The organism is Streptomyces avidinii (assembly GCF_014650695.1).
Classification (GTDB): Bacteria; Actinomycetota; Actinomycetes; order Streptomycetales; family Streptomycetaceae; genus Streptomyces; species Streptomyces avidinii.
On the sequence record NZ_BMVL01000005.1, the window covers coordinates 57672 to 173014 of the forward strand.

Below are 115343 nucleotides of genomic sequence, written 5' to 3' on the forward strand. Positions count from 1 at the left end.
CTGATGGGGAGACAGCCCATGCACGCAGCACCGTCCCACCGGCTCGACTACGCGGCCGTACGCGCCGCGGCCGCCCGGATCGAGGGAGGGGTGCGGCCCGTCACGGTGGCACCCGCGGCCGAAGGCGTCTGGTACGCGCTGGAACACCTCCAGTACACCGGCACCTTCAAGGCGCGCGGAGCCCGAAACTTCCTCGCCGCCCACCACGAGGCCGGCGCCCTCCCGGCCGCCGGTGTCACCATCGCCTCCGGCGGCAACGCCGGCCTCGCCTGCGCCTGGGCGGCCCGCGCGCTGTCCGTGCCCGCGACCGTCTTCCTGCCCGCCAACGCCCCGCGCGTGAAGGTGGAGCGGCTGCGCGGGTACGGCGCCGAGGTGCGGCTCGTCGGTGACCGGTACGCCGAGGCACTGGCCGCCTGCGAGGAGTTCGCCGCCGAGAGCGGAGCCCTGAGCAGCCATGCCTACGACCACCCGCTCATCGCGGCGGGGGCGGGAACCCTCCTCGACGAGATCCGGGCCGCCCTGCCCGGCCTGGACACGGTGGTCGTCGCGGTCGGCGGCGGCGGACTGTTCGCCGGCGTCGCCACCGCCGCGCGCGAGCACGGCGTACGGGTGGTCGCGGTCGAGCCGGAGAACTGCCGGGCCCTGAACGCCGCCCTGGCGGCGGGCCGGGTCGTGGACGTGCCGGTGGACTCGGTCGCCGCCGACTCGCTGGGCGCCACCCGGGTCTCGGCGGACGCGCTGGCCGCCGCGCAGGAGAAGAACGTGACGTCCGTCCTCGTCCCGGACGCGGAGATCACCGCTGCCCGCCAGGCGCTCTGGGAGGATCACCGGATCGTGGTCGAGGCGGCCGCGGCCACCGCTCTGGCGGCGCTGCACGGTGCGCCGCAGCCGCTGGGCGACAGGGTCGCCGTCATCCTCTGCGGGGCCAACACGGACCCCCGGGACCTGGTGACTTCGGGCACTTCGGACACTTCGGGGGCCGCCGGGGCCTGAGGCGGGCCGGGCCGGTCCGGCCGTCAGTCGTCCTCGTCCTGGGCCTCGCGGACGATGACGACCGTGCCGGCGGAGTACTGCACGACCTGCTGGCTCACCGACCCGAGCAGCGCACCCTTGAAACCGCCGTACCCGCGGGTGCCGACCACCGTCAGGTCCGCCTCCTTGGAGGCGTCGACCAGAACCTGCGCCGGGGACCCCTGCTCGACGCGCCGGAACACCGGCACACCCGGCGAGGTGCCGACGGCCGCGGCGACCGTGTCCGCCAGCTTCCGGCGGGCGGCCTCCTCGGCCGTCACCGCCACCGCGTCGGCGCTCTCGGCGGCGGTCGGGCCGATGGCGAACGGATTGCGGTTCCACTCCCAGGCCATCACGGCGTGCACCCGGCCGCCCGTCATCGCGGCCTGCGCGACCGCCCAGCGCAGGGCCTCCTTCGAATGGTTCGACCCGTCCACGCCGACGACGATCAGCGGCTCGATCGTGCGCTCACTCACGGTGGGTTCCTCTCGCTTCGCCCGAATAGTCGATCTCCTCCTTGTATACACGGAGCAGGGGGTCCGACCTCGAACGACGATCGTTGCGACCGTCGACGACTTTCGAGGACAGCCAGCGGTTGCCGCCCCTTGCGAGGGTGTGAGTGTCCGGGCGACCGACGCCGGACGCGAACGACTTGGAGGAACGGGCGTGGCACAGCGCAAGGGTTGTCTGATCGGGTGCGGGGTGGCGCTGGTGCTGGGCGTGGGCCTGGTCGTGGCCCTGGTCCTCGGTGCGGGCAAGTTCCTCGACATGGCCGACAAGACCCTGATCGACCCCGCGGTCTACGAAGCCGTGAAGACCGGCGACGCGGAGAGCGAGGTCCGCGACCGGCTCCCCTCGGGCGAGAGCTTCGTCAAGAGCGCCCTCAAGGAGGGCGGACCGGCAGAGCCCGAGGGCAGCACCTGCGCCTGGTACATCTCCAGCGGCGAGGCCAAGAACGGCAAGGAGACCGTGCTCCGCTTCTGCTTCAAGGACGGCAGGCTCGCGGAGAAGACCCAGTACCCCATGCAGTAGAAGGGTGTTCGCCGGCGCCCGCTGCGTTGCGGATGTCGCGGGGCGGCCGCCCCTCCCAGCGGTGCACCGCCCGGCGCAGCGCGCGCACGTCGCTGAAACCGACCCGGGCCGCGACCGAGCGCAGGGGCAGGTCGGTGGCGCGCAGCAGCTCCAGGGTGTGCTCCTGGCGCACGGCTTCGACCTCCTCGCGCCAGGTCGTACCGTGCTCTCCCAACCGTCGCTGGAGGGTGCGCGGGCTCACCGCCAGCCGCTGCGCCACATGCTCCAGGCTGACGGTGTCCTCCCGGAAGGCGGATTCCAGGGCCATCCGGAAGCGGTCCTGCCAGAGCAGGGCCGGCTGTGCGGAGGCGAGCGTCAGCTCCGCGTGCCGGACCAGGAGGCGGTCCAGGCCCGGCTGCGCGCGGGGCAGCGGCGCGCGCACGTCGTTGTCGTGGAACGTGATCGAGTTGTACGGCGCGTCGAAGTCGATGCGGGTGGTTCCGAAGAACTCGGTCAGCCGGCGGCGGCGCCCCGACGCACCGTGCGTCACGGACACGCGCAGCGGGACCACGGGGCGCCCGGTGGCGGCCCGGGACCGGGTGAGGAACAGGCCCAGGACGAAGAAGTCGATCGCCTCCACCACATCGGGCCCCCAACTGCCCGTCGCATGACGGATGCTGAAGGTGCGTCCGTCCTCCTCCACGAGGAACCTCTCCTGGGCGGCGTCACCGATGACGGCTTTGTACTTCACCGCCTGCCTCAGGGTTTCGCGCAGGCTCGGGCCGGTGGTGATCAGGTAGTCCCACAGGCCGAACGTGCCGATCGGCGCCTCATCGGTGATCAGGCCCCGATGGCCGTACCCGGTCCCGCCAGGGTCAGTTGCTCCCACACGGCCGGCGCCGACGCGGTCGAGACCCGGGCCAGATCGTTGCCCAGTACCTCGGGCCCCAGGTCCGGAAGCCGGGCCACCCTCCCGGGGTTCACACCCGATCGGCGCAAGGCGTCGACGGCGAACCGCGCGAGGTGGACGGAGACGGTGCCGTCGGTGGCAGGAGACCGCATAGGACGCTCGACGCTACCAGCCGCCCGGGTGCACGGGCGGGGCCGGGCGGGGGTGGGACCACGGCCGGACCGAGGGTGGCGGTGGCGCCGGGAGTCCCCTCGTTGGCGTGTGCGGGTCCTTATCAACGCCGCCGGGACCGGCCTACGTTGGCGTTGATCGCGGCAAGTGGATCAAGAAACTCACGGCGATCCGTACGCGCCCACCGAGCCGAAGGACCCGATGTGACCTTCTCCCCCGCCCACTGGCAGAGCCGCCTCGACGCACTGCGCGCCACCCACCGCGTGCCGGGAGCCACCCTCGCGGTGTTCACCGAGGGGAGGATCCACGAGTTGGCGAGCGGCCTCCTGCACCGTGGCACCGGAGTGGAGGCGACCACCGACTCGGTGTTCCAGCTCGGGTCGATCGCAAAGCTCTACACCGCCACCCTGGTCATGCAGCTCGCAGCCGCGGGCGAACTGGACCTCGACGCCCCCGTGAACGACGTGCTGCCCGAGTTCTCCGTGGCCGACCCCGATGCCACCAAGGCGATCACCCCCCGCCGACTCCTGAGCCATACGAGCGGCATGACCTGCGATTTCACCTACGACAGCGGTCGGGGAGACGACTGTCTTGCCGCATACGTGGCGGCCGCCCGCAACGTGGCGCTGGACTGTCCGCCCGGTGCCGCGGTCTCCTACAGCAGCGTCGGCTACAACGTCCTGGGCCGTATCGTCGAGGTCCTCACCGGACGGACCTGGGACCAGGCCCTCAAGGAGCGGCTCCTCGCTCCCCTGAGCCTGACCCGCACCATGACCCTGCCCGAGGAGGCGCTGGCCTTCCGTACGGCGATGGGACACCTGCCCGGCGACGGACCCGACCCGGAACCGGCGCCGGCCTGGGACATGATGCCCCGCTCGGCGGGCCCGTACGGGCGGGTCCTGGCCACCGCGGCCGACGTGCTCCGGCTGGCCAAGCTGCACCTCGACGGCGGATCCGCCCCGGACGGCACGCAGATCCTGGGACCCCGGGCCGTCGCGGAGATGCAGCGCTGGGCGGTCGACGTCCCCGACAAGTGGACGGTGAGCGCGGACGGCTGGGGGCTGGGCTGGTCGCTCTACGACTGGAACGGCATCCCGGGATACGGCCACGACGGAGCCTCGATCGGCCAGTACGCCTTCCTGCGCGTGGTCCCCGGCGCCGATCTCGTCGTCGTCCTGCTCACGAACGGGGGCGCCGCCCGGCCGTTCTACGCCGACCTGTTCCGCGAACTCCTCCTCGACCTCGGCGGGGTCCACATGCCGCCCGCCTTCGCACCGCCCGCGCGGCCCCCGCTCGTCGACATGGCCCCGCTGGTCGGTACCTACCGCCGCGAAGGAGTGGTCATCACCGTCAGCGTGCGGCCCGACGGCGCCCCCCACCTGCTGTACGAGTTCATCGACGGGATGCAGGACTTCTCGCCGCCGCTCTCCATGGACCTCGTCCCGCTCAGCGACACGGTCTTCGCGGCCTCCGGCGCCGGCTCCTCCTTCAGCGGGGACTGGATGCCCGTGGTCTTCGGCACCCTCGTGGACGGCACCCCGTGCTGCTACACCGGCATGCGCTGCGCGCCCCTGGCCGCACGCTGAGGCCGACTCACGTGCTCGTGCTCGTCGGCGTCGGCGCCGGCGTGGTCGCGGGCGTGCGCGCCGCGCAGGTCATCCGGTGCCGGTGCCGGTGCCGGGGGCGGGGGCGCGGCAGGGCTGCTGTCGGTCATGGGTCAGCGTACGCAGTCATGGTAGGAATTCAAGATGACCTTTCCCGTCGCTGCGTGTCACGTCGCGCGGGAGAAGGGCGAAGTGGGCACCTAGGACCGGGGGTTCGGTGTGCAGCTCGCCATGGCAAGGGTCAAGCCCCTTGAACCGAGACGTTGTTGCGAGTAGCCGGGCCGGCAGCCGACCGTCCGACCACAGCCAGCCAGCACACACCGGGAGCTCCAGCATGATCCTCGAACTCGCCGTGATCTACACGACCCGCCTCGACGCCTGCCGGGACTTCTACCGCGGGATCGGTCTCGACCTCGCCACCGAGCGGCACGGCAACGGCCCGGAGCACTACGCGGCGGCGCTCGCCGACGGCGGTGTCCTGGAGCTCTACCCGGCCACCGGCCGCCCGGAGACCGGTTACCTGCGCCTCGGCCTCACGGCACCGCCGAACGGCGCCGGGTTCCTGCCGTCGGGCCGGCACACGCTGACCGATCCCGACGGCCGTACGGTCGTCCTCACGGTCGCCGATGCCCCCGAGGGCCGGTCCCGGCCGGCCGGCACCACCCCTGCCGCGGCGAAGGGCGGCGCCGGCGGACCCGTCCCTCCCGAGGGCCGCACGGGCGTCACGTACACCGAGATAGCCGAGCACTACGGCATGAGCGCCCGCTACCTGTCGGAGAATCCCCGGTGGGGACGGCACCCGGGGTGGCCGCCCGCCATCGGCAGGCGGGGCAGGACGATTGAGTTCGACTCCGCGGCCATCGCCCGGTTCTTCGGCGAGCACCACACCCGCGAAGCCACCCCGCTCGAACCGTCCCGCCGGTACACCGTCGTGGAGATCGCCGAGGCGTCCGGTCTGCAGCCCGACAGCATCCGGTCGGACATCAGCCGCGGCCGGTGGCCCGCGCCGGACGAGATGAACGGCGACCGGAAGCTGTGGCGGGGCGAGACGATCACCGCGCACCTGGCCGGCCGCCGCATCTACCGCAGCAAGCCCAAGTAGCCATGAGGCCGCGGTTGTACGAGCCGGTTCCGGCTAAAGCGCATTAGTAGTGGCCCGCATGAACCGTCGATAAGAAGTCAAAGTTCGACGGACGGATCCCTTCGTTATCGAATCGATACCATCTCCGACTGGCTTTGCACTAAAGCGCATTAGTGCAGGTGGACATGGAATTGATCAAGGCTTCCACGGCGTGTCCGGCCCTGTTGCGCCATTCGGTACCGACGCGCCACCGGCCAGCCCTCCACCCGCCTCATTGACGAGGTGTTGCTTTCGGACGACCGTGGGCACCGCCTCCGGCAATGAGGCCGGACTTCTGCAAAGGCGGCGACGATGACGCGTTCGAACCCGACCCGTATTGCTGTGGCCCTGCTGGCGGCCGGCGCCCTCCTCTCGACCTCCGGATGCGGTCTGAGCGGTGGCGCCGGTGACGCGAAGGAGGCCGAGAGGACGGGCCGGGTGGCCGGTCGGATCACCTTCCGGACCCTCCAGTTGAAACCCACCTTCACGGCCTACGTCCAGGGCGTCATCGACGCCTTCGAGAAGCAGTACCCGGAGGCCGAGGTCATCTGGGAGGACGTCCCCGGCGACGGCTACAACGAGAAGCTCGTGGCGGACGCCCAGGCCGGAGCCCTCCCCGACGTGGTCAACCTCTCCACCGACTCCTTCCAGCTCCTCGGCGACCGGGGCATGCTCGCCGACGTGGCCCAGCTCGACGGAGCGCTGGCCAAGGAGTACGTGCCGGGCGCCTGGGAGCAGTTCAAGCTGCCCGGCCGCGGCGACAGCGTGTACGCCTACCCCTGGTACGTGACCCCGGAGATCCTCACGTACAACAGAGAGCTCTTCGAGAAGGCCGGCCTGGATCCGGACCGGCCGCCCACGGGAGTCGAGGAGTTCTTCGACTGCGCCGAGCGGATCGCCGCCGCGTCCGGCGGCCGGTACTCCGCCTTCATGGCCGACCCCAAGGGCCGACTTCCCGGGGACTGGCAGAAGATGGGCATCCCGATCCTCAGCGAGAAGCAGGACCGGTTCACCTTCGACACGGACAAGGCCGTGGAATGGGTGGAGCGGATGAAGGACCTGTACGCCAAGGGCGCCATGCCCAAGGAGTCCCTGCTCAAGTCGGACGACATCAACCAGCTCTACGGCGGCGGCAAGATCGTCTTCGGCCCGGGCTCCCCGGGCTTCGTCAAGGACATCAAGCAGAACGCCCCGCAGATCTACGCCAAGACCCAGGTGGCCGGGGCCGTCACCGGAAAGCTCGGCCACATCGGCATCTACGCCCAGTCGCTCGGCATCAGGAAGGACACCGAACACCTCGACGCGGCGGCCGAGTTCGCCAAGTGGGTGACCAACGGACCCAATCAGGTGGAGTTCTCCCGCAAGGCCACCATCTACCCGTCCAACGCGCAGGGCCTCGCCGACCCGTTCTTCTCCGACAGGGGTGACGGCAAGGACGCGGAGACCCTCGCCCGCGCGGTCGGCGCCGACCAGCTGAAGACCGCCGCGCTCGACGCCAACACCCCCGTCCAGTGGACCAACCAGGTCGGCGACGCCGTCGTACGCGAGATGCAGAAGGCCATCAAGGGCGAGCAGGACCCCCGGACCGCCGTGCAGAAGGCCCAGGAGGCGGCGAACAGGCTCCTCGCCGCCGCGGCCGAGAAGTGACCGGCCTCGCCGCCGGCGAGCCGCGGGGCGGCGCCACGGCACACGAGCGGCGCAGCGGAGCGGCACGGCGGCGTCGCGGAGCAGCGCAGCGGCGGCGTGCCCTGCGGGCCATGGAGACGGAGACCGGGTTGGTCCACCGCACGTGGTGGACCCCGTACCTGTTCCTCGCCCCGGGCCTCGCGATGGTGACGCTCTTCAGCCTCTGGCCGTTCGTCAACACCGTCATCCTGTCCTTCACCGACGCCCGGATCCTGCGCGGCGGCAGCTTCGTGGGGCTCGACAACTACCGGCGCGCCTTCGCCGACCCCGACTTCTGGGTCGCGACCGGCAACAGCGTGCTCTACCTCGCGGTCGTCGTCCCCTGCCTGGTGCTGCTGCCGCTGGCCCTCGCGGTCCTGGTCCGCACGAAGATCCCCGGCATCGGCTTCTTCCGCTCCGCCTTCTACACTCCCGTGATCGCCTCCGCCGTGGTCGTCGGGCTGATCTGGCAGTGGGTGCTGCGCAGCGACGGTCTGGTCAACACCGTCTTCCAGCGGCTGCACCTGGTCTCCGAGCCGGTCCCGTTCCTCACGGACTCCGCGATGCTGCTGGTCTCCGCGATGATCGTGACCGTGTGGAAGGGGCTCGGCTACTACATGGTCTTCTACCTGGCAGCCCTCGGGAACGTCCCGGCCACCCTGTACGAAGCGGCCGCCCTCGACGGCGCCGGCCCCGTCCGCCGCTTCTTCAGCATCACCGTCCCCCAGGTGAAGCCGATGATGCTGCTGGTCGGCACCCTCTCCGCCATCTCGGCGCTGCGCGTGTTCACCGAGATCTACATCCTCGGCGGCGAGAGCGGCGGCCCCGGCGGCGGCGCCCGCACCCTGCCCTTCCTGATCCGCCAGGTCGGCCTCGGCTTCGCCGGCGAGACCGGCTACGCCTCCGCCATCTCCATCCTGCTGTTCCTCCTGACCCTGGTCTTCAGCCTGCTGGGCCGCCGTCTGTCGAAGGGAGACGAGAGATGAGCACCTCCTCCTCCGCCGGGGGCGGGCACCGGAGCGGGCACCGGAGCGGGAACGGGAGAGAGAAGCGGCCCCGGCGCACCGCCGCCACCCGCAGACGCCACCGGATCGGCCTCGCCGGGCGGTACGCCACCCTGGTGCTGATGCTCGTGGTCATGCTGGGCCCGATCGTCTGGCAGTTCCTGACCTCGATCCGCGGCCGCACCGAGAACGTGTACGACGGCGTGCTGCCTTCGCAGCCCACCCTCGACAACTACGTCCGGGTCGCCGAGTCCTTCCCGCTGCTGCAGTACGTCGGCAACACCCTCACCGTCGCCGTCCTGGCGATCACCTCGAACATGCTCTTCGCCGCGATGGGGGGCTACGCCCTCTCCCGGGCCGCCTGGAAGGGCCGCCGGGTCGTCTTCACCGTGCTCGTGGCGACCCTCATGTTCCCCTTCGAGTCCGTCATGATCTCGATGTTCCTCACGGTCCGCGAGATGGGCCTGGTCGACACCCTCATCGGCGTCTGGCTCCCCGGGGCGGTCTCCGTGCTCAACATCATGGTCATGCGGGCGGCCTTCCTCGCCGTTCCCAAGGAGATCGAGGAGGCGGCGGTCCTGGACGGGGCCGGCGAATGGACCCGCTTCACCCGGGTCTTCCTCCCCGCCGCCAAGGGTGCCCTCGCCGTCGTCTGCATCACCAGCTTCATGGGGGCGTGGGACGACTTCCTCTGGCCCCTGCTGGTCCTCACCAACAGCGACAACTACACCCTGCAACTGGGCCTGAAGACCCTGGCCGGTGCCACCACCGTCAATGACCAGCGCCTCGTCGCCGCCGGCGCGATGGCGGCGCTCCTCCCGATGATGCTCCTCTTCTTCGCCCTCCAGCGTTTCTTCTTCAAGGGCGTGGGCGAGGGAGCCGTCAAGATCTGAGTCCCCCCGAGTCCACCCGAGTCCACCCGAGTCCACCCGAGTCGGCCCGGCTCCGTCCGGGTCCGCCCGGGCACTGCCCGTCCGTACCGACCACCCTCCCTGGAGCAGCCGTCATGCACGACGACCGCAGCATCACCGAACACCGCCTCCGCCGGGTTCTCAAGGAGCGGGTCAAACCAGCCGTCCACTCCCGCACGATCCCGCTGACCGTCGAACGCTGGGAGGCTCCCGGCGAGCCCGTGCCCGTCGCCGAGGGCCTGGCGGCGAGCTACGAGCCCTGCGCCGTCGGCGAGCCGTGGGGCCCGGCCTGGGGCACCACCTGGTTCAGGGTCACCGGCACGGTTCCCGCGGACTGGGCCGGCCGTACCGTGGAAGCCGTCCTCGACCTCGGCTTCGACCGGATGATGCCCGGATTCCAGTGCGAGGGCCTGGTCCACCGGGCCGACGGCGGCGAGATCAAGGCGCTCAACCCGTACAACGACTGGGTGCGCGTGGCCGACCGTGCCGAGGGCGGCGAGCAGGTCGAGTGGTACGTCGAGGCCGCATCCAACCCGGTCCTGGTCGACCACGCGGTCACGTACGAGGGGGACCTGCCGACCAGTGGCGACCAGCCCCTGTACCGGCTCGCCCGGATGGACCTCACCGTCTTCGAGACGCAGGTCTGGGAACTGGTCCAGGACCTGGAGGTCCTCCACGACCTGATGACCCAGCTCGACACCGCGGACGCCCGCAGGTACGAGATCCTGCGGGCCATCGGCTCGGCCCTGGACGCGCTCGACCTCGACGACGTACCCGGCACGGCGGCCGCCGCCCGCGCCGCTCTCGCCGGGGTGCTCGCCGCCCCGGCCAACGCCTCCGCGCACCGCGTCAGCGCGGTCGGCCACGCGCACATCGACTCCGCGTGGCTGTGGCCGCTGCGCGAGACGGTGCGCAAGGTTGCGCGCACCGCCTCCAACATGGTCAACCTGATGGACGACCACCCGGAGTTCGTCTTCGCGATGTCCCAGGCCCAGCAGCTCGACTGGATCAAGACGTACCGGCCCGAGCTCTTCGAGCGGATCAAGAAGAAGATCGCGGACGGGCAGTTCGTGCCCGTCGGCGGCATGTGGGTGGAGTCCGACACCAACATGGTCGGCGGCGAGGCCATGGCCCGCCAGTTCCTCTACGGCAAGAAGTTCTTCCTCGACGAGTTCGGCATCGAGACCCAGAACGTCTGGCTCCCCGATTCCTTCGGCTACACCGCCGCGATGCCGCAGATCGTCAGGCTCTCCGGCTCCAAGTGGTTCCTGACCCAGAAGATCTCCTGGTCCCAGATCAACAGGTTCCCGCACCACACCTTCTGGTGGGAGGGCATCGACGGTACCCGGGTCTTCACCCACTTCCCGCCCGTCGACACCTACAACTCCGACCTCGGCGGCGCCCAACTGGCCCACGCCGCCCGCAACTACCGCGAGAAGGGCCACGGCTCGCGCTCGCTCGCCCCCTTCGGCTGGGGCGACGGCGGCGGCGGCCCCACGCGCGAACACCTGGCCCGGGCCCGCCGCCAGCGGGACCTGGAGGGCTCCCCGAAGGTCCGGATCCAGCGCCCGGACGCCTTCTTCGAGAAGGCCCACGCCGAGTACGAGGACGCTCCCGTCTGGGCCGGCGAGCTCTACCTGGAGCTGCACCGCGGCACCTACACGTCCCAGGCCAAGACCAAGCAGGGCAACCGGCGCAGCGAATCCCTGCTGCGCGAGGCCGAGTTGTGGGCGGCGACGGCCGCGGTGCGGATCGCGGGGTACGCGTACCCGTACGAGAACCTGGAGCGGATCTGGAAGACGGTGCTGCTCCACCAGTTCCACGACATCCTGCCGGGCTCCTCCATCGCCTGGGTGCACCGCGAGGCGCGCGAGACGTACGCGGCGGTGCGCGAGGAGCTCCTGGCCATCACCCTGGCCGCGCAGCAGGCGCTCGCCGGTCAGGGCGGCGAGGAGCTCGTCTTCAACTGCGCCCCGCACGCCCGCCGCGGCGTCCCGGCCGGCGGAGCGGGCCGCCCGGTGGCGGCCCGGGAACCGGTCACGGTGGAGGAGCGGCACGGCGGCGGGCACGTCCTGGCCAACGGCCGCCTGCTGGTGGAGGTCGACGGCCGCGGGCTGATCGTCTCCGTCTACGACCTGGAGGCGCGGCGCGAGTCGGTCGCCCCCGGTGCCGCGGCCAACCTGCTCCAGATCCACCCCGACTTCCCGAACATGTGGGACGCCTGGGACGTCGACGCGTTCTACCGCAACCGGGTGACCGACCTCGTGGAGCTGGACCGGCTGGAGGTCACCGAGGGCGGCCCGCGGGCGGCGACCGTACGCGTGACCCGTTCCTTCGGGCGGTCGAAGGCGGTCCAGCAGATCACCCTGCGGGCCGGGGCCAAGACGGTCGACATCGTCACGGACGTGGACTGGCACGAGACGGAGAAGTTCCTCAAGGCGGCCTTCCCGCTGGATGTGAAGGCCGAACGGACTGCCTCCGAGACGCAGTTCGGGCACGTCCACCGGGCGACTCACACGAACACCTCCTGGGAGGCGGCCAAGTTCGAGATCTGCGCCCACCGCTGGATCCACGCCGAGGAGCCCGGCTGGGGGGTGGCGCTGCTGAACGACTCCACGTACGGGCACGACGTGACCCGGGACGTCCGGGCCGACGGCGGCCAGACCACCACGGTCCGGCTCTCCCTGCTGCGGGCTCCGCGCTATCCCGACCCGGAGACCGACCAGGGCTCGCACACCCTGCGGTTCTCGCTCGCGCCCGGCGCCGGCATCGGCGACGCGGTCCGCGAGGGCCACGCGCTGAACCTGCCCGAGCGGGCGGTCCGCGGCGCGGGCCCGGTCGCCCCGCTGGTCGCCGTCGACGAGGACGCGGTGGTGGTCGAGGCGGTCAAGCTGGCCGAGGACCGCAGCGGCGATGTGATCGTCCGCCTCTACGAGTCCCGCGGCGGCCGCGCCCGGGCCGTCCTCACCGCGGACTTCCCCGTGGCGGCGGCCGTGGAGAGCGACCTGCTCGAACGACCTCTTTCGGGCCATGCGGTGGGCGTCGTCACCCCGGAGGGCGCCGTGCCGCTCACCCTGCGCCCGTTCCAGATCGTCACCCTCCGCCTGCACCGCCCCTGACCGCGGCAGCGGACCCCGGCCCGGCCGCTCGGGGCCGGGGCCCGCCGTCGGTGCGGCGTGAACTCCGCCACAGGGTTCCCGGGCCGTCCGCGCCCCGGCCCCGGGATTGAGGGGGTGGATGGTTCCCGGCTGTCCGCTTTGGTTATGCACTTAGTTGCAAAACCGCCCTCCGCTCGCTAGAACAGGTTCATCACCCCCGCGCGAGGAGGCACACCCCGATGAGCACGCAGAGTTCCCAGAGCCGGTACCCGCACCTGCTGAGCCCCCTGGACCTCGGCTTCACCACGCTGCCGAACCGCGTGATCATGGGCTCGATGCACACGGGGCTCGAAGAGCACCAGGGCGGCTTCGAGCGGCTCGCCGCCTTCTACGCCGAGCGGGCGCGCGGCGGCGTCGGCCTGATCGTCACCGGCGGCATCTCCCCGAACGACGCCGGCCGCCCCTTCGAGGGAGGCTCCCGCCTCACCACCGAGGACGAGGCCGCCGAGCACCGGGTGATCACCGACGCCGTGCACGCCGAAGGCGGGAAGATCGCGATGCAGATCCTCCACTTCGGCCGCTACGCCTACCACAAGGACCTGGTCGCACCCAGCGCCATCCAGGCCCCCATCAGCCCCTTCGTCCCGAACGAGCTCACCGACACCGAGGTCGAGGCCACCGTCGAGGACTTCGTCCGCGCCGCCCGCCTCGCCAAGCTCGCCGGCTACGACGGCGTCGAGATCATGGGCTCCGAGGGCTACCTCGTCAACGAGTTCATCGCCGCCGCGACGAACAAGCGCACCGACCGCTGGGGCGGCGCCTACGAGAACCGCGTCCGCTTCCCGCTGGAGATCGTCCGGCGCACCCGCGCGGCCGTCGGCGAGGACTTCATCGTCATCTACCGCCTCTCGATGCTCGACCTGATCCCCGGCGGCTCCACCCTCGACGAGGTCGTCCACCTCGCCAAGGAGATCGAGGCGGCCGGCGCCACCATCATCAACACCGGCATCGGCTGGCACGAGGCCCGCATCCCCACCATCGCCACCTCCGTCCCGCGCGGCGCGTACACCTGGGTCACGAAGAAGCTGATGGGCGCGGTGAGCGTCCCCCTCGTCACCAGCAACCGCATCAACACCCCGGAGATCGCCGAGGAGCTGCTCGCCGACGGCCGCGCCGACCTGGTCTCCCTGGCCCGCCCCTTCCTGGCCGACGCCGACTTCGTCGCCAAGGCCGCGGCCGGCCGCTCCGAGACGATCAACACCTGCATCGGCTGCAACCAGGCCTGCCTCGACCACACCTTCAGCGGCAAGATCACCAGCTGCCTGGTCAACCCGCGCGCCTGCCACGAGACCGAGCTCGTCCTGTCCCCGACGCGCACGAAGAAGCGCGTCGCCGTCGTCGGCGCCGGCCCGGCCGGCCTCGCCTGCTCCGTCTCCGCCGCCGGACGCGGCCACGCCGTCACCCTCTTCGAGGCCTCCGGCCACATCGGCGGCCAGCTCGACGTAGCCCGCCGCATCCCCGGCAAGGAGGAGTTCGAGGAGACCATCCGCTACTTCGGCACCCAGCTCGTGGACTCCGGCGTGGAGGTCCGCCTGAACACCCGCGCCGACGTGGACACCCTCCAGGGCTACGACGAGGTCGTCATCGCCACCGGCGTCACCCCCCGCACCCCCGACATCGAGGGCGTCGACCACGCCGGCGTCGTCAGCTACCTCGACGTGCTGCGCGACGGAGCCCCCGTCGGCGAGCGCGTCGCCGTCGTCGGCGCGGGCGGCATCGGCTTCGACGTGGCCGAGTACCTCACCGACAGCGGCGAGGGCGCCTCCCAGGACCCCGACGTCTACTTCCGCCACTGGGGCGTGGACACCACGTACGCCGGCCCCGGCGGGCTCACCGCCCCCGAGCGCCCCGCGCCGCCCCGCCAGGTCCACCTCCTCCAGCGCAAGACCACCAAGGTCGGCAAGGACCTCGGTACCACCACCGGATGGATCCACCGCGCGGAGCTCAAGCACCGGGGCGTCGTCTCCGTCGCGGGGGCCACGTACGACCGCATCGACGACCAGGGCCTGCACATCACCGTCGGCGGCGAACAGCACCTCGTGCCCGCCGACACGGTGGTCCTGTGCACGGGCCAGGAGCCGCGCCGCGACCTGTACGAGGCCCTGCGCGCGGCCGGCATCCCGGCCCACCTGATCGGCGGCGCCGACGTGGCCGCCGAGCTCGACGCCAAGCGGGCCATCCGCCAGGGCACGGAACTGGCCGCCGCTCTCTGACCGAAAGGGGATTGTGGCGGTCCGGCCGGACCGCCACAATCGCCCGGTGACGATCTCACCCGCAGACGCAGACAAGATCCTTCTCGACAACTTCGCCCCCTGGGTGCTCGCCCTCGGACTGACCGTCCAGGAGACCGGGGAGAGGCACGCCGTACTGCGGCTGCCCTGGTCCGGCGAGCTGGCCCGTGACGGCGGCGGTCTCTCGGGCCAGGCCATGATGGCGGCCGCCGACACGGCCACCGTCATCGCGATCTCCGCCGCCCGCGGGGCCTACGGGCCGATGACCACCGTCCAGCAGTCCACCAGCTTCCAGCGGCCGGTGGTCGGGGCCGACGTGCTGATCCACGTACGGGTGACCAAGCTCGGCAAGCGGATGGCCTTCGCGGACATCACCCTGACCCCCGAGGGCTCCCAGGACCCGGCGGCGACCGCCTCCACGGTGTACGCCCTGCTCGGCTAGGCCGGCGGGCTACTTCCGCTGCGCGGCGCACAGGGCCGTGTCCACGGCGCTCTCGACGTGCCTCGTGGACGCCAGGTCGGCCGGGACGGCGGTCACCGTGACGTTCGCCGCCGCGCGGCCGTCGTCGGTGACCCCGCCGCGTGTCTCGTACCCCATGATGTCGCCGCCGTGGCCCCAGTAGACGCCGCCGCACGACAGCGGCCTGCTCATGATCCCCAGTCCGTAACCCGCGCCGGTGTCCCCGAGGGGGACCGTGGTGCGCATCTCGGCGAGCTGCGCGTCCGCCAGCAGGTCGCCGGCCAGGAGCGCGGTGAAGAACCGGTTGAGGTCGGAGCCGGTGGAGATCATCTGGCCCGCCGCCCAGGCCGCGGACGGGTCGATGTCCGTGACGTCGCGCCACGGCGCGCCCGCCGACTCCTGGTGGTAGCCGCGAGGATGCCTCTCCCGGACGGTCGTGTCACCGGCGGCCGGGAAGTAGGTGTGGCGCAGTCCGGCGGCCCGGACCACGCGCCTGTCGATCTCCTCGGCGAGCGGCCGGCCGGTGACCTTCTGGACGATCAGGCCGGCCAGCACGTAGTTGGTGTTGCTGTAGCCCCACTTCTCCCCGGGGGCGAAGGCGGCTTTGTTCCGCAGGGCGATGTCCAGGATGTCGCGGGGTTCCAGGTACCGGCGTTGGAGCAAGGCGTCGTCGACGTCCTTCTCGTAGTCCGGAACGCCGCTGGTGTGCTGGAGCAGTTGGCGAACGGTGATGTTGCGGCCGTCGATCCCCTCACCGCGGACGAGGCCGGGCAGATGGGTATCGACCTTGTCCCCGAGGCCGACCTTGCCCTCGGCCACCAGTTGCAGGACGACCACCGCGGTGAAGGTCTTGGTGGTGCTGCCCATCCGCACCTGCCCGTCGTTCGGCACCTTCGCACCGGTGGCCAGGTCGCCCACTCCCGCGGTGTAGGTATGGGTGCGGCCCTTGCCGTCCTGGACGCTCGCCAGTGCGGCGGGCAGGCCGTCGGAGCGCACCAGTGCGTCCAGACCCTGCTGGACCGCGTCCGGCCGGGCGGCGGACGCCGCGGGCGGCGCCAGCGCGCCGATCGTCAGCGCGCAGACGGCCGCCGCGGCGGCGGCCGTAGCCGCTCTGCGTCGGCCGCCCTGCGGCCGACGGGAAGAACGAAGCGTGTGCCAGGTCTGTGCGTGCACGGGCCAACTCCTGCGGAGACGTCGGGAATCCAGCGGTGTGTTCCGGTCCCAGCCTCTCCGGGGGCGCGCGTCCGCGGCGATCATGCCACCCGGCCCGTCCCGGGTGGGGATATCCCCCGGGACCAGGGGGAGCCGGGCCCGAAACGCGGTGGCGGGCGGCGGACCGGGTCGCCTAGCCTCGCACCCGTCGACCGACCGCGACGGCGGCCGCACGGAACGGGGGAGCGGGACCATCGGCGGGACCATCTCGGCGGAGTCCGGAACCCACGGCGCGAGGCCGCCGCTGCGGCGGAACAAGGACTTCAACGTCTTCTGGCTCGGCCAGGCGCTGTCCGTCCTCGGCGGGTCCGTATCGCTGCTCGCGCTGCCCCTGCTCGTCCTCGACGCCACCGGGTCCCTCGTGCAGATGGGCCTGGGCACGGTCATCTCAGGGGCCACCGCCATCGGCACGGGAGTGTTCGCCGGGTACGTGGTCGACCGGGTGGACCGCCGCAGGCTGATGATCGCCTGCGATCTGGCACGGGCCGTGCTGCTCGGCGCGGTCCCGCTGGTCTGGTGGGCCGCGGGGCCGCAGGTCTGGCTGCTGTACGTGCTGACCGCGCTGGTCGCCGTACTGAAGACCCTGTTCGACGTGGCGTACGTGACGGCCATCCCCAACCTGGTGCGTACGCAGGACCTCACGGCTGCCAACGGACGGTTGATGGGCACCTTCGCCCTCGGGAGCCTGCTCGGGCCGGTGGTGGCCGGTCTGCTGACGGCCGCGGCGGGTGCGGACCGGGCGCTGGCCTTGGACGGGGCGACCTTCCTCGTCTCCGCCGCCAGCCTCGGATGGGTGCGGTTCACCGCGCGGCCCGCCCGGCCCGCCGGGGAGCACGCGGACACCGCCGGGGCCGGGGTGCTGCGGGAGATGTTCGTCGTCGGCTTCCGCTTCCTGTGGAGCCACCCGCTGCTGCGCCCCCTGACCCTCCAGCTCACCCTGCTGACCTTTGTCACCATGGGCGCCACCGACCTGCTGATCTACCGCGTCCAGCACGACCTCGGCCGGGACGCGGCCACCCTCGGCTACGTGATCGCGGTCGGCGGGACCGGCTCCGTCGCCGCGGCGCTCGGCGCGGGGCGGCTGCGCCGGATCCTCGGCTTCGGCACGTGCTGGCTCGCCTCCATCGCGATGATCGCCGTGGGGGTGACCGTGACGGGCGTCAGCGGCAGCGTTCCGGTGATCGCCGCGCTGTCCGCCGTCTTCATGTTCGGGATCACCCTGGGCGGGATCTGCACCATGACCCTGCGCCAGGAGGTGACCCCGGACCACCTGCTCGGCCGTGTCACGTCCGCCTTCTGGACCGTGCACAACGCCTCGGGCCCGGTGGGCGCGGCCGTGCTCACGATGCTGGCCGCCCGCCACGGCGTACCCGCGGTCAGCACGGCGGGCGGGGTGCTGTGCCTGCTGGTCCTCGTAGGCGGGCTGCTGACCCCGCTGCGCGGCGGCCGCGTGGCGCCCGGCGCGCGTGCGGAGTCCGCGTCTGGGATCGTGGATCACAGGTAGCCGCACCGAGGAGCTGACATGTCCGGACAGTTCGAGTCGAGTGTCGAGATCGACCGACCGGTGGAGGCGGTCTTCGCCTATCTGGCGGACGGGCGGCACGATCCCGAGTTCAGCCCCCGGGTCCAGGAGATCACCAAGACCCCGGACGGCCCCACGGCACTCGGCACGGTCTTCCGCAGCACGGTCAAGGACGCCGGGATGAAGACCGGCCGCGAGTTCCGCATCGTCGGCCTCGACCCGCCGCAGCTGATCCGCTGGACGGAGCAGACCCGCAACCTCGTCACCGCGGAGGGCGGCTACGACCTCGAAGCCCTCCCCGGCGGCCGCACCCGCGTCCGGATCTTCAACACGCTCGAGGGCCACGGCCTCGGCAAGCTGCTCGTCGGCCTCGCACTGAGCGCCGCCCGCAAGGACGCCCCCGACTTCGGGCGCCGGATCAAGGCGGCCGCGGAGGCCTCTCTCCCCGCGTAGCCGAGCCCCCGGCCGGACCACCGTGACCGGGTGGGCAGGGGGGTGATCGTCCGTCAGGCTCCGTTGTCAGTGGCTCCTCCTAGGGTGGATTCATCACCTGGGGAGCCACGGAGAAGGAGCTGAAGCGTGTCCGCCAACAAGATCCAGCACAAGGTCAACCACGTCGCGCTGGTAGTGGACTGTTCGGGTTCCATGCGGCAGCACCAGAGCCAACTCGTCCGGGTCGTGGACGAGTTCGTGTCTGGGCTGAAGGCCGAGTCGGACAGCCTCGGTCATGAGACCCGGATCAGCCTCTACTCCTTCGACCACAAGGTGGAGAATCTGGTCTGGGACATGGACGTGAAGCACCTGCCGTCCATGCGGGGGCTGTACAAGGTCAACAACGGTGCCACCGCCCTCATCGAGGCCTCGCTGAAGTCGCTGGAGGACCTGGGCCACATCTGGGAGGAGTACGGCGAGCACAGCTTCCTCCAGATCGTGGTGACGGACGGCGAGGAGAACGCCTCCGGCGGCGACCGGCGGCACGACGGCGACATGGCCGTCCTCGGCCCCTGGCTCGACCGGATCGCGGCGAAGATGGGCGCCCTTCCGCACCACTGGACGTCCGCCATCCTCGTCCCGAACTCCCTGGCGAAGCGGACCGCGCAGAACTACGGCTTCCCGGCCGGGAACATCGCCATCTGGGACGCGGACTCCCAGGAGGGCGTGGAGGAGGCGATCGGCACCGTGCGCGCCGCGGCCACCGGCTTCCTCCGCGGCCGAGAGAAGGGCGTACGCGGCACGAAGAACCTGTTCGCGGTCGGCCAGGACCTCTCGGTCGACGACGTACGGGCCAACCTCGAACCGGTCCCGGCCGACAAGTACCGGCTGCTGAAGGTCGACGCGGAGGTCGACATCCGGTCCTTCGTCGACTCGCATCCGGGCGTGACCTACGAACGTGGCGCCTGCTACTACCAATTGGGCGCGCGGGTGCAGGTTCAGCCCGACAAGGAGGTCATCGTGGTCGAGAAGGACACCGACCGCGCGTACACGGGCGACGCGGCCCGCAGCCTCCTCTTCGGCACGGGCATCCGGGGAACCGTCTCCGTGAAGGCGGGGCGCAATCCCGAGCTGGAGGTGTACGTGCAGAGCCGTTCGGTGAACCGCAAGCTCAAGCCGAAGACACGGCTCCTCGTCATGGTCTGAGCCCGCATCCGGGCGGCCCGGCCCGATTCCGCGCGTCAGCAGCGGTTCGAGCCGGGCCACCGGCCGTTCGCCGGGTCCCGGGCCGTTCAGAACCGGGCGGGGCCGGACGGGAAGGGCAGCCGCTTCGACGGCGCCGCCGCATCGCGCCGCTCGGCGGCGGCCGGCGGGTTCTGGCAGGTCACGTCCCGGTCGGGCAGCCGACCCGTGGTCAGGTACGCGTTGACCGGGGCGTTGGCGCACGAGGTGGGGTCGAAGAGGTACACGCCGTGGCCCTCACCACCCGCCGCCAGCACCATCCGCGAGCCCTTGAGGGCGCGGTGCAGGCCCTGGCCGCTGACGAGCGGGGTCTGCGAGTCCCACTCGTTCTGCACCGTCAGCACGTTCGCCTTCTTGTTCATCGGCGTGGCCGCCTCGGCCGGCCGGTCCCAGAACGCGCACGGCTTGATGTTGGACGCGAAGTCCCCGTACAGCGGGTACTTGGCCTTGTCCTTGGCGGCGTCCCGCTCGTACTGCTCCGTGTACCGCGGCCAGCTGCCGGTGTCCCCGCACGCCACGGCCCAGAACACGGCGGTGCCGTTGTCCGAGGCGGGCTCGGCCGCCGCGCCGCCCAGCAGCCGCTTCAGCTGCGTCCCGGTGACGTCGGCGGGCAGCGGCTTGCCCTCGGCCGCGGCCTTCAGGGCCACGACCATCGGGGTGGCCTGCGCCGGGTAGAAGAACACCCCGCGCGCGGCGCGGATCATGTCCCCGTCGACCTTCATGCCGTCGAGCTCGATCGGCTCCTTGTCGGCGCGCGCCACCAGCCCCCAGAAGGTCTCGGACACGGCCTTCGGGGTGTCGCCCAGCCCGTACTCGGCCGACCGCTGCGCCGCCCACTGCGTCCACCGCGCGAAGGCGGGCTCGGCCTCGGTGGCCCAGACCTGGATCATGCCGCGCCAGATCCGCTGAGGGTCCACACCGCTGTCGAGCACGAAGCGGTCCGTGCGGTCCGGGAACATCTGCGAGTAGACCGCGCCGAGGTAGGTCCCGTACGAGTAGCCCACGTACGAGAGCTTGCGCTCGCCCAGGACCGCGCGGATGGTGTCCATGTCCCGGGCCGTGTTGCGGGTGGTGATGTGCGGCAGCACCGAACCGGCCTTCTCACGGCACTTGTCGGCGACGGTACGCGCCCAGGTCACGTCGGAGCCGAAGGTCTCCGGGCGGTAGGCGCGGTCGAAGTTCTGCTCGGCGTCGGTCAGTCCGCAGGTGAGCGGGCTGCTGGCGCCGACCCCGCGTGGGTCGAAGCCGATGAGATCGTACTGCTCCCGTACGTCCTTCGGCATCGCGTCGTTCATCAGCAGCGGCAGATCGAGCCCCGAACCGCCCGGGCCCCCCGGGTTCAGCAGCATGGCTCCGTGCCGCTTGGCCGGGTTCTCGCTCTTCATCCGGGATATCGCGAGGTCGATCGTGCGCCCGTCGGGACGCCGGTAGTCGAGCGGGACCTTGAGCGTCGCGCACTCGTACGAGGCCGGCCCCTCGGGACTGCAGCGGTGCCAGGCGGGTTTCTGCCGGAGGTGGTCCGAGGCCGGGGCGGCCGAGGCCTGGGTCGCGGACAGCAGGGGCACGGTGGTGGCGACGAGTCCGGCGGCGGCGAGCAGCGGTGCGAGGCGTCGTTTCTGGCGCACTGAGCCGTTCCTTTCGGTGAAGTCACTGACGCGTCCACCTTGTTGCACGCCGAGCGCCGCCGAATCATCCCGAAGGGTCGTGCTCTGTGCTCCTCACGAACGAGCCGATAACAGGACAAGTGGCCGACACGCCGCAGTCGGCCCCCGGTCGTGTACCGGGGGCCGACTGCGGCGTGTGCAAGGAGCGCGGACGGGGTCTAGTGGCCGGGTTCGCCGGAGTGGCCGCCTCCGTGGGTCTCGCCACCGGTCTTGCCGTCCGTCTTGCCGTCGGTCCCGCCGTGGGTCTCGCCGGTCTGCAGGTCGCCGCCGAGCCGTCCGCGCAGCGTGGTCAGGGCTTCCTCCGTCTGCGCGGTGACGACCCAGCGGTCCCCGACCAGATAGATGCCGCCGTACATCCGGGCCTCGGTCAGCCAGGCGTGCAGGCCCTGCTCGGCGGCAAAGGTGACCATGCGGTAGATGACCTGACCGGCCTCGCAGCCGCCCTGGCGCAGTTCCTCGGCCTCCACGTTCACTTCGGCGGTGCAGCCGATAGCCGTGGCGATCTGCTCGATCGAGGTCGCGGGCCCCGCCGCCGCGGCCCCCTTGGCCGTCTCCGCGGCCGTCTCCTTCGCCCCGGCCGGGGTGTGGTGGGCCGAGGCGTTCGCGGCGCAGCCACCGCACAGCAGCGCGGCGACGCACACCGCGGCAACAGCCGGAAGGGACGGGAGGATCCGCCGGGCGCGGCGGGTGCTGCGGTCGGTGGACGGCATGGCAACCTCTCAGGCTGATCGGGGAGGGGTCGTGGCGCCCGGGTGGGGAGGTACCCGGGCACCACGCGATTTCGGGGGGAGGACCGGTGCGCCGCGGAATTCCCTAGTTGACGACCTTCGCCTTCTTGCCCTTGTCGGTGATGGCGAACCAGAGACCCTTGTTGTTGTGCCCGGTGGTGTCCCCGGGCTCCTTGTCGCCGGTGAATGTGTAAACCGGCCAGCAGTCGATGGTCAATTGCTCGCTGCCGTCGGGGCGCTTCACCTTCCCGATCAATTCAGGAGCGATTCCGCTTACGTTTGCCTTGTCGACGGGCTTGGCGGGCTTCCAGGTGTCCGTGCAGGCGTCCACACAGCCGATCTTCATCGGCCAGGCGCTGTCCTTGTCGAACCGGTAGAGCGTCTTGCCCTCCGCGTCCTCGACGAGGGTTCCGAGCTCGGGGTTCTGCACGGCGGTGAGTCCGGAGGCCTTCGCCTCCGCAGCCGGCTTCTCCTCCTCCTTCTTCTCCTCCTTCTCGCCGCCCTCGGCGGCGCCGCCCTTGCCCGCGGGCTTCCCGCCGGGGCCGAGCGCGTGCCAGGTGCCGCCGACGCCCTCACCGAGGGCGTCGCCCGCCTTGGCATCCTTGGCGTAGCGGTACACGGGCCACCCGGCGACGGTGAGCTGCTTCGTACCGTCGGACCGCTCGACGGAGCCGAGGAGTGCCGCATCGATGCCCGCGCTGACCGAGGCGCCTTCCGCGGACACGGCGGGCCAGGTCGCCGCGCAGTCGCCCTCGCAGTTGGACTTGGGGGGCTTGGGCGTGTCCTTGTCGAACCGGTAGAGCGTGAAACCCTCGCTGTCGGTGACCGCGGCGCCCAGGCCCTGGATATCGCTGACCTTCATCTGGCCGGCCGGGCCGGTCTTGCCGAGCTGGCCCGCAGGGACCGCGCCGCCTCCGGCGCCGCCGCCGTAGATGTCGCCGCCGGTACCGGCCTGTTTGCTGTCGCCCACCGGCTGAACCGCGGGTGCCTTTCCCCCGTAATTGTCCGAGCTTCCGCATGCGGCCGTCATCATCAGTACCGCGACTGCCGACACGGCGAATATCTCGCGACGCATTTTCTTCACGATCTCTCCTTCAGGTTCGGTTTCGCGTTTCCTTGCCCCCGGTAATTGATACGGGGCCCGGACCGGCGGGAGCTAATATCCCCGGGAATTTGTCAGATCGCGCCAACATTGAACCCGTGGCATTGGTTCAGTCCTGGATGCGCAGCGCGAGGGCCGGGCAGCGGCGCACCGCGCGCAAGGCCTTCTGCCGCAGCTGCCGGGGTACGGCCATGGAGGCCTCCGCCGGGAAGCCGTCCAGGTCGAGCCGGACCACGTCGGGCAGGACGTCCACGCACAGCCCGTGCCCCTTGCAGAGGGTCCAGTCGACCAGCAGCCGCTCCGGACTCTCGTCGTCCTCGGGCAGTGGAAGGGCGCCGAGCACCCGCCGCCCGCAGCCGCTGCCGAGGGCGTGGTCCCGGAACTCGTCCGGGAAGGTCCTGAGTGCCGAGGCGACGAAGGCCGAGGTGCCGTCGGGATGGCTGCACGCGCCGCGGCGCAGTACCGCCTTCATCCGCAGCTCCAGCATTTCGAGGGCGGCTCTGCCCCCGCCCCGAATGGCGTCCTCCAGTACGTCGGCCATGGCGGGCAGCCCCCGTACGCAGGGGCCGCACTGGCCGGCCGACTCCTTCGCCATCCAGCGGGTCACCCGAGCCACTTCGCCGGCCGGGCAGGTGTCCATCGGCAGCGGCAGCACCGCCCCCGCCCCCAGCCGTGCGCCGAGCCGGTCGAGGGACTCCCGTGAGATCTCGGCGGCGCGCGCCGATGCCGGGTCGAGCCATTTGCCGTGGTAGCCGCCGACCAGGACGCCCTGGCCCGGATCGGTGCCGCACAGCTCCAGGATGTAGGAGAGCGCGGCCCCGCTCGGCGTCTCGACGACCGTGCTGCCCGCGACGGTCAGCAGGATGGTGCCCGGTTCGCTGGGCAGGCCGGTCGTACGGTAGTCCAGCGCGCCGAGCCGGGCGGCGACGGCGATCTGGGCGAAGGTCTCGGTGTTGGAGAACAGGGTGGGCACCCCGTTCAGGCCCCGGTCACTGGTGCGCACCTTCTGTCCGGACGGCAGCGTCGGGCCGCCGTTCAGACCGTTCACGTGCGCCGTTCCCTCTCCGGTCACAAAGCGCTCGGGGAGCCGCGTGATCTGCACCCGGCGCCCTGCCGGGCCGCGTTCGGCCACGGCCTCCCGCAGCGACTGCTCCACGTCCCCCCGGGTGACGCCCACCACGACGTCCTCGGAGTTCAGCGCGGCGGCGGCCAGCAGGGCCCCGTCGAGCACCAGATGGGGGGTGTGCAGCAGCAGCGCGGTGTCCTTGAGGCAACTCGGCTCGCCCTCACTGCCGTTGACGACGACAGCGGTCTGCCCGTCCCCGGCGCGGGCCGACCGCATGACGGCGCGCAGCTTCCGGGAGAAGGGGAAGCCCGCGCCGCCGCGACCGCGGAGGTCGATGTTCTCGGCGAGGTCGACGAGTTCCTCCGGCCGGTAGCGGGGCATTTGGCCGTGCGTCGTCAAATGGGCCACGCGGTCGAGCCGCGCGGCCTGGTCGAGTCCGGCCAGCAGCCGGGGGGCGCCCACACAGCCGAGGCTGGGGCGCGGGTCGCCGCTCACATCCCCCGCCCTCGGGTGGCGAAGTCCTCGCCGTCGGAGAGACTGCCGGCCCGGCTGGGCGCGTACACGGCGGTACGCGGTGGCTGTTCGGACAGGGGTGGTGAGGCAGGGCTCGCGGTCACGGCCGCGGCTGCCGGCCGCGTCGCACGCCTCGGCCGGGGGACCGTGGCCTTGACGGGTGTCTGCGGCACGGGCGAGGGGACGGGCGGCAGGGAGGCCGCGTACTGGATCCGGGTCCTGACGCGCAGTACGAGCACGCCGACGATACCGAGCAGGGCCAGCCCGTAGGCAGCCGTGACCCAGGTGTCGGCGGCGCGGCCCGATTTCAGGCCGTGCACCAGTGAGGCGCCCCATGCCGGATAGGCGCCGAAGTGCAGGGCGCGCCACAACGCCGAGCGGCGGTTGGTGGCGAACACGCTGCGCGCCGCACCGGAGATGGCCACCGCGAGGAAGAGATATCCGGCCAGGCTGCCGAGTCCGACCAGAACGGGCCGGGCGGCGTCCGTGAAGGGGACGAGCGCGGAGGACGCGGTCGTCCGTTGTTCCGCGATCTTGACCCAGATGTGCAGGGCCAGGAAACCGAGGCCCGACACGGCGAGTCCGCGGTGCGCCGCCTGGGCGACCAGCCGGTGTCCCGAACCCAGGATCACCCGGTCGGTCGCGGCCAGTCCCCACAGGACGGTGGCGGTGAGCGAGACGAGCGAGAGTACGCCCGCCCCGAAGTCGAGGAAGTCCCAAAGCTGGGTCAGGGCGCCCGCTCGGGCAGCCACGGTGACGGCCACGATGGCCGCGCCCACGGCGATGAGCACGCCGGGACTCAGCCTTCCGGGCGTGGAAAGGAGGGAGGGCCGCCGGACGGCCCGCCTTCCGGCCGCCGGAGCCGCAGCCGCATGGCGGCTCCGGCGGCGGGCTCTGTGTGAGCTGGGCATGTGAGGCTGGGGCAGGGGCATCCAGTTCTCCTGTGCGCCTGGGCTCCGAGCATTCCACCTGGCGCTCGGCACCCGGGGGTCGTTGTCGTCGTGCCCGGCAGCGCTGTGAAACTCCGCGCCGGCCGAGGGAACTTGGGGCAGCCGGAGTGCAGCAGCATCGTGGAGCTGCACAGCAGCTCCACAGGTTTTATCGAAACGTGATAATTTCTCGCACCGCGTCTACGGCGCATCGAACAACACCGGAAGATTCCCCTCCAGCGGAGGTTGCGACAGGCCACCGCGCCGCCCGTCACCTACGCGTCCCAGACGGCAAAATCACGGCAAAAGAATGGGACCGTAAGTGGTCGGACCTCTCCAGGAGGGAGTACGAGGGCCGCAACTCCCGTGTCAGACAAGGGTGTTGGCATGGAAGGCAACCTCGACGGGCTTGTCGCTCTTCCCCGGACAAGCCTCACCCCGGCACGAACGAGGAAAACGATGTGTGAACTTCTGAACCGCATCTGGTCCCGCCCACGCGGCGAGTGGACGCGCGTCCTGCGCAGGGAACTCCCCGCGCTGGCCGCCGAGATAGTGGAGGAGCTTCTGCATGGAATTCCGGAATTTTCCGCACTTATCGATGACAACGATGCCATTGATGACGAGTTGTTCCGGCAGCGGGTGGAAGAGGCGCTCCTCACCGTCCTCGGCTACCAGGAACAACCCCCGGAACAAGCACCGGACGAGCACGATGAACAGGCCGAGAGCGAGGACGAGATCGAGAACCAGGTCGAGGTCGAGAACAAGTTCGAGAGCAAGGCCCGGCGCGGGACCGCATCCGGGATCGACCCCGGGCTCGCGGCCCGGGAAGAGTGCGAGGTCACGCACGAGGGCCGGCACGAGGGCCTCCGCGAGGCACCCCGCGCCGACGGCGTTCGCGAGGTCCGCCCCGTCGGCCTCCGCGAGGCACGACTCGAAGCCCGCCACGACGGCCGGCACGACGGCCGGCACGAAGGCCGCCTCGAAGGTGTCCGCGAGTGCGACCGGGCACGGCAGGACCTCTTCAAGACCCTCACCGATGACAGGGCCGCATCCGAGATGTCCCTCAGCGAGCTCGCGGAGGCGGCCGGCTGGCCCCTCCCGCCGGCCGTACGGGCCATCGTGCCGGCCACGCCCGGTGAGACCCAGCAGCTCGCTGCCGTACTGGACCACGCCCTCGTCGGCATGTTCGCGGGCCGTCCGTGCCTGCTCGTCCCCAGCTCCGACCCGGACAACCGCGCTCCACTGGAACACCTGCTGCGCGGCAGGTTCGCGGCCGTGGGCCACGCCGTACCGCTCCGCGACACGGCCTCCTCGCTGCGCTGGGCCCTGCGCCTGTCCGCACTGACCCCCGCCCGCCCGGGTGTCGAGGTCCGGCCCGTCTTCGTGGACGACCACCTCTCGACCCTGCTGCTGCTCCAGGACGAACCCCTGGCCCACGCGCTCGCCGCCCGCTGGCTGCGCCCGCTGGCCGACCTGACCCCCCGCCAGAGCGAGCGACTGGAGGTGACCCTGCTCGCCTGGCTGGAGGGTGGCGGTGCTCCCGAGGCCGCCAAGGCGCTGAGTGTGCACCCCCAGACCGTGCGGTACCGGATGCGCCAGCTGGAGAAGCTCTTCGGTACCGGCCTGCGGGACCCCCGTACCCGCTTCGAGCTCGAGATGGCCCTGCGCAGCCGCCGGCTGATGGCCCAGGTGCGCCGTCAGCACTCGCGGGTGGGCCGCAGGGCCGCCCGTGTGATCCAGGCCGACTTCACCCCCCTTGTCGGCCGTATGGCCCGCGTCAACGGCCTGTAGAACCGGACAGAACCACAGCGAAACAACTGAAGCGCACAGCACAACAGTCCGGCCCGGCCCCGTATTACGGGGCCGGGCCGGACTGTTGTGCGGGTACGGGGCCGGGACGCGGTCAGGACGCCGGGGCGCCGTACGCACGTGCGGTGTTGGCCCGAAGTCGGCTTCGGGCCAACACCATTCCCGGGCCGGACGCGGTGGTGGAGGGAGGGGGGAGCGTCCGGCCCGGGAGTTGGAGGGGGAGTCCTGCCGCAGGGATCAGCGGCAGGTGCGTCCCTCGTTGATGCAGCCGACGGCCTTGTTCATCAGGCCGTTGGACATCACGTTGATGAAGTCGTCGTGGTCGGTCGCCGGCTTGTGCAACTGCTCGGGGAAGCTGTCGACTGCGAAGCGGGCGCCGGGGGCCACCCCGTAGGTGAGGCGCATCACCAGCTGCGGAATGGCCTTGAAGCCCTTCTGGCAGCGGCCGTTCTTGTCCGGGAAGGCCACGTGCGTCCGGTGGTTGGCGCTGTCGATGTTCTTGCCGTCCCAGCAGCTCTGGAAGGTGAAGGAGCGCACCACGTCGCTGCCCTTCGGGCAGACCGGGTACTTGTCCTTCAGCTGGCGGTTCTCGAAGCCGGTGCAGCTCCACGAGGCGTTGGCGTTCGCATTGCCGTTGGTGAAGGCCTTGGCGTCACCGGTGATGATGCGCATGAAGCGGGGCATCGCCGTGACCTTGCCGACGGGGCTGCCCTTGAAGGTGATCGACACCTGCTTGGGCTGGAGGATGGTGCCGACGTTGCCGTCCTGGCCGCCGCCGGGGGCCTTCGCGTCCCGCTCCACCTTGCCGTCACGCAACCGCAGCACGGGCCAGTAGTAGCTGGACTGGTCGCCGTTGCCGCAAGTGGTGCCGGACTTGGCGAGGCTGTCGTTGGTGGAGAAGGCGTCGGTGGAGTTGTTGCCCACGTAGTCGTGCATGTGGTGGGCGCCGTTGGAGACGCCGGGGGCGACGATGACGTTGTCGGGGTTGAAGTGGCCGTTCTCGTTGCGGCCGCACTGCGAGATGAAGGATCCCTTCGAGGCGCCCGCCTGGGCCGCCGGATTCTTCACGTTCGGTCGGATCTTCGTGATGTTGACGAAGTCGTTCTTGGCCGGACCGCCCTTCTGCCCGGTGGCCTGGGCGGCCACGCCCTGCTCGCCCTTGCTCGCGGCCGCGGCGGCGGCGTCGTCCGCCGCGGGTGCCTGCTTCATCGTGCACGCGCTCAAAGCCTTGAGTTCCGCAGGGGGTTGGCCGGCGTTGCCGATCGCGTCGGTCACGCCCTTGATCGTCTGGTCGCGCTGTTGCTTCAGGTTGCCGAGGAGGGCGGCGTCGCCCTTCACCTTGCCGGCGGCGAGCTGCTTGTAGGCCTCGGCCACCTGGTCGTCCAGCTTGGCGAGGTTCTTGTCGACCTCGGGTTTGGCCTGGTCGGGGACCGCGGTGAGCTTCTCTCCCACGTCGGGGCAGTCGATGGTGGCTGTCATCTCTTGCGCACGGTTGCCCTCCTGGCCGGCGGACGCGTTTCCCGCGACGACGGCAACTCCGCCGCCGCCCAGTACGAGCGCGGAGATCACGCCCAGAACCTTGTTCGACAGCCGTGGGCGTTTGTGGCCCTTTGCACTCATGCGATCACTTCACTTCGTCGGTTGGACATTGTCGGAAAGCGCGTCGAAGTCGACGAGTCCGGTGTCTTCGAGGACCGTGATGTGGTCCAGAACCGTGTTGTTGGCGGATGTGGCGAGGGCCCGGACCATCGAGTTCTTGGTCTGTGCCCGAATTCCGGCCAGCAGGGAGAACACCTTTCCGTGAGCCTTGCGCAGCAGTTGGACGAACAGCCGCTCGTACTCCTCTCCGCGTGCGCGGTTCATCTGGCCCAGCCAGTCCTGCTGCTGTGCCGTCGGCTGGTTGGGTAGATCGACACCGAGGGCCTGGCCGACCTGGATGACCTGTCGGTCCAGTTCGGTGTGGCCGTCGATGAGGTGCTGGCCGGCCGTCTTGATCGCGGGTCGGGACCCGCGCTGCTGGGCCTGGCGGCCGGCGGGCAGCTCCCACAGTCCGGCGAGGCGGACCTTGCGGATGAAGTCCCGGTCCGCCGCCGTCAGTGGTCCAAAGGCCGTGCTCACGGTGCCACCGCCGTCGTCGTCGGCCGCCGCCGTACCCGTGGCGGCGGCCGAGGCACGGCTGCCGAAACTGTCCACGGGTATCAGCAACGCGATCAGCGTGAGGGCAAGGGCGCTGATGACGAGGCCGCTTCCGATCGTGTATCTCGTGGCCATCGACAAGCCGCTGATGGATCTCCGCCGCATTGACAGCACTGTGCCTCCTCGCTCCAAGGGCCGGGAGGGGGTGGCGGGGCAGGAGGGGCCGCACAGGCCGTGCGGTGCACACCCGCATTCCCGGGGTGTGACGGGACGCTAGTGCCGGGCGCGGCGCCACTGCCGGAGGACATCACCATCGGATAAACATCCCGGCGAGTCCGCGGAAGGCTGATATCTTGCCGCGCGTCCGACCATGCGGCCGGGCGGCGCCGCGGCATGTCTGCGTGCCCCGCCGCCATGCCGCCGGGCAGGCTCCGCAAGCGCCTGCCGGACGTGTCCGCGAGTGGGTCGAAGGCCAGGTCGCGGCACATGTCCGGCCGCACGACCGCCTGTCGGGCCCGGCCGGCCCCGGCGTGCGGCCACGGGCCGCTGCCGACCGGCTCCCGGCTCCGGGCCTGCGCCCGCGGCCGTGCGTCACGTTCCGCCCGTGCACCAACGCCGGGACGGTGAAGCGGGGCCCGAACACGCAAGAGGGACTGTGGGGCGCCGTTCGCGCTCCACAGTCCCTCCCACCCTCCCGCCCCGTCCGGAGGGTCAGGCGAGGGCCGCCGCCGTGAGGGTGCGCTCGCCCGCCGCCCGGGGCGTTCCGGGGGCGGTGCGGTCGGCCCGCGGGGCCGGCGGCTCCGGCGCCGTATCGGTCGGTCGGGTGTCCGTCAGGAGCGCGATGAGCGAGGTGCGGGCACGGGCCACGCGGGAGCGGACCGTACCGATCGGGCAGCCCACGGCCGTGGCCGCCTCGGCGTAGGACAGCCCCAGCAACTGGGTCAGTACCAGGGCCTCCCGGCGCTCGGACGGGATCAGGGCGAGCAGCTCCGCCAGGGCGATGCCGTCCTCGAACCCCGGCACGTCGTACGGCTGGGTCTGCTCGGCGGCCGTCTGCCAGTCGCAGCGGTCCGACAGTCTGGGCCGGGCCGCCGCGTGCCGGAGGCTGTCCACCACCGTGCGGCGGGCTATGGACAGCAGCCAGGTCCGCGCGGAGGAACGGCCCTCGAAGCGGTGCAGGCTCGCCAGTGCGCGGAGGAAGACGTCCTGGGTGAGGTCGTCGGCAGCCTGGGTGTCCGCGCTGAGGTAGGCCACGTAGCGCCAGACGTCACGGTGGAGCGCGCGGACGAAGCGGTCCGTCTTCACGGGATCGCCGTCACGGGCGTCCAGGGCCAGCAGGGTCACCTCCGCGTCGTTGTCGGGGGTGCGCCGGGCCGGCCGGCCACCGGTGGTACAGGAAGGGGTCGTCGGGGCAGCAGTCATCGCCACAAGGTCCTTACGGGCAAGGGGTGTCCGGCACCCGCGAGCGGGCGGGGCCGGTGGGGAGAGCGGCCTGCCGGAAGGCACGGCCGATGCCCGAGGCGCGGGGGTGCGGATGCGGGAGCGGTCGCGGGCGCGGCTCGGGGAACCAGCTGTCAGAGGACAGCGGTCCCCGCCGGCGGGCCCCGTGAGGTGATGGCGTGGGCGAGGAGCAGCCGCCGCGGTGCGCGGCGGGCCCGCCGCCGGCGCATCCGTACGGTCGGCCGGCGCGCGGGTACGGCCGTACGGAGCAGCAGGCGCAGCGGAGTCCAGAGGCGGGCGGCGACGGCCCGCACCACGCGGAAGGCGGCCCGCTCGCCGTGGGCGAGCCACAGTCCGCACAGCACGGCAGCCAGCAGGTGAGCGGCCAGCATGCCGGTCGGTGACATGCCGGCCGCCTCGTGCATCGCGCCCGGCAGCGGCCCACCGGTCACGCCCGTTGCGCCGATCGCGGCGGTCAGGGCGGAAGGGGCGTCCGCCGCCCCGTGCATCGCATGGTGCACGTGAGCAGCGGCTTCCGGCATCTCGACGCCGGGCGGAGGCTGTGACATCTGCCCGGATCCAGCCGTCGGTGCGGCCGGAGCGAGGGACTGGGCCAGGGTGAAACCGGCGTGGAGCAGGGCCTGGACGGCAACGGCCGCCGCCGTGACGGCCAGGAGTCCACGCTCCCGCCCGGCGAGCGCCCACGCCGTCACCGCCGTGCCGGGTAAGGCGACGGCCAGAGCCCACCAGGGCACCGCCGTACCCGACATGAGCAGGTGGCCGGTGGCCGCGAGCAGCACACAGAGGGCTGCGAACATCGCAGCCCTCACGGCGCGTAAACAGCGGACCGGGTTCATGGAGGGCTCATCCTTGCACCGGCCGCTCGAGCCGCACATCAGGGTGCGCACTTCCGGACAAGTTCCCGCGTCCTGCCTTGTCATGGCGGGGTTGCCCGCCTCGTGTGGTGCAGGGCACAAGGGACCGGGGGAACCGTCGCGCCGGTCCATCCGACTGCCTACCCGCTCGCTCGAAGAGTTCAACGTCCGGGGAAGGGAGACTTCGTGGCCGCGGAGGGGACGGCGACCGCATCGCCGATGGAGAAGGACGGCGGGGCGGGACGGCAGTTGACCGCGCTCCTCACCTGCGCCATGGCGTTCTCCATGCTGCAGCTGTTCCTCCTGGGTGCGCTGGGCCCCCGCCTGGTGACCGAACTCGGCGTGTCTCCCGCGGTCCTCGGGCTCACCACCACGATCGGATTCGGTACGGCTGCCGTGCTCTCGCCGGCGGGCGGCCGGATCGTGGACCGGATCGGCCCGCGGCGCTCGCTGGTGGTCCTGCTGCTGGTCTCCGCGGCGGCGCTCGCCCTGATCGGCGCCGCACCCGGCGCCGGACTGCTGCTCGGCGCCGTCGCACTGGGCGGCGTCCCCCAGGCACTGGCCAACCCGGCCACCAACAAGGCCGTGCTGCGCGCCGTCCCGCCCGCCCGGCGGGGAGCGGTGACCGGGCTCAAGCAGTCCGGTGTGCAGCTGGGCGCCTTCGCGGCCGGACTGCCGCTCGCGCTGCTCGCGGGCGGCATCGGCTGGCGGGGCGCCGTCTGGACCGGCGCCGGCGCCGCCCTGCTCGCCGGGCTGTGGGCCCGGCGCGTCCTGCCGGCCGACCCCGCCCCGCCGCGCGCCGGGCCCCGTACGGCACTCGTGCCGCGCGGGATGGTGGCCTGGCTGGCGGTGTTCTCGCTGTTCCTCGGGGCCGGCATCGCGTCGGTCAACACCTACCTCGCCCTCTTCGGCGCGCAGCGGCTGGGCATGGGCCCGACGGCGGCGGCCGCCCTGGTCGCCGTGCTCGGCGTGGCGGGCATCGCGGGCCGGGTGGGGTGGTCGAAGGCGGCCCGGCCCGGGCGGGCCGAGTGGCTCCCCGGCTGGCTGGCCTGCGGAGCCCTGGCAGCGGCGGTACTGCTGGCGGCCGCCCTCGTGGCGGGCCCGCTGGTGTGGGTCGGGGCGATCGCCGTGGGCGTGTTCGCCGTCTCCGGCAACGCCGTCTCGATGGTCCTGGTCATGCAGCGGGCCGCACCCGGCCGGGCCGGGCAGGACTCGGCGCTGGTCGCGGCCGGGTTCTTCGGCGGATTCGCCGTGGGCCCGCCCCTGTTCGGCCTGCTCGCGCAGAGCGGCCGGTACGGGCCGGGCTGGCTGCTGGTGGCGGCGGAGTTCGCCGCGGCGGGAGCCGTCGCGTTCCTGTGGGCCGTACGGGACCGGCGGGAGGGCGCGGCATGAGCCCGGCCGGGGCCGGGCTCGGCCGGACCCTCGAAGCCGTCATGGAACGGGTGGCGGTGACCGCGGCGGCCGTGGGCCCCCGCTTCCCGCTGTACGCCGAACCGGGCGACGGCCGTTGGCAGACCACCGGGCGCGGTTCGTGGACCGGCGGGTTCTGGGCGGGCCTGCTCTGGCTGAGGGCGCGGTACACGGGGGACGAGGCCGACCGGCGTGCCGCCGCCGCGTGCACGGCCCGGCTCGAACCCTGGGTGGCGGCCGACACCGCCACCCGAGGCCTCATCTTCTGGTACGGGACCGCTCCGGCCGGCGACGATGCCGGGGCCGCCGCCCTCCGGGCCCGGGCCGCCCGGGCCGTCCTGTCGGCCCATGACCGTGAACTGGGGCTCGTGCCCTGGGGGGACGCCCTCGGAGGGCCCCGACTGCTCGCCCGCGTCGACGCCGTGCCGGGTACGGTACCGCTGCTGGCCGGGGCCGGACCGCAGGGCCTCGCCGCCGCGGCCGATCACCTCCACCGCCACCTCGACCTCTGCCTCGGAGCGAACCCTGCGGTGCCGACGCCCGCGGTACTGACTCCCGCCCTGCGCTTCGACGCGGGCACGGGCTGGCAGCCCTGCCCCGACCCGCCACCGGGCTGGAGCCGGGGACGGGCCTGGCTGCTCCTGGCGGTCGCCGACGCCCTGCTGCGCCCGGATCTCGCGGCGGCCGGCCCCGCCCGTGCCGCCGACCGGCTCTACGCGGCGGCCGAACTCCTGCTCCCGCAGGAGGAGTTCCCGGTACCGGCGGCCGACTCCGCCCGGCCGGACGGGCCGGTCGACACCTCGGCCGCCGCGATCACCGCGGTCGCCCTGCTGAAACTCGCCCGGGTGCCCGGCCCCCGCGTGGCGCAGTGCGCGTACCGGGCCGAGGCGATCCTCGGCAGGCTCGCGGCGAGCCACGTCAGCGGCCCGGGCACCGGCCGCCCGCCGGGGATGCTGCTGGACGGCTGCTACGACGCGGACAAGGGCCTGGCGGTCCGGCACGAACTCGTCTGGGGCGACTTCTTCCTGGCCCTCGGCCTCGCCGCCCTGCACGGCGTCGTCGACATCACCCGCGTCTAGTACTCCAGCCGTAGATCGTGATCTTGTTGCTGGAGTGCGGTGGAGAGGGGGCAGCGGTCAGTCGTCGACGAGATCGAGCTGGGCAGCACAGGCGTCCGCTACTCAAGTCCTTCGAGACGGCGGGCATCTTTGATCTCGCTGATCCTGGCAGCCGTCATCGGGGTCCACTCCCTCCTCTGTCCAGCGGCACGGAGGGCTTCTCCAACCTCGCTGAGCTTCACGGAGGACAACACGCCCGCCCGCTCGATCAGGTCGTCCCGGGCCACGGTGGTCAGCCATGTGCACGGAGTAAAGCCTGGACGCGGGAACGCGAACCGCAGCACGCCTTCGAAGGCCAGTCCTTCCGGGGCTCCTACGGCCACTTCAACGCCCAGGCCGCTGATGTCGACGCCTGCTGGCGCAACGACCTGCATCGCCTGAAATCCGGATGACTCCTCGTCCGAGAGCAGCACGACCGGGCGTCGCCCATCGAAGTCGACCCACCAGACTTCACCGCGTTGCATGTGTCCTCCTGGCACGAGACGGCGGGCGAACGCTGCGTGCCCCGTGCGGGACACGGAAGGGATGCGGCCCCGTCTTCGTGCGTCGTGACCGAGGGGCGGTGAAGACGGGCGCGGCCACCGTTGATCATCGGTGTGTGAAGACTGAAGATCATGCGGTGGCCGCGAGTCACAGCGTAGACCCTGCCCGCCGGCAGGAGGCGTTCGAGGCCCTGATGCCCCGGATAGCGGGCCGGTTCGCGCGGGTTGAACGCCGACGTCGGGTGCGGGACTTGGTGCTGGGGCTGCTGTCGGACCTGCCGCACAAGAACGGCTGGAGCATCGCCGAGTGGGCTGTGCGATCACTTACAGGCGCGTCCAGGCATGGTGTCAGCTCCTCTGAACCGCCCCTTCCGGATCCTGCCGGGCCCGCGGCCCGTACGCGCGCAGGGCGCGGCGGGCCACGGAGGTGATGTGCAGTTCGTCCGGGCCGTCGAGGATGCGGGCGGCGCGTCCGGTGCGCAGGAGTGCGGGCAGCGGGGTGTCCGGGCCGAGCCCGGCGGCGCCGTGGACCTGGATGGCGGAGTCCGCCACCTGCTGGAGCATGCGCGCGGCGGCGACCTTGGCGAGTCCCACCTCCGTACGCGCGTCCCGCCCGGCGTCGATCAGGGCCACGGCCTCGTGGACGAGGGGTCGGGTGGTGCGCAGGGCGAGCAGGGCGTCGAAGACGTGACTCTGGATCAACTGCTGCTCGGCGAGGGGCCCGCGGGATCCGCTACGGGTGACCGCCCGCTCGCACATGAGGTCGAAGGCCCGCTGGGCCTGGCCGAGCCAGCGCAGGCAGCGCAGCGTGCGGCCGAGCGCCAGCCGCTCCCCGGCGATGGTGAGCGCGTCCCCGGGCTCACCGAGGAGGTGGTCGGCCGGGACCCGGACCCGGTCCAGTTCGATCTCGTACTGGCCACCCGCACCGAGGACGGGGAGTTCGCGCACGATGCGGAAGCCGGGCGACGCGGTGGGCACGAGCAGCAGCGACAGCCCCTCGCGGTCACCGGCGCTTCCGCCGGTGCGAGCCATGACCGTCACCAGGTCGGCCCCCGCGGCGCCGGAGGTGAACCACTTGCGGCCGGTGACGAGCCAGCTGCCGTCCGGCCCGGGCTCGGCGCGCGTGGCGGTCCCGAAGGGGTCGGTGCCGGGGACGTCCGGCTCGGTCATCGCGTAGCAGGTCCGCAGTTCCCCGGCGACCAGTGGTTTCAGGTACGCCTCGCGGACCGCGGTCCCACCGTGTCGCGCCAGCATCGTCACGTCGAGCAACGGGGCGGACCCCAGCGCGGCCGGACCGTGGTCGCTGGCTCCCTCCACCTCGGCCAGGCCGGCGTACGTACGGAAGTCCAGCCCGCCGCCGCCCAGTTCCACGGGCAGGGGCTGCGCCCACAGCCCCTCCTCCTGCGCCCGGTCCCGCAGTTCGGCCAGCGCATCGGCCGCGGCGGGGCCGCCCCCGTCCAGCACCGCCTCGCGGGGGATCACCCGGGAGCGGACGAACCGGTCGACCCGGTTCCTCAACTCACTTGCATCTACCGCCCGTTGTGCATTCGAGGCGTGGTCCGTGGCTGGATCCGTCACTTCTTTCCTCCTCATTGCCGGGAACTGGCGGGAACGGCCGCCCGACTCCCTGTCCGTGGAACTGGTCGGGTGCGGACGCTCCCGGGTTCCCCACATTCGGTAAGACCCGGGCGCCGGCCACCGCCGGGCCAGGAGAGGAGAGGCATGGCGTCACCAGCAACCACGCAGACGGTCCGGCCGCTCGACACACTGCGCTTCGACACCTCGGGGCCCCCGCAGATCACGAGTGTCGTCGCCGACCACCTGCGGCTGCTCGGCGCGCGGACGGACGGCCCTGCTCCGGGGGACGAGTCCACCGGCACCACCACCGTCACCGGCGGCGGTTTCGCCCCGGCGCACGCGACCGCCACCTGGGCCGGCCCCACCGGCGGGCTCGTCGACGAGGCGACCGTGCAGGCCGCCACCGGCATCATGGCCGTGCACGGCCGCCGCGACGGCAACCCGCGCGGCCTCGCCGCCGACTACGCGGCCACCGCCACCGGCGTCCTCGCCGTGCAGGGGCTGCTCGCGGCCCTCGTGGGCCAGGCCCGGGGCGGCCCCGTCCGCGCGGTCACCACCGGCGCGGACCGGGCAGGCCTGCTCGCCGTCTCCCAGTACCTCGCCGCCGCCGGGGCGGAGGAGGGCGAGGCGGCCGAACTCGCGCCCGGAGGCCCACCGTTCACCTCGGCCGACGGAGTCCGCTTCGAACTGGAGACACTCGATCCGGAAGCCTGGGCGGCCTTCTGGAAGGCGCTGGAGGCGCCCGCGGAGGCGCTGCGGGCCGGCTGGCGGCCCTTCCAGTTCCGCTACGCCACCGCCTGTGCACCCTTCCCGGCGGCCCTCCACCTCACGGCGCGCAGCCACACGTGGGAGCGGATCCGCCGGGCCGCAGCCGCCTACGGCGCGCAGGTGTGCGCCCTGCGCTCCCTCGCGCAGCGGGCCGCCGAACACGACGGCGCAGCTCCCTGGTCCCTGGTGCCGACCGCCACCGGGCCCCTGGCCATCGGGCCGGACCGGCCGGCTCCCGGCGCCCTGCCGGGCGCCTCGCCCGGCGTCCCGATCGGCGGGCCGCTGGCCGGGCTCACCGTGCTGGAGGCCGGCCGCCGAATCCAGGCACCGCTCGCGGCGCATCTGCTCGGGCGCCTCGGCGCCGATGTGATCCGGATCGAACCGCCGGGCGGCGACCCGCTGCGCGGCATGCCCCCGACCTGTTCCGGGATCTCGGCGCGCTGGCTCGCCCTCAACCGGGGCAAGCGGGCCGTCGAGATCGACATCAAGAGCGAGGCCGACCGGCGACGCCTGCGGGATCTGGCCGCGGGGGCCGACGTCTTCCTGCACAACTGGGCGCCGGGCAAGGCCGCCGAGCTCGGCCTCGACTCCGATGACCTCGCACGGGTCAATCCCGCGCTCGTCCACGCGTACACCAGCGGCTGGGCGGACCGGATCGAGGACGCCCCGATGGGCACCGACTTCATGGTCCAGGCCCGTACCGGCGTCGGCGAGGCCGTCCGCCCCGAGGGGGAGGCCCCGGCGCCCTCGCTGATGACCCTGCTCGACGTGCTGGGCGGACTGCTCGGCGCCGAGGCCGTCCTCGCGGGGCTCCTGCTGCGCGAGCGCACCGGTCACGGCGTACGGGTGGACTCCTCCCTGCTCGGCGCCGCCGACACGCTGACCGCCCCGGCGCTGCGCCGGGCGGCCCGCGGTGAGAACCCCCGGCGGTCGGCCGGGTTCCGGGTACCGCGGCGGACGGCGGACGGCTGGCTCGCTCCCGCCGACACCGATGCCCGTGCCGCGGCCGCCCACGACCTGAGCGGTCTGAGCACGACCGAGGCCCTGGCCCGGCTGCACGAGCACGGGCTGACCGCGACCGCGGTCACCACCGAGCTGTCCGACCTGCACCACGATCCGCGCTTCACCGGCTCGATCAGCCGCGACGCGCACGGCGCCCCCGCAGTCCCCGACCCCTGGAGCTTCGTATGACCGCCGACAGGCTCGTACTGCACGATCTGCTGCCCGCCGAACTGCGCCGGTCCTGGGTGGTCGACGGAACCTGCCCCGACCTCGACCTCTACAGCCTCTTCCGGGCACGCCAGATCGCCGACCTGCACCGGACGGCAGTCATCGACGCCAAGGGCAAGCTCTGCTACACCGCGCTGGACCGCAAGGTCCGATGTCTGGCCACCGGCCTGCGGGAGCTCGGGATCGGCCCGGGGGACGTGGTCGGCGTACAACTGCCCAACAACCGGTTCGCCGTCATCGCCGATCTGGCGCTGGCCGCGCTCGGTGCGATGGCGCTCCCGTTCCCGGTCGGCCGGGGCGTCCTGGAGGCCGAGTGCCTGCTGCGCCGCGCCGAAGCCGTCGCCGTCATCGCCGCGACCGAGCACCGGGAGTTCCGGCATGCGGCCGACCTGAGCAGGCTCGCGAAGGCGCTGCCGGCGCTGCGCCACGTCGTAGCCGCAGGCCCAGGGTCCGCACCTGCACCCGAAGGAACGATTCTGCTCTCGGGGCTGCTGCGCTCCGACCCCAGCGGATTCGTCCCGGCCCGGCCCGACCCCGACAGTGCCGCCCGGATCCTCGTCTCCTCGGGCTCCGAGGCCGAGCCGAAGATGATCGCGTACTCCCACAACGCGCTCGCCGGCGGACGCGGCAACTTCCTCGCCTCGCTCATCCCTGACCGCACCCCGCCGAGCTGCCTCTTCCTCGTGCCGCTGGCTTCCGCCTTCGGGTCCAACGGCACCGCCGTCACCCTCGCCCGGCACGGCGGCACGCTCGTCCTGCTCGACCACTTCACCCCGGAAGGGGCGATCGAGGCGGTACGCGAACACCGGCCGACGCACATCCTCGGCGTGCCCACCATGGTCCGCATGATGCTCGAACGCCTCGACGGCACGGGCGAGGAGCTGCCGGCGCCCACCGCACTGGTCCTCGGCGGGGCGCCGCTCGACGAGACCACCGCGGCCGCCGCGGCCGAGGCCTTCGGCTGTCCGGTGGTCAATCTCTACGGCTCCGCCGACGGCGTCAACTGCCACACCGGGCTGGGCAGTACGGTGCCCCCCACCGACGGGACCGGCGTCGTCGCCGGGCATCCCGACCCCCGGGTCGCGGAGATCCGGATCGCCGACCCGCAGACGCACGAACCGCTGCCCGACGGCGCCGTGGGCGAGATCATCTCGCGCGGACCGATGACCCCGCTGTGCTACGTGGGCGCCCCCGACCTGGACGCCCGCTACCGGACGCCCGACGGTTGGGTGCGCACCGGAGACCTCGGCTACCTCGACTCCGACAGCGTCCTGCACGTCGTCGGCCGCCTCAAGGACATCGTCATCCGCGGCGGCGCCAACATCAGCCCGGCCGAGGTGGAACGCGCACTCACCGCGCACCCCCAGATCCGGGACGTGGCCTGCGTGGGCATCCCGGACCCGCTGATGGGGGAGCGGCTGGCCGCCTGCGTGGTACCCCGAGCCGGACAGCACCCCACCCTCGCCTCCCTCGGTGAACACCTCACCAGGCACGGGCTGGAGCGGCGCAAACACCCCGAGCGGCTCCTGCTGATCACGGAACTGCCGCTGACAGCGGCCGGCAAACCCGACCGGACGGCGCTGCGCGAACGCCTGGCCGAGGTCCCGCTCGCCCAGGCTGGCTGACGCCCGGTCCCGGCGGCCGATCCGGCCGCCGGGACCCTGCCGTGCGTCTCCGCACAAGACCCCGGGCCTGGTTGAGTCTCCCGTGGGGGGAGACACCAAGCTGGGGTCATGGACAGCGACAGCGACACGCTCCGTTCCATCGGAGACCTCTCCCGCCGGACCGGTCTGACCGTGAAGACCATCCGGTTCTACTCCGACCAGGGCATCGTCCCGCCGGCCGGGCGCAGCCCGGCGGGCTACCGCCGCTACGGCCCCGACGCGCTCGCGCGCCTGGAGCTCGTCCGTACCCTGCGCGATCTCGGACTCGATCTCGCGACCGTGCGCAAGGTACTGGACCGGGAGGTGTCCCTGCCGGAAGTCGCAGCAGCACACGCCCATGCCCTGGACGTGCAGATCCGGACCCTGCGCCTGCGCCGGGCCCTGCTCCGCGCCATCGCCAGGCGCGGCCCCACCCCCATGGAGATGGAACTCATGCACCGACTCGCCACGCTCTCCCAGGCCGAACGGCACCGCCTCGTCTCCGGATTCATCGACGAAGCCTTCGAAGTCCCGCACAGCAACCCGGAGTTCGAGGCCTTGATGCGGTCCGTCACCCCCGAGCTCCCCCACGATCCGACGCCCGAACAGGTCGAGGCCTGGGTGGAACTCGCCGAACTGTGCCAGAACGAGGACTTCCGTGCCGCGCTGCGCCGCACGGCCGAGGACCAGGCGGGGGAGCCTGCCCGGCAGGATGTCGGCACACTGCACGACGCTCTCAACCGGGCGATGCGCGAGCGGATCGCCGAGGCCGTGTCCGCCGGCGTCGTACCGGCTGCGGCCGGCGGCGTGTTCCTCGCCGATTCACTGGGCGGCCTCTACGCCCATGCCTTCGAGTCCGCCGACGAGGGCGACCTGCGCCGATGGCTCCTCGCCCGCCTGCGGACGACCGCCGACCCCCACGCCGAGCGGTACTGGCAGCTCCTGGCCACGGTCAACGGGTGGCCCGCGTCGCCGACGCTCGCCCCCGTGTACTCCTGGTTCTCCGCCGTCTTCGCCAGGGGCGACGCCGACCACCAGGCGGGTCTGACGCGATGAGGAGGCGCAAACTGACCTTCGGTCTGTACGCGGACGAGCAGGGGCTGGCCCGGGTCCTGAACCTCGTCGAGGACGCGGTGCGCTCCCGGAACGCCCGGAACACCCGGATCGTGGGCGTGACCGTCGCGCGCACCGACCCCGGGGGCGAGCCGTCGGCCGCGGACGGGTACGACTTCCTCGCGGAGCAGTGGGCCGTGGAGCATCCCGGGCAGGGCAGCGGCGCACGGCAACCGGTCGAGCTGCGGCTGTGCCTGGTGTGTTCCCGGCGGACGCATCGGGCGATCCGCAGGACGGTGATCAGCACCCTGTGTCCCGAGGAAACGGCCGCCCACACCTGCCGTGTTCCATGGACGGCCGCCTGAGCGCCCGCCCGGGCCCGCGGTACGCCGAGCACAGTACGGCGTACCGCGGGCCCGGACGGGCCGCGTGCTCAGGAGGCGCCCATGGCCTTCTTCAGCTCGGCCGCGGCGTTGCGGTACACCGCCAGCAGGTCGAGGTCTTCTCCCGGGTAGTTGACGATCTTCACCTGCTTGGCGCCGGAGTCGGGCAGCACCGTGCCGGTGGACATGTGCGCGTTGTCCAGCACCAGCTCCGGCTTCTTCGCCGCCAGCTCGGCCAGCTGCGCCGGGGTCACGGCCTCGGGCCCGTACGTGCCCACCGTCGTCGCGCCCGCCAGCTTCGCCGACCACGCCGTGAACACCTGCGTCACGACCGACGGGCTGCGGCCCCCGGGCCAGCCCGCCTGCAGCTCCCGGTTCAGCTTCGCGTACTCGGTGTCGAAGCCGGTCTTCCACTGCGTGGCGGCCTCCGCGGTGCCGAACAGGCCGGCCAGCCGGCCGACCTCGGCGGACACCTTGGTGGGATCGTTGTCGAGCTCCACCTCGACCAGCTTGGCCTTGGAGCCCGCGGCCTCCTTGATCTTCGCCGCGTACGGCTCGAAGGGCGCGTACAACACGAAGTCGGCCTTGGCCACGGCTGCGAGGTCCGAGGGCTTGGGGTCGTAGTCCGGGGCGTGGTGGACGGACTGCGGCACGATGACCTTGATGTCCTCGGCCCCCGCGGCCTTCGCGAAGGCGCCCTCCCACGTGGTGGTGACGACCACGGACGGCTTGCCGCCCTGCGGGCGTACGGCGTCCACGGTCGAGGGGTCGCTGTTCCCGCAGGCGGCGGTCAGGAGGAGGGCCGCCGCGCTCAGTGCGAGGAGGGAAGGGATACGGACGCGGGTGCGCGCCATGAGCTGATTCTCCGTTCGGGTATGAAATGCACCGCGAGGACCAGTGCCCCCGCGGTCAGGACGAGAACCGGGCCGGGCGGCCAGTCCAGCCACAGGGCCAGCAGGAACCCCGTCAGGTTCACCACGACCCCGATGCCGATCGCCCACAGGGTGATCGACTTCAGCGAGCTGCCCAGGCGGCGCGCCGCGAGTGCGGGCAGCAGGGTCAGGGCGTCGACGAGCAGCGCACCGGTGAGCTTGATCGCCCCGGCGACGGCGATGGCGACCAGCACCAGCAGCGCGGCCGTCAGGCCCCGCACCGGCACGCCGGAACACTGGGCGAGTTCACGGTCGTACAGCAGCAGGCCGATCTCGCGCCGCCGCCACCAGAACAGGCCCGGCACGAGGACCGCCAGTACGCCGAGCACGACCAGGTCGGCGCTGCCCACGGACAGGATCGAGCCCCACAGCAGGGCGAACGCGCCGGAGGCGTTGACCCCCGACACGGCCAGCAGCAGCAGGGCTGCGGCGATGGCCAGGCTCATCAGCAGACCCATCGCCCCCGACAGGCCGTCCGGGGTCCGGGCGAGCGGGGCCACCCCCGCACCGGCCAGCGCGCAGGCCACCAGCGCGCACAGCATCGGGTCCAGCCCGGTGAGCAGGCCGACGGCGATGCCCAGCAGCGCCACGTGCATCATGGCGAACCGCACCGGCATGATGTCGAGCCCGACGATGACCACACCGATGACGGGCAGGCCGATGGCGGCCAGCAGCAGGGCCGCACCGGCCCGTTGTACGGGCAGCAGCCGGAGGAGTTCACCGAGGTCGGCGGCGGCCAGGTGCACGGCCGCGTTCACCGAACCTCCCGCAGTCGGCCCGCGGCCATCTCCAGTACGCGGTCGCAGCGGTCGGCCAGGGCCCGGTCGTGCGTCACCACGATGAGGGTCACCGGCAGGGAGGTGAGGACGTCCGCGGCCTCCGACTGCCCGTCGAAGTCGAGGGCGGCGGTCGGTTCGTCCGCCAGGAGCAGCTCGGCCCCCGCGGCGATGCAACCGATCGCCCGGGCCAGGTACATCCGCTGCAACTGGCCGCCGGAGAGGGTGTGCAGGGGCCGCCCGACGAGCGGAGCCACCCCGAGCCGCTCCGCGGCCGCGGTCGCCTCCGCCGGAGCGCCGCTGGCGGCCAGCAGTTCGGAGCCGAGCAGCGGGAAGCGGCCGGCGGCCGGCTTCTGCGGGATCCAGGCGCAGGCGCGCCGCCGCCAGGCCCACTCGGCGGGCGACCGGCCCTCCCGGCCGCCGACCAGGATCGAGCCCGTGGTCTGCCGGTGCAGACCGAGGACGGCGCGCAGCAGCGTCGTCTTGCCCGAGCCGTTGGTGCCGGTCAGCGCCACGCGTTCGCCCGCGGCGATCTCCAGATCGACGTCGGCGACGGCCTCCGTCCGGCCGTGCCGGCACACGACGTCCCGCATCCGCACATCCAGCCCGCCCATCACACACTCCTGGCGATCGTCCTCCGCTGCGAGGGAAGGCGAGGATCCGCCTCCCACGTGGCAGTAGTCGGATGCCGGGCGCCCGGAGTTCCCGGCCGCCGGGAATCGCTCCCCGGCAGCCGGGCCCGTACGGGGGCCAGCCGGTCGGGTGGTTCTGGCGCACTGCCGCGCGAGGGTCGAAGAGGGCGGGAACGGGTGGGTCCTACGGTCGGTCCCGTGCGGCCCCTTCGGACCGCGCGAGGCGTCTACAGACGAGGTCGAACCGTCATGAGTCTGAGCATCCGCAACCAGCTCGCGGGCACCGTCACCGCAGTCACCGTCGGCGAGGCCATGGCGACGGTCAAGGTCCGGCTGGCCGGCGGCCAGGAGATCACCGCGGCCGTCACCGCCGAGGCAGTCAAGGACCTCGGCATCACCTCGGGCTCGGCGGTGAAGGCGCTCGTCAAGGCCACCGAGGTGGCCCTGGCCACCGCCCCGGTCGAGAACCTGTCCATCCGCAACCAGATCACGGGCACCGTGGCCGAGATCGCGGCCGGCCAGGCCATGGCCGCCGTCAAGGTCAACGTGAGCGGAGGCGGTCTGACCGCGGCCGTGACCGCCGACGCCGTCGAGGCGCTGGGGCTGTCCGCGGGTTCCTCCGTCGTGGCGCTGATCAAGTCGACCGAGATCTCCCTCGCCACCACCTGACCCACGGGCGGGGTCCCGGACTCCCGGACGGTCCCCCTGCCACCGTCGATGGTGCGGACGGCTCCCCGGCGCCTGTGCCAAGGGCGAGGCACGGGTGCATACCGCCGACGGACGTACGACCGCAGCGGTCGAGGCACGTGGTCAGGTCACCAGGCGACGTGCCGGTAGTCCTTGAGCAGGACGCCGTGGATGGGACTGCCGGCCTGCCCCTGCACGATGGGGTGATAGATGCGCGCGGCGCCGTCGATCACGTCCAGGGGCGGACGCCACCCGGTGGCCGCGTGCCGCTCCCGGGCGGGCAGTGGCTTCTCGTCGGTGACCCAGCCGGTGTCCACGCTGCAGGTGTGGATGCCCCGGCGGGCCAGGTCCGTCGCACTGGTGCGGGTGAGCATGTTGAGCGCGGCCTTGGCCATGTTGGTGTGCGGGTGGCCGGCGGTCTTGTTGCGGGCGGCGAACTGGCCCTCGACGGCGGAGACGTTGATCAGATAGCGGCTCGGGTGCGGCGACGCCTCCAGCAGGGGCAGCAGGCGGTCGGCGAGCAGGAACGGTGCGACGGCGTTGACCAGCTGGACCTCGAGGAGTTCGGCCGGTTCCACCTGGCCGAGCCGCAGCGTCCAGGAGTTGCTGGTGCCCGTCTCCTGCAGGAGTCCCGCCTCGTCGGTGCGCTCCTGCGGGTCCCGGTCCGGGTCCGGGTCCGATTTCGGTTCCGCGGCGAGGGCGCCTTCGTCCGCACTGCGGGAGTGCGCCACGGCGGGGGACACCCGGGGCCGCGCGGCGAGTTCCGCCGTCAGGGGGAGTGCGGCGGCGTGTGATCCGGGGACGGTGAATCCGGGGGCGGTCCAGATCTCCGGCGTGATGGAGGCCCCGGCCGCCCCCGCGCCGGCTTCTGCCGCGACCAGCGCACGGTACGCCCGGGGGGACCGGTGCAGTGTCTGGGCCGCGTTGTTGACCAGGATGTCCAAGGGTGCGGCCCGGCCGAGCAGGTGGTCGGTCAGGGCGAGTACCTGCCTGGGGTCGCGAAGGTCCAGGGCGGCGATCCGCAGTCGGTGCCACCAGTCGGCGGCACCCGGCGCCGCGGCGAAGCGGGCGGCGGCGTCCTGAGGGAAGCGGGTCGTGACGGTGAGCTCGGCCCCGTCGCGCAGCAGCATCAGCGCCATGTGGAAGCCGATCTTGACCCGCCCGCCGGTCAGCAGTGCACGCCGGCCGGTCAGATCGGTCCGGGCGGTGCGCCGGGTGAAGTTCTCGTCCGCGCAGCCGGGGCACAGCTGGCCGTAGAAGTGATGAACCTGCCGGTAGTGGTTCTTGCAGACGTAGCAGCGCTGTGGGCGGCCCAGCAGCCCGGGGGACCCGTCGTGGTCCGGTACGCGCTCCGGGGGCCGGCGGGTCACCGCACCGGGACCGCCGTGTCCCTGGACGTAGTCCTGCACGGACAGCCCCGATCGGTGCGGGGCCTCGGCCGACAGGGCTGCATCCATGATCCGGTCGGGCGCTCCGGTCGCGGTGGCCGCCACCAACTTCGCGTCGGCCACCGCCCGGACGGCCCGTCTCGCGGCACGCCGACGGCGCCGCCCGTCCCGGACGAGGTCGCTGGCGGCCTGTTCCAGCAGACGGCGCCGCTCGTCCTCCAGCGGCAGGTCGCGTGCCTGGTCCAGCAGGTCCAGGCAGGCCCGTATCGCGGCTTCGTTCTCCATGGGATACCCCCTCCGTGGGACTGAGGGCGGGGGAGGACCAGAACAACCGGGGAGTCGTCGTTCCGGTCCCCTGGATTGTTGCGGAAGCCCGACCGCGTCACGATGGTGTCCGTGACCGTGATGTGCGCCGTCAACGCCCAGCAGTCGTCAATTCGAATGCATGCCGGTCACAGTAGCGGTGACCGACCCGGCGGGCCGGGCGCGCAGGCGGTCCGGAACGGCCCGCGGAAGCAGGACGCACCCGAAGGCGCCGGTGTCGTGGCGGACGACATCGGTGTCCGACTGGCGGACCGTGAATCGGTCGACGGTGGTGTTCAGCGCGCCCGCGGTGATCTGCTTGTGGACGGTGGTGGTGCCGTTGCCGAACTCGGCCGTGCCGACGGCTATGTCGTAGGTCCCGTGCCGCAGCATGCTGACCCCGGCGTCGGCGAAGTGGCCGCCCGGCGGGCCGGTCGCGATCATCGCGACCGCCGCTTGTTGATCTCGATCTCGTACGTCATCGGTCGTTTTCGGTGGTGAGCTCGCGGCGGGATCTCCTCGGCCAGGCGCAGGGCCATGTGGCGTCGCCGTTCGAGACCCCCCCGTGACGGTCGACCCGACCGTGATGCCGAGCTCCTCGACCGACTCCCGGGTCACCAGGGACACCACGCGGTGCGGGCCGGACTGGATCTCCACCTCGTCGAGCCGTACGGCGGTGACGATCCCGATCTCGGGACTCACGCGCAGTAGTCGGGCGGCCTGTCCCAGGGAGTACGACGGCACGCCCGCAGCATAGGCGCCGGCGCGCCCGCGGCGACGGTGAGGCATTTTGTATTGCCCTGAGGCTTTTCCAATCCATCGCCCCGTTGGTGGCGAATCCCTGATGAGGCTCCTGAGGCAGAAGGGGCCGCCGAACCGACCGTCCGAGGGAAGGAAGGAGGTGAGTGCGATGACCGGTTCACTGACCGCCCGGCGCCTGATCGTCGGGGCCGCGTCGGCCGGGCTCCTGGCCGGTGGGTCGCTGCTGGGCCTCTCCGGCACCGCGAACGCCGCACCGACGGCGTCCGCCGCCGTGAGCTCGACGCTCACCGGTGACCACGACCGGGACCGCGACCGCGACCATCGCAACAACCGGTGGGACCGGTGGGACCGGTGGGACCGTCATGACCGCCATGACCGGTGCACCTGGGTGAAGGGGCACTGGGAATCGAAGTGGCACCACGGCAACTGGCACGACGGCTGGTGGGGCCAGAGCTACGCGAAGAACCACTGGGTTTCGGGCCACTGGAACTGCCACAGCACCTGGTAGCGCCGAAACCGGCACCGCGGGGTTCCGGGGTTGCAGCCCCGGAGCCCCGTCCGTGAGTACCGGACGCAGGGGGTGACCACATGAACCGGCGCCGGGCCGACCTCCACGCCCTCGCCGCGGCCTACGCACTGGACGCGCTGGAGGCCGGCGAGCAGGAGCCGTTCACCGCGCACCTCGACCGGTGCGAGGAGTGCAGCCGGGACGTGGCCGAGTTCCGGGCCACCGCCGCACGCCTGGCCGCCGCCGTGAGCCGGCCGCCGCCCGCCGGCATGAAGCAGCGGACCCTGGCGGCCGTCGACAGCGTCCGCCAGCTCCCGCCCCGGAGCCCCGTGGCCCGGATCCCGGTCCCGACGCGCGGAGCACTGCGCCGCAGGGCCGGGGTCCTCGTCGCGGCCGCGAGTCTGGCCGTCGCCGCCCTGTTCGCCGGCCTGGCCGCCCAGCAGTACGAGGAGGGCCGCCGCTACGAACGGCAGGCCCGGCAGATCGAGCAGCGCCTCGACACCGTCGGCGCGGTCCTGTCCGCCCCCGACGCCCGCGCGACGTACGGCCGGACCAGCAACGGAGCCTCCACCGCCATCGTCACCTCGGCCCTGCGCGACCAGGCTCTCTTCTATGCCAGCGGACTGCCGACGGCCGCCCCCGGCACGACCTACCAGCTCTGGCTGGACCAGGGCGGCACCATGCGCCCGGCCGGTCTCCTCCACCGGGACGGCACCGTCCTCCTCGACGGAGACACGGCCGACGCCGGCGCGGTCGGCCTCACCCTCGAACCCACCGGCGGATCATCCCGTCCCACCACGGCTCCCCTCCTCCTGCTGGACCTCCCGGCCTGACCGCGGCGGTGGCGGACGGGGCAGCGGGGGCGGGGCGGCGGGGCCGGGGCCTCAGGGGGTCATGTCGTAGGTGACCCACATGGTGCGGGTGGCCACCTGGTCGTACTTGGCCCGCGCCCGGTGGTTGTCGTCGGCGGTGATCCAGCGGACCACGCTCCAGCCCCGCTCGGCCGCGAGCGCGCGCAGGGCGCCGAGCAGCTGGTCGGCGGCGCCCGAGCCGCGGTGTTCGGGCGCCACGAACAGGTCGTCGAGGAAGCAGCCGACCGTCGCGGAGAGGGGACGCGCGAACGGACGGTAGTGGGCTAGGCCCAGCAGCTGGCCCTCGGCGTCCTCGGCCACCAGGGCCCCGACCTCGTGGTCGGGGTCGGTCACCCACGACCACACGGTGGCGGCCGCCTCCTCGGTCTGCTCGACCCGGTAGAAGTCGGCGTAGCCGCGGTAGAGGGCGCGCCACTGTGCGAAATCCCCGGCCCGCACGGAACGCACGCTGATGTCGGACATAGGACTGGACTCCCGTGATCGAAGGTTCGGTGCAGAGCATCGATCATGCGGGAGTCCGGCGGGCCCGGCAGGTGCCGGGGTGTCGCAAACACGGCCGTCCCCGCGCCGCGATGGAGTGCGGCCCGATGGCGGAGCCCCTGCGCGCCGAACACCGCGATCGGCGCGCAGGAGCTTCCTGCGCCAGGTCCCTCCACGACTGCGAGAGCCGCCGAGCACTCCGGAGGGGGCGGTGGCCATGGCCGGTCAACCAGGAACCGCCCGGAGCGGCTCCTGGTTCCGGGCTCCAGGCATGCATCTGCCAGGTGGCGATGCCCTTCGGCCTTGCTGATGCCGTCAGGGTCCACGCCCTCGATGCCCGGTCAGCCGGCCTTCAGGCGGCGGCCGATCTCCTCGGTCATACGGCGCTGGAGCTCGGCCAATTGCTCGTTCGTGTACGCCGTCAGATCGCCGGGATCCCCCGGGTTCTTCGCGCCCGCCTGCTGCTGTTTCTCCTGTTCCCGGCGTTTGAGCTCGGCTTCCTCCGGTGAGCCGGGCGCCGCGAGAGCGCACCGGATGAGCGCCCCGTCGGCCGCCTTCAGGCAGGTCGCCTCACGGCCGCCCACCTGGCCCCTGCCCTCCACCCGGTAGCGGACGTTCTGCTCGCTGCCGACGGTGGCCGTCCAGGTCCCGCCCCCGGTGGGGACCACCTCGAACACCTCGTCGTCGTTGTAGCAGCAGACGTCCCGGTACTCGGCCTTGATCAGGGCGACCAGAGCCTTCGGGGACGACCAGGCCGGATCGAGGCGGTGGACGGTCATCGGTGCGAGCCCGCCGCCCTTGTGGCGGGTGGGCACCGTGGAGACGGCCACGACCGAACTGGCCTCCCCCTGCGGCGTGAGCGGGGTGACGTACGCGCTGCGTCCGGCCTCCTCGCGGTACCGGAGGGTGAACTCGGACTCGTTGCCCTCGTTGGCGCCGTCCTCGGAGGCGTCCCAGCCGTTGCGCTCGAACCACCAGTCGCTGAAGCCGCCCACCGCGGCCGTGCCCTCCCGCTGCCGGGCCGCGAGGCTGATCGGATACGACGGACCGGGAACGGCGGAGGTGTCGGTGGTGACGGTGAGCTTTCCGGTCCGCCCGTCGTAGAGCGCGACACCGGCGGGGCGCTCGGTCACGACGAGTATCCCGGTCTGCCGCTTGAGCGGGACGACGACGACGGGAGTGCCGCTCGAACAGGTCACGTACGCGTCGTCGGCCTCGAACCGGACCCAGCGCTTCTGGGCCGATATCTTCCTGCCGAGGTTGTGGGTGAACCAGCCGCTGATCCGCGCGTCCGCCACGGACACGTCGAACGCGCAGCGCTCCTGGCTGCGGCTCTCGCCGCCCAGGGGCACGTCCTGCACGAGGCCCACCTCGTACCCGGCCAGCCAGCCTCGCCGCTCCACCAGGGTGGCGAACCGGTCCGAGTCGGGCAGGTAGGTGATGTCGGCGATCTCGCCGGTGACATCGCCCAGGTGCGGGGCCGCCTGCGCCTTGCCGGCCACGTACGGCACCCGGGCCGTCAGGGCGGGCACCGGCTCGCTCACGACCCGCGCCGTGGCCATGTACGCACGGTCCTGGAGGTACGAGCCGTACACCAGCCAGCCGACGGTGAGGCCCAGTCCGACGACGGCACCCAGGCACCCGAGGACGACTCCCGCGTCCCCGGCGCCCGCGCCGCGTCCGGCACGCCGCCGCAGCAGTCCCACCACCAGCCACCCCGCCGCGGTGCCCGCCACCGCCAGCAGGGGCAGGGCGAACCAGGCGAAGAGCTTCCGCAGCTCCCAGACCGCGATCGTCGTGTAGTAGGAGGCGTACCAGAGCGCGAACCCCAGCAGCAGAACCACGATCCCCACGCGCAATGCCCGACCCATCAGCGCCCCCGCCCCTCGGCCCCACGACAGTCCGTCCGATTCTCCACCCCGGACCGGATCGTGTCACCGGTGTTCCGGCGCCCACCCGGACCGGGGGCGGGGGCCGGGCGCGGCTCCTGCCGCGCGAGATCGCGGGTGTCCGCATAATGATGTGGAGGGAACGGCCTGCGGAAGGGGACGTCTCGTGCCAGCGGCTCCGCCGGGGGGCGAGGAGATCCACGGCCCGATCTGGTCCGAGCCGGGGTCGCTGCTGGAGCGCGTGCCCGTGGCCGTCCTCGGCATCGACGAACACGACCGCGTCTGCTACTGGGGGCCCGGCGCCCGTGACCTCTTCGGGTACGAGCCCGGCGCCGTCCTCACCCGGCCCGGCGCCGTCCTCTTCGCCGACGCCTCCCGCGGCGGCACGTCCGCATCGTGCTCCCGGCTGACGGAACAGGGCCGTACGCAGGGCTACTGGCGGGGCCGGCTGACGGCCCGGCACCGTGACGGCACGGCCTTCGACTGCGGCTTCCGGTCCTTCTCCGTGACCGGATCCGGCGGCCCCTCGGTGGTGATGATCCTGTCGAGCCGCAGCGACGAGCTCGACCGGGTCAAGACCAACCTCGCCTTCCTCGACGCCCTCTTCGAGACCTGCCCCATCGGCCTGGTCATGGTCGACCAGGACCTGCGGTACATCCACCTCAACCAGGCGCTCGCCGACATGGACGGCCTGCCGATCGAGGCCCACCTGGGGCGGCGCATGGACGAAATCATGATCATGTCCGACGGAGGTGAGTACGAGCGCATGCTCCGCGCCGTCGCCCAGGGCGGAGCGCCCGTCGTGGGGACACTGGTCGGCGTGCGCCCGCGCGGGCATCCGGACCGCGACCAGGTCCGGTCCGTCAGCTTCTTCCCGCTGAGCCGGGCCGTCGGCACCCGCTCCGGCGTGGGCGGGCTGATGATCGACGTGACGGACCGGGAACGGGCCATCCTGGAAGCCACCGCCAGCCGTCGCCGGCTGGCCCTCCTCGACGGGGCCTCCACCCGGATCGGGACCACCCTGGACGTCAACCTCACCGCCCAGGAACTGGTCGACGCGTCGATGCCGGACTTCTGCGACGGCTCCGTGGTCGAGATCGTGGAATGGATGGACGAGACCGAGGACTTCGACCCGGCTCGCCCCCTGTTCACCCGCCGGATCGCCTCCGGGACGACGCTGCCCGCTCCGGCCACCGAACTCGTCAGCGGGGTGGAACGGGTGCGGTACCCGCCGGGCTCCGTCATCCACGAGATGCTGCGCACCGGCCGCGCCATCTCGGCCGTGGTGGACGAGGAGTTCCTGGCCCGGACCGTCGTCACCGAGTCACGCACGAAGATCATGGGCGAGAGCGGGGTGGCCTGCATTCTCGTCGCCCCGCTCATCGCCCGGGGCACCGTCCAGGGCATCGCCATGTTCGGCCGGTCCGCCGCCCGTCCGTCCTTCAGCGAGGAGGACGTCAGCCTGGCCGGCGAACTCGCCTCGCGTGCAGCGATCTGCCTGGACAACGCCCGCCTCTACAGCCGGGTCCAGGACATCGCCCTGACCCTGCAACGGGCCCTGCTGCCCACGACGCTGGCAGTCACCCCGTACGTGGACGTCGCCCACCGGTACGTGCCCGGCAGCCGGATCACCGAGGTCGGCGGTGACTGGTACGACATGATCAACCTGCCCGACGGCCGGGTCGTGCTCGTCGTGGGCGACGTGATGGGGCACGGGGTGTCCGCGGCCGCCGCCATGGGCCACCTCCGCATCACGACCAAGGCCCTGGCCCGGCACGACAGCGAGCCCGCCGACCTGCTCGGCGAACTCGACGCCTGCGCCCAGGAGGCCGGCATCGAGCTCGCCACCTGCCTGTACCTCGTCTACGACCCGCGCACCGGCCGCGCCCGCATCGCCAGCGCCGGCCACCCCCCGCCCCTGGTGCTCCGGCCGGACGGCACGGTGCAGACCGTCGACGACGTCCTCGGGGTCCCGCTGGGCGTCGGCGGCTGCCCGTTCCGCACCACCGAGATCGAACTGCCCGAGAACGCGACCCTCGCCCTGTACACCGACGGCCTCATCGAGGTCCGGGGGCGGGACATCGAGGCGGGGCTGGACGCCCTGCGCGCCGAACTGGGCCAGGGCGGCGGGTCGTTGGAGGAGACGGCGGACCGCATCCTCGCCGGCCTGCTGCCCGAACCGCCGACCGACGACACGGTCCTGATCCTCGCCCGGGTCCACCGCGACGCTCGGTGAGCCGGACCAGGCCCCGGTGGGGACACTGCCGCTCAGCCCCGGTGGGGCACCCCGGCCGTGTCCAGCGCCGCGCCCGCCAGCGCGGCCAGGGCGACCGCCACCGAGCGGGCCTCCTCGGGCGGCAGCGGGCACCCGGGGAACGGGTCGAGGAGGAAGCGGCCGTAGTAGTGCCCGCCCCCGACGGCCCGCAGCTCGGTCTCGCCGTCCGGCCAGTCGGCGTACCCGGTGACCTCCCCGCCCCGCCGCAGCCACAGACCGCCGCCGTGCTCCAGCCGGGGCCGGTGCCCGATCAGGGTTCCGTACTCGAAGCGGCAGCCGCGCAGACCCAGTACGCCGATCAGCTCCCGGCGGACGAACTCGACCACCGCATCCGGTGCGCCGCCCTGCTCGGCCAGCCGGGCGGTGCCCTGGAGGCTGGACAGGTGCGCGGCGCCGGTGACCACGACCGCATGCAGCCGTCGGGCGCGTACGGCCGACTGCGAGACGATCAGCCCGACGACGAGCAGCAGGACGGCCGTCTGGATCTCGTCGCCGTCTGCGACGGTGAACGGCCGGTAGGGCCGGGCGAGGAGGAGGACGCCGAACCAGGCCGCCGCGGAGAGCGCGGCCAGGGTCGCGGCGGCGCGCGTACCCGAGGCGGCGATCGCAACGACGGCGACGACCAGCACCAGCGCCTCGTTCGTCGTGGACAGACGCGTGCGGAAGGGAACGAGCGCCAGCGCCACGAGGAGGGGTACGACCAGGGCCCCGAACAGGGCGGCGCGGTCGTGGAGTCGGTACCCGGGCATGTGATGTCTCCCGTCCGGAGGTGACGATCTCGACCAGAGCCAGATGTCCGAGGGCAGACTGCCCACGCCGAAGGGCTGAGCCACCCGCCCTGGCGAGGTCTTGACGTACCGCACACGGATTTTGCCCTCGGGCCCGGCGCCGCCGGCCGGTTCCGGCCACCGCAGCCGCCCCTTCCGCGTCCCCGCCGGTCGAGGTCGGCCGACGGGGACGCGGGGGCCGGCGGCGCGGGTCTACCGGCCGGCGTCCGGGAGGAGCGAAGACGCCTCGCGCTGATGCGGGACCGGTGCGTGGGGTGCGGACGGCGCCCGCGGTTCGTCCCGTTGGAGTGCGACCGTACGGGTCGGGGCGGGGATCGAGATGCCCTCCGTCCGGAACCGCTCGTGCAGGCGCTTGATGAACTCGTGCTTGATCCGGTACTGGTCGCTGAACTCGCCGACGCCCAGGATCACCGTGAAGTTGATCCGGGATTCCGCGAACGTGTGGAAGCGGACGGCCGCTTCGTGGTCGGGGACCGCTCCGTTGATGTCGGCCATCACGCTGTCGACGACGTCGAGGGTCACCCGCTCGACGTGCTCCAGATCGCTCTCGTAGCCCACTCCCACCTGTACCAGGATGGAGAACTTGGCCTCCGGCTGGGTGAAGTTGGTCATGTTCGTGCGCGCCAGCCGCCCGTTGGGGATGATGACCAGGTTGTTCGACAGGTTGCGCACCACGGTGTTGCGCCAGTTGATGTCGACGACGTACCCCTCCTCGCCGCTGGTGAGCCGGATGTAGTCACCGGGCTGCACGGTCTTGGAGGCGAGGATGTGCACCCCGGCGAAGAGGTTGGCGAGGGTGTCCTGGAGGGCCAGGGCCACCGCCAGACCACCCACTCCGAGGGCGGTGACCAGCGGCGCGATGGACACGCCGAGGGTCTCCAGGGCGACCAGCACGCCCATCACCAGGACCACGATCCGGGTGATGTTGACGAAGATGGACGCCGAGGCGGCCACCCCCGTGCGTGTTCCCGCCACGGACTGGACCAGGCCCGCCACGACCCGCGCCGCGCTGAGCGTGGCGATCAGGATGAGCAGCGCGGTCAGGGACTGGTTCACGAAGCCGGAGACCCGCGCGGTGAGCGGCAGGGTCGTCCCGGCCACCGCGGCGCCGGCGATGAGGGCGGCCCCGGGGGCGATGGTGCGCAGCGCGTCGACGATGATGTCGTCACCTCGCCACCGGGTCCGCTCGGCGTGCCGGCCCAGCCACCGCAGGAGGGCGCGGAGCAGGAGTCCGGCCGCGGCGCCCGCCGCCAGAGCGATCCCGGCGACCAGCCAGTCGTGCAGGACGAGATCCCGGTTCAACGGACGCCCACCCTTCCGCGGCGCCGGCCCGGGGGAGTGGCGACGGACGCTGCCGACCGTCGTATGAGGTGTGTCGTCACCTTGTCACCTGTCAGTTCGTCGTGCGTGGAGCCCCGTTCGGGCGCGTGTGCGCATCCGGAACGGGCTGCCATCGTGCCCCATGGCAGGTGCACGTACCGCAGGCGGGGCGGCCGCTACCGGCGGACGGCGGCGTGTTCGAGGACCGCGCGGACCTCCGCGGTGATCGCGCTCTCGTTGCGCTCGAACTCGGGGCCCGTCAGCAGCTGCGGGTCGGCCGGCAGGCCGGTGAGCACCGGGGTGTGCAGGTGGCCGCCGGGCAGCTGCGGGGCGAGTTCGGCGCGCAGCCGGTTGGAGCGGTAGGCCACCTCGTTGGACAGGTAGCCGCCCCCGCCGCCCGCCACGGCCCGCGACCCGGGCGTCGGGCCGTCGGTCCGGTCGACGGGAGCCGTGCCGCCTGCCGGGATTTCCGTCACGTCGGAGTTGAGGAGGACCGGGTACGGGGTCTGCACGGCGCCGGTCACGGCGTCCGCGGGGAGCGTGGTCCGGATGAACTCCGGTCCGGGGCCCAGGCCCGGGGCGGTCACCGGACGTTCGCGGGTGCCGCCGGAGAGGGCTCGTACGTTGTCGGGGTACGGGTCGGCGGACCGGGCCCGTCCCGCCCAGTCCTCCAGGGTGAAGATGCCGGGGTAGCCCTGGCTGACGCTGGTGATGATGTCCGCCGGGGCCGGGCCGCCGGCCATGCGCGGGGCGAACGCCCGCTCCACCATGCCGGCGTCGAAGTCGGCGTACCGGACGGGGAGCACGACGGCGCGGATCTCGGCGGGGCTGCCGTCGGCGAGGGTCACGCGCCGCCCGTTGAGCTGGAGGGCGGCCGAGCCGGAGGGGTTGGCGCGGCGTATCTCGGCGTCGAGCCCGAAGGGGTCGAACCCGCTGATGAACACGCGCCGTACGCCGGGCGCGGTGCGGAAGGCGTTGTCGGTGAGGCCGCGGGAGGCGTCCTCGAAGCGGGCGCGGAGCGCGGCCCGGTCGACGGTGAACTCCGGCTGCCAGCGGGCGAGTACGGCGGTCATGCCGAGCCGTGCCCAGTACAGCGGCCGGTCGTCCCCGGCGGCGAGGTCGCCGCCGGGCCGCAGGCCCTGGGCCCGTCGTGCGGAGGCCTGCCAGAGCGCCTCGCCCCAGTCGTCGACCAACCGGTCGGCCTCGGCGCGGCCGCGGGTCGCGCACAGCGCGGCGGGGAACCGCCGTACGAAGTCGGCGAAGCCGCCACGCTCGACGAGGGCGGTGGTGCGCGGATCGGCGAGCCGCGCCTGTTCCGCGTCGAGCGGTACGGGGGCGGAGGCGCGGCAGGCGGACGAGCCGTCGGCCGCGTGCGCGGGCGAGGAGACCGCCAGGGGGAGGACGAGGGCGAGAAGGGCAGCGGCCGACGCCGCACGCCGTAAGAGCATCATGCGATGTGACATTACATAGGGGCTCCGATGCCCACCAGAACGCACCGGCCGCAGCCGCACCGACTGGCTCGACTCCACCGCCGGCGCGGCCGGTTCGGTGCGACTACGGGGCGCCGACGGCTCGGCCGCCGCCCTCCCGCCCCGGGCCCGCCCGGGCTACGCGGCCGGTTCCGGGGGCGGACCGAGCGCGGTGCCCGTCCGTTCGTAGGCGTGTCCCGCACGCAGCAGTGCGGCCTCGCCGAAGGGCCGGCCCATGAGCTGCATGCCGATCGGCAGGCCCGCCGCGTCCAGACCGACGGGCACGCTCAGCGAGGGGACGCCGGTCAGGTTGGCGGGTGCCGACAGCCTCACGTACGCCTCGGGGACGCTTTCCACGCTGCCGTCGCCCCAGGTCACGCTCGTCCGTCCGACGTTCACGGCGGTGAGCGGCACGGTCGGCGCGGCGATCAGGTCGACCGCCTCCAGCATGTCCTGCCATGCCTGCCGCATGAGGGTGCGGGCGCGCTGGGCCCGCAGGTAGTCCCCCGCGCTCAGCAGCTCGCCCGCCTCCAGGAGGACGCGGACGTCGGTGCCGTACAGGTCGGGCACCTCCCGCAGCGTCCGCTCGTGGTAGGCGGTGGCCTCGGGCACCATCAGGCCCCACTGGGTCGCCCGGATGTAGCGCGTCATGGGGATCTCGACGTCGACGAGCCGGGCGCCGAGCTCCTCCAGCCGCCCGATTGCCCGGCGGACGGCGGCCTCGACCTCGGGATCGACGTGGTCGAAGTAGTAGTTGCCCGGCACTCCGACCCGAAGGCCCGTCAGATCCGTACCGGGACCCGGCCGGTAGTCCACGGCCGGGGCCGGGGTGGACGCCGGGTCGCGCGGCTCGTGCCCGACCAGGGCGGCCAGGACCAGCGCCGCGTCCTCCACGGTGCGGGTGAGGGGGCCCACATGGTCGAGCGACCAGGCCAGCGAGGTCACGCCGTGGCGGGGCACCAGCCCGTAGGTCGGTTTCAGTCCGACGACCCCGTTGAGGGCGGCGGGCACCCGGATCGACCCACCCGTGTCGGTTCCCAGGGCGAAGGCGGCCGCCCCGGCGGCGACGGCGACGGCCGACCCGCCGCTGGACCCGCCGGCCACCCGCTCCGGGTGCCAGGCGTTGACCGTCTGAGGGGTGGTCAGGCCGTAGGCGAACTCGTGCGTGTGGGTCTTGCCCACCAGGGCCGTTCCGGCCGAGGCGAGCCGCGCGGCGACCGTGCTGTCGGTCTGCGCCCGATGCCCATTACGGACCCGGGAGCTTGCCGTGGTGGGCAGCCCGGCCACGTCGATGAGGTCCTTCAGCCCGGCGGGTATCCCGTGCAGCGGTCCGCGGTGGATGCCCTCGGCGAGCTCGGTCTCCGCCTGCCGGGCCGTCGCGCGCGCCCGGTCCGCCGTCACGGCGGTGAAGGCCCGCAGGCGCGGTTGGACCCGCGCGATGCGTTCCAGTGCCGAATTCACCAGTTCGACCGGTGACACCGTGCGGGTGCGCACGGCCTCGGCCGCTTCGGCCACGGTCAGCTCATACGGCTGCATCGTACGGCTCCCCTTCGACGCGGTAGGCGGCGGCGGGCGGTGCGTCGCCGAAGTCCAGTTCCCGCAGGAGCGATACGACGGCGTGGATGTGGTCGGCGGTGGCCGCCACTTCGGCGTGGCGGTCCGGTGCGAGCGGCAGCCCGGACCGTGCCGCCCAGCGGGCGGCTTCGGGAGGGGTGAGGTCTGAGGCGGACATGTACTGCCTTCCTTCAGGGTGAGCGGCGCGAGGCGATCGCCGCCTTAAAGCTAACGTCTTGCGTTAGCTCACGGTAGGGCCTACGGTCGCTTAAAGCGAATGAATCGCTTTTGTTGCTCGTCGCCCGCCGGGGACGCCTGTTGATGCCCGTAGGCGCCCGTAGTCGAAGGAACACGCCCATGCGCACCGCCCAGTTCACCGAGCCGGCCCCGGCCGCCGCCCACTGGTCCGTCGGGGAGATCACGGTCCACCGCATCGACGAGATGCCCCTGCCGCCGGCGACCGGACCGTGGCTGCTGCCCGCCGCCACCCCGGACGTGGTCGCCGAACACGCCTGGCTGCGCCCCGACTACGCCGGCCCGGACGGCGTCCTGCACCTCGACAGTCACAGCTTCGCGCTGGTCGTGGACGGCCTGCGGGTCCTCGTCGACACCGGGATCGGCAACGGCAAGACGCGGGCCAACCCGGCCTGGCACAACCTCCGCACCGACTACCTCGAACGCCTCGCGGCCATCGGATTCACCCCCGAGAACGTCGACCTGGTGATCCTCACCCACCTGCACACCGACCACGTCGGCTGGAACACCCGGGAGGTCGACGGCGCGTGGGTGCCGACCTTCCCGCGCGCCCGCTACCTCACGTCGCGGGCGGAGCACGAGTTCTGGGCCGCGTACGACATGGACGAGGCGCGCAGCGGCATGTTCCGCGATTCCGTCGTGCCGGTCGAGGAGGCCGGCCTGCTCGACCTGGTCGACGTACCGGCCGACGGCGTCGACGTGGCCGACGGGCTGCGCCTGCTGCCCGCCCCGGGGCACACTCCCGGACAGGTCGCCGTACGGGTGAGCAGTGCGGGCTCCGCGGCCCTCATCACCGGGGACGCAGTGCACCACCCCGTACAGCTGGCGCACCCGGAGATCGGCAGCTGCGTCGACATCGACCCCGTGCAGGCCGAGGCCACCCGCCGGGCGCTGCTCGCCGGGCTCGCCGGCACCGGCGCCCTCGTACTCGGCACGCATTTCCCCGCCCCGACGGCAGGCCGGGTGATCGCGGAGGGGGACGGCTACCGGCTCGCACCCGCGGCCGAACTCCCCGAAGGCCCCTGAGCGACGGCGGGGCGCGTCAGCGGGGTGCGCCGAAGCCCTGGACGGCCTCCCGTGCGAGCCGGTCCGCGTACGCGTCGGTGAGGCCGGCCGGGCGGAAGAGGATGCGGTACATCATCGGTGCCACGACCCGGTCGAGCACCGTCTCGACGTCCGGGGCCTCCTCGCCGCGCTCCTCGGCCCGGGCGAGCACGACGGCGATCTGCTCCGCCGCGTAGGCAGAACACCGCCCCGCGTTGTCGCCGTCGGCATCACCCAGCAGGGCGTCGCGGATGTACGCGCGCCCCGCGGGCGAGGACATCTCCTCCAGGAACTGCTCGGCCCAGCCGCGCAGGTCCGCCAGTAGATCGCCGTGGTCCTCCGGCGGAGCCTCCGGGCGCAGGTGCTCGACGGCGACGTCCGAGAGCAGCTCCTGCAGGTCGCCCCAGCGGCGGTAGATCGTCGACGGGGTGACGCCGGCCCGCGCCGCGACCATCGGGACCGTCAGTTCCGGACGCCCCACCTCGGCCTGGAGCTCCCGTACAGCGGTGTGCACCGCCTGCTGGACCCGCGCGCTGCGGCCTCCGGGACGGACCATCGCTCTTCGGCTCATGCGACCAGCTTAAAGCAAATCTGTTGCATCAGGGTCGCGCCGACGGCGAGGGCCGCCCCGGCACCCGCGGCGGCGGGCTTCCGTCCGTATTGCCGCGGGTCGTCGGCTGATCGTGGCCGCCCGGGGCCCCGTACGCCGACGGCCCCGGTCACGTGAATCGGGGACCGTAAAGAGGCGACTTCACCCCAATCCGTACCGTTCCTAGGCTGAGCGGGCAATCAAGCGGAGCATGCGCCGCGTACCAGGCACCGGTGCGGCGTCGAGGGAGTTGTCTTGGCCAGTCACGATCCGATCGAACGCCCTGCGGAGCCGTCGTTCAGCGCGTTCCGAGCATCGGCAGCCCAGCAGCGCATGTACTTCCTCCAGCAGATGGAGGAGGGCAGGCCTACCTACCACATGCCGGTCTTCTACGACCTCGAAGGGCCGGTGGACGAGGCCGCGCTCCGCGCCTGCGCACAGGGACTGATCGACCGGCACGAGGCGCTGCGCACCCGCTTCGTCCTGCGGGACGGCGAGCTCCGGCAGCACATCGACACCGAGGCCGCGCTCGCCTGGTCCTCCGCCACGGCGGCCGAGGGCCGGGGCGTCGAGGGCCGGGGCGTCGAGGGCCCGGACGTCGAGCAGTGGATGGCCGCCGAACACCACCGGCCCTTCGACCTGGAGGCCGGACCGCTGTTCCGGGCGGCCCTGCTGCACACCTCCGGCGGCGCCGTCCTCGCGCTGTCCATGCACCACATCGTCGCCGACGGCTGGTCCGTCGGGATCCTCGCCCGGGAACTCCTCGCCGCGTACGCCCGGTACGCCGACGGTCCGCGGCCGGGACCGGCCGAGGAGGCCCCGGAGTACCAGTACGCCGATTTCTCCGACTGGCAGGAGGAATGGCTCCGGGGCGAGACCGCCCGGCGCCAGCTCGCCCACTGGGAGGAGCAGTTGGGCGGGGAACTGCCCGACGCGCCCCTGCCCCGGGACGGCCGGCCCGGTGCCGGAACGGCCCGTGGCGCGGCGGCGCTGCACTCCTTCGACGTGCCCGCCCCGGTGCTCGCCCGGATGGAACGGCTGTGCCGCGACACGCACAGCACGCCCTACATGCTGATGCTGGCGGCCTTCCAGATCGTGCTGGGCCGGTACACGGGTACCGACGACGTGCTGGTCGGGACGCCGGTGGCGGGCCGCAACCGCAAGGAGTTCCAGGACACCGTCGGCCTGTTCGTCAACACGCTGGTGATCCGCGCGGACCTGTCCGACCGCCCCGCGTTCCGGGTCCATCTGGAGCGCGTACGGGACACCGTGCTCGACGCCCAGGACCACCAGGACCTGCCCTTCGAGCGGATCGTCGACCGGCTCGGCCCGGGCCGCACCGGCGAGGACGCGCCCCTGTTCCACGTCATGTTCGGCCTGCACGACGAGGACGGCATGACCGAAGGCCTTCCCGGACCGCGGGCCAGGATGCTCGAAGGACCCGCCGGAACGGCCAAGTTCGACCTCACCTTCGACGTCGTACGCAGCGGCGGGGGGCTGGGCTGCCGGCTGGAGTACCGCGCCGACCTGTTCGAGGCCGCGACGATCGAGCAGTTCGGCCGGCACTTCGCCCGCCTCCTCGACGCCGCCACCGACCACCCCGACCTGCCGGTCGACGCCCTGCCGATGCTGTCGGGCGAGGAGCGCAGCGGCATCGGATCCCCGCTCCCGGCCGATGCCCCGCTGTCGCCCGACGGCGCCCTCCCGCCCGACGGCGCCCTCCCGCCCGAGGACGCCCTCCCGCACGCTCCGGCCGAGTCCCGCTGCGTCCACGAGATCTTCGCGGCCCATGCCGCCCGCACCCCCGAGGCCGTCGCCCTCGTCCACGAGGGCACGTCCCTCAGCTACCGCGAGCTCGACACCCGGGCCAACCGGCTCGCCCACCGGCTGCGCGCCCTCGGCGTGGGACCCGACACCCTCGTCGGGCTGTGCCTGCCCCGCTCCGCCGACCTCGTCGTCGGTCTGCTCGGCATCCTCAAGGCAGGCGGCGCCTATCTGCCGCTCGACCCGGACAACCCGCCCGAGCGGCTGCGCCACATCGTCGGCGACGCCCGCCTGGAGCACGTCGTCGGCACCACCGCCACCCGGGACCTGTGGGACGCGCCCGCCTCGGCCGCCGACCCGCACGCCCCCGCACTGCACACCGTCGACCTGCTGGCCGATGCCCCGCTCCTGGCCACCGAACCGGACACCGCCCCCGAGACCGGCGTGACCCCGGACCACCTGGCCTACGTCATCTACACCTCCGGCTCCACCGGGCTCCCCAAGGGCACCCTCGTGCCCCACGTCAACGTCACCCGGCTGTTCTCCGCCACCGACCACTGGTTCGGCTTCGGCGCCGAGGACGTGTGGACCCTCTTCCATTCCATCGCCTTCGACTTCTCCGTCTGGGAGCTCTGGGGAGCCCTCGCCCACGGCGGCCGCCTCGTCGTGGTCCCGTACGGGACGAGCCGCTCGCCCGAGGAGTTCCACCGGCTGCTGCGCGCGGAACGCGTCACCGTCCTCAACCAGACCCCCTCCGCCTTCTACCAGTTGGCCCGCGCCGACGAGGAGCACCACCGCACGGCCGGTGCGGGCGACTCCGGCTCCGGGTCCGGGTCCGGGTCCGGGTCCGGGCCCGACTCCGGGTCCGGGTCCGGGCTGAGTCTGCGCCACGTCGTCTTCGGCGGGGAGGCCCTCGACGTCGCCGCCCTCGCCGGCTGGTTCGCCCGGCACGGCGACACCGCACCCCGCCTGGTCAACATGTACGGCATCACCGAGACCACCGTGCACGTCACCTACCGGCCGCTGACTGCCCGCGACGCCGAGGAGGGCCGCGGCAGCGTCATCGGCGTGCCCATCCCCGACCTGCGCCTGCACCTGCTCGACGCCCGCGGCCGGACCGTCCCGCGCGGAGCCGTCGGCGAGCTGTACGTCGCCGGCGCCGGCCTTGCCCGCGGTTACCTGCGCCGGCCCGAACTCACCGCCGAGCGCTTCCCCACCGGCCTCGGGGACGGCCTCGCAGGCCGCGTCGCCGACGCACCCACCGGGCTCTCGGCCGGCGAGCGGCTGTACCGCACCGGCGACCTGGCGCGCGCCCTGCCCGACGGGGACCTGGAGTACCTCGGCCGCATCGACCACCAGGTCAAACTGCGCGGCTTCCGGATAGAACTCGGCGAGGTCGAGGCGGCCCTGGCCGCCCACCCCCGCGTCGACGCCGCGGTCGCACTCGTCGCACCGGATCCCGCGGGAACCGACGTCCTCGTCGGCTACCTGGCCGTGACCGGGGCCGAGAACGGCGCGGGGCCGACCGTCGAGGAGCTGCGCACCCACCTCGCGCGGCGGCTGCCCGGCTACATGATCCCCGGCGCATTCGTCACCCTGCCCGCCTTCCCGCTGACCGCCAACGGCAAGACCGACCGCCGCCGACTGCCCGCCCCCGGCTCGGTCGCCCGGACCCCCACCGCCGCCTACGAGGCACCCCGCGGGCCGGTCGAGACCGCGCTCACCGAGGTCTTCGCGCAGGTCCTCGGGCACGAACGGGTCGGCGCCCTGGACAACTGGTTCGCCCTCGGCGGGGACTCCATCCGCTCCCTCCAGGTGCTCGCCCGGATCCGGGAACGCGGCCTCGACCTCACCGTCGCCGACCTCATGCGCCGCCAGTCGGCCCGCGCCCTCGCCCCCGTCGTCACCCGGCGGGCCGCGGCGGCCGGCGGCGAGACCCCGTACGAGCCGTTCGCGCAGCTCACCCCCGAGGACCGCGCCGCCCTCCCCGAGGGGCTGGAGGACGCCTACCCGATGACCCGGCTCCAGGCCGGCATGCTCTACCACAGCGACCTGCCGTCGGCCGGCGGACGCGTCTACCACAACGTGGCCTCCTATCTGGTCGAGGCGCCCTTCTCGGAAGCCGCCTGGCGGACCACCGTCGAGGTCCTCGCGGCCCGGCACGAGATGCTGCGCACCTCCTTCGACCCGCACGGCTTCACCGAGCCCCTCCAACTCGTCCACCGCGGCGCCCGCCCGGAGATCACCTTCGAGGACCTGTACGGACTCGATCCCGAGGCACAGGACGCCGCCGTCGCCGCCCGCTACGCCGCCGAGCGCGACCGGCCGTTCGCCTGGGACCGCCCCCCGCTGATCCGCTTCCACGTACAGCGGCTCTCCGACACCCGGCTCCGCCTGTTCGTCGCCGAGCATCACGCCGTCCTGGACGGCTGGAGCGAACGGTCGCTGCTCACCGAACTGGCCTCCTGCTACACCGAGGCGCTCACCGCCCTGCGCGCCGCCGGACCGGAGAAGGCCGGACCGGAGAAGGCCGGACCGGAGAAGGCCGGACCCTCCCCGGACGCGGGCCCCCGCTCCCGGTTCGCCACCTTCGTCGCCCTCGAACGGGCCGCCCTGGCCGACGCCGGACAGCGCGCGTTCTGGACCGCCCGGACCGCCGACGCCCCCGCGACCCGGCTGCCGCGCCCGGCGGCGACCGGCGGACCGGCCCGCATGTCCTGGTACCTCGCGCCGCTCCCGGAGGGGCTGCACGCCCGGCTGGCCGCCCTGGCCGCCGAGTGCGGCGTACCGCTGCGCACCGTCCTGCTCGCCGCCCACCTGCGGGTCATGGCCCTGCTGGGCGGCGGCGACAAGGTCACCACCGGAGTGGTCCACAACGGGCGGGCCGAGGAGACCGACGGCGACAAGGTCGTCGGCGCCTTCCTCAACACCCTGCCGCTGAGCGCCGCCATCACCGGGCTCGGCTGGCGCGGCCTCGTCGCGCACGTCGCCGAGCTGGAGGCCGAGCAGCACGCGTACCGGCGCTTCCCGCTCGCGGAGATCCAGCGCCTGTCCGGGGGCGGCCCGCTCTTCGAGACCTTCTTCAACTACACGCACTTCCACGTGGAGCAGGACGGGTCCGCCGGCGGCGCGTTCACCGTGCTGGAGGAGACCGGTGAGGCGGGCACCGACTTCGCCTTCGGCGCGGAGTTCTCCCGCAGCCCCGACGGCTCCCTGCTCGAACTCGGTCTGCGCTTCGACGCCGCCCAGTTCTCCGAGGAGCAGATGGAGAGCGCGCACGCCTCCTACCGGGCCGCGCTGCGCGATCTGTCCGAGGCCCCGGACCGCGACTGCACGGCCGCAGACCTGCTCCCGGAGGCCGAGCACCGCCGCTACGCCGAGTGGAACCGGACCGCCGTCCACTACCCGCAGCCGCACGTCCTGACCCGGCTGATCGAGGCCCAGCGGGACCGGACCCCCGGGGCCGCCGCCGTCCGCTTCGAGGGTGCGGAGCTGACCTACTCCGCCCTCGACGTCGAGGCCGAGCGGCTGTGCGCGGCCCTGCGCGAACGGGGCGCCGGCCCGGGCGCCTTCGTCGGCCTGCTGCTGGAACGCTCCCTCGCCCTGCCCGTCGTCCTGCTCGCCGTCCTGAAGTCCGGCGCCGCCTACGTCCCGCTCGACCCGGAGCACCCGGCGCCGCGCGTGCGGTCCCTGCTCACCGAGTCCGGCATCGGCCTGGTGGTCACCGAAGGAGCGTGGGCGGACCGGCTGGAGGGCTCCGGGGTCACCGTGCTACGGCCGGACGACGCCGCGACCGGCGCCGTGGATGCGGTGGATGCGGTGGATGCGGTGGATGCGGTGGATGCGGTGGATGCGGTGGATGCCGCGAACGCCGTGGACGCCGCGGGCCCCGTCTCGGGCCCCGAGCCCGCCGACCCGGCGTACATGATCTTCACCTCCGGATCCACCGGCAAGCCCAAGGGCGTCGTGGTGTCCCACCGCGCCATCGCCAACCGACTGCTCTGGATGCAGGACGAGTACGGCCTGACACCGGGGGAGCGGGTGCTCCACAAGACCCCGTACACCTTCGACGTCTCCGTGTGGGAGCTCTTCTGGCCGCTGCTGACCGGCGCCACCCTGGTCCTCGCCCGCCCCGGCGGCCAGCGCGACCCCGGCTACCTCGCCGGTCTGATGGCGGACGAGGGCGTCAGCACGGTGCACTTCGTCCCCTCGATGCTCAGTGTCTTCCTCGACGATCCCGCGGCCGTGACCGACGCGGCCGGCCTCACCCGGGTGGTGTGCAGTGGTGAGGCCCTGCCGTACGAGGTGCAGCGCAGGTTCTTCGAGCGGCTGCCCGGCGTCGAACTGCACAACCTCTACGGGCCCACCGAGGCGGCCGTCGACGTCACGTACTGGCAGTGCCGGCCCGACGGCGGCGACACCGTCCCCATCGGCCGCCCCGTCGCCAACATGCGCACCCACGTCCTCGACAGGCGCCTCGCCGAGGTCCCCCTCGGCGTCACCGGGGAGCTCTTCCTCGAAGGCGTCGGCCTCGCCGACGGCTACCACGGACGACCGGACCTGACGGCCGAGCGGTTCATCGAGCACACCGGCCCCGACGGCACCACCCGCCGCCTCTACCGGACCGGCGACCTCGCCCGGCACCGTCCCGACGGGGCCCTGGAATACGCCGGCCGCACCGACCACCAGCTCAAGATCCGCGGCTTCCGCGTCGAGCCGGGGGAGATCGAAGCGGTCCTCGCCGACCACCCGGGCGTCCGCGACTGCGCGGTCCTGCCCCGCGGCGACCGCCTCGTCGCCTACCTCGTCGCGGGTGCCACCGGCCCGGACGGGGCCCCGGCCCCCGCCCCCGAACCGGGCGACCTGGCCCGGCACGCCCGGGAACGGCTCCCCGAGTACATGGTTCCCTCCGCCTGGGTGTGCCTGGACGACCTCCCGCTGACCGCCAACGGCAAACTGGACCGGGCCGCCCTGCCCGACCCGGACCCCGCCGACCTGCGCGGCGGGGTCGCACCGACCCCGCCCCGCGACGCACTCGAATCCCGCCTCGCCGGGATCTGGGAGCGGCTCCTGGCCGCCGGACCGGTCGGCGTCCACGACGACTTCTTCGAGTCCGGCGGGCACTCCATCGACGCCCTGCGCCTGATCGGCCGGATCAACCAGGCCTTCGGTGAACGGCTCGCCGTCTCGGCCGTCATGGAACATCCGACCGTGGCCCGGCAGGCCGCGCTGCTGCGCGGCCGGCACGTCGATCCGGCACCGGACCCGGTGGTCCGCATCCGGCCCGAGGGCACGCTCGACCCGGTCTTCCTCGTGCACCCGATCGGCGGGAACGTCTTCTGCTACCGGCCCCTGGCGGCCGAACTGGACGCCGACCGGCCGGTGTTCGGGCTGACGGCGCCCGGACTGACCGCCCCCGGCCCGGTGCCCGACGCCACCGTCGAGGAGCTGGCCGCCGCTCATGTGGAGGCCCTGCGCCGGGTCCGTCCCGAAGGCCCCTACCACCTGGCCGGCTGGTCCTTCGGAGGGCTCCTCGCCCACGAGGCGGCCGTCCAACTGCGCTCCGCCGGGCAGGAGGTGGCGACCCTCACGCTGCTGGACACCGGCTACCCGGAGCCCGGTCACGCCCCGACCGACGAGAGCGACCTGCTGGAGTGGTTCCACGAGGACCTGGCCCGCTCCGCCGGCTTCGACCCGTCCGACGAGGGCGTGTCCGCCCTGCGCAGTGCGCTGCGGAGCGTCGCCGACACCACGGCCCGGCTCGCCGTCCTCGCCGAGCAGGTGGAACGCGAAGGCTTCGCGCCCGGACTGGACCCGCGGGACCTCGCCCGGCACTACGCGGTGTTCCGCCAGGGGATCCGCGCCGCCGCCGCGTACGAGCCGCCGGCCGCCCCCTGCCCGGTCCTGTTCCTCCAGAGCGGGACCGGGGCCCGGGAGCACGCCGCCGAGCGGTGGGCCGGGCGGGCCGTGGCCGGCTTCACCCGCCACGACATCGCCACCGACCACTACGGGCTGATGCGGCCGCCGCACAGCACCCGGGCCGCCGCCCTGCTGCGCGCCGCCCTCGCCGCGGCCGACCACCGCTGAACGGGCCCCGCAGGCCCACCCGTCCGACTCCGCCCCGCCCCGTACCAGCCCCTCGCGCGCCGCGCGCCGACGAGGCATGCGCCGACGCGCCCCGCGCCCTTGGCCCCGCACCAGAACAGGAACGGAACACCACGTGACGAGCGATACCCCGGGGCCCGCCCCCGAGCTGAGCGGCCGCATCCGCGGCGGCCCCGGCGAACTCCTCCACGACGAAGTGCTCGCCCCGCAGTTCGGCTTCGAGTCCCGCCACCTACTGCGCCACTACGTCGCCATCGAGAAGACCCTGGCCGCCGAGTACGTCCGCATGGAGCTGATCACCGCCGAGGAGGCCCACCGGATCGCCGCCCTGCTGGACTCCGTCGGGCCCGACACCCTCAGCGCACAGCCCGGCGCCAACATGTCGGACATCGCCTTCGCCCTCGAACGGCACGTCGAGGCGGGCCTGCCCCGCCCGGTCGTGCACTGGCACGCCGACCGCAGCCGCAACGACCTCCAGGCCTGCGCCCAGGTGATGTACGGCCGTGACCAGCTCGCCCGGTTCGCCGCGGCGCTCCTCGAACTCGGCTCCGCCGTCCACCGGCTGGCCGAGGAGACCTGCGACCTGCCCATGCCGGGCTACACCCACTTCCAGGCCGCCCAGATCATCACTCCCGGCTTCCACCTCGCCGCGCTCTCCGAGCACCTGCTGCACACCCACGCCCGGCTGCTGAACGCCTACGACGGCATCGACGCCTCCCCGCTCGGCGCCGGCGCGATGGCCGGGCAGGAACTGCCCTGGGACCGCGACCGGATGGCACGGCTGCTCGGCTTCTCCCGGCCGCAGCCGCACGCCCTGACCGCCGTGGCCTCGCGCCGCTGGAGCGCCGAACTGACCGCGGAACTGAGCCTGCTGGGCACCGCCCTGAGCCGCTTCACCACCGACCTGCTCACCTGGGGCGGCAGCGAGTACGGCTTCATCGACCTGCCCGACGAACTCTCCGGCATCTCCTCCGCCATGCCGCAGAAGAAGAACTACCCGGTCCTGGAGCGGATCCGCGGGCGCACCGCCCACCTGACCGCCTTCCACTTCGATGTGCTCCTGGGCCAGCGCAACACCCCCTTCTGCAACCTCGTCGAGGTGTCCAAGGAGGCCGGCACCCACCTGCTGAACGCCTTCGACTCGGCCCACGGCACCGTCCGCCTCCTCACCGAGGTGCTGCGCAGGCTCACCTTCCGCGCCGACCGCATGCGCCAGGTGTGCGAGCGCGAGTTCCTCGGCGGCTTCAGCCTCGCCAACGCCCTCTGCCTCACCGAGGGGGTGCCCTGGCGCACCGCCCAGGTCGTCGCCGGGAAGTACGTCGTGCTCGCCGCGACGGCTGGCGCAGCCCCCGCCCCGGGCGAACCCGCCCTGCTGGCCGAGGCGGCCGCCGGACACGGCATCTCCCTCACGGACCCCGCCCGGCTCCTCGTCGAGGCCTTCGACGTCGACCGGGGCCTGGAGCGCATGGTGTCCGCCGGTTCGGCCCGCCCCGAGGCCGTGCGCGCGGTACTGCGCACCCAGCAGGAGGCGTACGAACGGCTCGCTGCCGACTGGGAACTGCGCGCCGCCGCGATCCGCGCGGGCGCAGAGGAGGGCGACCGCGCCCTGTACGGCGCGACCGGCACCGCGACGGCCACCGCGACGGACACCGAGACCGAGGAGGAGGAAGGCGATGGCACCCGCACCCGCGTACGGCACGCGCACTGACACCGCCGGAGGGCTGTTCACCGCCCCTGCCGCCCCCGCCGGATCCGGCAGTGCCTTCGGCACCTTCGGCGAACTGCTCCAGGGCGCCCTGCCCCACCCGCAGGGCGACTTCCTGGTCACCTTCCCCCTGGCGCGCTGGGCCACCGCCGTCTTCCACCCCAGGCCCGGCCGGAGCGACGTCCAGGTGCGGCCCGCGCACAAGGCGAAGTCCCGCCGGGTCGCCGAAGCCGTGCTGGCCGCCCTCGGCACCACGGACGGCGGCCTGCTGGAGGTGGCCGGGGACCTGCCCGAGGGGAAGGGCCTCGCCAGCTCCTCCGCCGACCTCGTCGCCACCGTACGGGCCGTCGGCGCGGCCCACGGCCGCGCCTTCACCCCGGCCGAGACGGAGGACTTCCTGCGCGGCATCGAACCGGCCGACGGGGTCATGTACGACGAGATCGTCGCCTTCCACCACCGTGAGGTGCGCCTCGGCCGCCGCCTCGGCGTGCTCCCCCCGCTCACCGTCGTCGCCCACGACGAGGGCGGCCAGGTGGACACCGTCGCGCACAACCGGGTCGCCCGGGCCATCGACGCGGCGGACCGCGAGGAGTACGCGGTCCTCCTGGACCGGCTCACCGCCGCCGTGGCCGTCGGCGACCTCCAGGAGGTCGGCGCCGTCGCCACCCGCAGCGCCGAGATGAACGCCCACCGCCGCCGGCGCGCCGGGTTCGCGGAACTGCACGCCCTGTGCAGCGAGGTCGACGGCCTGGGCCTGGTGCTCGCCCACAGCGGCACCATGCTCGGCGTCCTCCTGGAGGCCGGCGACCCGGCCCTCGCCGGCAAGACCGAGCACATCCGGGCCGGCTGCGCAGCCCTCGGCGGAGAGGTGTCCGTACACCGCTCCCTCGGCGCCGACGACAGCTGGAGCCCGCAGGCCGCGCCCGCCCACCCCACCGAGCTGGAGATCTGAGCATGCTGTTCGACACCGTGACGGACGCGATCGGCGCGACCCCGCTGGTCCGGCTGCGCCTGGGCGAGACCCGCGGCGTGGAGGTCTACGCCAAGCTGGAACTGCAGAACCTCTTCGCGATGAAGGACCGCGTCGCCCGCAACATCCTGCTGGAGGCCCGGCGGCTGGGCACCCTGAAGCCGGGTGACCCCGTCATCGAGAGCTCCTCGGGGACCATGGCCCTCGGCGTCGCCCTCGTCGGCCGCTCCCTGGGCCACGAGGTGCACATCGTCACCGACCCGCGCATCGACCCCGTCACCCTCGCCAAACTCCGCGCCCTGGGCTGCCGGGTGCACATCGTCGAGGCCATGACCAGCCACGGCTGGCAGAGCGCCCGCCTGGAGCGGCTTGCGGAGCTGCGGGGCGAACTCCCCGGCGCCTTCTGGCCGCAGCAGTACACCAACCCCGACAACCCCGGTGCCTACCGCACCCTCGCCGGCGAGCTCCTCGAAGACCTGGGCCGGTTCGACACCCTCGTCGGCGCCGTCGGCAGCGGCGGCTCCCTCTGCGGCACCGCCCGGGCCCTGCGCGCCGCCCTGCCCGCCCTGCACGTCGTCGGCGTCGACTGCGTGGGCAGCGCCCTCTTCGGCCAGCCCGACGTACCGCAGCGCCTGCAGAGCGGGCTGGGCAACAGCCTGCTGCCCAAGAACCTGGACCGGACCCTCGTCGACGAGGTGCACTGGCTCAACGACCACGAGGCCTTCGCCGCGACCTGGGACCTCGCCCGCGAGCAGCAGATCTTCGGCGGCAACACCTCGGGTTCCGTCTACCGGGTCCTCACCGGCCTCGCCGAGCGCGCCGAACCCGGCACCCGGATCGTCGGCATCCTGCCCGACCGCGGCGACCGCTACGCCGACACCGTCTACAGCGACGAGCACTGGGACGCGAACCGGCTGCGCGAGGTGCCCACCGCCACCGCCCCGGCCGCCCTCGGCCCCGACGGGACCGCCCGCACCTGGTCCACCCTCGCCTACAGCCCGCCCGCCGGGATCCGCCGGCACCTGCTGTTCGTCGAGTCCAACACCACCGGCACCGGCATGCTGGCCATGGAGCGGGCGCGCGAACTGGGCACCGTACCCGTCCTGCTGACCGGCGACCCCGACCGCTACCGGGGACTCGCGGACACCGGCGCCGAGGTGGTCCGCTGCGACACCAACTCCGACGCCGCCCTGCGCGCCGCCGTACAGGAACGCTTCCGCCGCGAGGAGATCGCCGGCGTCACCACCACCAGCGACTTCTACGTACCGGCCGCCGCCCGGACGGCGCAGTGGCTCGGCCTGCCCGGCAATCCGCCCGAAGCGGTGGCCGTCTGCCGCGACAAGTCCGCCCTGCGCGAGCGGCTGCGGACCGCGGGCGTCCGCCAGCCCCGGTACGCCCTGGTCCGCGAGCCGGACGGGGCCGCGGCCGCAGTCGCCCGCACCGGACTGCCCTGCGTGGTCAAGCCGGCCGACGACTCGGGTTCCACCAACGTCCTGCTCTGCGCCGACGAGGCGGAGGTCCGTGCCCAGATCGAGCGGATCCTCGCCATCGACACCAATGTGCGGGGCATGCCCACCGCCCGCACCGTTCTCGTCGAGGAGTACCTGGAGGCGCCGGAGTACAGCGTCGAGATGTTCAGCCAGGACGGACAGGCCGTCTGCGTCGGCATCACCGCCAAGTCCGTGACCGCCACCCCGCACTTCGTCGAGCACCGCCACCTCTTCCCCGCCCCGCTGCCCGCCGCCACCGCGCAGCAGATCACCGAGACGGTGACGGCGGCCCTGGACGCGGCCGGGATCCGGCTGGGAGCCACCCACACCGAGGTCAAGCTGACCGCCGACGGGCCCGCCCTGATCGAGATCAACCCCCGCCCGGCCGGCGGCATGATCCCCGAACTGATCCGGCTCGCCACCGGGGTCGACCTCCTCGGGGAGCAGCTCCGCGCCGCTCTCGGCCTGCCCCCGCACCTGAAGTCCGAGGATTCGGGCCACGCCGGCATCCAGTTCCTCCTCGCCGACACCGACGGCACGCTCACCGCGGCCCACGGCGCCCGGGCCGCCGCAGCCGTCGACGGGGTCGAGTCGGTGCTGGTCACCGCCGCCCCCGGCACGCCCGTACGCAGGCCCCGCAGTGCCTCCGACCGGCTCGGGCACGTGATCGCCCGCCACCCGGAGCCCGAGGGCGTGCACACCGCCCTCGACACGGCGCGCGCCCTGATCCGCCTCGACATCGAGGCCGCACCCCGTTCCTGATCCACCGTCAACCCTCCTATCGCGACGCGCCGTACGACCCGTACGACCGCACCCGACCCGAAAGGCGAACCGCCATGAGCAACCCCTTCGAGAACGACAACGCCGCCTACGTCGTGGTCCGCAACGACGAGCTCCAGCACTCGCTGTGGCCCGCCGCCAACCCCGTCCCGGCCGGCTGGAGCGTGGTGCACGGCCCCGACGGCCGCCAGGCCTGCCTGGACCACGTGGAGCGCGTGTGGACCGACATGCGCCCCGCCTCCCTGGTGGCCGCCCTCGCCGGGAACACGCCCCGTGGCTGAGCCCGCCCACCGCACCGAGCAGCCGGCCGCGGCCGACCCCGTACGGATCCTGCGCAGCCTCTTCGCCGAGGTCCTCGGCCGCGGCGAGGTCGACGCGGACCACAGCTTCACCGGGCTGGGCGGGGACAGCATCCAGGCGATCCAGGTCGTCAGCCGCGCCCGCGCGGCCGGCCTCGTCGTCACCACCCGCGACGTGCTCCGCGCCGAGAGCGTGGACGCGCTCGCCGCCACCGCGCGCGCCCACGGCCGGGTACGGGAGAGCGCCGGCCCGGCCGTGCCCCCGCGCCGGCTGGGCCCGCTGACCCCCACCCCCATCATGGGCTGGCTCGCCGAACTCGGCGGCCCGGTCGACACGTACAACCAGTCGCTCGTGCTGCGCACCCCGCCGGGCTTCGGGGCGGCCGACGCCGAACGCACCGTCCAGGCCCTCCTCGACACCCACGAGATGCTCCGGCTGCGGCTGCCCGACGGGATCGCTGCGGCCGGCGCCGAACCGGTCGTACCCCCCGCGGGCTCCGTCGCCGCGGCGGACCTGCTGGACCACATCGATGCCCGGGGGAGGACCGACGGGGAACTGCCCGCCCTGACCCGGGAGCGGATGCGGGCCGCACGGCGGCTGCTCTCACCCCGTGACGGCCGCATGCTGCGCGCCGTACTCCTGGACCGCGGGGCCGGGCAGCAGGGACGCCTCGCGCTCGTCGTCCACCACCTGGTCGTCGACGGCGTCTCCTGGCGCATCCTCCAGGACGACCTGCGGACCTGCGCGGCGGCCCTCGCCGAGGGCCGCGAGCCCGCCCTGGAACCGGCGCACACCCCCTTCGCGCACTGGGCCGACCTCCTGCGCGCCGAGGCCACCTCCGGCCGCCGGACCACCGAGGCCGACCGCTGGGCCGCCGCCCTGCGCGAGGCCCCGCAGGCCCTCGCCGGGGTCCGCGCGCCCGGCGGCCTCGACCCCGAGAGCCCGGAACACACCTTCACCCTCACCCTCGGCCCGGACGTCACGGGCCCCCTGCTCACCACCGCGCCCGGCCTCGTCAACGGCACCGTCAACGACGTACTGCTGACCGCACTCGCGCTGGCCGTGCTCGGCCGGCGGAGTGCCGACGGCGAGGAAGCGGGCGACGAGGCGGGCGACGGGGCGGGAGACCAGGAGGGCGCCGTTCTCGTCGACGTCGAGGGGCACGGCCGGGAGGACATCGCCGACGGCACGGACCTGTCCCGCACCGTCGGATGGTTCACCACCGTGTTCCCCGTCCGCCTCGCCCTCGGCCGCCCCGACCTCGACGAGGCCCGGGCCGGCGGACCGGCGATCGGGGCCGCGCTGCGCCTCGTCAAGGAGGAACTGCGCGCCGTCCCGGACAAGGGCATCGGCTTCGGCCTGCTGCGCCACCTCAACTCCCGTACCGGAGGGGACCTTGCCGCGCGCGGCGTACCCCAGATCGGCTTCAACTACCTGGGCCGGTTCCCGATGGGCGGCGACGCGCCCTGGGACGCCGCACCCGGGCACGCCTTCGCCCTCGACGACGCCGACGACGGACTTCCGATGGCGCACGCCGTGGAGGTGAACGCCGCCGCCCACGAGGGCCCGGACGGCCTCACCCTCAGCGCCAGCTGGACCTGGGCGGGCAACGCCCTCCCGGGGCCATGGGTCCACGACCTCGCCCAGGAGTGGTTCACCATGCTGCGCGCGGTCGTCACCCACGCCGCCCGCCCGGACGCCGGCGGTCTGACCCCCTCCGACGTGTCCCTCGCCCGGGTCAGCCAGGCCGACCTCGACACCTTCGAATCCCAGCTCGGAGCCCTGCTGTGATCCCTCTGTCCCACGCCCAGCAGCGGCTGTGGTTCCATGCCCGCGACGGCGCCGACGGCGCGCTCTACCACATCCCCGTCGGGCTCCGGCTGAGCGGCGCCCTGGACCGCGCCGCACTCCGCGCGGCCCTCGCGGATGTGAGCGCCCGCCACGAAGCGTTGCGCACCGTCTTCCCCGACGAGGCGGGCCGCCCCCACCAGCGGGTCCTGGACCCCGCGGATGCCGCCCCGGTGCTCAGCGTCACCGACTGCCCGCCCGCCGAGTGCGCCGGGCCGGCCGCGCGGGCGTCGTCCCGGCCCTTCGACCTGCGGACCGAACCGCCCCTGCGCGCCGACCTCTTCACCGACGGGGACGAGGACCACTACCTGCTCCTGGTCCTGCACCACATCGCGGGCGACGGTCATTCCGTCAACGTCCTCGTCCGCGACCTCGCCGCCGCCTACACCGCGCGGACCGCCGGCCGGTCGCCCGAGTGGCCCGAACTGCCGGTCCAGTACCCGGACTACGCCCTGTGGCAGCGTGAACTCCTCGGTCCGGCGCACGACCCCTCCTCCCTGCACGCCCGGCTGCTCACCCACTGGGCGGAGGTCCTCGACGGCCTGCCCGACGAACTGCCGCTGCCCGCCGACCGGCCGCGCCCGGCCGTGGCCGGCCACCGGGGCGCGGTGGTGGAGGCGCGGACCGGTGTCACGGCCCACGCGGGCCTGGCCGCACTGGCCCGGGCGGGCCGCGCCACACCGTTCATGGCCGTCCAGGCAGCCTTCGCGGTCCTGCTCACCCGCCTCGGCGCCGGCACCGACCTGCCGCTCGGCTGCCCCGTCGACGGCCGTGACGACGAAGCCCTCACCGACCTCGTCGGCCTCTTCGTCAACACCCTGATCGTGCGCGCCGACACCTCCGGCGACCCCACCTTCACGGAGGTGCTCGCCCGGGTGCGCGCCGCCGCCCTGGCGACGTACGCACACCAGGAACTGCCCTTCGAATCGCTGGTCGGACGACTCAACCCGGCCCGCTCGCCCGCCCGGCACCCGCTCTTCCAGGTCGCCGTCTCCGCCCAGCGCACCGAGCCGCAGATCCCCGCCTTCGCGGGCCTGGCCGCGCAGGTGGAGGCGGTGCGCACCGACACCGCCAAGTTCGACCTCACCCTGGAGGTCGAGGAACTCCACGACCCGGCCACGGGAGAACCCGGCGGCCTGGCCCTCGGCCTGGAGTACGCGAGCGACCTGTTCGACGAGGGGACGGCCCGGCGCCTCCTGGACCGGCTCGTCCACCTGATCGGCGCCGTCGTCAGTGATCCGGACGTCCCGGTCTCCGCACTCGACGTGCTGCTGCCGGGGGAGAAGGCCGACCTCCTGGAGCACTGGCAGGGGGCGTCCGTCGCCCCCGACGCCCGCACCGTCCACGGTGCCTTCGAGGAGCGGGCCGCCGCCCATCCGGACCGGCCCGCCGTGCTCTGCGCGGGCCGCGGGACCACGTACGCCGAACTCGAAGCGCGGGCCGAGCTGTTCGCCGGGAGTCTGCGCACCCTCGGCGTCCGCCCCGGCGAGGCCGTCGCCGTCCTCATGGACCGCTCGGCCGACCTGGTGGCCGCCTGCCTGGGCATCCTCAAGGCCGGGGCCGCCTACCTGCCCCTGGACGCACGGGCCCCCGGCGCCCGTACCGAGGCCGTGATCGCCGCGTCCGGGGCCGCCGTCCTCGTCACCGACGTCCCGGAGGGCGAGCCGCTGCCGACGGGCCCGCGCCACGTCCTGCGCCCGGACGCCGTCCCCGCCGACAGGGCCGCGGAAGCCGCGACGACCGGACCGGCCGGGCATCCCGACGCGCTCGCCTACCTGATGTACACCTCCGGCTCCACCGGCACCCCCAAGGGCGTGGCCGTCTCCCACCGCGAGGTCGTCGCCCTCGCCACCGACCGGCGCTGGCGCGGCGGCGCGCACGAGCGGGTGCTGTTCCGCTCCCCGCACGCCTTCGACGCCTCCACCTACGAGCTGTGGGTGCCGCTGCTGAACGGCGGCCTCGTCGTCGTGGCGCCCCCCGGAGACCTGGACGTCGACGGGCTGGCCCGGCTGATGACCGAGGAGAAGGTCACCGGGACCTTCCTCACCGCCACCCTCTTCAACGTCCTCGCCGACCGCTGCCTGCCCGCACTCGCCGACCTGCACGAGGTGATGACCGGCGGCGAGGCCGCCTCCCCGTCCATGGTCCGCCGGGTCCGCGAGGCCTGCCCCCGCACCACCGTCACCAACGCCTACGGCCCCACCGAGACCACCACCTTCGCCGCGACCTTCGCCGTGGGCCCGGGCCAGGACGCCCCCGACGGGCAGGTCCCGATCGGCCGACCGCTCGACGGTACGCAGCTCCACGTCCTGGACGACCGGCTCGGCCTCGCCGCGCCCGGCGTCATCGGCGAGCTGTACATCGCGGGCGCCGGACTGGCACAGGGCTACCTGGGCCGGGCCGCGCTGACCGCCGAACGCTTCGTCGCCTGCCCCTACGGCCCCCCGGGCGCCCGCATGTACCGCACCGGCGACCTCGCCCGCTGGAACACCGACGGCCAGGTCGAGTACCTCGGTCGCGCCGACCGGCAGGTCAAGATCCGCGGGCTGCGCATCGAACCCGGGGAGATCGAGCACGCCCTGGCCGCGCACCCGGCCGTGGGCCAGGCCGCCGTCACCGTCGTGGACACGGCCGCCGGCCGCGCGCTCGCTGGCTACGCGGTCCCCGCCGAGGGAGCCCCCGCCCCCACCCCGCAGGAACTGCGCGAACACCTGCGCGCCCGGCTGCCCGACTACATGGTGCCCACCACCTTGACCCTGCTGGGCGCCTTCCCGGTGACGGCCAACGGAAAGACCGACCTGGCCGCCCTGCCCGCGCCGGACCCGGCGGCGGCCGGCGCCGCAGCGGCCCGCCAGGAGCCGCGCACCGACGACGAGCGCGCCCTGTGCGCGATCTGGGAGCGGGTCCTGGGCGTCGGGCCCATCGGCGTCCACGACAGCTTCTTCGACCTGGGCGGGCACTCCCTGCTCGCCACCCAGCTGCTCGCCGAGGTCAGGGCGCGGTTCGCAGCCGCCATCGGCATCCGCCAGTTCTTCACCGGCCCCACCGTCGCCGAACTCGCCGCGGCCCTGCCCGCCGCCACGGCAGCCGGCGCCGGCGCCGAGGACCCGCCGATCGTCCGCCGGGCCCGCCGCACCCAGACCGCCTGACCACAGAAGGAACACCACCATGAACCACCCGCCGTCCGCCGCCGCGCCCACCCCCGCCGCCGCGCCCACCCCCGCCGGCGCACCCACCTCCGCTCCCGCTGCCACCCGCTCCCTGGTCGAGGACGTCCTGCCGCTCTCCCCGCTCCAGGACGGCATCCTCTTCCACGCCCTCTTCGACGAGGACGAACACGACGTCTACGTGGCCCAGTTGCTCCTCGACCTCGACGGCCCCCTGGACGCGGACCGGCTGCGCTCCGCCGCCGACACCGTTCTGCAACGGCACGCCAACCTCCGCGCCGGCTTCCTGCGCCGCGCCACCGGCGAACCCGCCCAGGTCGTCCAGCGCGGCGTACGGGCGCCCTGGCAGGAGGTGGACCTGACCGGGCTCGGCGCGAGCGACCGCGCCGCCGCAGTCGACACCCTCCTCGCCGAGGACCGGGCCACGCGCTTCGACCTGGCCCGGCCGCCGCTGCTGCGCTTCACCCTCATCCGCACCGGACCGCTGTCCCACCGGCTGCTGCTGACCTACCACCACATCCTGATGGACGGCTGGTCCTGGCCGGTCCTGGTGCGCGAACTCCTCGCCCTGCACCACGCCGACGACGCGCCGCTCGGCCCCGTCACCCCGTACTCCTCCTTCCTGGGTCGGCTCCACAGCCGCGACACGGCCGCCGCCCAGGACGCCTGGACCCGCGCGCTCGACGGCCTGGAGGGCGGAACCCGCACCGCGCCCGTGTCCCCGCCGCCCGGCTCGGTCCTGCCCGACCGCGTCGAGACGTTCCTCCCCGCGTCCCTGACCGAACGGCTGGGCGCCCTCGCGCGCGGCCACCGGATCACCTCCGGCACCCTGCTCCAGGGCGCCTGGGCGCTGCTGCTCGGCCGCCAGATCCGCTCCGAGGACGTGGTCTTCGGCGCCATCGTCAGCGGCCGCGACCCCGAACTGCCCGGCGTCGCCGACATCGTGGGCCTGTGCATCAACACCGTGCCGGTCCGCGTCCGCATCGACCCCGCCGAGTCCCTCGTCGCGCTGTTCGAGCGGCTCCAGGACGAGCAGGCACGGCTGATCGACCACCACCACCTGGGACTGGTGGAGATCCAGCGGCTCGCGGGAGCGGGGGAGCTCTTCGACTCCTGCGTCGCCTTCCAGAACTACCCGGTCGACGCGGCCGGCCTCGCCGCGCTCGGCGCGGGCGGGCTCCGCGTCACCGGAGTGGACCCGTACGACGCCGCCCACTACCCGCTCTCGCTGACCGCCATCCCCGGCGACCGGCTGCGCCTGCAGATCGACTACCGGCCGGACGTCTTCGAACGGGACACCGCCCAGGCCCTGCTGGAGCGCCTGGCCCGGCTCCTGGAGGCCGTCGCCGAGGACCCCTCGTGCCCGGTGGACACCGTGGACCTGCTCTCCCCGGCCGAACGCCACCGCGTCCTGGTCGAATGGAACGACACCGCGCGCGACGAGCAGTACGCGGAGGTCGTCGAGCGCGTTCGGCAGCAGGCCGAGCGCCGCCCGGACGCCGTCGCCACCACCGACGACACGGGTCGCGAAATCGGCTACGCCGCCCTGGTCGCCCGCGCCGACGCCCTCGCCCTGGCCCTGCTCGCCGACGGGGTGCGTCCCGGAGACCTGGTCGCCGTACTCAGCGAGCCCACCGCCCGCGTCCCCGTCGCGATGCTCGGCATCCTGGGGGCCGGAGCGGCCTACGTCCCCCTCGACCCCGAGGGCCCCGTCACCCGTACCGCCGACCTCCTCGCGAGCGGGGGGATCGCCCGGCTGCTGGCCGCCCCCGAACAGCGGGCCCGCGCCGAGGAGATCGCCGCCGCCGTCCCCGGCGGCCTGCCCGTCCTCGTGATCGACTCCATCGACGACACGGCCGCGTCCGGCGAGCGCCCGGCTCCGGCCGGCGGACCCGACGCCCTCGCCTACGTCTGCTTCACCTCCGGCTCCACCGGCAGGCCCAAGGGCGCCATGGTCCACCGCCGGGGCATGAACAACCACCTCCTGGCCAAGGTCGAGGACCTCGGCCTCGGCGAGGGCGACCGCGTGGTGATGAACGCCCCGCTCACCTTCGACATCTCCGTGTGGCAGATGCTCGCCCCGCTGATCACGGGCGGCCGGGTCCACCTCGTCTCCCGGGACACGGCCCGCGACCCCGCCGCCCTCTTCGCAGACGCCGCCCACCGAGGGATCACCGTCCTGGAGACCGTGCCCTCCTTCGTCCGCGCCGCCGTAGACCTGTGGGACACCGGGGTGCTGCCGCCGGCCCTGCCCGCGCTGCGCCGGTTCATCGTCAACGGCGAGGTGCTGCCGCCCGAACTGTGCACGCGCTGGTACGCGCGCCACCCGCAGGCCGCGATCGTCAACGCCTACGGCCTCACCGAGTGCTCCGACGACAACACCCACGCCTTCATCGGCCCCGACGTGCACGCCCAGCTGGAGCACGGCCGGCTCCCCGTCGGCCGTCCGCTGCGCAACAACACCCTCTACCTGCTGGACGCCGCGCTCGCGCCCGTACCGCCCGGCGTGCCCGGCGAGCTCTTCATCGGCGGCACCGGCGTGGGCCCCGGATACCTGCGCGACCCCCGGCGCACCAGTGAGCGCTACGTCCCCGACCCCTTCCGCGCCGAGCCGGGCAGCCGCATGTACCGCACCGGCGACCTCGCCCGAATGCGGGCCGACGGCCAGCTCGACTTCCTCGGCCGCCAGGACCACCAGGTCAAGGTCCGCGGCAACCGCATCGAACTCGGCGAGGTGGAGACCGCGCTGCGCGCCGTGCCCGGCGTGGGCGAGGCCGTCGTCGCCGTCGACCGGGACCACGCCGGCCAGCAGCGGCTCATCTGCTACTTCACCGGAACGCCCACGGCCGAGGAGGTCCGCACGGAACTGGGCCGGAACCTGCCCAACTACATGGTCCCGTCGCTCTTCCTGCACCTGCCGCACTTCCCCCTGACCGTCAACGGCAAGCTCGACCGCAAGGCGCTTCCCGACCCGGCCACCGTGCACCGCCCGGTCGGCCGGCTGCCCTCGACCCCCGAGGAGAGGACGGTCTGCGAGATCTTCGCGTCCGTCCTCGGCCTCCAGGAGGCGGGCATGGACGACGACTTCTTCGCACACGGCGGCCACTCCCTGCTCGCCACGCGGCTGACCGGACGCATCGGCACCGAGCTCGGGGTACGCCTGGGCATCCGCGACCTCTTCGAGACGCCCACCCCGGCGGGCATCTCCGCCCGCCTGGCCGAGGCCGCCGCCGCTCCCGCCCGCCCCGCCCTGCGCCCCCGCCCCCGCCCGTGACGAGGCCCGACCGCGCCTGACCGGGCCCGTCCGCGCCCCGACCGCGCCGTGCCCGCCCCGCGAAGAGCCCGCCCGCACCCCAGGAGACACCACCACCATGAGCCCCACCGAGACCACCCCCGTGCCCCTGCGCATCGCGCACCGGGCCGGGATCGCACCCGAGGCCACCGCGGTCCGCGCGGCCGACGGGGAACTCACGTACCGCCAGTTCGACCGGCGGGCCCGCGCGGTGGCCGAGGAGCTGCGCGCCGCCGGCGCCGGGCCGGAGGACACCGTGCTCCTGGGGGTGCGGCGGGGCATCCACTGGGCGGTGGGGCTGCTGGGCATCTGGTACGCGGGCGCGGCTCCCCTCCTCGTGGACCTCGACGCCCCCGACGAGCGGCTGCGCACCCTGCTGGAGGCCGCCGGCACCCGGCACGCGGTCGCCCCGGACACCTACGCGGCCGCGATCCTGCAACGGCGCACCGGGAGAGAGCTGTTCTGGGCCTCCACGACCACCGCAGCCCCCACGGCGGCGGCGCAGCCGCCCGCCGACATCGCCCCGGGCTCCCTCGCCTACGTGCTCTTCACCTCCGGCTCCACCGGGATGCCCAAGCCCGTCGCGGTCGGCCACGCCGGACTCGCCGCCCAGGTCCGCACCCTGGCCGAGCGCTACGGGCTGACCGCCGGGGACGCGGTGCTGCAGTTCGCGGCCCCCGCCTTCGACGTCTGCCTGGAGGAGGCCCTGCCCACCTGGTGCACGGGCGGCACGGCCGTCTTCGTCGCCGACAACGTCCTCTCGCCCGCCGAGCTGGAGCCGTTCCTCGCCGAGCAGCGGATCAGCGTCGTCAACCTGCCCACCCCGTACTGGACGCAGTGGGCCAAGGACCTGGAGCGCGCCCCGCGGCCCCTGCCGGACGCCCTGCGCCGCGTGGTGATCGGCAGCGACGCGGGCCGGACCGCGGACCTGGTGAACTGGGCGGTCGCCGGCCACCCCCCGGTGGTGAGCTGCTACGGCCTCACCGAGTCCACGATCACCGCCGCCTCCTACGAGCCCGGACCGGCGGAACTGGCCGCCTTCGCGGGCGACGAGCTGATCCCGCTCGGCGAACCGCTGGCGGGCGTACGCGCCTACGTCCTCGACGAGGAGCTGCGCGAGGCGCCCCCCGGCGTCCCGGGCGAGCTGTACCTGGCGGGCTCCTGCCTGGCCCGCGGCTACCACGGCCGGCCGGCGCTGACCTCCGAGCGGTTCGTCGCCGACCCGTTCGCCGGCGCCCCGGGCGAGCGCATGTACCGCACGGGCGACCGGGTCACCCGCGCACCCGGCGGCCCGCTCGTCTTCCTCGGGCGCGCCGACGACCAGGTCAAGATCCGCGGCCACCGCGTCGAACTCAAGGAGGTGGAGGCGGCCGTGGCCGCCCACCCGGACGTGGTCGACGTGGTCGCCCGCGCCGTCGCGGCGCCCGGCGGACCGCAGCTGGCCGCCTGGGCCGCCGTCACCCCCGGCAGCCCCCTGACCCCGGACGCCCTGCGCCGCCACCTTCTGGCCAAAGTGCCCGGGTACCTCGTACCGGCCGCCGTGACACTGATGGAGCGGCTGCCGCGGACCCCCGGCGGCAAGCTCGACCCCAGGGCGCTGCCCGCGCCCGCACCCCGATGAACCAGCGACCCGCGGACCCCGTCCGCGCCCAGACAAGGAACGCACCCGTGTCCGTCACCACCGACGAGTCCATCGATTCCGTCCAGGCCGTGGAGCGCCGGCAGCGCAGGGACTTCCGTCTCTTCATGTCCTCGCACATCTGCAACGAGCTGGGCAGCAGCATCACGTACGTCGCCCTGCCGCTGATGGCGGTGCTCACCCTGGACGCCTCTGCGATGCAGGCGGGCCTGCTGGCCGCCGCGGAACACGCGGCGTTCCTGGTGCTGGGCCTGCCCGCCGGAGCGTGGGTCGACCGGATGCGCAGGCGCCGGGTGATGATGGCCGCCGACCTGGCGCGCGCCGTCCTGCTGACGGCGCTGCCGGTGGCCTACCTGCTCGACCTGCACTCGATGCCGCTGCTGTACGCGGTCGCCCTGCTGCTCGGCTGCGCCCGGCTGTTCGGTGACGTGGCCGACCAGAGCTACCTGCCGATGCTCATCGGCAAGGACACCCTGATCGCGGGCAACTCGAAGCTGGAGACGGTGCGCTCCGGCGCGGAGTTCGCCGGTCCCGGCATCGCCGGCTTCCTGGTGCAACTGCTCGGCGCCGCCGGGACGCTGGCCGGCCAGGCGGTCACCTCGCTGGTCTCCGTGGTGCTGCTGGGGCGGATCGGCGCCCGCGAGGAGAAGCCGGAGCCCGCCCCGCGCCGCCACCTGCTGCGTGACATCCGTGAGGGGCTGGGCTACGTCCTGAGCCACCGGATCCTGCGGCTCATCGCCCTCAACACCGCTGCCGTCAACCTGTTCCTCAGTGCGGTGATGGCCATCGAGGTGCTCTTCCTGACCCGGACCGTGGGTCTGCCGCCCGCGGCCGTCGGCTGGGTGCTGACGACGGCCACGATCGGCTCGGTGCTCGCCGCCACGGTGGCGGACCGGGTGACGCGGGCCGTCGGCGCGGCCCGGTTGACCTGGCTCTCCCTGCTGGTGACCATGCCCTTCGGGCTGCTGCTCCCGCTCGCCGACAAGGACTGGCGGATCGGCCTGTTCGTCCTGGGCTCGTTCGTCCAGTCGGGCGGCGTCACCCTGTACAACATCTGCCAGGTCACCTACCGGCAGACCGTCTGCCCGCCGCACCTGCTCGGCCGGATGACCGCCACCATGCGCTTCCTGGTGTGGGGCGTGCTGCCGCTGAGCGGCCTGCTGGCGGGGCTCCTCGGTGAACTGCTGGGCGTGCGGGATGCGCTGTGGGTGTGCGCCGCCGCCCTGTCGGTGGCCCCGCTGGTCCTGCTGTGCTCCCCGCTGCGCCGGATGCGCGAGTTCGAGGACGGGGCCCCGGGGCCCGGGGCCCCGGCCGGGCGACCGGCTCAGTAGCCCAGCCGGAAGGCGATGTGGGTGAGCTGGGTCCGGTTCACCGCACCGGTCTTGCTGCGCAGCCGCCGCAGGTAGGTGTCGACCGTGTGCGGGCTGAGCCCCATCCGGCAGGCGATCATCCGGTACGTGTGCCCCTGCGCGAGGTAGGCGAGGACCTCCTGCTCGCGGGGGGTCAGGGCGGGCAGTTCCGGTGCGGGGGCGGTGAGTGTGGTGTCCAGCATGTGGGGCTCCGGATTCCGGATCGATGGTGAAGGGGAGCGGCAGGGGGCCACCCCGGGCGACGGTGCGATCACGCTGAGCGTGATCGCACCGTTTCGGTCGTCCCGGGTCCTGAAGTGGCCGGATGCCTGCCGCTGTTCGTCCCGTACAGCCTTGCCTGCTGCATATCCTGGCGCCAGGGGGCGGGCACCTCACCAAGGTGCCTGGCAGCAAAGCGACCCGGGGTGAAAAGTGCAAAGTGGGGCAATGCAAATATCTGATGTGGAGCCGGATCCGAAGAACGCCGATGGTGACATCGATGTCTACGGCTGGGTGCTCGAACACCGCACGGTGGACGTGGACGCGGTGGCCGCCGGTACGGGGCGCGACCCGGACGAGGTCCGCCGCAGCGTGGCGCGTCTACGCGCGTCACGTCTGCTGCACGTGAGCCCGGTGGACCCGTCGGTCGCCTTCGCGGTGGCCCCCGATACCGCCGCCGAGCAGCTCGTCGCGCCCCTGGAGGCGCGGATCCGCGACCAGCAGCGGGAGATCAGCGGGATCCGCGAGGACCTGGGGCGTTTCCTGCCGCACTACCTGGGCCGCCGCTCCACGGGGGAGTCGCTGGAGGTCCTGGAGAGCCTGGAGGACGTGCGCGGGGCGCTCAACCGGGCCTCGCTCAACTGCACCACCGAGATGCTCAGCTCGCAGCCGGGGGGCGGCAGCAGGGTGCCGGAGGCGATGCAGGAGGCACTGCGGCGGGACGAGACGATGCTCCAGCGGGGCATCTCGATCCGCACCCTCTACCACCACACGGCCCGGTTCAACGGACCGAGCCAGGCCTACGTCGCGGCCACCTCCGTCCTGGGGGCGCAGTACCGCACGGCGCACGAACTGTTCGGCCGGCTCATCGCCTTCGACCGGGAACTGGCCTTCATCCCCGTCGCCGACGGCAGCTGGGGCGCCGTGGTGATCCGCGAGCCGTCGACCGTCGCCTACCTGTGCAACATCTTCGACCAGACCTGGGACCTGGCCTCGCCCTTCTCGGCCGCGGCGGGACAGGGGCTCGAAGAGGTGGCCCGGGAGATCCACGAGACGATCATCCGGCTGCTCGCGGCCGGGCTGAAGGACGAGGCCATAGCCCGGCGCCTGGGCATGTCGCTGCGCACGGCCCGGCGCCACATCGCCGACATCATGCAGGAGCTCGGCGCCGGCAGTCGCTTCCAGGCGGGTGTGGCCGCCGCCGCGCGCGGGCTGCTGGACCGGGGGGCCGACGAGGACGCGGCCGAGGTCGAGGCGGGGGCGGACGGCACGGTAGCGCCCTCCTGACCTCGGTGTCACGCGTTCTCGTGGCTGTCGCAGGTGGCGGGCGTGTCGCATGCTGCTGGGATGGGAGTTGTCGAGTCGCCGAACAAGAGGGGCACGTAATGGACATGCCGGACGCAGGTTGCGAGCGGGGGACCCCGCACCTGCGGGAGATCGTCCTGTTCCTCTCGGTCCACCTGGACCGGGCACCGGGTGTTCTGTGGCCCGAGTACGACAATCCGGCGTTCGGCGACGCCGATGACGCGGGCGCCCTTCCGGCGGGTGGCGGCGTACGGCCGGCCCAGGCGGACCGGTTCACCGCCGAACTGGGTGCCCTGACGGGCCTGTCCGTCCGGCTGGACCGGGTGGAGACGCCGGGCTCCGCCCCGGGCGGGGGGCTGGACGCGGCCTGGACCGCGCAGCCCGAGGGCCGGGAGCACCTGCTGGTCCATCAGATCGCCGGCGCCGTGACCTGGCAGCTGACCGGGACCGGTGAGAGCGGCCGGCCGGAGTCCTTCCAGTGCCGACTGCTGCCCGGCGAGTTGCTGTACGTACCGGCCGGATGGTCGCGCCGGTACATCGACGCGCAGGGGGCGCAGTACGCCGTCGTCTGCCTCGGTTCGCAGGGTGGCTGACGACGGCCCGACCGCAGCGGCGGGCAGCAGAAAGAAAAAGGGGGGAGGGAGGATCGCGGTGCGATCCTCCCTCCCCCCTTTCGGCAGGCCCTCACGGGCCGGCCGGGTCAGCCGCCCCAGGAGCTGTCGGCCGTGTCGCGGTTCCGGTGGCCGAGCGTGCCGGTGCCCACCGTGACCACCGTGCCGTTGGCCGTCACGATCCGGCGCGGGGTCTGCGCCGTGGTGCCGCCCTGGTCGCCGGTGGTGGTGGTCGCGGTGGTCGCGGTGGCCGCGGCCGAGGTGTCGTCGGCGGCCTGCGCGACGCCGGCCGCGGGCAGCAGCAGGGCGGTCGCGGTCACGGACAGGGCGAGGGCAAAGCGCTTGAGCATGGGATCCCCAGGATGACGAGCGGTCTGGTGGGGCGCGAACTGCTTCGTGGGCCGTCCGCGCCGGTCGGTGCAGGACCAACCTTGCCGTGCCCCGGGTGCTCCGGAGGTGGATCCGACAGCTCATCAAGCTGCCTGGCCCGATGGTGAGGGGCCGCAAAAGCGGACCAACTATCGCTGTTCGGTCAGGATCCCGGCCCCTGAGGCGGCCTTAGAGCCCTGCTCGCGCTCGGCCGGCTCCCGCGCGGACGTCTCCGCGATCCCCGAAGTCCCCGCGGAGCCGCGGTCGTCGAGCTCCCGCCACACCGGGAAGACCAGCGGCGCCAGGGTGACCGCGAGGTACAGCGTCCCCGTACCCAGCAGCGCCGCCACCAACCCCGCGACGTCGAGGACCAGCCCCGCACCGAGCATCCCCAGCGGGGTCGCCGCCAGCGCTGCGGCCAGCAGCAGGCCGAACACCCGCCCGCGCACCTCCGCGGGCACCCGCTCGTAGGCCACCGACATCATCAGCGGTCCCACCACCCCCGAACCGACGCCGGACAGGGCCAGCACCGCCAGCAGCACCGCCGCCCGCGGCTCGGCGGCCAGTGCGGCACACCGCACCGCCCCGACCAGGACGAAGGCCCCGACGAAGACCGCACGTCGCGGCAGCCGGTGACCCGCCCAGCCGTACAGGGCCGCCCCGAGCAGGGCGCCCGCACCCATGGCGGTGATCATCGCCCCGAACAGGGCGCTGCTGCGCAGCACCTGCGTTCCGTAGGCCGGGTAGAGGACCCCGTTCAGCGCCCCGTCCAGGGCGTTGGTCAGCATCAGGACGCCCACCATCGCCCCCAGGAGCCGGTCCCGGCGCAACTGGACCATCCCGAAACGCAGTTCCTCGGCGTACGAGCCGTGCGGCGCCCCGCCGGCCGGGCGGGCGCGCGGTACCACCGGGACGAGGGTCGCCACCAGCAGGGCGCACAGCGCCATCGCCGCCATGTCCGCGTACAGGGTGCGCACCGGGCCGACGGTCGCGATGAGCAGACCGGCCAGCGGCGCCCCCGCCATCATGCCGATCCGGCGGGCTCCCTCGACGCATCCGGTGGCCCGCTCCGCCGTCACCCCGGCGCGTTCCATCGCACCGGGCAGCAGCAGTTGCTTGGAGGTGTCGGAGGGCCCCCGGGCGGCCCCCACCAGGAAGACCAGGGCGATCAGGACGGGCAGGGGCAGGGCGTCCCATGCGTACAGGAGCGGGATCAGGCTGATCGCCACGGCCGTCAGCAGGTCCGCCGCGATGCTCGTCGCGCGTACGGGCAGCCGGTCGACCACCGGACCCGCGAGCACGGCGGAACACAGCAGGCCCAGCACCTCGGCGGTGGCGACGAGCCCCGTCCGGGTGCCGCTGCCGGTGCTGTGCAGGACGAACCAGGGCACGGCGACCAGGGTCGCCGCCATGCCGAGCGAGGAGATCCCGCCGGCCGCCACCAGGGCGGCCAGCGGGGTGAGGCGGCGCGAGGATGCGGAGCCGCCCGCGTACGAGCCGGTCATAGGGGGTTCCTTCCGGCACCGCCGCGCCGCCCGGCAGCCCGCGGTGCGGACGGCCGGGCGGCGTGGTGCCCGGGGATCGTGGGGTCAGCCGGCCGTGTTCAGGCGCAGGCTGAGCGGGCGCATATCGGTCCAGACCCGCTCGACGTGCTCCAGGCACGCCTCCTTGGTGCCGCGCACGCCCTGGTCGTGCCAGCCCAGCGGGACGGGCCGGCCGGCCTCCCAGAGGGAGTACTGCTCCTCGTCGTTGGCCACGACCAGGTACTGCTGCGGGGACGCGTCGTTCACGGTGTTCTCCAGGACGGATCGGTGATGCGGAAGGGCTGTCGGGGTGTGGTGGGTCAGCGGGGCAGGGCCTCGGCGAGCAGCTGCGCCAGCGCGGCGCAGTGCGGGGGGTCCACCAGGTCGTGGTGGTTGCCGGGGACCGCGGCCCGCAGGACGGCGCCCGCGGTGCGCGGCCGCCAGGCCGCCGGGTCCACCAGCGGGGTCGCGAGCTCGGGATGCCGCTCGTCGACCGTGAACAGGTGCAGGTCGACCCCGACCACGGCGTCGGTGCGGTAGGCGGCGGAGGCCGCGCCGTTCGCCTCGGCGACCCGCAGCAGCCTGCGCAGGGCCTCCGTGGGCGACGTACGGGGGAGGGTGCCCTCCTCGCGGCCCCGGCGCACCAGGACGTCGAGCAGTTCCTCCTCGTCCAGTTCGCGCGCCGAGCCGGCGTCGAGACCCGCCGCGATGCCGTACCGCAGCAGGTCCGGATCGCCCGGCCCGGCCGTACCGGACCGGCTGCCGGCAGCGGTACCCGGCGCGGCCGCGTCGATCAGCCCGAGGAAGGCCACCTCCTCACCGGCGGCCTCCAGCCGGGCGGCCATTTCGTAGGCCACCGTCCCGCCGAACGACCAGCCGGCGAGGAGGTACGGGCCCTGCGGCTGCTCCTCGCGGAGCGCGGCCAGGTAGCGCTCGGCCATCTCCGGTACCCGCTCCAGCGGGGTCTCGCCGGTGTTGTAACCCACCGACTCCAGGCCCAGGACGCGCCGGTCGCCCCCGGGACGGGCGGACAGGTCCCGCACCAGGTCCCGGTAGCAGACGACGTCGCCGCCCCGCGGGTGGACCAGGACCAGCGGCGGCCCGGACGCGTCCCCGTCGGCGAGCGGGACCAGCAGCCTGGCCGCGGCCGCCCCCGCGTCCGGCAGCGCTTCGCACAGCAGCTCGACGGTGCGCCGGCGGAACACCATGTTCAGCGGCAGTTCCACCCCGAACTCCCGGCGCACGGCCGCCATCAGGGAGAAGGCCTTGAGCGAGTGCCCACCGAGGGCGAAGAAGTCGTCGCGCACCCCGATCGGGGCCGTACCGAGGGTCTGCTCCCACAGCCGTGCCATCCGCAGCTCCGTGGTGTCGCGCGGAGCGATCCGCCCCGCGCCGTCGCCGCGTACCGCGTCCGCCGACGGAGCGGGCAGCGCCTTGCGGTCGAGCTTGCCGTTCGGGGTGAGCGGGAGCCGCTCCAGCGCGGTGAGGACGGCCGGCACCATGTACTCGGGGAGGTCCTGGCGCAGGAAGTCGGCGAGCTCGCGCACCTCGCCCTCCTCGTCCCGCCAGGTCACGTAGCCGGCCAGCACGGCGTCCACCCCCGTGCCGTGGACGGCCACGGCCGCCGCCAGCACCCGCGGGTGGCGGGCGAGCGCGGACTCGATCTCGCCGAGCTCCATCCGGTGGCCGCGCACCTTCACCTGGCCGTCGGCCCGGCCGCGGTACTCCAGGCCGCCGTCCGCGAGGCGCCGTACGAGGTCACCGGTGCGGTACAGGCGTTCGCCCGCCGCGTACGGATCGGGAACGAACCGCTCCGCGGTCAGCGCCGCCCGCCCGTGGTAGCCGCGGGCCACCCCGTCGCCGCCGATGTAGAGCTCGCCGAACACCCCGACCGGCACCGGCCGCAGGCCCGCGTCCAGTACGTGCAGCCGGGTGTTGGCGAGCGCCGAGCCGATGGGCACCGGTCCGTCGCCGACCGGACCGGACAGCCGGTGGGCCGTGGACCAGACGGTGGTCTCCGTCGGCCCGTACACGTTCCACACCGTGCCCAGCGCCGTACGCATCCGCTCGGCCAGGGCCGACGGCAGCGCCTCGCCGCCGCACAGCGCCCGTACGCGGGGCGCCTGCCAGCCGGACTCCATCAGCTGGTGCCAGGTGGCCGGCGTGGCCTGGACGACCGTGACCGGCGCCGCGTCCAGCTCCTTCGCGAGCAGGGTGCCGTCCCGGGCGGTCTCCCGGTCGACGACCCGCACCGTCGCTCCGCACACGAGCGGGACGAGCAGCTCCAGCACGGCGATGTCGAAGGAGGCCGTGGTGACGGCCGCGACCGTGTCACCGGCCGTCAGCTCCAGCCTGCGCACCATGTCCCGGGTGAAGTTGGCCAGCGCCCGGTGCGGGACGGTGACGCCCTTCGGGCGTCCCGTGGAGCCCGAGGTGTACAGGGCGTACGCCAGCTGCTCCGGCTCGGGCTCCGGCAGCACGGACGCCGGATCCGCGCCCGGATCCGCGCCCGGGGCCGCGCCCGGGGCCGCGCCCGGGGCCGCGCCCGGGGCCGCGCCCGGGGCCGCGCCCGGGGCCGCGCCCGGGGCCGCGTCCTCGGTCAGAGCGTCGAGGTCCACCACCGCGACCCCGTCCGGCGCCCCGGCCGCGTCGGGCACACCCGACACCACCAGCACCCGGGCCCCGCTGTCCGCGAGCATGTAGCCGATCCGGTCGGCCGGGTACCCGGGGTCCACGGGCACGTAGAGGCCGCCCGAGCGCAGCACGCCCAGCAGCGCCGCCGGCAGCAGCACGGAACGCTCCGCGCAGACGGCCACCGCCGTCTCCGGACCCACACCCAGGCGGGCCAGCTCCCGGGCCAGCCGGCCCGAGACCTCCCACAATCCGGCGTACGTCAGGCTTCGTTCACCGTCGTCCACGGCGACGGCGCCCGGTGTACGGGTGACCTGATCGCCGACGAGCCCGGGAAGCGTCCGACCGGCGGCCCCCTCGGCTGCCTCCTCGGCGACCCCGCAGGCCGCGTCCAGGATCCGGCGCTCCTCGGCCGCGCCCATCAGGGGCAGGGCGGCCAACGGGGTGGTGGGATCGGCCACCGCCGCCGTGAGCAGTTCGGTCAGCGCCGAGGTCATCCGCTCGACGCTCGCCCGGTCGAAGAGGTCGGTGGCGAACACGGCCTCGCCGCGCAGCGCGCCCTCCTCCTCGACGAAGTACAGGGACAGGTCGAACTTCGAGGCGCCGCTGGCCAGCGAGAGCGGTTCGACGGCCAGCCCGGGCAGCGCGGGCGGCTTCGAGGTCTCCTCGTCGAGCACCAGCATCACCTGGAACAGCGGGTTGCGGCTCGGATCGCGCTCCGGCCGCACCTCCTCCACCAGGCGCTCGAAGGGCACCTCCTGGTGGGCGTACGCGCCGAGGGCCGTCTCGCGGGCCCGGCCCAGCAGCTCGCCGAAGCCCGGATCGCCGGACAGGTCGGTGCGCAGCACCAGGCTGTTGACGAAGAAGCCGATCAGCGGCTCCAGCTCGGTGCGGTCGCGGCCGGCGATCGGGGAGCCCACCGCCACGTCCTCGCCGCCCGACCAGCGGGCCAGGAGGGCCTGGAAGCCGGCCAGCAGCACCATGAACAGGGTCGCGTCGTGCCGGCGGCCCAGGTCGCGCAGCCCGCGCAGCAGCGGCTCGGGCAGCTCGAAGGAGAACTGTTCGCCGCGCCCGGACGGGGTGGCCGGCCGGGGCCGGTCCGTGGGCAGGTCCAGCGGGGCGAGCCCGTCGAGCCGCCCACGCCAGTAGTCCAGGGTGCCCGCGAGGGCGTCACCGTCCAGCCGTTCGCGCTGCCAGGACGCGAAGTCGCGGTAGGAGACGGCGAGTTCCGGCAGCGGTGCGACTCCTTCGAGGGTGCGGGAACGGTAGGCGGCGAAGAACTCCCGCCAGAACACCCCCACCGACCAGCCGTCGAAGGCGATGTGGTGGGCGACGATCACCAGCAGGTGCTCCTGCGGGGCGATCCGCACCAGCCGGGCCCGCAGCGGGCCCGCGGCAGCCAGGTCGAAGGGCAGGGCGGCATCCTGCGCCGCCAGCTCCCGCGCCCGCTCCCCGGCCGCCGCGGCACCCAGGTCCGACAGGTCGGTGAACAGCGGGGTGAACATCGAGGCCGGACCGGGCACGACACGGGCCGCGAAGGCACCCTCGGCGCCGTCCTCGCCGGTCGCAGCGGTCTCCTCGATCCGCGAGCGCAGCACCTCGTGCCGGGCGACGACGTCTCCCAGGGCGCCGAGCGCGGCGGCGGGATCGAGCTCCCCGGTCAGCCGCACGGCGCCGGGCATGTTGTAGTCGGGCCGGCCCGGCTGGAGCCGGTCCAGCAGCCACAGCCGCTGCTGTCCGAAGGACAGCGGGCCCGGCCCCGCGGGCAGGGCGGGGATCACCGGTTCCGAGGCGTCCGCCGCACCCGGCGAAGCCAGCGCGCGGGCCAGGTCCTCGGCCACCGGGTGCCGGAAGAGCAGCTGCATGGGAATGTCCAGCTCCAGCAGGGCGCGCAGCCGGGAGATGACCCGGGTGGCGCGCAGGGAGTGCCCGCCGCGCTCGAAGAAGTGGTCGCGGACCCCGATCGGGCCCTGGCCGAGCACCTCCTCCCAGACCTCGACGACCGTCCGCTCCAGAGGGGTGCGCGGAGCGACGTGCGTGCGGTGCCCGCCGGCCGCGCCCGGCTCCGGCGCGGGCAGGGCCCTGCGGTCGGTCTTCCCGTTCGGGGTCAGCGGCAGCGCGTCCAGCACCACCAGCGCGGACGGCACCATCGCGGCCGGCAGGGCCGCGCGCACGAAGTCCAGTACGGCGGCCGGATCGCCGCTGCCGTCCCGCCAGACCACGTACGCGGCGAGCAGCCGGTCGGCGCCCTCGCCGTGCGCGGCGGCCACCGCCCGGGCGACGTCCGGGTGGCGCAGCAACGCGGCCTCGACCTCGCCGAGTTCGATCCGGTGGCCCCGGACCTTGACCTGGTTGTCCCGGCGGCCGTGGAACTCCAGCACCCCGTCGGAGCGCAGGCGCGCCAGGTCACCGGTGCGGTACATGCGCGCGCCGGGCGGCCCGTACGGGTCCGGCGGGTATGCCTCGGCGGTGCGGGCCGGATCGCCGAGGTAGCCGCGGGCCACCCCGCGTCCGGCGATGAAGAGTTCACCGATCGCGCCCCGGGGCAGCGGTTCGAGGTGTTCACCGAGCACGAGCACGCGAGCGCCGGGCAGCGGCCGCCCGATGGGGATGCGGCCCGCCTCGATGTCCGCGTCCGTCACCTCGTGGTACGTGGTGGTGTTGGTGCACTCCGTCGGACCGTACTGGTTGACCAGCCGCAGTCGGCCGGGCGTGCCCAGGGTGTGCGCGGCGCGGGCCAGACCGGGCGTCAGTGCCTCACCGGTGGTCATCACCAGCCGCAGGGCCGGGGACGGCCCGCCGTCGGCGGCCACGGCGGTGACCAGCGGCTCCAGCATCGAGGGGACGATCGACAGCAGCGCCGTCACCTCCTCGGCGTGCAGCAGCCGGGCCAGCGCGTCCGGATCCCCGGCCTCGTCCTGGGAGGCCAGGACGATCCGGCCGCCGGTCGTCAGCGGGGCGAACAGGTCGCGTACCGACGGGTCGAAGGTCAGCGCCGTACGGGCGAGCACCGCGTCGTCGGGACCGAGCCCGAAGGTGGAGGACAGCGCCGCCAGGTAGCCGGTGATCGCGGCGTGCGTGACGGCCACGCCCTTGGGGCGGCCGGTGGATCCGGAGGTGTACAGCAGGTAGGCGAGGTGCGCGGGGGAGGCGAGGGCGGGCGGCTCCGTGGCGGGCAGGGCGTCCACCCGGTGCTGCTCGGCCTCCAGGTCCAGGTCCAGGACCGGTACGGCGCCGACCAGGTCCGCGGGCAGCCCGCCGGGCAGGCCCGCCGTCAGCAGCAGCCGGGCGCCGCTGTCGGCGAGGACCGTGCGGACCCGCTCGGCCGGGTGCCCCGCGTCGAGGGGCACATAGGCGCCGCCGGCCTTCAGTACCGCGAGGACGCAGACCAGCATGCGCAGGTCGCGGCCGGCCAGCACGGCCACCGTGGTCTCCGGGCCGGTCCCGAGCTGCCGCAGCCGGTGGGCCAGCCGGTTGGCGGCCGCGTCGAGCTCCGCGTAGCCGGTGGTGCGGCCCGCACAGGTCACGGCGGGGGCGTCCGGCCGCAGCCGGGCCTGCTCCGCCACCAGCGCGTGCAGGGTGCGGGCCGCCGGACGGTCCGCCCGCGGCCCGGACTCCTCCCCGAGCAGGGCGGCGTGCTCCTGCGGGGACAGTACGTCCAGCCGGGACAGCGGCGCGTCGGGGTCCTCGGCCGCACCGGCCAGCAGCCGCAGGTAGTGGGCACCGAACCGCTCGACCGTGGCCCGGTCGAAGAGGTCCGTCGCGTACTGCACCGTGCCGGTCAGACCGCCCGGGTGCTCCGTCATCGCGAGGCTGAGGTCGAACTTGGCCGTCCCGTTGGACGTGTCGAGGCTCTCCACCTCCACCCCGTCCAGCGGCAGGGCGGCGAGCTGCTCGGGATGCAGTTGGAACAGCACGTCGAACAGCGGGTTGCGGCTGAGGTCGCGTTCCGGCCGCAGCTCCTCCACGAGCCGGTCGAACGGCACGTCCTGGTGCTCGTACGCGGCGAGCGCGGTGCGGCGCACCCGGCCCAGCAGTTCGCCGAAGCCGGGATCGCCGGACAGGTCGGTGCGCAGCACCAGGGTGTTGACGAAGAAGCCGATGAGCGGCTCCAGTTCGGTGCGGTCGCGGCCCGCGATGGGCGAGCCCACCGCGATGTCGGTCTGTCCCGTGTAGCGGGCCAGCAGCGCCTGGAAGCCGGCGAGCAGCACCATGAACAGGGTGGCTCCGCGCTCACGGGCCAGCCCGCCGAGCCGCTCGGCGAGTGCGGCCGGGACCTCGAAGACGAAGGCGTCGCCCGCGCCGGAGCGCACCTGCGGCCGCGGCCGGTCGGTGGGCAGCTCCAGGGCCGGGAGCCCGCCCAGGGCCTCCCGCCAGTGGGCGATGCCCGCGTCCGCCTCGCCGTTCGCCAGGCGGTTCTGCTGCCAGTACGCGAAGTCCCCGTACTGGACGCTCAGTTCCGCCGGCGCGGGACGCTCGCCGCGGCGCAGCGCAGCGTAGGCACCGGACAGCTCCCGCCACAGCACCGGCATCGACCAGCCGTCGCCGACGGTGTGGTGCAGGACCAGGACGAGCAGGTGCTCGTCGTCCGCGACCCGCACCACACGGGCCCGCAGCAGGGGAGCGGCGCCCAGGTCGAAGGGGGCGGCGGCGTCCGCGTGGGCGAGGCCGAGCGCCCGCGAGCGGGCCTCCTGCCTGGGCAGCTCACCCAGGTCCGTGCGGACCGGGGCGAAGACCTCCGGCGCCTCCACGGTCTGTACGGGGCCCCGCGGGCCCTCGGTGATCCGCGAGCGCAGCACCTCGTGCCGGGTCACCACCGTGCTCAGTGCGGCGGCCAGCGCGTCGGCGTCGAGCGGGCCCTGCAGCCGGGCCGCGACGGGGATGTTGTAGTCCGGGCGGCCGGGCTGGAGCTGGTCCAGGAACCACAGGCGCTGCTGGGCGAAGGACAGCGGCGCGGGCTCCCCGGCCGGCCGGGGGCCGATCTCCGAGACGGCGGTCGCGGCCTCGGCCGTGCCGGCCGCGTCCGCGCGCAGGGCGTCCAGCGCCGCGGCGAACCGTTCCAGCGTGGGGTGCTCGAAGAGGAGCCGCAGCGGCACCCCGGTGCCCAGGCGGGCGCCGAGCCGCGACACGGCGCGGGTGGCCCGCAGGGAGTGGCCGCCGAGCGCGAAGAAGTCGTCGTGGCGTCCGATCCGCCCGGTGCCCAGCACCTCGCTCCACACGGACGCGGCGAGTTCCTCCGTCGGCGTCACCGGTGCGGCGAACTCGGCGCGGTGCACCCCCTCCTCGGGCGGAGCGGGCAGGGCGCGCCGGTCCAGCTTGCCGTTCGGGGTGATCGGCAGCGCGTCGAGCGGCACGATCGCCGAGGGCAGCATGTACGCGGGCAGCCGTGCGGCGAGGGTGCGTTGCAGCCCGGCCGGGTCGGCGACCTTCCCCTGCGACGGCACCACGTAGGCGACGAGGCGCTGCTCGCCGGGGCTGTCCTCGCGGACCACCACCGCGGCGTGCCCGACCTGCGGGCAGCGGGCCAGCTCGGCCTCGATCTCGCCCGGCTCGATCCGGTGACCGCGGATCTTGACCTGCTGGTCGTTCCGGCCGAGGTAGTCGACGGCGCCGTCGGGGCGCCGGCGGGCGAGGTCGCCCGTCCGGTACATCCGGGCGCCCGGGGCGCCGTACGGGTCGGGGGTGAACTGCCGCGCGGTCGGGCCGGGCCGGCCCAGGTAGCCGCGGGCCACGCCGGTTCCGCCGATGCACAGCTCACCGACGGCGCCCTGCGGCACGGGGCGGCCGCGCTCGTCCAGGACGTAGAGGCGGGTGTCGTCCAGGGCGGTGCCGATGGGGATCCGGCCGTCCACGACGGCTCCGGCGCGGGGGTCCAGCCGGTGCCGCGTGGCGAAGGTGGTCGCCTCGGTGGGCCCGTAGACGTTGACCAGGACGGTGTCCGGGGCCTGCTCCAGGGCCCGGGCGAAGGAGTGCGGGGACGCTGCCTCGCCGCCCGTCCACACCTCCCGCAGGTGCGTCAGGAGCTCCACGCACTCCTCGACCACCAGGTTGAAGAGGGCGGCCGTGAGGAACAGCGACGTGATCCGGTGCTCCGCCACCAGCCGGGTCAGGGCCGCGGTGTCCACCCGGCCGGGCGGTGCCATGACCACCTGGCCGCCGGACAGCAGCGGCACCCACAGCTCGTACGTCGAGGCGTCGAACGACAGCGGGGAGTGCGCCAGCACCCGGCGGTGCGCGGCGCCGAAGGAGGCGTCCCGGGCGAGCGCCGCGACATTGGCGTGCGTGACACCGATGCCCTTCGGCTCGCCCGTGGAACCGGAGGTGTACATCACGTACGCCAGCTGGTCCGGCGAGCACGGCGGGTACGGACCCGGTGCGGCGGCCGGGGCCCCGGCCGCGGGGGCGGCCTCCACCGGGGCCGTCGCGTCGAGCACCGGCACGGGCGAGGTACGGACCGCCTCGTGGCCGGCCGTCGCCGGGTCGGCGAGCAGCAGGCGGGCGCCGGTCCGCTCCAGCATCCAGTGCAGCCGGGTGACGGGGAACCCCTCGCCGAGCGGGACGTAGGCCCCGCCGGCCTTCAGGACGGCCAGGATCGCCACCGGGAGGTGGACCGAGCGCTCCATCAACAGGGCCACCGGCGATTCGCGCACCACCCCGGCGGCGGTCAGCCGGGCCGCCAGCAGGTCGGAGCGGTGGTCGAGTTCGGCGAAGGTCAGGCGGTCGGTGCCGCAGACCACGGCCTCGGCGCCGGGGGTGCGCCGGGCCTGCTCGGCGAACAGCTCCACCAGGGAGGCCGGGGCGAGGTCCGGGCGGTCCGCGCCGTGGCCCTCGGCTGCGAGCCGGGCCGCGGTCGGGGCGGAGGGCAGCAGCTCGGCCAGGGGCCGGTCGGGCTCCTCGGCGGCGGAGGCCAGCAGCTCCAGGTAGTGGCCGAGGACGAGTTCTGCGGTGGCCCGGTCGAACAGGTCGGTGTCGAAGACGAGCGAGCCGGAGCAGGTGTCGGCGCCCTCGGAGACGAAGACGCTCAGGTCGAAGAGGGAGCCGCCGAAGTCGGTCCGCACGGCTTGCGCGTCCAGGCCCGGCAGCCGCAGCCCGGCCGTCTCGTCCTGTGCCGACGCGAACATCACCTGCACGAGCGGGTTGCGGTCGCCGACGCGCTCGGGGCTCAGGTGCTCCACCAGCCGGTCGAAGGGCACCTCCTGGTGGTCGTACGCGTCCACCGTCGCCCGGCGGACCCGGCCGAGCAGCTCGCGGAACCCCACCTCGCCCGACAGGTCGGCGCGCAGCACCACGGTGTTGACGAAGAACCCGACCAGGGGCTCCAGTTCCACCCGGTCGCGCCCGGCCACCGGAGTGCCCACGGCGATATCGGTGCGGCCGGCGTAGCGGCCCAGGGCGGCCTGGAAGCCGGCCAGCAGGGTCATGAACAGGGTGGCGCCGCCGCTCTCGGCGATCCCGCGCAGCCGTGCGGTGAGCCGGGCGTCGAGGGTGAAGTCCAGGCTCGCGCCGTCACCGCTGCGACGGGTGGGCCGGGGCCGGTCCGCCGGCAGTTCCAGGGGTTCCAGCCCCGCGAGGGACTTCTCCCACCAGCGCAGCTGCCCGTTCATCCCACCCGAGGCGAACCGGTCGCGCTGGGTGCGGGCGTACGCCTGGTAGTCCAGGGGCAGCGCTGCCCGTACGGGGGGCCGGTCCGCGAGCAGGGCCGCGTAGCCCTCGGAGAGCTCCTGCCAGAGCAGCCCCATGGACCAGCCGTCGGTCGCGATGTGGTGGACCACCAGCACCAGCAGGTGGTCCTCCGCGCCGAGCCGGATCAGCAGGGCGCGCAGCAGCGGGCCCGCCGCGAGGTCGAAGGGTCTGCGGACCTCCTCCAGGGCCAGGGCGTGGGCCCGCTCCTCCAGCTCCGCGAGGGGGGCGCCACCCAGGTCCAGCACCGGCAGCGGGACGGCCGCCGGTGCGGGCAGGACCACCGGGTGCGGGGCGCCGTCGCGCTCCGCGAAGACGGTGCGCAGCGGGGCGTGGCGGGCCACGACGGCCGTCAGGCTCCGGCACAGCAGGTCCGGCCGGACGGGGCCGCGCAGCCGCACGACCTCGGGGATCGCATAGCCGGGGGTGCCGTCCATCATCCGGTCCACCAGCCACATCCGCTCCTGGGCGAACGAGGCGACGGGGGCGGGGTCGAGGCCGTCGACGGCCGCGGTGGCCGCGGCCGGGTCCGTCGGGGCGGCCGGACCGGCCGCCGAGTCGTCCAGCGCGGCGCGCACGCGGCGGCGCAGCAGCTCACGGGCGGCGGCCAGTCGGCTGTCCACGCCGGCGGGCAGGCTCTCCTGGGTGGTCACGAGGTCTCTCCCTGAAGTACGAGTGAAGGAACGCCGTCGGTGGCGCCGTCGGTGGCGGTGGCGGTGGCGGTGGCGGTGGCGGTCTCGGCTCCGATTCCGGCTCCGATCCCGGTGTGTGCGTCGAACGGGGCCGCCTCGGCCTCCAGTTCGGCCAGCAGCACCGTCTCGACGGCGACGGCGAGGGCGGCGACGGTCCGCTGTTCGAAGAGGGTGTGCAGGGGCAGGTCCAGGCCGAGGGCCTGGCGCAGCCGGGCCGCCACCCGGGTGGCGCTCAGCGAGTGCCCCCCGAGGGCGAAGAAGTCGTCGTGGCGGCCGATCCGCGGTGCGTCCAGTACGGAGGCCCACACCATGGCGACCAGTTCCTCGGTCTCCCCGGCGGGCGGCTCGTACCCGGTGGCGGCCGCCGTCGCGGCGGGCGCCGGCAGCGCCCTGCGGTCGAGCTTGCCGTTCGCCGTGACGGGCAGCCCGTCCACGAAGACCAGCACCGGCACCATGTACTCCGGGAGGGAGCGGGCCAGTTCGGCGCGCATGGGCTCCGGGTCCGGGGGCAGGGCCGAGCCGTCCGTCCCGGCCTCCGGGACGAGGTACCCGACGAGCCTTCGCTCGCCCGGGACGTCCTCGCGGACGACGACCGCGGCCCGTCCCACACCGGGAAGGCGGCCCAGCGCCGTCTCGATCTCGCCGAGTTCGATCCGGAAGCCGTGGATCTTGACCTGGTCGTCGGTGCGGCCGAGGTACTCCACGGAGCCGTCCGCCCGGTGGCGGGCCAGGTCACCGGTGCGGTACATGCGCGAGCCCGGCGGGCCGAACGGGTCCAGCGGGAAGCGCTCCGCGGTCAGCGCCGGGCGGCGCAGGTACCCGCGGGCCAGGCCGGCGCCCGCGAGGAACAGCTCGCCCGCCACGCCCACCGGGACGGGCCGCCCCCGCGGGTCGAGCACGTACAGCGAGGTGTTCCAGATCGGCCGGCCGATCGGCACGGGCCCGGTCTCCTCGCGGCGGCAGTCCCAGTGCGTGACGTCCACGGCCGCCTCCGTGGGCCCGTACAGGTTGTGCAGGGGCACGTCGAGCACATCGAGGAAGCGGTTCTTCAGCTCCTCGGGCAGGGCCTCACCACTGCACACGACCCGCCGCAGCGACCGGCAGCGGCCCGCCTGCGGGTCCTCCACGAACGCCGCCAGCATGGACGGGACGAAGTGGACGGTGGTGATCGACTCCTCCTGGATCACCCGCGTCAGGTAGGAGGGGTCCTTGTGCCCGCCGGGCTCGGCGACGACCAGGGCCGCACCGGTCAGCAGCGGCCAGAAGAACTCCCACACCGACACGTCGAAGCCGAACGGGGTCTTCTGGAGCACCCGGTCGTCCGCGCCCAGCCGGTAGCGGTCCTGCATCCACAGCAGCCGGTTGACGATGGCCGCGTGCTCGACGACGACGGCCTTGGGCCGACCCGTCGACCCGGAGGTGTAGATCACGTACGCGGGGTGCGAGGGCAGCGGCGCCTGCCCCGCAGCACCGCCGCTCCCGCCGTGGACGGCCGCCCCCGGATCCAGCCGCGGCAGGTCCGCGACGGCCGGCAGCGCGGCCGCCACGCCGTCGTCGGCGAGCAGCAGGACGGGCTCGGCGTCCGACAGCAGGTACGCGATCCGGTCCGCCGGGAGCGAGGGGTCCACCGGAAGGTAGGCCGCTCCCGACTTCAGCACGGCCAGCAGCGAGACCACCATCTCGGTGGAGCGGTGCAGGGCGACCGCGACGATCCGCTCCGGACCGGCGCCCCGGGCGCGCAGCTCCCGGGCCAGCCGCTCGGCGCGGGCGTCGAGTTCGGCGTACGACAGGCGCTCGTCCCGGAAGACGGTCGCCGGGGCTCCCGGCGTCCGGGCCACCTGCTGCGCGAACAGCTCCACCAGCGTGGTGCCGGGCACGGGCACCGCCGTGCCGTTCCACTCCCGGATCAGCCGGTGCTGCTCCTCGGAGAGCAGGTCCACCTCCCCGACCGGGGTGGCCGGGGCGTCGGCGACGGCCGTCAGCAGCCGCTCCAGCGCCTCGCCCAGACTGCGCGCCGTCCGCGCGTCGAGGACGTCCGTACGGTGGTCGAGGTGCAGACGCAGCCGCTCCCCGGGCAGCACGATGAGGTTGACGGTGTAGTGGGTGGCGTCCGAGCCCTCCACCCCGGTCAGCCGCGGCCCGCCGGCCAGGTCCCGCATCGACTCCAGGTCGAGCGGATAGTTCTCGACGACGACCGTGGTGTCGAAGAGGGTGCCGAGCCCGGCCGCCCGCTGGATGCCGGCGAGGCCGACGTGCTGGTGGTCCATCAGGTCCGCCTGCTCGTCCTGGAACCGGGCGAGCGCGGCCAGCAGCGGCTCGTCCTCGCGGATCCGGAACCGCACGGGCAGCGTGTTGATCAGCAGCCCGACCATGTCCTCGATGCCCGCGACGTCCGCGGTGCGCCCGGAGACGGTCCCGCCGAACACCACGTCGTCCCGCCCGGTCACCCGGCCCAGCAGCACCGCCCAGAGGCCCTGGACGACGCTGTTGAGGGTGACGCCCGCGGTACGGGCCCGTGCGGTGAGCCGCGCCGTCAGCTCGGCGGACAGTTCCACCGAGGCCCGCTCGGGCAGGTCGTCGATCCGGTTGGGGTCGGCCGCGCCCAGCAGGGTCGGCTCCTCCAGCCCGGCCAGCGCACCGCTCCACGCGGCCTCGGCGGCGCCGTGGTCCTGGCGGGCCAGCCAGTCCAGGTGCGCGCGGTACGGGACCCCTTCCGCGATCGGACCGGTCCCGCCCGGGTTGCCGGACGCGCCGCATGCGGAGTGCTCGGCGTATCCGGTGAGCAGTTCGCGCAGCAGTACCGCCGAGGACCAGCCGTCCCACAGGATGTGGTGGTTCGTCATGACCAGCCGGTGGACGTCGCCGCCGAACCGGACCAGGGTGAAGCGCACCAGCGGGGGCCGCTCCAGGTCGAAGCGGCGAGCCCGGTCGGCCGCCAGCAGCCGTTCCCACTCCCGCTGCCCCTCCGCGGTCCCGAGACCGCCGAGGTCCACCGTCTCCCAGGGAGCCTCGACGGATTCGAGGACGACCTGGACCGGGCGGTCCAGCCCCTGGTCGGTGAAGGCGGAGCGCAGTGCGCTGTGGCGGCGCAGCAGCCGGTCGCAGGCCGTGCGCAGGGCGCGTTCGTCCACAGGACCGTCCAGGGTGAGGACGAGCTGGCCGGTGTAGGCGTCCATCGCGCCCGTGTCGAAGGCGGAGTGGAAGAAGAGGCCCTCCTGGAGCGGCGAGAGCGGCAGTACGTCCACGAGTCCGGCGTGGCGTGCCGACAGGGCGTCCGTCTCCGCCTGCGTCAGCCGGACCAGCGGCAGGTCGCGGGGGGTGAGGCGGCGCGGCCGGGCGGCGCCCGTCCAGGTGGCCAGCAGACGCAGGGCCTCGTCCCAGGCCGCCACCAGTTCGTCCGTCTCGGCGTCGGTCAGCAGGGCCTGCGGATGGGTGACGACCGCGGTGAAGGAGGGACCGTCGGCGCCGTCCACGGCCATGGCGTCGATCTGCAGGACGTGCTCCACGGGCATCGCCGGGTCCACGTCGGCCCGCAGCCCGCCCGCCTCGGGGGCAGGGCTCCAGGGCGCCTCGTCCCCGCCGGAGAAACGGCCCAGGTAGTTGAACAGGATCCGGGGGCGCGGCAGTGCGGACAGTTCCGCGGCGGTCTGCGGATTGAGGCGGCTCAGCAGGCCGAAGCCCGTGCCGTGGTCCGGTACGGAGGCGACCACCGTGTGGATCCGGGCGACCAGCTCGGCGAGCGCGTCGCCGCCCCGGGCCGCCGCGTCCAGGTCGAGGCCGTCCAGGTCGAAGCGGACCGGGTACTGGGTGGTGAACCAGCCCACGGTGCGCGCCAGGTCGTGCCGGCCCGTGCGGTCGGCGCGGCCGTGGCCCTCCAGGTCGACCAGCAGCGGTCCGACGGCGGCAGCGGGGGAGCGGAGGCGGTGGGCCGCGAGGACCAGCCCCGCGAGCAGCACCTCGGTCGGCCCGGTGCGCAACGCGCCGGGCACCCGGGCCAGCAGCGGGCCCGCCACCTCGGAGGGCAGGCCGAGCGTCAGCGTGCGGGTGGTGCCCGCGGTGTCCCGTGCCGGGTCGGGGACCCGGTGCCACGGGGCCTGCGGGTCCGGCGCCGTCCCGGCGGTCTCCAGCGCCGAGCGCCAGAAGGGGAGTTCGGCGAGCACCTCCGGAGCATGCGCCTGCTGTTCGAGGTGGTGGGCCCAGGCGCGGAACGACACCTCCCCGTCGGCGGCCGGAAGCGGACGCCCGGCGACGGCGGCCTCCCAGGCCGCGGCCAGGTCGGCCGTCAGGATCCGCCAGGACACCCCGTCCACGGCCAGGTGGTGCACGCACAGCAGCAGCCGGTCCGGGGACGCCCCGCCGGCGTCGAAGTGGACCGCCCGCAGCATCACCGAGGCCGCGGGGTCCAGTTGCCCGGCCGCCTCCCGCGCCGCCTCCGCCACGGTTGCGGCGCGGGCGGACTCGTCCGGCCCCGTCACGTCGACGGTGCGGTAGAGCCGGGACACGTCGACCGAGCCGGGCTCGCCGACCGTGCACAGCGGGCCCTCGGGGCCGGCGGCCACGCCGAGGCGCAGCGCCCCGTGCCGGTCCACGACCGACTGGAGGACCCGTACCAAGGTCGCGTCGTCCGCGCCCTCGGGCAGGGCCAGCACCATGGACTGGCTGAAGCGCCCTACGGGGCCGGGTCCGTCCAGCAGCCAGCGCATGACGGGCGTCGCGGGCAGCGGGCCGCACGCGTCGAGGGCCGGCGCGGCGGCCCGGGGCGTGCCGGTACCCGGCTCGCCGACGGCCGCGGCGAGGGCGGCCGCCGTCTTGTGCGCGAACACGTCGCGCAGCGTGAAGGAGAAGCCGTGCGCCCGCGCCCGGCTGGTCAGGGTGAGAGCGGTGATGCTGTCACCGCCGAGCTCGAAGAAGTTGTCGTCGGGAGCGGCGGTGACGCCGAGGGCCTCGGAGAACAGCGCCGCGAGGGCCAGCTCGACGGCGCCGTACGGCCGCTCGGCGTGCTCCGGACGCGCCGCGGCCTCCGGTACGCGCAGCCGCGCGCGGTCCACCTTGCCGCCCGGGGTGAGCGGCAGCCGGTCCACCGCCACGATGGTGCGGGGCACCATGTAGCCGGGCAGCACCCGGCCCAACTCCGCCGTCAGCGACTCCGGGTCGGGCGCCGGGCCGTCCTGCGGGGGCGCCACGAAGGCGACGAGCCGCCGGGTGCCGCCGGCCGGTGCGTGCACGATCACCGCGGCCTGCCCCACCGAGGACTGCCGACCGAGCACGGCCTCGATCTCACCCAGCTCGATCCGATGGCCGTTGATCTTGACCTGCCGGTCGACCCGGCCGAGGAACTCCAGTTCGCCGCGGGCCGACCAGCGCACGAGGTCGCCGGTCCGGTACATCCGCGCACCGGGAACGTCGGAGAACGGGTCGGGCACGAAACGGTCGGCCGTCATGGCCGCGCGCCCCGCGTACCCCTGCGCGAGCCCCGCACCGGCCACGCACAACTCGCCGGTCGCCCCCGGCGGCAGCAGCCGCAGGTCCCGGTCCACCACGTACGCGCGGTGGTTGGCCATCGGGCGCCCGATCGGCGGGATCCGGCCGTGCGAGGGCGGAACCACCCGGTGCATGGTGACGGACACGGCGGCCTCGGTGGGCCCGTAGGCGTTCCAGACCTCGCGGCCGTCCACCGCCCAGCGGTCGACGGCGTCCCCGGACGGGGCCTCGCCGCCCGTGGACAGGAACCGCAGCTCGGGCAGGGCGGCCGGGTCCAGCAGCGGCAGCAGCGCCGGAGGCAGGTCGGCGACCGTCACCGCGTGCTCGGCGAGCAGCGCCTGGAGCCGGTCGACATCGACCCGCTCGGCGTCGGTGGCGAGCACCAGGGTGGAGCCGCTCAGCAGGGAGCCGAAGACGTCCAGGACCGACACGTCGAAGGACAGCGAGGCGAAGCCGAGGAACCGCTCCGTGCGCCCGGATCCGGATCCGGCGGTGTCGCCCGCCCCGCACAGCGCGAGGTGGCCGCGTACGAAGTCCACGGCCGCCGCGTGCGGGACGACGACGCCCTTCGGCTCGCCCGTACTGCCCGAGGTGTACAGGAGGTACGCGGCGGAGGCCGACGGCACCACCGCGCCCGCCCGGCCGCCGTGGACCGCGTCGGTCACCGCTCCCGCGAAGACCACGGACGGCAGGTCGTGCGGCAGCCGGTTGCGGCTGCCGGGCCCGGCGACCACCGTGCGCAGCCCCGCATCGCGCACGACGTAGGCGATCCGTTCCGGCGGCAGGCCGGGGTCGAGGGGTACGTAGCAGCCGCCCGCCTTCAGGACCCCGAGCAGGGCCGCGACCATCGCGGGGGAGCGTTCCACGCACACGCCGACCGGGGTGCCCGGCTCCACGGCCGGTCGCAGCCGGTCCGCGATGTCCTGGGCCCAGGAGTCGAGTTCGCGGTAGGTGACCTCCTCGCCGGCGCAGACCACGGCGACCGACTCGGGGGCGCGCGCCGCCACCTCCTCGAAGAGCGCGTGCAGCAGCCCGCCGCGGGGAGCGCAGTCGCCACCGCCCTCGGCGAGGGCGCCGAGGCGCTCCGCGTCCTCGGCGGTCAGGAAGGGCAGCGAGCAGACCGGGGCCCCGTCGTCGGCCGCGGCGAGCGCGAGCAGGAAGCGGGTGAACCGCACGCGCAGCGCGTCGAGTTCGGCCGGGCCGATGTCGGCGGCGTCGCCCTCTGCCTGCACGGTCAGCGGGCTGTCGCCGCCCCGGTCGTAGACGTTGAGGGAGACGTGCTCCACGGGGCCGACCGCGAGGTTGTGCGCCGAGGCGGGAGCGCCGGCGAAGGACAGCTCGTAGTCGAAGGACATGAGGTTGACCGCGGCGTCCCACAGCCGCGGCCCGGTCCCGGTGTACTCCTCGATCCGGTACCGCTGGTGGCGCAGGGCCTCCTTGATGCCGGCGGAGGTGCTCCGTACCAGTTCGCCGACCGTGGTGTCCCCGGTCACCGTCAGCCGCAGCGGCAGGACCTTGGAGAACATGCCGGGCGTCCGGCGGGCGTCCTGGGTGGTGCGACCCGTCACCGGGAGGCCGAGGACCACGTCCTCGGTGGTGCCCGCGCGGTGCAGGTGGGCGGCGGCCGCGGCCATCACCAGCGCCGACCAGCGCGTCCCGTGCCGGCGCGCGGCCTCGCGCAGCGTACGGGCGTCGGCGGGGTCGAGCTCGCCGCTCACCCGCACGGCCGTACCGGACGCGGGCGCCGGGGCGCTTCCGGTGAAGGAGACGGGGTCGGGGGCGCCGTCCAGCCGGGCCAGCCAGAACTCCCGGTCCTGCACGCACCGTTCGGAGCCGGCGTACTCCTCCTCCTCGGCCACGATCGGCTCCCACGGCGCGCTCTCGGGGGCCGGTACGGGCTCTCCCGCGACCAGTGCCGAGTACACCTCGGCGGTCCGCCGCGCGAGCATCGGGCCGGTGACCCCGTCGGCGACGAGGTGGTGGTAGCCCTGCATCCAGCGGTACGTCACCGGACCGGTCCGTACCAGGAGGAAGCGGCACACGTCCCCGGTCGTCAGGTCCGTCGGCCGGGCCAGCTCGGCCCGCATCAACCGCTCGGACTCGCCGTCCGGGTCTGGGTGGCCGCTGACATCGACGGTCCGCAGCCGCAGCGGCGGAGGTCCGGCGGGTATCTGGCACACCGCTCCGTCCACCTCGGCGAAGCGCACGCACAGCGACTCGGTTCCGGCCACCATCGTGCGCACCGCCTCGGCGAGCAGCTCCGGATCCACCGCCCCGCGGATCTCCAGGTACTCGCCGATGGTGTAGTCGAGGCGGGTGGGGTCGAGCTGCTGCGCGAACCAGACGCCGTTCTGCGGCGGGGTCAGGGGCAGCGGCCCGCGGTCGTGAGTGGCCATGCGGTGGTCAGTCTCCTCAGTCGGATCGGTCGATCAACGACGACGTGAGGCCACTGTCCGCGACGGCCGGACCGTCTCGAAAGTCCCACTAATACGCCTCTTGACGAGGCCCGATCCGCTCGGGGAAGTCCCCGGTACCGCATTCCCGTGACCGGCCCGCCGGGGCGCGGCGGTGGGAAACCGCCACCCTTCGCGCCGTGCGCCCGTCCCGGTCGGGTCCGGTGGCTACCGCTCGGCCCGAACGTCTTTGGCCCAGTTGCGGTTGACGGTCTCTCGCGCCTTCTCCGTCTGCGCCTCGGTCGGAAACGTCGGCGTGCCCTCGACGGTCGGTAGTTTGTCCGCGGCGGCCTTGTCGAGGGTGCCGTTCTCCTTCATGGCCTCCATGAGGACGGGGCGTGCGAAGGCGCCGAGCCGGAGGTTCTGGCCCTCGGGGCTGAAGACGTACTCCTGCCACAGGCGGGCCGCCGCCGGGTGCGGGGCGTCCTTGTTCACTCCGTTCGAGTAGTACTCGGCGAAGCTGCCGTCGAAGGGGATGGCGGTCCGCCAGTCGACGTCCACGCCCTTCTTGCGGAATTCCTCGGCGTATCCGAGGTTGAGGAAGTCCCAGTCGATACTGATCGGGGTCCGGCCCTCGGCGATCGTGGTCGGGGTGGATTCGACCGGGATGAAATTGCCGTTCTTGCTGAGCTCGGCGAAGAAGTCGATACCGGGCTGGATGTTGTCGAAGGAACCCCCGTTCGCCAGGGCCGCCGCGTACACGCCGGCGAAGGCGGAGCCGGACTTGGTGGGGTCGCCGTTGAGCGAGACCTGGCCCTTGTACTCGGGCTTGCGCAGATCGGCGAAGGTCGAGGGGCAGGTCTTGACGCGCTCGGCGTCGCAGCCGATCGAGATGTAGCCACCGTAGTTGTTGTACCAGCGGGCGTGCGGGTCCTTCTGTTCCTCGGGGATCTCGTCGAATTCGGCGACCTCGTACGGGGCGAGCAGACCCTGCCGGGCCGCGGACTCCGCGAAGGATCCGCCCACGTCGATCACGTCGGGGGCGCTGCCGTCGCCCCTGTGTTCCTTCAGAGCGTTGACCTCGTCCTGGCTGGTGCCTTCCGGGTTCTCCACCTTGACCTTGATCCCGTACTTCTTCTCGAAGCCGTCGATCAGCGCGCCGTAGTTGGCCCAGTCGGGGGGGAGCGCGATCGTGTTGAGCGAGCCCTCCTTCTTCGCCGCCGTTGTCAGTGCCGCCATACCGCCGGCGTCCGCGGCGGAGGTGGCCACCGCCGGCGCTCGTGGAGCGGCGGGGGGCTTGTCCCCGCAGGCGCCCAGGGGCGCCGCAGCGAGGGCCAGGAAGGCGGCGGCGGAGGCTGTCCGGAGGCGAGGTACGGGCACAAAGGCTCCATAACGGGCGGTCGCGTACTGATCGAGGCCAGCGTACGTTCGGCGGCCTCGGCAACGCAGTCCCCGACGGTGGTGTCCGCCGTCTTCCCCGCGACTGCCGTACCGGCGCGCTCTCAGAACCCCTCGTCGTCCCACCCGGCCAGGAGCGCCTCCCCGAGATCCATCGTCGGCGCTGCGGCCCCTGCATGGAGCGCCTGCTCACTCCAGATGATCTTGCCGCGGGCGGTGTAGCGGGTGCCCCAGCGCTCGGCGAACTGCGCGACGAGGAACAGGCCGCGGCCGCCCTCGTCGGTGGTCTCGGCCCGGCGCAGGTGCGGGGAGGTGCTGGACCCGTCGGAGACCTCGCAGACCAGGCTGCGGTCGTACAGCAGCCTCACCCGGATGGGCTCGGTGCCGTACCGGATGGCATTGGTTATCAGCTCGCTGAGGATGAGTTCCGTGGTGAAGGCGATGTCCTCCAGCCCCCACTCCGCCAGACGGCGGGCGCAGGCGTTGCGCACCGGGGACACGGCCGCCGGGTCGGGGGACACGTCCCACTCGGCGATCCGCTCGGGGTCCAGCCGGCGGGTGCGGGCCACCAGCAGCGCGACATCGTCGCTGGGCCTGGCGGGCAGCATCGCGTCGATCACCGCGGTGCAGGTCTCCTCCGGGGTGCGGGCGGGCCCGGCCAGGGCGGCGCGCAGCGCCGCCAGGCCCGCGTCCGGATCGCGGTCGCGGCTCTCGATCAGCCCGTCGGTGAAGAGCGCCAGCCGGGAGCCTTCGGGCAGGGTGACCGTCACGGTCTCCATGGGCAGTCCCGCACCCAGGCCGAGCGGCGGGGAGACCGGCACCTCGGGGAAGGACACGGTTCCGTCGGGGCGGATCAGAGCGGGGCCCGGATGTCCGGCGGTGGCGGCGGTCACCTGTCCCGAGACGGGATCGTAGATGGCGCACAGGCAGGTGGCTCCGGTGATCCCCTGCCACTCCTGCTCGTCGGTGTCGATGTGGGCGACCAGCTCGTCCAGGTGACTGAGGAGTTCGTCCGGAGGCAGGTCGAGGGTGGAGAAGTTGTACACGGCGGTGCGCAGGCGGCCCATCGTGGCCGCGGCGTGCAGACCGTGGCCGACGACGTCGCCGACCACCAGGGCCACCCGGGCGCCGGGCAGCGGGATGACATCGAACCAGTCGCCGCCCACCCCGGCCTGGGCGGCCAGGTAGCGGTGCGCCACCTCCACGGCGGACTGCTCCGGTACCCCACGGGGCAGCAGGCTGCGCTGCAGGGTGACGGCCATGTTGTGCTCGCGGGTGTAGCGGCGGGCATTGTCGACGGACAGCGCCGCCCGGGCGGTCAGCTCCTCGGCGAAGGACACGTCCTCCTCGTCGAACGGCGGGGAGTCCTGCCCCCGCCAGTAGCCGGTCATCCCCAGCACCACACCCCGGGCCCGCAGGGGCACGACGATCAGGGAGTGGATGCCGCGGTCCAGGATCTGCGCGGCGTTGGCCTGGTTCTGGGCCCGCCAGCGGTGGGTGGTGCCCAGGTCCGCCTCCAGGACCGCGCGGCCGCCCGCCAGCCCGGCGGCCACGGGGCCGGTGGGAGCGAACCGGATCAGCTCGCCGACGGGGGAGAGCGGGTGGTCGCCATGAAGGCCGACGACGGCGGTCCGGCGCATCTCGGTGATCGCTTCGGGCGGCTCCTCGCCGCGCAGCACCGGGTCCAGCAGGTCCACGGTGACCACGTCGGCGAAGCGCGGGACCGCCACCTCCGCGAGCTCCTCGGCGGTGCGCTCCACGTTCAGCGTCGTACCGACCTGCACACCCGCGTCGTAGAGCAACCTCAGCCGCTCGCGGGCCACCTCGGCCCTGCCGGAGAGTGCCCGCAGCTCGGTGGTGTCCCGCAGCGTGACGACGGTCCCGGCCTGCCCGTAGGGAGCGGTGGGCCGGATGTTCACCGCAAGGAGCCGGTCGGCGGCCATGTGCAGCTCGTCGGTCGCGGAACGCCCCGAGGCGATCTGGTCGGCGATCCCTTCCTCCAGACCCAGCTCGGTGACGGGGAGCCCTTCGGCGTCCACCGGCAGGTTCAGCAGCCGCCGCGCCTCGTCATTGGCCAGCAGCAGCCGGCCGCCGCCGCCGATGATCAGTACGCCCTCCCGCACCGCGTGCAGCACCGCGTCGTGGTGCTCGTACATCCTCGTCATCTCGGCCGGTCCCAGGCCGTGGGTCCGGCGCAGCAGCCGGCGGCTCACCAGAGCCGTCCCGCCCGCGGACAGTGCGAGCACCAGGGCCGCGGTGCCGAGGACGACCGGCAGCTGCCGGTTCACCATGCCCTGGACGTTCTCGACCGTGACCGGGGAGGAGACGATGGCGATGACGCGGCCGTCGGGGTCCTTGACGGGGACCACCGAGACCACGGACCGCCCCAGGGACCCTTCGAACGTCTCGGTGAAGGAGTTGCCGGCCGCCGCCTTGGAGAAGGGGCCGACGACGTGCTTCCCGATCTGACGCGGGTCGCTGTGGGTGAGGGTGAGCCCGTCGAGCGTGTACACGTTGATGCCGTCGACGCCGGCGATCTTCCGGGCCGCCTCGGCGCTCGGCTGGAGCACCGCACTCGGATGAGCGCTGCGCAGGGCCGGGACGATTCCCGGGGACTCCGCGAAGGTTCCGGCGGCGGCGAGCGTACGGTGCCGGGCGTCCAGCATGGCGGCGCTCTGGGACTGCACCACGAGCGCGACCACCGCGGCGGCGACGAGCAGCACCACGACGGCCAGCTGCAGGAGGAACACCTCGCCGGCCACGCTGCGCACGCTCAGCAGGGAGGACAGACGCTGCGGCCGCCGCGCCCCCTTTCCCTCGGGGGACCGGGCATGCTCCTGATGCTCCTGGTGGTGTCCCGAGCGCGGCTGCCCGGGGGGAGTGGAAGAGCCCGCGGTGGAGCTGAGCAGCCGTTGCCGGAAATATCCAAGGAGGTTGCTCATACTCCATTTTCTAACCTCTACGGGTTGTCGGCAGCAGGGAGCGACGGCCGCCGCCCACCCGGCATGCGCGCGCCTCGAAAGGCCTGGAGAACACTGCCCCGGCATACGGCAGGCCCCACGCCTGACATCTGGACGTTTCCGCAGGTCAGCGCCGTGCTGCCGGAGCCCGGGTCGGCAAGTGATCGGCATCGGTCCGGATCCTGGCCCGCCCTTCCGCCGACGGCCTGCCGTCCTCGTTCGTGCTGTGCTCGGGTGACGGGCCGGGAATCGGGCCAGGAGCCGGGCCGGGGCCTCGGCGACCGGCCGGCACCGGCACGCCGGCGCGACCTCGGAACGGCCCCGGGCCGCCCGAGCAGCGGGTCCTACCGTGCCGCAGGCTCGGGCGGCGTCACCTCTTCGGTCCGATCATCGCTCGATTGCATGCACCGCGTCCTCGGCTTGAATGCTCGCGAGAATCTTCCCGAGGAAGGCCAAAGGATCTTCTGTGAGTAGCGAAGGATTTGTTTCGAGTGCCAGCCTTACGTGGTCCGCGATCTGCCCAGGGAGGACCGATCCGAGTTGGCTCGACTCTGAAGCATCGTTCTCGTTGTCGATCCGAGCGCTCCGCAGAATCCGCATCTGCTCATCGCTGAACAGTTTGGCGGTCAGGGCTGCGGCAAGGCGGGCCGATGCTTCTTCGCTGCTCATCCGTACATGCTCTTTTTCGAGTTCGTCAATTTCTTCTCGCGAAGGCATTGAAGGTACGGGTTCAACCAGGGGGACGGTCGACTCGGTGGGCTTGTCCCGGCCGGCATTCTTGCGATTCCGGGCGAATCTGCTGCGCGTCGACTTCATCAGTGGGAGAGCCTGATCGTTCCACCATCTCTTGATGTGTGGCGCAGCACTGTCCGCGACCTTGATGAGGATGATCAGGGCCTCGATCACCTCCTCGGGATCCAAGCGCCCTCGCGCTCGGGGATCCGACTCGCGCGCACGCTCGTTCGTATCGAAAGAGAGGGGCGGGGGGTCCACCGGTGGATCTGCATCGTCATCGTCGTCAGGAATGAACGTGGCATGGTCGACGAGGCGCCCTTGGTCGTCGTACAGGTTCTGGTGAAGGCCGCCGTCCTTCGACTGACCAGGAGTCAGCCCATCAGGAAACTCGAAACGGCCACTGATGCTGGCCATGTGCCACTCTCCCCCTGAAGGCCTGCACGGCTGATGTGCCCCCGACCGCAGTTGTCCGTCCGGCCCGTCCGGTCATCCACATGCTGCTGTGCGGCGAACGCGGCGAGCTCCAGCTCCCCCACGTCACGCGCCAACTGTACGTGCGCCGCCGCGTTTCCGCGTGGAGTCCGGGTGATGAGGGACGTGTGCACCGTGTCGATCACCTGCCGCTCGCCGAGACGGGGCAAGGAGCTCGTCCGGCCGGGGCAGTGACCGCGGTGCTCGTCGGACCCAAGTGACGAGGTCGCTTCTGCGGCGGTGGCCGACGAGGCCGGCGCCGTCCGGCCCCGCACCCTCCTCCCCGGCGGCCGCGAGCACCAATGGCCGCCTTCCGTCGTTGTGCGCGTCCTCGGACCACCCGGTAGCGTGATTACGTGCGTTCCGACCGCACCGCCGTCGCATCGCCCGGCGGGGAAGCCGTCGATCGGCAGAGGAACGGGATCACATGGCAGAGCAGAGCTTCCATGTCGGTGTGCCGGTTGCAGGGGTCGCCCTGGCCCTCCTTGCCGCCCTCGGTCAGCCGTCGGCGGTCGCCGCACCGCCGCCTACCGACCCCATGGGTATCACCGGGCCCGGCACGGCCGCCGCGTCACGCTTCGTGCCGGGTCCGTGCCCCGAGCCACCTGAACCGATCGATGCGCTGGCTACCGCCCGGTGCGGTGTCCTGGAGGTCCCCGAGAACCGTGCCCGCCCCGGCGGCCGGACCATCAGGCTGGCCGTGGCGATCATCCCGCCCGTCTCGGCGACGCCCGCCCCGGACCCCGTGGTGTTCATGTCGGGCGGCCCCGGTGGCGAGACGTTCGACGACATCCCGTTCCTGGTCTCCTCCGGCCTGAACCGGGATCGCGAACTGATCGTCATGGCCCAGCGCGGCAATCTCTACGACGAGCCCAACCTCGCCTGCCCCGAGCTGGACCGCTTCTACGCCCGGTCCGTGGGGCTCCCCTCCTACGCACCGCAGACGGAAAAGCTCATGCTCGACGCGGTGAAGCAGTGCCGGGACCGCCTGACAGCGGGCGGGACCGACCTGAGCGCCTACAACAGCACCGAGAACGCAGCCGACTTCGCCGACCTGCGCACCGCACTGGGCTTCAAGCAGTGGAACGTCTACGGCCACTCCTACGGCAGTAACCTGGCCCTGACCTACCTGCGCCTGCACCCCCAGGGGATCCGGTCGGTGGCGCTCGACTCGGCCGCCCCCGCACAGTACGTCTCCCTGCCGTTCGCCTGGGCCAACGCCCGGGAGGGCCTCGACAGCCTCTACAAGGGCTGCGCGGCCGAGCCCCGCTGCCAGAGCCGGTACCCGCACCTCGAGCGCACCCTGAACGAGCAGGTGCGCAAGCTGGAGGCGCAGCCACTGACGCTGAACGTCCGGCCGCCGCAGGGCGGAGACCCGGTGAAGGTCGTCCTCGACGGCGGCGCGCTGGTGAACCTGCTGGTCGCCAAGGCGATCCCGTTCGCCGACGTCCCGGCAGCGATCGACGAACTCGGCCGCGGAAACCCCGACCGCTTCGCCAAGGCCCGCGCCGCCGGTTCGGTCCAGGTGGTGGGTCAGACCGCCCACGGCCTGACGCAGTCGGTGGTGTGCAGCGAATGGGTGCCGGATCACTCGCCGTCCGACGTGCTGAAGGCGGGCCGCGAAGCGTTCCCCGAATGGCCGGAGGCGGTCCAGGCCCAGGCGCCTCAACTGGCATTCCAAGCCCCGGTGTGCCGTATCTGGAACGTCCCGGACCGCACTGCCGTCCAACGGGTACCCACCGTCAGCTCGGTGCCGACGCTCTTCTTCAACGGGACGTTCGACATGAAGACCGGGGCCAGCTGGGCGCCCAGGACGGCCCGTACGCTGTCCCACTCGACCACCGTGGAGGTGCCCGGGATCGGGCACTGGGTGGTCCCGCAGTCGCCCTGCGCCCAGAAGGTGCTGGCGTCCTTCCTCACCCGCCCGACCGCTCCCGACACCGACTGCGTGGCGGGGCTCAGGTGGGAACCGTTCACGATCACCCCGAAGTGACCGGGAGGAACGATGGCACTGCACCTGCGCATGACCTTGTCCCCGGCAGTGGACGTTCCCGGCAGGGCGAAGTCGTACGACGAGAAGGACGGCTCCTTCACCCCCATTCCTCTCCCTGGAACAGTACGGAGACGGGTCCGTTCAATCCAGCCCCGGAGAATTCGTCCGCTACGGCCGACAACTGCCGCACCGGTCGCATCGGTGGGACGGAACTGCTCGCCGGGGTCACGGAGGAAGCGGTGAGTGTGGGTGACGTCCTGCGCCGGCGTGGCATCGAAGAAGGGCGGTACGGGGCCGGGACCCTCCTCCTCCCCGACAGGACCGACCTGGTGCAAGCCTTGCCGACCTGCGGCCAGTGC

General features: G+C 73.4%; 75 protein-coding genes and 2 pseudogenes (1 of these 77 only partly in view). 40 read left to right on the forward strand and 37 right to left on the reverse strand.

Annotated features, from left to right (window positions below; translation table 11 throughout):
• Window positions 1–4, forward strand: partial view of a TetR/AcrR family transcriptional regulator gene (locus tag IE257_RS14070; RefSeq protein WP_189968439.1) — the 3' portion only. It extends 674 nt beyond the left edge of the window; only the last 4 of its 678 coding nucleotides appear in the window; the start codon falls outside the window, past its left edge; it ends in the stop codon at window positions 2–4.
• 14 nt (window positions 5–18) lie between these two features.
• Complete coding sequence (locus tag IE257_RS14075) at window positions 19–993, forward strand: serine/threonine dehydratase (RefSeq protein WP_189968441.1); 975 nt, start codon at window positions 19–21, stop codon at window positions 991–993.
• Window positions 994–1016: 23 nt separating this feature from the next.
• Here the strand turns inward: IE257_RS14075 and IE257_RS38205 are convergent, their stop codons facing one another.
• A complete protein-coding gene (locus IE257_RS38205; RefSeq protein WP_229920352.1) occupies window positions 1017–1487 on the reverse strand; it encodes a universal stress protein in 471 nt (156 codons plus the stop codon).
• A 190-nt stretch (window positions 1488–1677) separates the two neighbouring features.
• Between IE257_RS38205 and IE257_RS14085 the strand changes: the two genes are divergently transcribed.
• Window positions 1678–2043: a hypothetical protein gene (locus IE257_RS14085; protein ID WP_189968445.1), complete on the forward strand. Its 366-nt coding sequence runs from the start codon at window positions 1678–1680 to the stop codon at window positions 2041–2043.
• Here the strand turns inward: IE257_RS14085 and IE257_RS14090 are convergent.
• Both IE257_RS14090 and IE257_RS14095 read right to left on the reverse strand, forming a co-directional pair.
• Entirely contained in the window at window positions 1997–2911 is a 915-nt protein-coding gene (locus IE257_RS14090; RefSeq protein ID WP_189968447.1) for a helix-turn-helix domain-containing protein, read from the reverse strand. The genes IE257_RS14085 and IE257_RS14090 overlap by 47 nt on opposite strands.
• The gene (locus tag IE257_RS14095; protein WP_189968449.1) at window positions 2863–3084 is read right to left on the reverse strand and encodes a hypothetical protein; all 222 of its coding nucleotides are present in this window, start codon (window positions 3082–3084) and stop codon (window positions 2863–2865) included. The genes IE257_RS14090 and IE257_RS14095 overlap by 49 nt, the downstream gene beginning before the upstream one ends.
• A gap of 222 nt (window positions 3085–3306) precedes the next feature.
• Here IE257_RS14095 and IE257_RS14100 point away from each other — a divergent pair, with 222 nt between their 5' ends.
• From IE257_RS14100 to IE257_RS14135, 8 genes are all read left to right on the forward strand, one after another.
• Window positions 3307–4689 carry a serine hydrolase domain-containing protein gene (locus tag IE257_RS14100; RefSeq protein ID WP_189968451.1) on the forward strand — a complete coding sequence of 461 codons (1383 nt, stop codon included), beginning with the start codon at window positions 3307–3309 and terminating at the stop codon, window positions 4687–4689.
• Window positions 4690–5041: 352 nt separating this feature from the next.
• Window positions 5042–5809 carry a hypothetical protein gene (locus IE257_RS39135; RefSeq protein WP_308277845.1) on the forward strand — a complete coding sequence of 256 codons (768 nt, stop codon included), beginning with the start codon at window positions 5042–5044 and terminating at the stop codon, window positions 5807–5809.
• A 330-nt stretch (window positions 5810–6139) separates the two neighbouring features.
• Entirely contained in the window at window positions 6140–7474 is a 1335-nt protein-coding gene (locus IE257_RS14110) for an ABC transporter substrate-binding protein (protein ID WP_189968453.1), read from the forward strand.
• Window positions 7475–7584: 110 nt separating this feature from the next.
• Entirely contained in the window at window positions 7585–8478 is an 894-nt protein-coding gene (locus IE257_RS14115) for a carbohydrate ABC transporter permease (protein WP_189968455.1), read from the forward strand.
• The gene (locus tag IE257_RS14120; protein ID WP_229920353.1) at window positions 8475–9389 is read left to right on the forward strand and encodes a carbohydrate ABC transporter permease; all 915 of its coding nucleotides are present in this window, start codon (window positions 8475–8477) and stop codon (window positions 9387–9389) included. Before IE257_RS14115 ends, IE257_RS14120 begins: the two co-directional genes overlap by 4 nt.
• A gap of 113 nt (window positions 9390–9502) precedes the next feature.
• A complete protein-coding gene (locus IE257_RS14125) occupies window positions 9503–12526 on the forward strand; it encodes an alpha-mannosidase (RefSeq protein ID WP_189968457.1) in 3024 nt (1007 codons plus the stop codon).
• 218 nt (window positions 12527–12744) lie between these two features.
• Window positions 12745–14778, forward strand: a complete 2034-nt coding sequence (locus tag IE257_RS14130; protein ID WP_189968459.1) for an NADPH-dependent 2,4-dienoyl-CoA reductase — start codon at window positions 12745–12747, stop codon at window positions 14776–14778.
• A 46-nt stretch (window positions 14779–14824) separates the two neighbouring features.
• On the forward strand, window positions 14825–15238 hold the full coding sequence (locus tag IE257_RS14135; protein WP_189968461.1) for a PaaI family thioesterase: 414 nt from the start codon (window positions 14825–14827) through the stop codon (window positions 15236–15238).
• A gap of 9 nt (window positions 15239–15247) precedes the next feature.
• On the opposite strand, the gene IE257_RS14140 is transcribed toward IE257_RS14135, so the two are convergent.
• Entirely contained in the window at window positions 15248–16429 is a 1182-nt protein-coding gene (locus IE257_RS14140) for a serine hydrolase domain-containing protein (protein WP_308277844.1), read from the reverse strand.
• Between the two features lie 148 nt (window positions 16430–16577).
• Between IE257_RS14140 and IE257_RS14145 the strand changes: the two genes are divergently transcribed.
• From IE257_RS14145 to IE257_RS14155, 3 genes are all read left to right on the forward strand, one after another.
• Window positions 16578–17972 carry an MFS transporter gene (locus IE257_RS14145; protein ID WP_229920354.1) on the forward strand — a complete coding sequence of 465 codons (1395 nt, stop codon included), beginning with the start codon at window positions 16578–16580 and terminating at the stop codon, window positions 17970–17972.
• An 18-nt stretch (window positions 17973–17990) separates the two neighbouring features.
• Window positions 17991–18443 carry an SRPBCC family protein gene (locus IE257_RS14150; RefSeq protein ID WP_189968467.1) on the forward strand — a complete coding sequence of 151 codons (453 nt, stop codon included), beginning with the start codon at window positions 17991–17993 and terminating at the stop codon, window positions 18441–18443.
• Window positions 18444–18569: 126 nt separating this feature from the next.
• Window positions 18570–19628, forward strand: a complete 1059-nt coding sequence (locus IE257_RS14155) for a vWA domain-containing protein (protein ID WP_189968469.1) — start codon at window positions 18570–18572, stop codon at window positions 19626–19628.
• 86 nt (window positions 19629–19714) lie between these two features.
• Here the strand turns inward: IE257_RS14155 and IE257_RS14160 are convergent, their stop codons facing one another.
• The 5 genes from IE257_RS14160 to IE257_RS14180 form a co-directional block, all read right to left on the reverse strand.
• Window positions 19715–21289 carry an alpha/beta hydrolase gene (locus tag IE257_RS14160; RefSeq protein ID WP_229920355.1) on the reverse strand — a complete coding sequence of 525 codons (1575 nt, stop codon included), beginning with the start codon at window positions 21287–21289 and terminating at the stop codon, window positions 19715–19717.
• Window positions 21290–21486: 197 nt separating this feature from the next.
• On the reverse strand, window positions 21487–22038 hold the full coding sequence (locus IE257_RS14165) for a hypothetical protein (protein WP_189968471.1): 552 nt from the start codon (window positions 22036–22038) through the stop codon (window positions 21487–21489).
• Window positions 22039–22141: 103 nt separating this feature from the next.
• Window positions 22142–23131: an SCO0930 family lipoprotein gene (locus IE257_RS14170; RefSeq protein ID WP_189969180.1), complete on the reverse strand. Its 990-nt coding sequence runs from the start codon at window positions 23129–23131 to the stop codon at window positions 22142–22144.
• A 136-nt stretch (window positions 23132–23267) separates the two neighbouring features.
• Window positions 23268–24719, reverse strand: a complete 1452-nt coding sequence (locus IE257_RS14175) for an NADH-quinone oxidoreductase subunit NuoF family protein (protein ID WP_189968473.1) — start codon at window positions 24717–24719, stop codon at window positions 23268–23270.
• Window positions 24716–25528 carry a hypothetical protein gene (locus tag IE257_RS14180; RefSeq protein WP_189968475.1) on the reverse strand — a complete coding sequence of 271 codons (813 nt, stop codon included), beginning with the start codon at window positions 25526–25528 and terminating at the stop codon, window positions 24716–24718. The genes IE257_RS14175 and IE257_RS14180 overlap by 4 nt, the downstream gene beginning before the upstream one ends.
• 597 nt (window positions 25529–26125) lie before the next feature.
• On the opposite strand from IE257_RS14180, the gene IE257_RS38210 reads away from it, so the two are divergent.
• On the forward strand, window positions 26126–27457 hold the full coding sequence (locus IE257_RS38210; RefSeq protein WP_229920356.1) for a PucR family transcriptional regulator: 1332 nt from the start codon (window positions 26126–26128) through the stop codon (window positions 27455–27457).
• A gap of 255 nt (window positions 27458–27712) precedes the next feature.
• Here IE257_RS38210 and IE257_RS14190 read toward each other — a convergent pair whose 3' ends face one another.
• The 4 genes from IE257_RS14190 to IE257_RS14205 all read right to left on the reverse strand — a co-directional run bounded on the left by IE257_RS14190 (window position 27713) and on the right by IE257_RS14205 (window position 31869).
• Window positions 27713–29095, reverse strand: coding sequence for a DUF1996 domain-containing protein (locus IE257_RS14190; protein ID WP_189968477.1), 1383 nt, complete (start codon window positions 29093–29095; stop codon window positions 27713–27715).
• 9 nt (window positions 29096–29104) lie between these two features.
• Window positions 29105–29746 (reverse strand): DUF4142 domain-containing protein, encoded by a 642-nt coding sequence (locus IE257_RS14195; RefSeq protein ID WP_229920357.1) that lies wholly within the window; start codon window positions 29744–29746, stop codon window positions 29105–29107.
• Window positions 29747–30322: 576 nt separating this feature from the next.
• Window positions 30323–31033 (reverse strand): sigma-70 family RNA polymerase sigma factor, encoded by a 711-nt coding sequence (locus IE257_RS14200; protein ID WP_189968481.1) that lies wholly within the window; start codon window positions 31031–31033, stop codon window positions 30323–30325.
• Window positions 31034–31185: 152 nt separating this feature from the next.
• Window positions 31186–31869, reverse strand: coding sequence for a hypothetical protein (locus IE257_RS14205; protein ID WP_229920358.1), 684 nt, complete (start codon window positions 31867–31869; stop codon window positions 31186–31188).
• A gap of 276 nt (window positions 31870–32145) precedes the next feature.
• On the opposite strand from IE257_RS14205, the gene IE257_RS14210 reads away from it, so the two are divergent.
• A complete protein-coding gene (locus IE257_RS14210) occupies window positions 32146–33318 on the forward strand; it encodes an MFS transporter (RefSeq protein WP_229920404.1) in 1173 nt (390 codons plus the stop codon).
• Window positions 33315–34415: a sugar ABC transporter permease gene (locus IE257_RS14215; RefSeq protein ID WP_189968485.1), complete on the forward strand. Its 1101-nt coding sequence runs from the start codon at window positions 33315–33317 to the stop codon at window positions 34413–34415. Before IE257_RS14210 ends, IE257_RS14215 begins: the two co-directional genes overlap by 4 nt.
• Before the next feature lie 98 nt (window positions 34416–34513).
• Here IE257_RS14215 and IE257_RS14220 read toward each other — a convergent pair whose 3' ends face one another.
• Window positions 34514–34918, reverse strand: a complete 405-nt coding sequence (locus IE257_RS14220; protein ID WP_189968487.1) for a type II toxin-antitoxin system PemK/MazF family toxin — start codon at window positions 34916–34918, stop codon at window positions 34514–34516.
• A 155-nt stretch (window positions 34919–35073) separates the two neighbouring features.
• Here IE257_RS14220 and IE257_RS14225 point away from each other — a divergent pair.
• Window positions 35074–35250 (forward strand): annotated as a pseudogene (locus tag IE257_RS14225) (IS701 family transposase); the annotation flags it as partial.
• A gap of 34 nt (window positions 35251–35284) precedes the next feature.
• Here IE257_RS14225 and IE257_RS14230 read toward each other — a convergent pair.
• A complete protein-coding gene (locus IE257_RS14230; RefSeq protein ID WP_245384742.1) occupies window positions 35285–36454 on the reverse strand; it encodes an acyl-CoA dehydrogenase family protein in 1170 nt (389 codons plus the stop codon).
• A gap of 204 nt (window positions 36455–36658) precedes the next feature.
• Between IE257_RS14230 and IE257_RS14235 the strand changes: the two genes are divergently transcribed.
• From IE257_RS14235 to IE257_RS14250, 4 genes are all read left to right on the forward strand, one after another.
• Entirely contained in the window at window positions 36659–38473 is a 1815-nt protein-coding gene (locus tag IE257_RS14235; RefSeq protein ID WP_189968491.1) for a CoA transferase, read from the forward strand.
• The gene (locus tag IE257_RS14240) at window positions 38470–40137 is read left to right on the forward strand and encodes a class I adenylate-forming enzyme family protein (RefSeq protein WP_189968493.1); all 1668 of its coding nucleotides are present in this window, start codon (window positions 38470–38472) and stop codon (window positions 40135–40137) included. Before IE257_RS14235 ends, IE257_RS14240 begins: the two co-directional genes overlap by 4 nt.
• Before the next feature lie 108 nt (window positions 40138–40245).
• The gene (locus tag IE257_RS14245) at window positions 40246–41211 is read left to right on the forward strand and encodes a MerR family transcriptional regulator (protein WP_189968494.1); all 966 of its coding nucleotides are present in this window, start codon (window positions 40246–40248) and stop codon (window positions 41209–41211) included.
• Window positions 41208–41573: a hypothetical protein gene (locus IE257_RS14250; protein ID WP_189968497.1), complete on the forward strand. Its 366-nt coding sequence runs from the start codon at window positions 41208–41210 to the stop codon at window positions 41571–41573. The genes IE257_RS14245 and IE257_RS14250 overlap by 4 nt, the downstream gene beginning before the upstream one ends.
• A gap of 68 nt (window positions 41574–41641) precedes the next feature.
• Here IE257_RS14250 and IE257_RS14255 read toward each other — a convergent pair whose 3' ends face one another.
• From IE257_RS14255 to IE257_RS14265, 3 genes are read right to left on the reverse strand one after another with little or no spacing between them, the layout of a single operon-like run.
• A complete protein-coding gene (locus IE257_RS14255; protein ID WP_189968499.1) occupies window positions 41642–42445 on the reverse strand; it encodes a metal ABC transporter solute-binding protein, Zn/Mn family in 804 nt (267 codons plus the stop codon).
• The gene (locus tag IE257_RS14260; protein WP_229920360.1) at window positions 42403–43281 is read right to left on the reverse strand and encodes a metal ABC transporter permease; all 879 of its coding nucleotides are present in this window, start codon (window positions 43279–43281) and stop codon (window positions 42403–42405) included. Before IE257_RS14260 ends, IE257_RS14255 begins: the two co-directional genes overlap by 43 nt.
• Window positions 43278–43913, reverse strand: a complete 636-nt coding sequence (locus IE257_RS14265; protein WP_189968501.1) for a metal ABC transporter ATP-binding protein — start codon at window positions 43911–43913, stop codon at window positions 43278–43280. Before IE257_RS14265 ends, IE257_RS14260 begins: the two co-directional genes overlap by 4 nt.
• Window positions 43914–44180: 267 nt before the next feature.
• Here IE257_RS14265 and IE257_RS14270 point away from each other — a divergent pair, with 267 nt between their 5' ends.
• Window positions 44181–44600, forward strand: coding sequence for a TOBE domain-containing protein (locus IE257_RS14270; RefSeq protein WP_189968503.1), 420 nt, complete (start codon window positions 44181–44183; stop codon window positions 44598–44600).
• 146 nt (window positions 44601–44746) lie between these two features.
• On the opposite strand, the gene IE257_RS14275 is transcribed toward IE257_RS14270, so the two are convergent.
• Together IE257_RS14275 and IE257_RS39595 are read right to left on the reverse strand one after the other, a co-directional pair.
• Entirely contained in the window at window positions 44747–46291 is a 1545-nt protein-coding gene (locus tag IE257_RS14275) for an SDR family NAD(P)-dependent oxidoreductase (protein ID WP_189968505.1), read from the reverse strand.
• 240 nt (window positions 46292–46531) lie between these two features.
• Window positions 46532–46762: pseudogene (locus IE257_RS39595) on the reverse strand (molybdopterin cofactor-binding domain-containing protein); the annotation flags it as partial.
• A 457-nt stretch (window positions 46763–47219) separates the two neighbouring features.
• Here IE257_RS39595 and IE257_RS14285 point away from each other — a divergent pair.
• Window positions 47220–47579: a hypothetical protein gene (locus tag IE257_RS14285; RefSeq protein ID WP_189968507.1), complete on the forward strand. Its 360-nt coding sequence runs from the start codon at window positions 47220–47222 to the stop codon at window positions 47577–47579.
• Between the two features lie 80 nt (window positions 47580–47659).
• Window positions 47660–48412, forward strand: coding sequence for an anti-sigma factor (locus IE257_RS14290; RefSeq protein ID WP_189968509.1), 753 nt, complete (start codon window positions 47660–47662; stop codon window positions 48410–48412).
• A gap of 51 nt (window positions 48413–48463) precedes the next feature.
• Here the strand turns inward: IE257_RS14290 and IE257_RS14295 are convergent, their stop codons facing one another.
• Both IE257_RS14295 and IE257_RS14300 read right to left on the reverse strand, forming a co-directional pair.
• Window positions 48464–48913, reverse strand: a complete 450-nt coding sequence (locus IE257_RS14295; RefSeq protein ID WP_189968511.1) for a GNAT family N-acetyltransferase — start codon at window positions 48911–48913, stop codon at window positions 48464–48466.
• A gap of 359 nt (window positions 48914–49272) precedes the next feature.
• Entirely contained in the window at window positions 49273–50784 is a 1512-nt protein-coding gene (locus IE257_RS14300) for a hypothetical protein (RefSeq protein WP_268251403.1), read from the reverse strand.
• A gap of 202 nt (window positions 50785–50986) precedes the next feature.
• Between IE257_RS14300 and IE257_RS14305 the strand changes: the two genes are divergently transcribed.
• Window positions 50987–53056 (forward strand): SpoIIE family protein phosphatase, encoded by a 2070-nt coding sequence (locus tag IE257_RS14305; RefSeq protein ID WP_189968516.1) that lies wholly within the window; start codon window positions 50987–50989, stop codon window positions 53054–53056.
• A 32-nt stretch (window positions 53057–53088) separates the two neighbouring features.
• Here IE257_RS14305 and IE257_RS14310 read toward each other — a convergent pair whose 3' ends face one another.
• The 5 genes from IE257_RS14310 to IE257_RS14330 all read right to left on the reverse strand — a co-directional run bounded on the left by IE257_RS14310 (window position 53089) and on the right by IE257_RS14330 (window position 58404).
• Complete coding sequence (locus IE257_RS14310) at window positions 53089–53844, reverse strand: DUF4118 domain-containing protein (RefSeq protein WP_189968517.1); 756 nt, start codon at window positions 53842–53844, stop codon at window positions 53089–53091.
• Window positions 53845–54075: 231 nt separating this feature from the next.
• Entirely contained in the window at window positions 54076–55185 is a 1110-nt protein-coding gene (locus IE257_RS14315; RefSeq protein WP_189968519.1) for a mechanosensitive ion channel family protein, read from the reverse strand.
• A gap of 194 nt (window positions 55186–55379) precedes the next feature.
• A complete protein-coding gene (locus tag IE257_RS14320) occupies window positions 55380–56654 on the reverse strand; it encodes a PA0049 C-terminal domain-containing protein (protein ID WP_189968520.1) in 1275 nt (424 codons plus the stop codon).
• Between the two features lie 156 nt (window positions 56655–56810).
• Window positions 56811–58208, reverse strand: coding sequence for an amidase (locus IE257_RS14325; RefSeq protein ID WP_189968523.1), 1398 nt, complete (start codon window positions 58206–58208; stop codon window positions 56811–56813).
• Window positions 58195–58404 carry a hypothetical protein gene (locus tag IE257_RS14330; protein ID WP_189968524.1) on the reverse strand — a complete coding sequence of 70 codons (210 nt, stop codon included), beginning with the start codon at window positions 58402–58404 and terminating at the stop codon, window positions 58195–58197. The genes IE257_RS14325 and IE257_RS14330 overlap by 14 nt, the downstream gene beginning before the upstream one ends.
• Before the next feature lie 179 nt (window positions 58405–58583).
• Between IE257_RS14330 and IE257_RS14335 the strand changes: the two genes are divergently transcribed.
• Window positions 58584–59507, forward strand: a complete 924-nt coding sequence (locus tag IE257_RS14335; RefSeq protein ID WP_189968526.1) for an MBL fold metallo-hydrolase — start codon at window positions 58584–58586, stop codon at window positions 59505–59507.
• A gap of 16 nt (window positions 59508–59523) precedes the next feature.
• Here the strand turns inward: IE257_RS14335 and IE257_RS14340 are convergent, their stop codons facing one another.
• On the reverse strand, window positions 59524–60096 hold the full coding sequence (locus IE257_RS14340; RefSeq protein ID WP_189968528.1) for a TetR/AcrR family transcriptional regulator: 573 nt from the start codon (window positions 60094–60096) through the stop codon (window positions 59524–59526).
• A gap of 273 nt (window positions 60097–60369) precedes the next feature.
• Between IE257_RS14340 and IE257_RS14345 the strand changes: the two genes are divergently transcribed.
• The 10 genes from IE257_RS14345 to IE257_RS14390 all read left to right on the forward strand — a co-directional run bounded on the left by IE257_RS14345 (window position 60370) and on the right by IE257_RS14390 (window position 84505).
• Window positions 60370–67965 (forward strand): non-ribosomal peptide synthetase, encoded by a 7596-nt coding sequence (locus tag IE257_RS14345; protein ID WP_189968530.1) that lies wholly within the window; start codon window positions 60370–60372, stop codon window positions 67963–67965.
• Between the two features lie 133 nt (window positions 67966–68098).
• A complete protein-coding gene (locus IE257_RS14350) occupies window positions 68099–69691 on the forward strand; it encodes an argininosuccinate lyase (protein WP_229920361.1) in 1593 nt (530 codons plus the stop codon).
• On the forward strand, window positions 69657–70640 hold the full coding sequence (locus IE257_RS38910) for a GHMP family kinase ATP-binding protein (protein WP_189968534.1): 984 nt from the start codon (window positions 69657–69659) through the stop codon (window positions 70638–70640). Before IE257_RS14350 ends, IE257_RS38910 begins: the two co-directional genes overlap by 35 nt.
• A gap of 2 nt (window positions 70641–70642) precedes the next feature.
• Window positions 70643–72910 (forward strand): pyridoxal-phosphate dependent enzyme, encoded by a 2268-nt coding sequence (locus tag IE257_RS14360; RefSeq protein ID WP_189968536.1) that lies wholly within the window; start codon window positions 70643–70645, stop codon window positions 72908–72910.
• A gap of 74 nt (window positions 72911–72984) precedes the next feature.
• Complete coding sequence (locus IE257_RS14365) at window positions 72985–73209, forward strand: MbtH family protein (RefSeq protein WP_189968538.1); 225 nt, start codon at window positions 72985–72987, stop codon at window positions 73207–73209.
• Window positions 73202–75019: a condensation domain-containing protein gene (locus IE257_RS14370; RefSeq protein ID WP_189968540.1), complete on the forward strand. Its 1818-nt coding sequence runs from the start codon at window positions 73202–73204 to the stop codon at window positions 75017–75019. Before IE257_RS14365 ends, IE257_RS14370 begins: the two co-directional genes overlap by 8 nt.
• Window positions 75016–78225 carry a non-ribosomal peptide synthetase gene (locus tag IE257_RS14375; protein WP_189968543.1) on the forward strand — a complete coding sequence of 1070 codons (3210 nt, stop codon included), beginning with the start codon at window positions 75016–75018 and terminating at the stop codon, window positions 78223–78225. The genes IE257_RS14370 and IE257_RS14375 overlap by 4 nt, the downstream gene beginning before the upstream one ends.
• Window positions 78226–78244: 19 nt before the next feature.
• A complete protein-coding gene (locus IE257_RS14380; RefSeq protein ID WP_189968545.1) occupies window positions 78245–81517 on the forward strand; it encodes a non-ribosomal peptide synthetase in 3273 nt (1090 codons plus the stop codon).
• 97 nt (window positions 81518–81614) lie between these two features.
• Window positions 81615–83156 carry an amino acid adenylation domain-containing protein gene (locus IE257_RS14385; protein WP_189968547.1) on the forward strand — a complete coding sequence of 514 codons (1542 nt, stop codon included), beginning with the start codon at window positions 81615–81617 and terminating at the stop codon, window positions 83154–83156.
• Window positions 83157–83203: 47 nt separating this feature from the next.
• Window positions 83204–84505 carry an MFS transporter gene (locus IE257_RS14390; protein WP_209468344.1) on the forward strand — a complete coding sequence of 434 codons (1302 nt, stop codon included), beginning with the start codon at window positions 83204–83206 and terminating at the stop codon, window positions 84503–84505.
• Here the strand turns inward: IE257_RS14390 and IE257_RS14395 are convergent.
• On the reverse strand, window positions 84499–84726 hold the full coding sequence (locus IE257_RS14395; RefSeq protein ID WP_189968551.1) for a response regulator transcription factor: 228 nt from the start codon (window positions 84724–84726) through the stop codon (window positions 84499–84501). The two genes, IE257_RS14390 and IE257_RS14395, sit on opposite strands and share 7 nt — an antisense overlap.
• Window positions 84727–84970: 244 nt before the next feature.
• Here IE257_RS14395 and IE257_RS14400 point away from each other — a divergent pair, with 244 nt between their 5' ends.
• Together IE257_RS14400 and IE257_RS14405 are read left to right on the forward strand one after the other, a co-directional pair.
• Window positions 84971–86029, forward strand: a complete 1059-nt coding sequence (locus IE257_RS14400; protein ID WP_189968553.1) for a response regulator transcription factor — start codon at window positions 84971–84973, stop codon at window positions 86027–86029.
• Between the two features lie 98 nt (window positions 86030–86127).
• A complete protein-coding gene (locus tag IE257_RS14405; protein WP_189968554.1) occupies window positions 86128–86640 on the forward strand; it encodes a hypothetical protein in 513 nt (170 codons plus the stop codon).
• Window positions 86641–86747: 107 nt separating this feature from the next.
• Here the strand turns inward: IE257_RS14405 and IE257_RS14410 are convergent, their stop codons facing one another.
• From IE257_RS14410 to IE257_RS14445, 8 genes are all read right to left on the reverse strand, one after another.
• On the reverse strand, window positions 86748–87008 hold the full coding sequence (locus tag IE257_RS14410; RefSeq protein WP_189968556.1) for a hypothetical protein: 261 nt from the start codon (window positions 87006–87008) through the stop codon (window positions 86748–86750).
• A 168-nt stretch (window positions 87009–87176) separates the two neighbouring features.
• The gene (locus IE257_RS14415) at window positions 87177–88532 is read right to left on the reverse strand and encodes an MFS transporter (RefSeq protein WP_189968558.1); all 1356 of its coding nucleotides are present in this window, start codon (window positions 88530–88532) and stop codon (window positions 87177–87179) included.
• 84 nt (window positions 88533–88616) lie between these two features.
• Window positions 88617–88817 (reverse strand): MbtH family protein, encoded by a 201-nt coding sequence (locus tag IE257_RS14420; RefSeq protein WP_209468343.1) that lies wholly within the window; start codon window positions 88815–88817, stop codon window positions 88617–88619.
• A 53-nt stretch (window positions 88818–88870) separates the two neighbouring features.
• The gene (locus IE257_RS14425) at window positions 88871–99514 is read right to left on the reverse strand and encodes a non-ribosomal peptide synthetase (RefSeq protein WP_189968560.1); all 10644 of its coding nucleotides are present in this window, start codon (window positions 99512–99514) and stop codon (window positions 88871–88873) included.
• Window positions 99511–107430 (reverse strand): non-ribosomal peptide synthetase, encoded by a 7920-nt coding sequence (locus tag IE257_RS14430; RefSeq protein ID WP_189968562.1) that lies wholly within the window; start codon window positions 107428–107430, stop codon window positions 99511–99513. Before IE257_RS14430 ends, IE257_RS14425 begins: the two co-directional genes overlap by 4 nt.
• Window positions 107431–107655: 225 nt before the next feature.
• Window positions 107656–108807 (reverse strand): ABC transporter substrate-binding protein, encoded by a 1152-nt coding sequence (locus IE257_RS14435; RefSeq protein ID WP_372452982.1) that lies wholly within the window; start codon window positions 108805–108807, stop codon window positions 107656–107658.
• Window positions 108808–108929: 122 nt separating this feature from the next.
• Entirely contained in the window at window positions 108930–111767 is a 2838-nt protein-coding gene (locus IE257_RS14440; RefSeq protein ID WP_229920362.1) for a SpoIIE family protein phosphatase, read from the reverse strand.
• A gap of 405 nt (window positions 111768–112172) precedes the next feature.
• Entirely contained in the window at window positions 112173–112934 is a 762-nt protein-coding gene (locus tag IE257_RS14445; RefSeq protein ID WP_189968564.1) for a hypothetical protein, read from the reverse strand.
• A 484-nt stretch (window positions 112935–113418) separates the two neighbouring features.
• Here IE257_RS14445 and IE257_RS14450 point away from each other — a divergent pair, with 484 nt between their 5' ends.
• The gene (locus IE257_RS14450) at window positions 113419–114984 is read left to right on the forward strand and encodes an alpha/beta hydrolase (RefSeq protein WP_189968566.1); all 1566 of its coding nucleotides are present in this window, start codon (window positions 113419–113421) and stop codon (window positions 114982–114984) included.
• Window positions 114985–115343: the final 359 nt, after the last annotated feature.

Coding starts and splice junctions, on each gene's coding strand:
- IE257_RS14395 (WP_189968551.1), bottom strand. CDS start 84,726: ATGCTGGACACCACACTCACCGCCCCCGCACCGGAACTGCCCGCCCTG.
- IE257_RS14095 (WP_189968449.1), bottom strand. CDS start 3,084: ATGCGGTCTCCTGCCACCGACGGCACCGTCTCCGTCCACCTCGCGCGG.
- IE257_RS14410 (WP_189968556.1), bottom strand. CDS start 87,008: ATGCTCAAGCGCTTTGCCCTCGCCCTGTCCGTGACCGCGACCGCCCTG.
- IE257_RS14290 (WP_189968509.1), top strand. CDS start 47,660: ATGAACCGGCGCCGGGCCGACCTCCACGCCCTCGCCGCGGCCTACGCA.
- IE257_RS14240 (WP_189968493.1), top strand. CDS start 38,470: ATGACCGCCGACAGGCTCGTACTGCACGATCTGCTGCCCGCCGAACTG.
- IE257_RS14150 (WP_189968467.1), top strand. CDS start 17,991: ATGTCCGGACAGTTCGAGTCGAGTGTCGAGATCGACCGACCGGTGGAG.
- IE257_RS14210 (WP_229920404.1), top strand. CDS start 32,146: ATGGAGAAGGACGGCGGGGCGGGACGGCAGTTGACCGCGCTCCTCACC.
- IE257_RS14245 (WP_189968494.1), top strand. CDS start 40,246: ATGGACAGCGACAGCGACACGCTCCGTTCCATCGGAGACCTCTCCCGC.
- IE257_RS14250 (WP_189968497.1), top strand. CDS start 41,208: ATGAGGAGGCGCAAACTGACCTTCGGTCTGTACGCGGACGAGCAGGGG.
- IE257_RS14195 (WP_229920357.1), bottom strand. CDS start 29,746: ATGGCCACGAGATACACGATCGGAAGCGGCCTCGTCATCAGCGCCCTT.
- IE257_RS14265 (WP_189968501.1), bottom strand. CDS start 43,913: ATGGGCGGGCTGGATGTGCGGATGCGGGACGTCGTGTGCCGGCACGGC.
- IE257_RS14445 (WP_189968564.1), bottom strand. CDS start 112,934: ATGGCCAGCATCAGTGGCCGTTTCGAGTTTCCTGATGGGCTGACTCCT.
- IE257_RS14310 (WP_189968517.1), bottom strand. CDS start 53,844: ATGCCCGGGTACCGACTCCACGACCGCGCCGCCCTGTTCGGGGCCCTG.
- IE257_RS14325 (WP_189968523.1), bottom strand. CDS start 58,208: ATGCAGCCGTATGAGCTGACCGTGGCCGAAGCGGCCGAGGCCGTGCGC.
- IE257_RS14360 (WP_189968536.1), top strand. CDS start 70,643: ATGCTGTTCGACACCGTGACGGACGCGATCGGCGCGACCCCGCTGGTC.
- IE257_RS14285 (WP_189968507.1), top strand. CDS start 47,220: ATGACCGGTTCACTGACCGCCCGGCGCCTGATCGTCGGGGCCGCGTCG.
- IE257_RS14115 (WP_189968455.1), top strand. CDS start 7,585: ATGGAGACGGAGACCGGGTTGGTCCACCGCACGTGGTGGACCCCGTAC.
- IE257_RS14165 (WP_189968471.1), bottom strand. CDS start 22,038: ATGCCGTCCACCGACCGCAGCACCCGCCGCGCCCGGCGGATCCTCCCG.
- IE257_RS14450 (WP_189968566.1), top strand. CDS start 113,419: ATGGCAGAGCAGAGCTTCCATGTCGGTGTGCCGGTTGCAGGGGTCGCC.
- IE257_RS14170 (WP_189969180.1), bottom strand. CDS start 23,131: ATGCGTCGCGAGATATTCGCCGTGTCGGCAGTCGCGGTACTGATGATG.
- IE257_RS14255 (WP_189968499.1), bottom strand. CDS start 42,445: ATGGCGCGCACCCGCGTCCGTATCCCTTCCCTCCTCGCACTGAGCGCG.
- IE257_RS14235 (WP_189968491.1), top strand. CDS start 36,659: ATGGCGTCACCAGCAACCACGCAGACGGTCCGGCCGCTCGACACACTG.
- IE257_RS38210 (WP_229920356.1), top strand. CDS start 26,126: ATGTGTGAACTTCTGAACCGCATCTGGTCCCGCCCACGCGGCGAGTGG.
- IE257_RS14330 (WP_189968524.1), bottom strand. CDS start 58,404: ATGTCCGCCTCAGACCTCACCCCTCCCGAAGCCGCCCGCTGGGCGGCA.
- IE257_RS14200 (WP_189968481.1), bottom strand. CDS start 31,033: ATGACTGCTGCCCCGACGACCCCTTCCTGTACCACCGGTGGCCGGCCG.
- IE257_RS14220 (WP_189968487.1), bottom strand. CDS start 34,918: ATGCAACGCGGTGAAGTCTGGTGGGTCGACTTCGATGGGCGACGCCCG.
- IE257_RS14400 (WP_189968553.1), top strand. CDS start 84,971: ATGCAAATATCTGATGTGGAGCCGGATCCGAAGAACGCCGATGGTGAC.
- IE257_RS14190 (WP_189968477.1), bottom strand. CDS start 29,095: ATGAGTGCAAAGGGCCACAAACGCCCACGGCTGTCGAACAAGGTTCTG.
- IE257_RS14125 (WP_189968457.1), top strand. CDS start 9,503: ATGCACGACGACCGCAGCATCACCGAACACCGCCTCCGCCGGGTTCTC.
- IE257_RS14130 (WP_189968459.1), top strand. CDS start 12,745: ATGAGCACGCAGAGTTCCCAGAGCCGGTACCCGCACCTGCTGAGCCCC.
- IE257_RS14405 (WP_189968554.1), top strand. CDS start 86,128: ATGGACATGCCGGACGCAGGTTGCGAGCGGGGGACCCCGCACCTGCGG.
- IE257_RS14380 (WP_189968545.1), top strand. CDS start 78,245: ATGAACCACCCGCCGTCCGCCGCCGCGCCCACCCCCGCCGCCGCGCCC.
- IE257_RS14120 (WP_229920353.1), top strand. CDS start 8,475: ATGAGCACCTCCTCCTCCGCCGGGGGCGGGCACCGGAGCGGGCACCGG.
- IE257_RS14215 (WP_189968485.1), top strand. CDS start 33,315: ATGAGCCCGGCCGGGGCCGGGCTCGGCCGGACCCTCGAAGCCGTCATG.
- IE257_RS14295 (WP_189968511.1), bottom strand. CDS start 48,913: ATGTCCGACATCAGCGTGCGTTCCGTGCGGGCCGGGGATTTCGCACAG.
- IE257_RS14440 (WP_229920362.1), bottom strand. CDS start 111,767: ATGAGCAACCTCCTTGGATATTTCCGGCAACGGCTGCTCAGCTCCACC.
- IE257_RS14075 (WP_189968441.1), top strand. CDS start 19: ATGCACGCAGCACCGTCCCACCGGCTCGACTACGCGGCCGTACGCGCC.
- IE257_RS14365 (WP_189968538.1), top strand. CDS start 72,985: ATGAGCAACCCCTTCGAGAACGACAACGCCGCCTACGTCGTGGTCCGC.
- IE257_RS14340 (WP_189968528.1), bottom strand. CDS start 60,096: ATGAGCCGAAGAGCGATGGTCCGTCCCGGAGGCCGCAGCGCGCGGGTC.
- IE257_RS14320 (WP_189968520.1), bottom strand. CDS start 56,654: ATGATGCTCTTACGGCGTGCGGCGTCGGCCGCTGCCCTTCTCGCCCTC.
- IE257_RS14270 (WP_189968503.1), top strand. CDS start 44,181: ATGAGTCTGAGCATCCGCAACCAGCTCGCGGGCACCGTCACCGCAGTC.
- IE257_RS14275 (WP_189968505.1), bottom strand. CDS start 46,291: ATGGAGAACGAAGCCGCGATACGGGCCTGCCTGGACCTGCTGGACCAG.
- IE257_RS14110 (WP_189968453.1), top strand. CDS start 6,140: ATGACGCGTTCGAACCCGACCCGTATTGCTGTGGCCCTGCTGGCGGCC.
- IE257_RS14335 (WP_189968526.1), top strand. CDS start 58,584: ATGCGCACCGCCCAGTTCACCGAGCCGGCCCCGGCCGCCGCCCACTGG.
- IE257_RS38910 (WP_189968534.1), top strand. CDS start 69,657: ATGGCACCCGCACCCGCGTACGGCACGCGCACTGACACCGCCGGAGGG.
- IE257_RS14205 (WP_229920358.1), bottom strand. CDS start 31,869: ATGTTCGCAGCCCTCTGTGTGCTGCTCGCGGCCACCGGCCACCTGCTC.
- IE257_RS14415 (WP_189968558.1), bottom strand. CDS start 88,532: ATGACCGGCTCGTACGCGGGCGGCTCCGCATCCTCGCGCCGCCTCACC.
- IE257_RS39135 (WP_308277845.1), top strand. CDS start 5,042: ATGATCCTCGAACTCGCCGTGATCTACACGACCCGCCTCGACGCCTGC.
- IE257_RS14385 (WP_189968547.1), top strand. CDS start 81,615: ATGAGCCCCACCGAGACCACCCCCGTGCCCCTGCGCATCGCGCACCGG.
- IE257_RS14430 (WP_189968562.1), bottom strand. CDS start 107,430: ATGGCCACTCACGACCGCGGGCCGCTGCCCCTGACCCCGCCGCAGAAC.